93 protein-coding genes and 5 pseudogenes (2 of these 98 running past the window's edge) are annotated in these 114,931 nt (G+C 70.3%); 38 read left to right on the top strand and 60 right to left on the bottom strand.

Going from position 1 to position 114,931, the window contains the following annotated elements; all coding sequences use genetic code 11:
• From LUX31_RS08305 to LUX31_RS08295, 3 genes are all read left to right on the top strand, one after another.
• Positions 1-1,185, top strand: partial view of a copper amine oxidase gene (locus tag LUX31_RS08305; RefSeq protein WP_235474132.1) — the 3' portion only. 114 nt of this gene lie to the left of the window's left edge; only the last 1,185 of its 1,299 coding nucleotides appear in the window; its start codon lies off the left edge, out of view; its stop codon occupies positions 1,183-1,185.
• 114 nt (positions 1,186-1,299) lie between these two features.
• Positions 1,300-2,538 (top strand): SAV2148 family HEPN domain-containing protein, encoded by a 1,239-nt coding sequence (locus tag LUX31_RS08300; protein ID WP_235479838.1) that lies wholly within the window; start codon positions 1,300-1,302, stop codon positions 2,536-2,538.
• A 112-nt stretch (positions 2,539-2,650) separates the two neighbouring features.
• Positions 2,651-3,370 carry a 3'-5' exonuclease gene (locus LUX31_RS08295; RefSeq protein ID WP_235474131.1) on the top strand — a complete coding sequence of 240 codons (720 nt, stop codon included), beginning with the start codon at positions 2,651-2,653 and terminating at the stop codon, positions 3,368-3,370.
• 172 nt (positions 3,371-3,542) lie between these two features.
• Here the strand turns inward: LUX31_RS08295 and LUX31_RS08290 are convergent, their stop codons facing one another.
• On the bottom strand, positions 3,543-4,547 hold the full coding sequence (locus LUX31_RS08290; RefSeq protein ID WP_235474130.1) for a DMT family transporter: 1,005 nt from the start codon (positions 4,545-4,547) through the stop codon (positions 3,543-3,545).
• Positions 4,548-4,641: 94 nt separating this feature from the next.
• Here LUX31_RS08290 and LUX31_RS08285 point away from each other — a divergent pair, with 94 nt between their 5' ends.
• Positions 4,642-5,544: a LysR family transcriptional regulator gene (locus LUX31_RS08285; RefSeq protein WP_235474129.1), complete on the top strand. Its 903-nt coding sequence runs from the start codon at positions 4,642-4,644 to the stop codon at positions 5,542-5,544.
• 89 nt (positions 5,545-5,633) lie between these two features.
• On the opposite strand, the gene LUX31_RS08280 is transcribed toward LUX31_RS08285, so the two are convergent.
• On the bottom strand, positions 5,634-6,500 hold the full coding sequence (locus LUX31_RS08280) for a phosphotransferase enzyme family protein (RefSeq protein ID WP_235474128.1): 867 nt from the start codon (positions 6,498-6,500) through the stop codon (positions 5,634-5,636).
• 196 nt (positions 6,501-6,696) lie between these two features.
• Here LUX31_RS08280 and LUX31_RS08275 point away from each other — a divergent pair, with 196 nt between their 5' ends.
• The 4 genes and pseudogenes from LUX31_RS08275 (at position 6,697) to mgt (ending at position 11,052) form a co-directional block, all read left to right on the top strand.
• Positions 6,697-7,638 carry a carbohydrate ABC transporter permease gene (locus LUX31_RS08275; RefSeq protein ID WP_443045937.1) on the top strand — a complete coding sequence of 314 codons (942 nt, stop codon included), beginning with the start codon at positions 6,697-6,699 and terminating at the stop codon, positions 7,636-7,638.
• A complete protein-coding gene (locus LUX31_RS08270; protein WP_235474127.1) occupies positions 7,635-8,468 on the top strand; it encodes a carbohydrate ABC transporter permease in 834 nt (277 codons plus the stop codon). Before LUX31_RS08275 ends, LUX31_RS08270 begins: the two co-directional genes overlap by 4 nt.
• Positions 8,468-9,748, top strand: coding sequence for an ABC transporter substrate-binding protein (locus LUX31_RS08265; protein ID WP_235474126.1), 1,281 nt, complete (start codon positions 8,468-8,470; stop codon positions 9,746-9,748). The genes LUX31_RS08270 and LUX31_RS08265 overlap by 1 nt, the downstream gene beginning before the upstream one ends.
• Positions 9,738-11,052: pseudogene (gene mgt / locus LUX31_RS08260) on the top strand (macrolide-inactivating glycosyltransferase). Before LUX31_RS08265 ends, mgt begins: the two are co-directional and overlap by 11 nt.
• A 66-nt stretch (positions 11,053-11,118) precedes the next feature.
• Here mgt and LUX31_RS08255 read toward each other — a convergent pair.
• Positions 11,119-13,377 carry an MMPL family transporter gene (locus LUX31_RS08255; RefSeq protein WP_235474125.1) on the bottom strand — a complete coding sequence of 753 codons (2,259 nt, stop codon included), beginning with the start codon at positions 13,375-13,377 and terminating at the stop codon, positions 11,119-11,121.
• Between the two features lie 250 nt (positions 13,378-13,627).
• Here LUX31_RS08255 and LUX31_RS08250 point away from each other — a divergent pair, with 250 nt between their 5' ends.
• On the top strand, positions 13,628-14,197 hold the full coding sequence (locus LUX31_RS08250) for a DUF1697 domain-containing protein (RefSeq protein WP_235474124.1): 570 nt from the start codon (positions 13,628-13,630) through the stop codon (positions 14,195-14,197).
• 30 nt (positions 14,198-14,227) lie between these two features.
• Entirely contained in the window at positions 14,228-15,265 is a 1,038-nt protein-coding gene (locus LUX31_RS08245; protein ID WP_235474123.1) for a ketopantoate reductase family protein, read from the top strand.
• Between the two features lie 121 nt (positions 15,266-15,386).
• On the opposite strand, the gene LUX31_RS08240 is transcribed toward LUX31_RS08245, so the two are convergent.
• The 21 genes from LUX31_RS08240 to LUX31_RS08140 all read right to left on the bottom strand — a co-directional run bounded on the left by LUX31_RS08240 (position 15,387) and on the right by LUX31_RS08140 (position 40,255).
• The gene (locus LUX31_RS08240) at positions 15,387-16,139 is read right to left on the bottom strand and encodes a sirohydrochlorin chelatase (RefSeq protein ID WP_235474122.1); all 753 of its coding nucleotides are present in this window, start codon (positions 16,137-16,139) and stop codon (positions 15,387-15,389) included.
• Between the two features lie 4 nt (positions 16,140-16,143).
• Positions 16,144-17,064 carry an ABC transporter permease gene (locus LUX31_RS08235; RefSeq protein ID WP_235474121.1) on the bottom strand — a complete coding sequence of 307 codons (921 nt, stop codon included), beginning with the start codon at positions 17,062-17,064 and terminating at the stop codon, positions 16,144-16,146.
• Positions 17,051-17,836, bottom strand: a complete 786-nt coding sequence (locus tag LUX31_RS08230; protein WP_235474120.1) for an ABC transporter ATP-binding protein — start codon at positions 17,834-17,836, stop codon at positions 17,051-17,053. The genes LUX31_RS08235 and LUX31_RS08230 overlap by 14 nt, the downstream gene beginning before the upstream one ends.
• Positions 17,837-17,873: 37 nt before the next feature.
• A complete protein-coding gene (locus tag LUX31_RS08225; RefSeq protein ID WP_235474119.1) occupies positions 17,874-18,980 on the bottom strand; it encodes an aliphatic sulfonate ABC transporter substrate-binding protein in 1,107 nt (368 codons plus the stop codon).
• Positions 18,981-19,211: 231 nt separating this feature from the next.
• Positions 19,212-20,549 (bottom strand): sulfate adenylyltransferase subunit 1, encoded by a 1,338-nt coding sequence (locus LUX31_RS08215; RefSeq protein ID WP_235474117.1) that lies wholly within the window; start codon positions 20,547-20,549, stop codon positions 19,212-19,214.
• Positions 20,550-20,551: 2 nt separating this feature from the next.
• Positions 20,552-21,490: a sulfate adenylyltransferase subunit CysD gene (cysD, locus tag LUX31_RS08210; protein WP_235474116.1), complete on the bottom strand. Its 939-nt coding sequence runs from the start codon at positions 21,488-21,490 to the stop codon at positions 20,552-20,554.
• Positions 21,487-22,080 (bottom strand): adenylyl-sulfate kinase, encoded by a 594-nt coding sequence (cysC, locus tag LUX31_RS08205; protein WP_235474115.1) that lies wholly within the window; start codon positions 22,078-22,080, stop codon positions 21,487-21,489. The genes cysD and cysC overlap by 4 nt, the downstream gene beginning before the upstream one ends.
• Positions 22,080-22,790, bottom strand: a complete 711-nt coding sequence (locus LUX31_RS08200) for a phosphoadenylyl-sulfate reductase (RefSeq protein ID WP_235474114.1) — start codon at positions 22,788-22,790, stop codon at positions 22,080-22,082. Before LUX31_RS08200 ends, cysC begins: the two co-directional genes overlap by 1 nt.
• Positions 22,787-22,966 (bottom strand): hypothetical protein, encoded by a 180-nt coding sequence (locus LUX31_RS08195; RefSeq protein WP_235474113.1) that lies wholly within the window; start codon positions 22,964-22,966, stop codon positions 22,787-22,789. The genes LUX31_RS08200 and LUX31_RS08195 overlap by 4 nt, the downstream gene beginning before the upstream one ends.
• Positions 22,963-24,657: a nitrite/sulfite reductase gene (locus tag LUX31_RS08190; protein ID WP_235474112.1), complete on the bottom strand. Its 1,695-nt coding sequence runs from the start codon at positions 24,655-24,657 to the stop codon at positions 22,963-22,965. The genes LUX31_RS08195 and LUX31_RS08190 overlap by 4 nt, the downstream gene beginning before the upstream one ends.
• A gap of 124 nt (positions 24,658-24,781) precedes the next feature.
• On the bottom strand, positions 24,782-24,865 hold the full coding sequence (locus LUX31_RS37645) for a putative leader peptide (protein ID WP_309486338.1): 84 nt from the start codon (positions 24,863-24,865) through the stop codon (positions 24,782-24,784).
• A 149-nt stretch (positions 24,866-25,014) separates the two neighbouring features.
• Positions 25,015-25,587: a GNAT family N-acetyltransferase gene (locus LUX31_RS08185; protein WP_235474111.1), complete on the bottom strand. Its 573-nt coding sequence runs from the start codon at positions 25,585-25,587 to the stop codon at positions 25,015-25,017.
• A gap of 244 nt (positions 25,588-25,831) precedes the next feature.
• Positions 25,832-27,238, bottom strand: a complete 1,407-nt coding sequence (locus LUX31_RS08180; RefSeq protein WP_235474110.1) for a hypothetical protein — start codon at positions 27,236-27,238, stop codon at positions 25,832-25,834.
• A gap of 208 nt (positions 27,239-27,446) precedes the next feature.
• Complete coding sequence (locus LUX31_RS08175; protein ID WP_235479836.1) at positions 27,447-28,721, bottom strand: helix-turn-helix domain-containing protein; 1,275 nt, start codon at positions 28,719-28,721, stop codon at positions 27,447-27,449.
• Between the two features lie 415 nt (positions 28,722-29,136).
• Positions 29,137-30,771: an acyl-CoA dehydrogenase family protein gene (locus LUX31_RS08170; RefSeq protein WP_235474109.1), complete on the bottom strand. Its 1,635-nt coding sequence runs from the start codon at positions 30,769-30,771 to the stop codon at positions 29,137-29,139.
• Positions 30,772-30,808: 37 nt separating this feature from the next.
• Positions 30,809-31,804: a 2,3-diaminopropionate biosynthesis protein SbnA gene (sbnA, locus tag LUX31_RS08165; protein WP_235474108.1), complete on the bottom strand. Its 996-nt coding sequence runs from the start codon at positions 31,802-31,804 to the stop codon at positions 30,809-30,811.
• Between the two features lie 97 nt (positions 31,805-31,901).
• Positions 31,902-32,939, bottom strand: coding sequence for a 2,3-diaminopropionate biosynthesis protein SbnB (sbnB, locus tag LUX31_RS08160; protein WP_235474107.1), 1,038 nt, complete (start codon positions 32,937-32,939; stop codon positions 31,902-31,904).
• On the bottom strand, positions 32,936-33,967 hold the full coding sequence (locus LUX31_RS08155) for a TauD/TfdA family dioxygenase (protein ID WP_235474106.1): 1,032 nt from the start codon (positions 33,965-33,967) through the stop codon (positions 32,936-32,938). The genes sbnB and LUX31_RS08155 overlap by 4 nt, the downstream gene beginning before the upstream one ends.
• A 29-nt stretch (positions 33,968-33,996) precedes the next feature.
• Positions 33,997-36,330 (bottom strand): non-ribosomal peptide synthetase, encoded by a 2,334-nt coding sequence (locus tag LUX31_RS08150; protein WP_235474105.1) that lies wholly within the window; start codon positions 36,328-36,330, stop codon positions 33,997-33,999.
• Entirely contained in the window at positions 36,327-38,966 is a 2,640-nt protein-coding gene (locus LUX31_RS08145; protein WP_443046044.1) for a Pls/PosA family non-ribosomal peptide synthetase, read from the bottom strand. Before LUX31_RS08145 ends, LUX31_RS08150 begins: the two co-directional genes overlap by 4 nt.
• Positions 38,967-38,989: 23 nt before the next feature.
• On the bottom strand, positions 38,990-40,255 hold the full coding sequence (locus LUX31_RS08140) for a heparan-alpha-glucosaminide N-acetyltransferase domain-containing protein (RefSeq protein ID WP_235474103.1): 1,266 nt from the start codon (positions 40,253-40,255) through the stop codon (positions 38,990-38,992).
• 665 nt (positions 40,256-40,920) lie between these two features.
• Between LUX31_RS08140 and LUX31_RS08135 the strand changes: the two genes are divergently transcribed.
• Together LUX31_RS08135 and LUX31_RS08130 are read left to right on the top strand one after the other, a co-directional pair.
• Positions 40,921-42,078 carry a YihY/virulence factor BrkB family protein gene (locus LUX31_RS08135; RefSeq protein WP_235474102.1) on the top strand — a complete coding sequence of 386 codons (1,158 nt, stop codon included), beginning with the start codon at positions 40,921-40,923 and terminating at the stop codon, positions 42,076-42,078.
• A gap of 237 nt (positions 42,079-42,315) precedes the next feature.
• Positions 42,316-43,005, top strand: a complete 690-nt coding sequence (locus LUX31_RS08130; RefSeq protein WP_235474101.1) for a helix-turn-helix domain-containing protein — start codon at positions 42,316-42,318, stop codon at positions 43,003-43,005.
• Positions 43,006-43,062: 57 nt separating this feature from the next.
• Here LUX31_RS08130 and LUX31_RS08125 read toward each other — a convergent pair whose 3' ends face one another.
• Positions 43,063-43,509, bottom strand: coding sequence for a VOC family protein (locus LUX31_RS08125; protein ID WP_235474100.1), 447 nt, complete (start codon positions 43,507-43,509; stop codon positions 43,063-43,065).
• A 108-nt stretch (positions 43,510-43,617) separates the two neighbouring features.
• Positions 43,618-44,082 carry a 2'-5' RNA ligase family protein gene (locus tag LUX31_RS08120; protein ID WP_235474099.1) on the bottom strand — a complete coding sequence of 155 codons (465 nt, stop codon included), beginning with the start codon at positions 44,080-44,082 and terminating at the stop codon, positions 43,618-43,620.
• 71 nt (positions 44,083-44,153) lie between these two features.
• Between LUX31_RS08120 and LUX31_RS08115 the strand changes: the two genes are divergently transcribed.
• The 3 genes from LUX31_RS08115 to LUX31_RS08105 all read left to right on the top strand — a co-directional run bounded on the left by LUX31_RS08115 (position 44,154) and on the right by LUX31_RS08105 (position 47,705).
• Positions 44,154-44,801 (top strand): DUF4389 domain-containing protein, encoded by a 648-nt coding sequence (locus LUX31_RS08115; protein WP_235479835.1) that lies wholly within the window; start codon positions 44,154-44,156, stop codon positions 44,799-44,801.
• A gap of 79 nt (positions 44,802-44,880) precedes the next feature.
• A complete protein-coding gene (gene ligA / locus LUX31_RS08110; RefSeq protein ID WP_235474098.1) occupies positions 44,881-46,998 on the top strand; it encodes an NAD-dependent DNA ligase LigA in 2,118 nt (705 codons plus the stop codon).
• 11 nt (positions 46,999-47,009) lie between these two features.
• Entirely contained in the window at positions 47,010-47,705 is a 696-nt protein-coding gene (locus LUX31_RS08105) for a ThuA domain-containing protein (protein ID WP_235474097.1), read from the top strand.
• A gap of 68 nt (positions 47,706-47,773) precedes the next feature.
• Here the strand turns inward: LUX31_RS08105 and LUX31_RS08100 are convergent, their stop codons facing one another.
• Complete coding sequence (locus tag LUX31_RS08100; RefSeq protein ID WP_235474096.1) at positions 47,774-48,151, bottom strand: MerR family DNA-binding transcriptional regulator; 378 nt, start codon at positions 48,149-48,151, stop codon at positions 47,774-47,776.
• A 77-nt stretch (positions 48,152-48,228) separates the two neighbouring features.
• Between LUX31_RS08100 and LUX31_RS08095 the strand changes: the two genes are divergently transcribed.
• Complete coding sequence (locus LUX31_RS08095) at positions 48,229-48,957, top strand: SDR family oxidoreductase (RefSeq protein ID WP_235474095.1); 729 nt, start codon at positions 48,229-48,231, stop codon at positions 48,955-48,957.
• Positions 48,958-49,323: 366 nt separating this feature from the next.
• Here the strand turns inward: LUX31_RS08095 and LUX31_RS08090 are convergent, their stop codons facing one another.
• Entirely contained in the window at positions 49,324-50,376 is a 1,053-nt protein-coding gene (locus LUX31_RS08090; RefSeq protein WP_235474094.1) for a LacI family DNA-binding transcriptional regulator, read from the bottom strand.
• 230 nt (positions 50,377-50,606) lie between these two features.
• Here LUX31_RS08090 and LUX31_RS08085 point away from each other — a divergent pair, with 230 nt between their 5' ends.
• The 4 genes and pseudogenes from LUX31_RS08085 (at position 50,607) to LUX31_RS08070 (ending at position 54,899) form a co-directional block, all read left to right on the top strand.
• Positions 50,607-52,211 carry a glycoside hydrolase family 43 protein gene (locus LUX31_RS08085; RefSeq protein WP_235474093.1) on the top strand — a complete coding sequence of 535 codons (1,605 nt, stop codon included), beginning with the start codon at positions 50,607-50,609 and terminating at the stop codon, positions 52,209-52,211.
• Between the two features lie 184 nt (positions 52,212-52,395).
• Positions 52,396-52,605, top strand: a pseudogene (locus LUX31_RS08080) (alginate lyase family protein); the annotation flags it as partial.
• A 106-nt stretch (positions 52,606-52,711) separates the two neighbouring features.
• On the top strand, positions 52,712-54,313 hold the full coding sequence (locus LUX31_RS08075; RefSeq protein ID WP_235474092.1) for a carboxylesterase/lipase family protein: 1,602 nt from the start codon (positions 52,712-52,714) through the stop codon (positions 54,311-54,313).
• Positions 54,314-54,734: 421 nt separating this feature from the next.
• A complete protein-coding gene (locus LUX31_RS08070) occupies positions 54,735-54,899 on the top strand; it encodes a hypothetical protein (RefSeq protein WP_235474091.1) in 165 nt (54 codons plus the stop codon).
• An 8-nt stretch (positions 54,900-54,907) separates the two neighbouring features.
• Here LUX31_RS08070 and LUX31_RS08065 read toward each other — a convergent pair whose 3' ends face one another.
• The 4 genes from LUX31_RS08065 to mmuM form a co-directional block, all read right to left on the bottom strand.
• The gene (locus tag LUX31_RS08065; RefSeq protein ID WP_235474090.1) at positions 54,908-55,972 is read right to left on the bottom strand and encodes a LacI family DNA-binding transcriptional regulator; all 1,065 of its coding nucleotides are present in this window, start codon (positions 55,970-55,972) and stop codon (positions 54,908-54,910) included.
• A 178-nt stretch (positions 55,973-56,150) separates the two neighbouring features.
• A complete protein-coding gene (locus LUX31_RS08060) occupies positions 56,151-57,752 on the bottom strand; it encodes an amidase (protein WP_235474089.1) in 1,602 nt (533 codons plus the stop codon).
• Entirely contained in the window at positions 57,749-58,039 is a 291-nt protein-coding gene (locus LUX31_RS08055; protein WP_235474088.1) for a hypothetical protein, read from the bottom strand. Before LUX31_RS08055 ends, LUX31_RS08060 begins: the two co-directional genes overlap by 4 nt.
• Before the next feature lie 109 nt (positions 58,040-58,148).
• Positions 58,149-59,072, bottom strand: coding sequence for a homocysteine S-methyltransferase (gene mmuM, locus LUX31_RS08050; RefSeq protein WP_235474087.1), 924 nt, complete (start codon positions 59,070-59,072; stop codon positions 58,149-58,151).
• A 292-nt stretch (positions 59,073-59,364) separates the two neighbouring features.
• On the opposite strand from mmuM, the pseudogene LUX31_RS08045 reads away from it, so the two are divergent.
• Positions 59,365-59,613, top strand: a pseudogene (locus LUX31_RS08045) (amino acid permease); the annotation flags it as partial.
• Between the two features lie 28 nt (positions 59,614-59,641).
• On the opposite strand, the gene LUX31_RS08040 reads toward LUX31_RS08045, so the two are convergent.
• The 4 genes from LUX31_RS08040 to LUX31_RS08025 form a co-directional block, all read right to left on the bottom strand.
• Positions 59,642-60,082: a hypothetical protein gene (locus LUX31_RS08040; RefSeq protein ID WP_235474086.1), complete on the bottom strand. Its 441-nt coding sequence runs from the start codon at positions 60,080-60,082 to the stop codon at positions 59,642-59,644.
• Between the two features lie 48 nt (positions 60,083-60,130).
• Complete coding sequence (locus tag LUX31_RS08035; RefSeq protein ID WP_235474085.1) at positions 60,131-60,874, bottom strand: phosphotransferase; 744 nt, start codon at positions 60,872-60,874, stop codon at positions 60,131-60,133.
• A gap of 145 nt (positions 60,875-61,019) precedes the next feature.
• Positions 61,020-61,340, bottom strand: a complete 321-nt coding sequence (locus tag LUX31_RS08030) for a DUF6191 domain-containing protein (RefSeq protein ID WP_235474084.1) — start codon at positions 61,338-61,340, stop codon at positions 61,020-61,022.
• A gap of 53 nt (positions 61,341-61,393) precedes the next feature.
• On the bottom strand, positions 61,394-63,565 hold the full coding sequence (locus LUX31_RS08025; protein WP_235474083.1) for an autotransporter: 2,172 nt from the start codon (positions 63,563-63,565) through the stop codon (positions 61,394-61,396).
• Between the two features lie 214 nt (positions 63,566-63,779).
• On the opposite strand from LUX31_RS08025, the gene LUX31_RS08020 reads away from it, so the two are divergent.
• Entirely contained in the window at positions 63,780-64,886 is a 1,107-nt protein-coding gene (locus LUX31_RS08020; protein WP_235474082.1) for a glycoside hydrolase family 43 protein, read from the top strand.
• Positions 64,883-66,295, top strand: a complete 1,413-nt coding sequence (locus tag LUX31_RS08015) for an RICIN domain-containing protein (RefSeq protein WP_235474081.1) — start codon at positions 64,883-64,885, stop codon at positions 66,293-66,295. The genes LUX31_RS08020 and LUX31_RS08015 overlap by 4 nt, the downstream gene beginning before the upstream one ends.
• Positions 66,296-66,426: 131 nt before the next feature.
• Here the strand turns inward: LUX31_RS08015 and LUX31_RS08010 are convergent, their stop codons facing one another.
• Positions 66,427-68,106 (bottom strand): rhamnogalacturonan lyase B N-terminal domain-containing protein, encoded by a 1,680-nt coding sequence (locus LUX31_RS08010; RefSeq protein WP_235474080.1) that lies wholly within the window; start codon positions 68,104-68,106, stop codon positions 66,427-66,429.
• 204 nt (positions 68,107-68,310) lie between these two features.
• Here LUX31_RS08010 and LUX31_RS08005 point away from each other — a divergent pair, with 204 nt between their 5' ends.
• Entirely contained in the window at positions 68,311-69,360 is a 1,050-nt protein-coding gene (locus LUX31_RS08005) for a rhamnogalacturonan acetylesterase (protein ID WP_235474079.1), read from the top strand.
• 230 nt (positions 69,361-69,590) lie between these two features.
• Here LUX31_RS08005 and LUX31_RS08000 read toward each other — a convergent pair whose 3' ends face one another.
• Positions 69,591-70,985, bottom strand: a complete 1,395-nt coding sequence (locus LUX31_RS08000) for a hypothetical protein (protein WP_235474078.1) — start codon at positions 70,983-70,985, stop codon at positions 69,591-69,593.
• A 138-nt stretch (positions 70,986-71,123) separates the two neighbouring features.
• On the opposite strand from LUX31_RS08000, the gene LUX31_RS07995 reads away from it, so the two are divergent.
• Entirely contained in the window at positions 71,124-71,978 is an 855-nt protein-coding gene (locus tag LUX31_RS07995) for an isocitrate lyase/PEP mutase family protein (protein WP_235474077.1), read from the top strand.
• On the opposite strand, the gene LUX31_RS07990 is transcribed toward LUX31_RS07995, so the two are convergent.
• Positions 71,950-72,747 (bottom strand): alpha/beta fold hydrolase, encoded by a 798-nt coding sequence (locus tag LUX31_RS07990; protein WP_235474076.1) that lies wholly within the window; start codon positions 72,745-72,747, stop codon positions 71,950-71,952. The genes LUX31_RS07995 and LUX31_RS07990 overlap by 29 nt on opposite strands.
• 162 nt (positions 72,748-72,909) lie before the next feature.
• Between LUX31_RS07990 and LUX31_RS07985 the strand changes: the two genes are divergently transcribed.
• Positions 72,910-74,484, top strand: a complete 1,575-nt coding sequence (locus tag LUX31_RS07985; protein ID WP_235474075.1) for an ArnT family glycosyltransferase — start codon at positions 72,910-72,912, stop codon at positions 74,482-74,484.
• Between the two features lie 30 nt (positions 74,485-74,514).
• Here the strand turns inward: LUX31_RS07985 and LUX31_RS07980 are convergent, their stop codons facing one another.
• Entirely contained in the window at positions 74,515-75,834 is a 1,320-nt protein-coding gene (locus tag LUX31_RS07980) for a jacalin-like lectin (RefSeq protein WP_235474074.1), read from the bottom strand.
• A gap of 219 nt (positions 75,835-76,053) precedes the next feature.
• On the opposite strand from LUX31_RS07980, the gene LUX31_RS07975 reads away from it, so the two are divergent.
• Together LUX31_RS07975 and LUX31_RS07970 are read left to right on the top strand one after the other, a co-directional pair.
• Positions 76,054-77,760 carry a PHP domain-containing protein gene (locus LUX31_RS07975; protein ID WP_235474073.1) on the top strand — a complete coding sequence of 569 codons (1,707 nt, stop codon included), beginning with the start codon at positions 76,054-76,056 and terminating at the stop codon, positions 77,758-77,760.
• The gene (locus LUX31_RS07970) at positions 77,742-78,269 is read left to right on the top strand and encodes a hypothetical protein (protein ID WP_235474072.1); all 528 of its coding nucleotides are present in this window, start codon (positions 77,742-77,744) and stop codon (positions 78,267-78,269) included. The genes LUX31_RS07975 and LUX31_RS07970 overlap by 19 nt, the downstream gene beginning before the upstream one ends.
• A 227-nt stretch (positions 78,270-78,496) precedes the next feature.
• Here LUX31_RS07970 and LUX31_RS07965 read toward each other — a convergent pair whose 3' ends face one another.
• The 11 genes from LUX31_RS07965 to LUX31_RS07915 all read right to left on the bottom strand — a co-directional run bounded on the left by LUX31_RS07965 (position 78,497) and on the right by LUX31_RS07915 (position 92,386).
• Complete coding sequence (locus LUX31_RS07965) at positions 78,497-79,102, bottom strand: hypothetical protein (RefSeq protein WP_235474071.1); 606 nt, start codon at positions 79,100-79,102, stop codon at positions 78,497-78,499.
• Between the two features lie 100 nt (positions 79,103-79,202).
• Positions 79,203-80,186: a helix-turn-helix domain-containing protein gene (locus tag LUX31_RS07960; protein ID WP_235474070.1), complete on the bottom strand. Its 984-nt coding sequence runs from the start codon at positions 80,184-80,186 to the stop codon at positions 79,203-79,205.
• Positions 80,187-80,699: 513 nt separating this feature from the next.
• Positions 80,700-81,500, bottom strand: coding sequence for an ABC transporter permease (locus LUX31_RS07955; protein ID WP_235474069.1), 801 nt, complete (start codon positions 81,498-81,500; stop codon positions 80,700-80,702).
• A gap of 4 nt (positions 81,501-81,504) precedes the next feature.
• Positions 81,505-82,308 (bottom strand): ABC-2 family transporter protein, encoded by an 804-nt coding sequence (locus LUX31_RS07950; protein ID WP_235474068.1) that lies wholly within the window; start codon positions 82,306-82,308, stop codon positions 81,505-81,507.
• 1 nt (position 82,309) lies between these two features.
• Positions 82,310-83,323, bottom strand: a complete 1,014-nt coding sequence (locus LUX31_RS07945) for an ABC transporter ATP-binding protein (RefSeq protein ID WP_235474067.1) — start codon at positions 83,321-83,323, stop codon at positions 82,310-82,312.
• 86 nt (positions 83,324-83,409) lie between these two features.
• Positions 83,410-86,295: a glycoside hydrolase family 2 TIM barrel-domain containing protein gene (locus LUX31_RS07940; RefSeq protein ID WP_235474066.1), complete on the bottom strand. Its 2,886-nt coding sequence runs from the start codon at positions 86,293-86,295 to the stop codon at positions 83,410-83,412.
• A 38-nt stretch (positions 86,296-86,333) separates the two neighbouring features.
• Positions 86,334-87,239: a carbohydrate ABC transporter permease gene (locus LUX31_RS07935; protein ID WP_443045936.1), complete on the bottom strand. Its 906-nt coding sequence runs from the start codon at positions 87,237-87,239 to the stop codon at positions 86,334-86,336.
• The gene (locus tag LUX31_RS07930; RefSeq protein ID WP_235474065.1) at positions 87,236-88,195 is read right to left on the bottom strand and encodes a carbohydrate ABC transporter permease; all 960 of its coding nucleotides are present in this window, start codon (positions 88,193-88,195) and stop codon (positions 87,236-87,238) included. The genes LUX31_RS07935 and LUX31_RS07930 overlap by 4 nt, the downstream gene beginning before the upstream one ends.
• A 35-nt stretch (positions 88,196-88,230) precedes the next feature.
• On the bottom strand, positions 88,231-89,493 hold the full coding sequence (locus LUX31_RS07925; RefSeq protein ID WP_235474064.1) for an ABC transporter substrate-binding protein: 1,263 nt from the start codon (positions 89,491-89,493) through the stop codon (positions 88,231-88,233).
• Positions 89,494-89,736: 243 nt separating this feature from the next.
• Positions 89,737-90,972, bottom strand: coding sequence for an ROK family transcriptional regulator (locus LUX31_RS07920; protein ID WP_235474063.1), 1,236 nt, complete (start codon positions 90,970-90,972; stop codon positions 89,737-89,739).
• Between the two features lie 169 nt (positions 90,973-91,141).
• A complete protein-coding gene (locus tag LUX31_RS07915; protein WP_235474062.1) occupies positions 91,142-92,386 on the bottom strand; it encodes an FAD-binding protein in 1,245 nt (414 codons plus the stop codon).
• A gap of 149 nt (positions 92,387-92,535) precedes the next feature.
• Here LUX31_RS07915 and LUX31_RS07910 point away from each other — a divergent pair, with 149 nt between their 5' ends.
• Both LUX31_RS07910 and LUX31_RS07905 read left to right on the top strand, forming a co-directional pair.
• Complete coding sequence (locus LUX31_RS07910) at positions 92,536-93,858, top strand: radical SAM protein (protein ID WP_235474061.1); 1,323 nt, start codon at positions 92,536-92,538, stop codon at positions 93,856-93,858.
• A gap of 245 nt (positions 93,859-94,103) precedes the next feature.
• On the top strand, positions 94,104-95,597 hold the full coding sequence (locus tag LUX31_RS07905; protein ID WP_235474060.1) for a cellulose-binding domain-containing protein: 1,494 nt from the start codon (positions 94,104-94,106) through the stop codon (positions 95,595-95,597).
• 76 nt (positions 95,598-95,673) lie between these two features.
• Here LUX31_RS07905 and gndA read toward each other — a convergent pair whose 3' ends face one another.
• Positions 95,674-97,116: an NADP-dependent phosphogluconate dehydrogenase gene (gndA, locus tag LUX31_RS07900; RefSeq protein WP_235474059.1), complete on the bottom strand. Its 1,443-nt coding sequence runs from the start codon at positions 97,114-97,116 to the stop codon at positions 95,674-95,676.
• A gap of 280 nt (positions 97,117-97,396) precedes the next feature.
• On the bottom strand, positions 97,397-98,566 hold the full coding sequence (locus LUX31_RS07895; protein ID WP_268828127.1) for an NAD(P)/FAD-dependent oxidoreductase: 1,170 nt from the start codon (positions 98,564-98,566) through the stop codon (positions 97,397-97,399).
• A 388-nt stretch (positions 98,567-98,954) separates the two neighbouring features.
• Here LUX31_RS07895 and rsgA point away from each other — a divergent pair, with 388 nt between their 5' ends.
• The 4 genes and pseudogenes from rsgA to LUX31_RS07875 all read left to right on the top strand — a co-directional run bounded on the left by rsgA (position 98,955) and on the right by LUX31_RS07875 (position 101,283).
• On the top strand, positions 98,955-100,043 hold the full coding sequence (gene rsgA / locus LUX31_RS07890) for a ribosome small subunit-dependent GTPase A (RefSeq protein WP_235474058.1): 1,089 nt from the start codon (positions 98,955-98,957) through the stop codon (positions 100,041-100,043).
• A gap of 185 nt (positions 100,044-100,228) precedes the next feature.
• Positions 100,229-100,420 (top strand): annotated as a pseudogene (locus LUX31_RS37640) (Ada metal-binding domain-containing protein); the annotation flags it as partial.
• 78 nt (positions 100,421-100,498) lie between these two features.
• A pseudogene (locus tag LUX31_RS07880) lies at positions 100,499-100,756 on the top strand (DNA-3-methyladenine glycosylase 2 family protein); the annotation flags it as partial.
• A gap of 2 nt (positions 100,757-100,758) precedes the next feature.
• The gene (locus LUX31_RS07875; protein WP_235474057.1) at positions 100,759-101,283 is read left to right on the top strand and encodes a methylated-DNA--[protein]-cysteine S-methyltransferase; all 525 of its coding nucleotides are present in this window, start codon (positions 100,759-100,761) and stop codon (positions 101,281-101,283) included.
• Here the strand turns inward: LUX31_RS07875 and LUX31_RS07870 are convergent, their stop codons facing one another.
• On the bottom strand, positions 101,284-101,655 hold the full coding sequence (locus LUX31_RS07870) for a PPOX class F420-dependent oxidoreductase (protein ID WP_235474056.1): 372 nt from the start codon (positions 101,653-101,655) through the stop codon (positions 101,284-101,286). It abuts the gene before it with no gap.
• A 129-nt stretch (positions 101,656-101,784) separates the two neighbouring features.
• On the opposite strand from LUX31_RS07870, the gene LUX31_RS07865 reads away from it, so the two are divergent.
• On the top strand, positions 101,785-103,068 hold the full coding sequence (locus LUX31_RS07865) for an SGNH/GDSL hydrolase family protein (RefSeq protein ID WP_235474055.1): 1,284 nt from the start codon (positions 101,785-101,787) through the stop codon (positions 103,066-103,068).
• Here LUX31_RS07865 and LUX31_RS07860 read toward each other — a convergent pair.
• From LUX31_RS07860 to LUX31_RS07850, 3 genes are all read right to left on the bottom strand, one after another.
• Positions 103,055-105,364 carry a glycosyl hydrolase family 95 catalytic domain-containing protein gene (locus tag LUX31_RS07860; RefSeq protein ID WP_235474054.1) on the bottom strand — a complete coding sequence of 770 codons (2,310 nt, stop codon included), beginning with the start codon at positions 105,362-105,364 and terminating at the stop codon, positions 103,055-103,057. The two genes, LUX31_RS07865 and LUX31_RS07860, sit on opposite strands and share 14 nt — an antisense overlap.
• Before the next feature lie 108 nt (positions 105,365-105,472).
• Positions 105,473-105,955 carry a DUF456 domain-containing protein gene (locus LUX31_RS07855; protein WP_235474053.1) on the bottom strand — a complete coding sequence of 161 codons (483 nt, stop codon included), beginning with the start codon at positions 105,953-105,955 and terminating at the stop codon, positions 105,473-105,475.
• Between the two features lie 67 nt (positions 105,956-106,022).
• Complete coding sequence (locus LUX31_RS07850; protein WP_235474052.1) at positions 106,023-107,018, bottom strand: helix-turn-helix transcriptional regulator; 996 nt, start codon at positions 107,016-107,018, stop codon at positions 106,023-106,025.
• A gap of 433 nt (positions 107,019-107,451) precedes the next feature.
• Between LUX31_RS07850 and LUX31_RS07845 the strand changes: the two genes are divergently transcribed.
• Positions 107,452-109,998 (top strand): protein phosphatase 2C domain-containing protein, encoded by a 2,547-nt coding sequence (locus LUX31_RS07845; protein ID WP_443045935.1) that lies wholly within the window; start codon positions 107,452-107,454, stop codon positions 109,996-109,998.
• A gap of 315 nt (positions 109,999-110,313) precedes the next feature.
• Entirely contained in the window at positions 110,314-110,838 is a 525-nt protein-coding gene (locus tag LUX31_RS07840) for an ATP-binding protein (RefSeq protein ID WP_235474051.1), read from the top strand.
• Positions 110,839-110,885: 47 nt separating this feature from the next.
• Here the strand turns inward: LUX31_RS07840 and LUX31_RS07835 are convergent, their stop codons facing one another.
• Positions 110,886-111,932, bottom strand: coding sequence for a DUF2637 domain-containing protein (locus LUX31_RS07835; protein WP_235474050.1), 1,047 nt, complete (start codon positions 111,930-111,932; stop codon positions 110,886-110,888).
• Positions 111,933-112,307: 375 nt separating this feature from the next.
• A complete protein-coding gene (locus LUX31_RS07830) occupies positions 112,308-113,150 on the bottom strand; it encodes a (2Fe-2S)-binding protein (protein WP_235474049.1) in 843 nt (280 codons plus the stop codon).
• Positions 113,151-113,400: 250 nt separating this feature from the next.
• On the opposite strand from LUX31_RS07830, the gene LUX31_RS07825 reads away from it, so the two are divergent.
• The gene (locus LUX31_RS07825; protein WP_235474048.1) at positions 113,401-114,261 is read left to right on the top strand and encodes a GntR family transcriptional regulator; all 861 of its coding nucleotides are present in this window, start codon (positions 113,401-113,403) and stop codon (positions 114,259-114,261) included.
• Positions 114,262-114,360: 99 nt separating this feature from the next.
• Here LUX31_RS07825 and LUX31_RS07820 read toward each other — a convergent pair whose 3' ends face one another.
• Positions 114,361-114,931: the 3' portion of a hypothetical protein gene (locus LUX31_RS07820; protein WP_235474047.1), read on the bottom strand. The gene runs 203 nt beyond the window's last position; only the last 571 of its 774 coding nucleotides appear in the window; its start codon lies off the right edge, out of view — the gene reads right to left on this strand; its stop codon occupies positions 114,361-114,363.

Here is a 114,931-nt window from a genome sequence, read left to right as displayed (position 1 = left end):
GAGTGCAGTGTGCCGTACCGGATCGAGCAGAAGCTCGCCACCGGCACCACCTGGCGGATGTGCTGGCGCTACGAGAGCGAGGCCGGGCTCGTCCTGGAGAACGTCTCGTACCAGCCGCCGGGCGAGCCCCGACCGATCAAGGTCCTCAACTCGGCCAAGCTCGGCCAGATACACGTCCCCTATGACGACGGAAAGGCCGAGTACCAGGACCTGACCGCGGCGGGTTTCGGCCAGGGACTGCTGAACCTGGCGCCCGGTGAGTGCCCCGGCGGCACCATCAAGACCGTCAAGGTGCCCGAGGCCTGGGACCCGGCCAACGCGAACGTCAAGGGCCTGTGCACCACGACCCGTTCACGCGGCCACGCCTACCGGATGCAGGGCGACACCGCGAACAAGGTCTGGCAGACCCAGGGCAAGGATCTGCTCGTCTACACCGTCAACCAGGTCGGCTGGTACGAGTACATGACCGAGTGGCGCTTCCAGGACGACGGCACCGTCAACATGAACGTCGGCGCCACCGGCAGCCTCGCGCCCGACGACTACGACGCGGGCGACGGCCGCGGCTGGCCCATCGGCAACGGCCCGAAGGCGTACGCCACCAGCCACAGCCACAACGTCTTCTGGCGGCTCGACTTCGGCCTCGACGGCTCCTCCAAGGGCAAGATCGAGCAGTACGACTCGGTCGTCAGCCCGCCCGCGAACGGCCAGGAAGGGCCCACCAACAAAACGACCCGCACCCAGGTCAAGAAGGAACTCGCGGGCGACGCCAAGAACATGCGCTGGTGGCGTGTCGTCAGCGCCACCGGCAGGAACAAGGACCGGCACGCGCGGTCGTACGAGATCGTCCCCGGCGCCACCACCAAGTACCCGGGCCGCAGTTACACCCGGCACGACGTCTACTTCACCGAGTACAACAAGTGCGAGCAGTTCGCCAGCGACAACCTGGGCGACTGTGGTGCCGGTGCCAAGAAGTCCGTCGACGGATGGGTCAACGGACAGACCCTCACCCACCCGTTGGTCTGGGTGAACGTGGGCTTCCATCACATAGCCCGGGACGAGGACCAGCAGCCCATGCCCGTCCACTGGCAGGGCTTCTCCATCGCCCCGCGCGATGTCACGGCTATGAATCCGCTCACTCCCGCCGCCCTCGCCGACCAGAACGGGCATGTCGAAAGCGGTAGTTGAGAAACGACCTGTCCATCGGGCTGCACCGTTGACCGCTCCCGGAGTACCCTTCCTTGATCGTTGGCCCAGACCGGCCACGGGGAGAAGCTCGGGGGAGCGGAAGGCGGTGCGCGGGTGGGCTCGGGAGGGCTGGAGTTGCCCCCTGGTGACGAGGGTCACGAGGGGAACTCCACAGAGGTCCCGCCCGGCGCGGTGTCCCTGGCACGGCCGATGGAGACGGGTTCCATTGGACCGGAACTGGACTGGGACGCCGACGCCTGGCGCGAGGTGCGTACGCGCGCCCAGCGGGCCGGCCGGGCCTACATCTGGCTGAACCTGGTCGAACAGCGACTGCGCGCGGTCGTGGCCGCTGTCCTGCGCCCCATCTACGAACCCGTCCACGGCGACGAGTGGGTGGTCGCGGCTGCTGGACCGGCCGGCCAGGAATGGGTGCAGCGCGCGGTCGCCGTACGGGAAGTCAGTCGCCGCAAGGGCTACTTGCTGGACCCGGCCGACGACAACGTCCTGAGCTTTCTCACCTTGCCGCAGCTGCGCGAGCTGATGGTGCAGCACTGGCCGTGCTTCGAGCCGTACATCGACGAGCGCCGCGACGTCGAACTCGCCCTGGACGAGCTGGAGGTCACCCGCAACGTCGTCTCCCGCAACCGGGCCCTGTCCGAGGCCGTCCTCAACCAGGCCGAGCGGGCCTCCGGGAAGCTCCTGGAGACCCTCGGCGCGGGCGGCGACGTGCCCTCCGCGCGTCGGCTGCCGGTGGACGCGGTCGAGGACCTGGTGGGCGACCGGTACGGGGACGTGGTCGCCGTGCACACCGACCGGGTACGGCTGATGCGCCAGTTCCCCGCCGAGGACATCTTCGGCGGTGCGCGCCGCCTCGACGCCATCGGCATCGGCCTCAACCTGCTCGTGCAGAACTTCTCCGGGCGGCGGCTGGTACGGCTGGCGGAGTCGGGCTGCCGGACGAGACTGCTGTTCCTGAACCCCGCGTCCAGTGCGGTGAAGCGGCGCGAGCGGGAACTCGGCATCAAGCGGGGCGAGTTGAGTCGCGCCGTGGAGATGAACATCCTGCACATGCGCCGGGTGCGGTCGAAGCTGCGCGACCCCGGCGCCTTCGAGATCCAAGTCTTCGACGAGACGCCCCGCTTCACGGCCTATCTCGTCGACGGGGACGGCTCGGACGGGGTCGCGATCGTGCAGACGTATCTGCGCCGGACGCGGGGGATGGAGGCGCCGGTGCTGGTGCTGCGCGGTGGCAGCAGGGTGGTCAAGTCGGACGAGTCGGAGGAGATCGGCATCTTCCCGACGTACCGCGAGGAGTTCGAGGTGGCCTGGGCGGATTCGCGGCCGGTGTCCTGATCTGGTCGGCCCGTGCGGCTCCGATAAGCGGAATGCGGTCCTCTGATTGTCAGTGGCTCATGGGATCGTGGAGACCACTGGGGGAAAGCACCACCAAGAAGGGGGGCCAGGCATGGGCTGGCACCATGAGCTGCTGATCGGCTTCGACCTGGAGACGACCGGGACGGACCCGACCGAGGCACGCATCGTCACCGCCGCGGTGATCGAGGTGAGGAGCGGTGAGCCGCTCGGCCGCCGTGAATGGCTGGCGGATCCGGGCGTGGAGATCCCGGCGGACGCGGTGGCCGTGCACGGCATCACCAACGAGCGCGCGACCAGCGAGGGGCGGCCCGCCGACCAGGTGGCGGACGCGATCGCGGATGTGCTGACCGGGTACTGGAGAACGGGCGTGCCGGTGGTCGCCTACAACGCGAACTTCGACCTCACCCTGCTCTCCGCGGAGCTGCGGCGGCATGGTCTGCCGTCTCTGCGGGAGCGGTTGGGCGGGCTGGATCCGGCTCCGGTGATCGACCCGTACACGATCGACCGGTCCGTGGACCGGTATCGGCGCGGCAAGCGGAACCTCGAAGCGGTGTGCACGGAGTACGGGGTCGCGCTGGAGGCCGCGCATGACGCGTCGGCGGACGCGTTGGCCGCGGCGCGATTGGCGGGTGCGATAGCCGAGCGGTATCCCAAGGTTGCGGGGTTGGGGGCGGTGGAGCTGCATCGGCGTCAGATCGAGTGGTATGCGGAGTGGGCGGCGGATTTTCAGGGGTTTCTGCGGCGTAAGGGGGAGGCGGACGCTGTGGTGGATGGGAGTTGGCCTGTGCGGGAGGTTGGGGCCGGGGTGTGAGGTGTGCCGCAGGGCATCTTTCTTCGCCCCCGCCGCCCTTACCCGTCCCATCCTCGGGGGCGCTGCCCCCGAACCCCCGTATCGCGCTGAACGCGCTCGTCCTCAATCGCCGGACGGGCTGGATATGGTGCCGGCCGGTGCTTGATCTTTCAGCCCGTCCGGCGTTTGAGGACTAGGCCCGTTCAGGGCCGTAGGGGGGGGCTGGGGGCGCAGCCCCCAGGGATGGGACGGGTAGGGGCGGCGGGGGCGAGATTCTCTGGGGTGCCACGCGGGCGCGGTGGGCGCGTTCCACCGACTGGCCCCAGTACGTGCCCGTCACCATCAGCGTCGCCCCCAACGCCGTCAGCACCGTCAAGTGCTCGCCACCCAGCGCGATCCCGATCGCCGCCGCCCAGATCGGCTCCGTCCCCAGAAGCAGGCTGGCCCGGCTTGCTGACGTCCGCTGCACAGCCCAGGTCTGCGCCAGGAACGCGAACACACTGCAGAACAGGGCTAGATAGAGCAGTTGCGTCCACGTCCCGGCGTCGGCGCGGGTGAGTGTCGGCAGGGAGGGAGCGGCTGCCGGGAGGAACACGACCGTGCCGATCACGGTCTGGAGTGTCGTCAGGTGGAGAGGGCGGATCGGCCGGCCTGTCGTGAGGCGTCCGACCAGCGCCACATGGACCGCCCGTACCAGCGCTGCGCCCAGCATCAGCAGGTCCCCGAGCCGCGGTGCGTGAAAGCCGTTGCCGGACATGAGCAGACCGACGGCCAGGACACACACGCCTGCGGCGGCGTAGAAGGCGGGGGGCAGCCCGCCGGGGTGTCCGGCGCGGTCGAGGAGAGGGGTGAGCACAATGGTCAGGCTGATGATCAGACCCGCGTTGGCGGCGGTCGTGTGGGCGACTCCGTACGTCTCCACGACGAGGACGGCGGCCTGGGTGAGCCCCAGCGGCAGCCCGGCCCGCACCTCCTCCCGGGTCCACAGACGAACCCCCCGGCCCTGCTCCCGCTGCCCTTCCTTCCCCCGCCCCGCGGCGACCAGGCCGAGACAGGCGAGTGCGGAGAAGGCGTACCGGGCGAACAGGACGACGAGGACGGGCAGGGCGGAGGTGGCCGTCTGGGCGGACAGATAGCTGGAGCCCCAGACGAGCGCTACAAGGAGGAGTACCGCATCGGTACGGCGGGAGTCGGACACGCGACTACGGTGCACTGCCAGTGACCCTGAAGCCCAGGGCCACCTTCTTCAACGATCTTTTAGTTTCCCTACACAGTCCGCCTACACTGGTCCCGTGGACGAACGACAGCTGCGGATCCTGCGCGAACTCGGTGAGCTGGGCAGCGTCACCGCGGTCGCCGACGCGCTCCTCGTCACGCCCTCGGCGATCTCGCAGCAGCTGAGGCTGCTCCAGCGAGCCATCCCCGTCCCGCTCACCGAGCGACAGGGACGCCGGCTGGTGCTGACCGACGCCGGGCAGGCGCTGGCGGGCGCGGCGACCGAGGTGGAGTCGGCGCTGGCGCGGGCCCGGCACACCGTCGAGGAGTTCCTGGACCGGCCGGACGGGGAGGTGTCCGTGGCGGCGTTCCACAGCGCGGGCGCCGCGTTCTTCCCGCTGCTGCTGCGCGCCCTCGCCGGACCGGACGGTCCTGTGCTGGCGCTGGCCGACAAGGACGTCACGCAGGACGACTTCCCACCGCTGACCAGGGAGTACGACATCGTCCTCGCCCACCGCCTCGACCACGCCCCACCCTGGCCGCGCACGGTGGCGGCGACCCCGCTGCTGCGCGAACCCCTCGACGTGGCCATGCCCGCCGACCACCCACTCGCCGCCAAACGACGACTGACCCCGACCGACGTGGCCGACCAGCCCTGGATCGCCGTACACGACGGCTTCCCGATCATGGCAACGATCGAGGCCATCGCCACAGCAGCAGGCCGCCGCCCCCATCTCGCCCACCGCATCAACGAGTTCGCGGTAGCCGCAGAGGCAGTAGCGGCAGGCGGAGGCCTCGCCCTGATGCCCCGCTGGACCTCCCGCCCCCACCCCGACCTGGTCCTGAAGCCCCTCAGCGGAGTCGAGTCCAGACGCAGAATCGACGCCCTGCACCGCCCGGAGCGTACGGCCAGAAGGGCCGTAAGAACTGTCCTGAAGGAACTGAGCAAGGCAGCACAGACAATCAGGGCCGAGGAGTAACGCGCCCCAAAGGGGCGCGGGGAACTGCGCGACCAGCCACAAACAACCCGCAGCCGCCAGACAACAGCAAGTCCATGTTCAACAGGCGCTCAAAACGAATACCACCGCACAGTCGAATCCCCTTCCCTCAACGACCCCACCCGCCGCACAAACTCCCCCAACGCCCGAGGATTAACAGGCGCATGCTGCGCCACCCACGCACAACTCGCCGTCTCCCGAGCCCCCCGCAACACCCCACACCCCTCCCACTCCCGCACATCCCACCCGTACGCCTCCGTGAACGCCTCGTACGACGAGGTCGGCAGCCCGTATCGGTCATGGGAGAGGGCCATGACCACCAGATCGTGCTCGCGCAGATCGGCGGAGAACGTCTCCAGGTCGACCAGAACCGGCCCGTCGGGCCCGATGTGCACATTGCGCGGCAGCGCGTCACCGTGGATCGGGCCGCGCGGAAGCCGCGGGACGAGCGCGGCGGCGGCCGTCGCGAAACCGTCCCGCCGCTCACGCAGATACGCCGCGTCGGCCGGATCGATCGCGTCGCCCGCGAGCCGCAGCCAGCGTTCGACGCCGCCCAGGAGGTCACGGGGCGGGAGGGCGAAGGTGGCGGGGAGCGGCAGGGCGTGCACGATCCGTAGGAGTTCGGCCAAATCCGCCGGTTCGGCGGGGCGTACGGGATCGGGCAGCCGGTGCCACACCGTCACCGGGTGACCCTCGACGAGGAGCGGCTTCGGGTCGGCCGCGCGGACCGCCGGGACGTCCGCCTCGGCGAGCCAGAACGCGATGTCCAGCTCCCGCCGGGCTCTGTCGAGGAGTTCGGCGTCGCGGCCCACCTTGACGACCAGGTCACCGGCGGCGAACACCGCGTTCTCGCCCAGCGCGAGAAGCCGTACGTCCGGTGCCGTGGCAGGCAGTACGCCTGCCGTGGCCAGTACGTCCCGGGCCTCTGCCTCGTCCATGGTCCGCCTCCAGCGCGATGTCCCGTCCATGCCTGTGTACGTCCGCGAACGGCGTCAGGTTCACGCCATCCGCCGGTCAGTGTCGCATTCGCACTGGTGGGGGCGTATGCGCGGTGCCTTGACTGTGTACATCGGCTTCACGACCATGACGGAGCCCACTCCGGGGCCACCTCGGGCGACCAAAGGAGCCGATCACGTGACACTGGTGACCGGGGTGAGGCGGCCGGCCAAGCACACGACCCGCGCCGGACCGGGCGGTGGCGGGCGGATCACCGGCCACGGCGCCTGGTTCCTCGTCCTGCCCGCGCTGATCCCGATCCTCGTCCTGAGCGTGGGACCGCTGCTGTACGGGATCCTGCTGGCGTTCACCGACGCCCAGTCCGGCCGGACGGCGTCCACGCGGTGGATCGGCACGCTCAACTTCCGGGACCTGGTGCACGACACACTCTTCTGGGAGTCGTTCCGGATCGGGCTGGTCTGGGCGGTCGGGGTGACCGTGCCGCAGTTCCTGCTCGCCCTCGGCCTCGCCCTCCTCCTCAACCAGGAGTTACGGCTGCGCTGGCTGGCCCGTGCCCTCGCGATCATCCCGTGGGCGATGCCCGAGGTCGTCGTCGGCATCATGTGGCGACTTGTCTACAACCCGGACGCCGGTGTCCTCAACGAGACGCTGCGTGACCTGGGCCTGGGTGACGGACGTGACTGGCTCAGCGGCCTCGGGACCGCGCTGCCGGCCGTGATCGTCGTAGGCGTCTGGGCGGGGATGCCGCAGACGACTGTCGCCCTGCTCGCGGGCCTCCAGAACACCCCGCACGAACTCCACGAGGCCGCCGCGCTCGACGGCGCCGGTGCCTGGCGCCGCTTCCGGACGGTCACCTGGCCCGCGCTGCGGCCGATCGCGCTCGCCATCACCGCCCTCAACCTCATCTGGAACTTCAACTCCTTCGCCCTGGTCTACGTCCTGACCAACGGCGGCCCCGGCGGACGTACCCGCCTCCCGATGCTCTTCGCCTACGAAGAGGCCTTCCGCTACGGCCAGTTCGGCTACGCGGCGGCGATGGGCTGTGTGATGGTCGCCCTGATCTCCGTCCTGCTCGCCGTGTTCCTCGTCGGCCGTCTGCGGGGAGGTGAGGAGAGGTGAGGACGAGCACCAGCGCCCGCATCGGCCAGTACGCGGCCCTCCTCGCGTATCTAGCCTTCCTCGCCCTCCCGTTCCTCTGGCTCCTGTCCACCGCCTTCAAGTCCCCCCGAGAACTGGGCAGTCTGCACCCCCGCTGGATCCCGGAGCACCCCACCCTCGACAACTTCCGCCAGGCCTTCGACGAACAGCCCCTGCTGCACGCCGCGTTGAACTCCCTCCTCGCGGCGGCCTCGGCCGCGCTGATCGCCGTACTGATCGCGACGCCGATGGCGTACGTCATCGCCAGGCACCGCACGCTGCTCGGGCGGGCGGCGACCGGGTGGGTGGTGGTCAGCCAGGCGTTCCCGTTCGTGCTGGTGATCATCCCGCTGTTCCTGGTGCTCAAGAACCTGCGGCTGATCGACTCCGTCTTCGGGCTGGTGATGGTGTACGTGGTGTGGTCGCTGCCGTTCGCGCTGTGGATGCTCGTCGGGTATGTACGGGCCGTGCCCGCCGAGTTGGAGGAGGCGGCGGCCGTCGACGGCGCCGGACGGCTGCGCACGCTCGTCTCCGTCACGGCACCGCTGCTCGCGCCGGGGATCGTGGCCACGGCACTGTTCGCCTTCATCACAGCCTGGAACGAGTTCTTCTTCGCGCTCGTCCTCCTCAAGACCCCGGAGAAACAGACCCTGCCGGTCGTCCTCACGCACTTCATCGGCGCGGAGGGCGTGGCGGACCTGGGCCCGCTGGCCGCCGCCGCGTTCCTGGCGACGCTGCCCTCGCTGGTCGTCTTCGCGATCATCCAGCGCCGGATCACGGGCGGGATGACGGCCGGGGCGGTGAAGGCCTGATGCGCGCGCGATGGCTCCTCGTCGTCCTCGGCCTGCTGCTCGCCGGGTGCACCAGCAGCGGTGACACGGCCACGGACGGCACGATCACCCTCCGCTTCCAGTCCCTCGCCTGGCAGGACGAGTCCGTCGCCGCCAACAAGGCGCTGGTGAAGGAGTGGAACGCGACCCATCCGGACGTCAAGGTCGAGTACGTACAAGGGAGTTGGGACAGCGTCCACGACCAGCTGCTCACCTCCTTCGAGGGCGGCGAGGCCCCCGACATCATCCACGACGCCTCGGACGACCTCGCGGACTTCGCGTACGGCGGCTACCTCGCCGATCTGCGCGAACTGCTGCCCGAGCGGCTCAAGTCCGACATCCCGCAACGCAGTTGGGACACGACGACCTTCGGGGACGGCGTCTACGGTGTGCCGTTCCTCCAGGAACCGCGCGTGCTGATCGCCAACGCCAAGTGGCTGAGGGAGGCGGGCGTACGGATCCCGACCCCCGAACAGCCGTGGAGCTGGGTTGAGTTCAGGCGGATCACCCGACAACTCGGCGACGGCGACGGCAAGTACGGCGTCGCCTGGCCGCTCAAGGAGCCCGTCTCCGCCACCCTCAACCTGTCGCTGTCGGCGGGCGGGCAGCTCTTCCGCCGGGGCGCCGACGGCAAGGTGACGATCCGGTTCGAGGCGGCGGACCAGACCGTTCCGCGCACCATCCACGACCAGGCCAACACCGACCGCAGCGCCTCGCCGACCACCCTCGGCAGCGGCGGCTCCGACACCCTGCCCGGGTTCTTCGGCGGCCGGTACGCGATGGTCCCGCTCGGCTTCTCCTACCGCCAGCAGATCGCGCAGCAGGCCCCGAAGGGCTTCGAGTGGCAGGTGCTGCCCGCACCGGCGGGCGCCGACGGACTCACCCAGGGCGTCAGCCCGCAGACCCTGTCCATCGCTGAGGACAGCCAACATCCGCGCGAGGCGGCCGAGTTCATCGACTTCATGCTGCGCCCCGAGAACATGGTCCGCCTCGCCCTGGGCGACTGGATGCTCCCCACGGGCACCGAGGCCCTGAAGTCCCCGTCCCTGCGGACACCGAAGGACGGCTGGGCCACCGGCACCGCCCTCGCCACCCACCTCCGCTCGGCCCCCGCCCAGTCCGTACGGGGCTACCCGGAGTGGAAGGACAAGGTCGCGACGCCCGCGTTCCAGGAGTACTACAGCGGGGCGATCGACCTCGCCGACCTGCGGAAACGGCTGGAGGAGGACGGGAATCTGGTGCTGGCTCGCTATCAGCGGTGAGTGGCCATCGGCCGGGACTTCTAATCAGTTGTACGAGACGTCTCGTCTCGCTTACGGTCGGGAACATGACCACCTCCCGCATGACCACCTCCCGCATGACCGGCACCCACACGACCCCCGCCCACATCGCCATGTTCTCCATCGCCGCCCACGGCCATGTGAACCCCAGCCTCGAAGTGATCCGCGAGCTGGTGGCCCGAGGGCACCGCGTCACGTACGCGATTCCGCCCGCGTTCGCCGACAAGGTGGCCGAGACGGGAGCGCGGCCCGTGCTCTACACCTCGACGCTGCCGGGCCCCGACGACGACCCGGAGGCGTGGGGCACCACCCTCCTCGACAACGTCGAGCCCTTCCTCGCCGACGCCATCCAGGCGTTGCCGCAGCTCATCAAGGGGTACGAGGGGGATGCGCCCGATCTCGTGCTGCACGACATCGCCTCCTACCCGGCCCGCGTCCTCGCCCACCGCTGGGGCGTGCCCGCCATCTCCCTCTCGCCGAATCTCGTCGCCTGGGACGGGTACGAGGAGGAGGTCGCCGAGCCGATGTGGGCGGAGCCCCGGCAGACCGAGCGCGGCCAGGCCTACTACGCACGCTTCGAGGGCTGGCTGAAGGAGAACGGGATCACCCAGCACCCCGACCCCTTCGCCGGCCGACCCGCTCGTTCCCTCGTCCTGATCCCCAAGGTCTTGCAGCCGAACGCCGACCGCGTCGACGAGCGCGTCCACACCTTCGTCGGCGCCTGTCAGGGCGACCGGTCCGCGCAGGGGGACTGGCAGCGGCCCGCCGACGCCGAGAAAGTCGTCCTCGTATCGCTGGGGTCCGCCTTCACCAAGCAGCCGGAGTTCTACCGGGAGTGCGTGCGGGCCTTCGCCGACCTGCCGGGGTGGCACCTCGTCCTCCAGGTCGGCAGGCATGTTGACGGGCGCGAGCTGGGCCCCGTACCGGCCAATGTCGAAGTGCGGTCCTGGGTACCGCAGTTGGCGGTTCTGCGGCAGGCCGACCTGTTCGTCACGCATGCCGGGGCCGGTGGCAGTCAGGAGGGGCTGGCCACCGCCACGCCGATGATCGCCGTGCCGCAGGCAGTCGACCAGTTCGGCAACGCGGACATGTTGCAGGGGCTCGGGGTCGCCCGGCATCTGCCCATGGAGGAGGCGACCGCCCAGGCGCTGCGCGCGGCAGCCCTCGCCCTCGTGGACGATCCCGAAGTCGCCCGGCGTCTCACGGAGGTTCAGGCCGGGATGGCGGAGGAGGGCGGCACCCGGCGGGCCGCCGACCTGATCGAGGCCGAGCTGTCCGGCGTATGACGTGAAGAGGGCCCGTTGGCTCCCCGGTGACCAACGGGCCCTCTCTGGAAGGGAACTGGCGATAGATCAGACGCTGATCCGCTCGCCGCCCTCCACCCTCGGCGTGACCGCCTCGGGAGACTCGTCGTGCGTCAGGTCGGGCAGCCGGTTCAGCCACTTCGGGAAGTACCAGTTGCGCTCGCCGAGCAGCGCCATCACTGCGGGCAGCAGCACACCCCGGATGATCGTCGCGTCGATGAGCACCGCGGCCGCGAGGCCCACGCCCATCTGCTTCATGGACTGCATCGACAGCGTCCCGAAGATGGCGAACACCGCGACCATGATGACGGCGGCACTGGTGACGACCCCGGCCGTGGTGACCACGCCGTGCTGGATCGCGTCCTTCGTCGTACTGCCCCGCAGTCGTGCCTCGCGGATACGGGAGACGACGAACACGTGGTAGTCCATCGACAGGCCGAACAGGATCACGAAGAGGAACAGCGGCAGCCAGGTGATGATGGCGCCCACGCCCTCCGCGCCCACCAGCGACGCGCCCCAGCCGTGCTGGAAGACGGCGACCAGGATGCCGTAAGCCGCCCCGACCGAGAGGAGGTTGAGCACGATCGACGTGATCGCGATCGTCAGGGAGCGGAACGACAGGAGCATCAGCAGGAAGGCGAACACGACCACGAAGGCGAAGACCGGGGCGACCGCGCCGGCCAGCTGGTCGTTGAAGTCCTTCGAGCCGGCGACTTGTCCGGTGATCGGCGCCTGGACGCCGTCGACCTTGTCGAGTGTGGCCGGGCGTACCTCGTCGCGCAGCTTGTCCAGGCTCTCGCCGGCCTTGTCCAGGTCGGAGCCGCCGACCAGCGGGACGTACACGAAGGCGATGTTCTCGGCGTCGTGCAGCTTGATGTCCACCGGGCCGCGCGAGGCACCCGAACTGATCGCGCGCTCACGGAAGTCGGCGAGGGCGGACTGCACGTCGGCCGCGTTGATGTCCTTCGCCTTGACGATCACCTCGGCGGGGTCGGAGCCGCCGGGGAACGCGTCGTTGACGCGGTTGTAGGTGCCGACGATCGGCAGCGAGTCGCCGAACTCCTGGTCCAGGGTGAGGTTCTGGGTCTTCATGCCGAGCGCGGGAGCGGCGATGGCGAGCAGCGCACCGGCCGCCACGACCAGCGCGATGGCAGGCTTACCGAGGACGACCTTCAGCACGGCCGTCCAGAACCGGCTCTCCCCGCCACCCTTGCCGTTGCCGTTCTTGCGCCGCTTGTCCGGGTGCAGGAACGGGATCCGGCCCTTCTCGACCCGCGTGCCGAGCAGCGACAGCAGCGCCGGAAGAACCGTCACCGAACCGACCATGGCGACCGCCACGACCATCAGCGAGGCAAGGCCCATCGCCTCGAACGTGGCGAGCCCGGTGAACAGCATGCCCGCCATCGCCACGCACACCGTGACACCGGAGACGATGATCGCGCGGCCACTGGTCGCCGCGGCGATCTGCAGCGCGACCTCCGGGGTACGGCCCGCGGCCCGCTCCTCGCGCTCCCGGCGCAGATAGAACAGGCAGTAGTCGACACCGACGGCGAGACCGACGAGCAGCATCACGGAGCTGGCCGTGTCGTCCATCGGCTGGAGATGGCTGACGAGACCCATCAGACCCATCGTCGCGACGATCGCCGTGATCGCCAGCGCCACCGGCAGCAGCGCCGCGACCACCGCGCCGAACGCGATCAGCAGAATGCCGAGGGCCACCGGCACGGCGGAGTACTCGGCCTTCTTGAAGTCGTCACCGAAGGCGTCGTCGAACGTCTTGTTCATACTGGCGCCGCCGATCTCCTCGATCCGCAGCTCCGAGTGGTCCTTCTGGACGTCCGCGACGGCGTTCAGCACCGGCTCGACCCGGTCGCCCGCCGTCTCGGCGTCGCCCCGCATGTCGAACTGGACGAGCGCGCTGCGGCCGTCCTTCGAGAGGGTGTCCGTGTCGTACGGAGACTGCACGTCCGTGACCCGGCCGGTGCCGTCGACCGCCTTCATGACGTCGGAGACGGCGGCCCGGAACGCGGGATCCGTGGCCTTGAGGCTCCCGTCCTTCGCCTGGATGAGGACGGTCTCACTGGACGGCTCGTCGATCCCGGCATCCTCGACGATCTTGGCAGCCGTGTGGGTCTCGCCCCCCAGCTGGTCGCTCTCCTTGACCTCGACACTGCCGGCCGCCGAGCCGAGCCCCATCGCCAGGACGACGAACAGCACCCAGATCCCGACGGCCGCCCAGCGATGCTTGGCGCTCCAGCCGCCGGCCCGGGCGGCTATGCCCCGCACCCGCGTTTCTCCGTTCCCCATGACGGGCTTGCCCCCTCGTAAGCGGCGACAGCCGCCTGCCATCACCTTTAGGTTCGAAGGTATGGGCCGGATAAGAGCGTCTCGTCGTGCTCCCCGGTGAGGTGCGGCCGGCGAAAGTCCTCCCGTCGGATGCCGGTGTCTCCCCACTGGGTAGGACACCGGCCCCCTACATCTAAAAGACGATCTCGGGGTGGTTCGTCAGGGGCGCGGTCACCGGGCGACTGTCAGTGGGCCGCCCTATGGTGAGCGAATGACGACAGGTGAGCAGGCGACGAAGACCTACGCGGCACTGCTGCGCGGCATCAACGTGGGCGGCAACAAGAAGGTCCCCATGGCCGAGCTGCGCACCCTCCTGGAGGGCCTCGGATACGACGGCGTGGGCACCTACCTCCAGAGCGGCAACGCCGTGTTCGCCGCCGGTCACGGCGACGAGGAGTCCCTCGCCGGGGAGATCGCGGGAGCCATCGAGAAGCACTTCGGATTCACCGTCGACGTGATCGTGCGCGACCACGCCCACCTCCGCGCGATCAGGGACAACTGCCCTTTCCCGGCAGCGGACTTGGAGGCCAAGCAACTCCACGTCACCTACTTCTCCACCCCCGTCGACGAGACCAGCTTCGCGGAGATCGACCAACCCGCCCACCTCCCCGAGGAGTTCCGCCTCGGCGACCGCGTGCTGTACCTGTACGCCCCCGACGGCCTCGGCCGCTCCAAGCTCGCCGAGCAGCTCGCCAAACCCCGGTTCCTGAAGGGCCTGATCGCGACGACGCGGAACTGGAACACGGTGGTCAAGCTGGTGGAACTGACCGAGGGCGACTGACCCGGTTTCTCTGGTGGCAAGCTGATCGGTATGCGCTACATCATTATCGGGACAGGGGCGGTCGGCGGCGCCATCGGCGGGCGGCTGGCCGGGGCGGGCCACGAGGTGGTCCTGGTCGCCCGGGGCGCGCAGTACGAGGCGCTGCGCGCGCACGGGCTGAGCCTTGTGACCCCGGACGGGCAGCACACGTACCGCCTGCCGACCGTCGACGGACCCGCCGGACTCGGGGAGTTGCGCGCCGACGACGTACTCGTCCTCGCCGTGAAGACGCAGGACAGCGAGGGCGCCCTGGCGGCCTGGGGGCCGGTGCCCGTCGCCGGTGGCGGTACGGCGGCCGAGCGGCTGCCGCTGCTCTGCGCGCAGAACGGCGTGGAGGGCCCGCGCCTCGCGCTGCGCCGCTTCCGGCACGTCTACGGGGTCTGCGTCTGGCTGCCCGCGACCTACGTGGAACCCGGGGTCGTGTCCGCCGCCGGCGCCCCGCTCACCGGCATCCTCCACCTGGGCCGGTACCCGCACGGCACGGACGACACCCTCCGCCGGATCGCCGCCGACCTGGAGAAGACGACGTTCGAGGCACCGGTCGTCCCGGACGTCACACGGTGGCTGTACGCCAAGCTGCTCACCAACCTCGGCAACGCCGTCCGGGCGCTCAGCGGCGCCTCGGACAGCGAGGAGAGCGAGCGGCTGCGTCAACGGGTGTACGCCGAGGGCGAGTCGGTGCTCGCGGCGGCCGGGATCCCGTACACGAGCGCCGAGGAGGAGAAGGCAAGGCGCGGCGACAGGATCACCCTGCGACCGCTCCCGGGCGTCGAGGCCGGCGGCGGCTCCACCTGGCAGTCCCTGGCCCGGGGTACCGGCACGATCGAGACGGACTATCTCAACGGCGAGATCGTGTTCCTGGGCCGGCTGCACGGCGTACCGACCCCACTGAACGAGCTGCTGCAACGGCTGGCCGACACGTTCGCCAGGGAACGGCGGCCGGCGGGTTCGCTGCCGTCGGCGGAACTCGTACGGCTGGCGGACGAGGCCGTCGCGTCGGTGCGAGAGCCCGCAGCCGGTCGTCCCTAGCGCGAGAGCGGGCGTTGGAGGCTGGGGGAGGGGCCATCCCGATCCAGCTCCAACCTCGTTGTCGTATCCCACTGACTGCCCCCAGGCGACCCATCTGCAGGCGGACGCAGGCAGCCGCCGCCTACGCGCTCACCGCGGCGCGCCTCGACAACGGCATCCGCACCGCCGCCTCCGCGTACCGGCGCAGCAGCAGCCGGGCCACCTCGGGCGCCGGCCCCAGCACGTCCGCGAGTACGTCGGCCCGTTCCGCGCCCCGCGCGATGCGGTCCGGGAGGAAGCCGGGGGCGAAGACGTAAGGCGCGACGGCGACGCGTTCGCAGCCCAGGTCCCGCAACTCCCGTACCGCGTCCTCCGTGCGGGGGAGAGCGGCGGAGGCGAACGCGGGTCGCACGGCGCACCAACCGGTGTGCCGCCACTCCCGCGCGATTTCTGCGATCACCGCGATCGCCTCCGGGTCGGTGGACCCCGCCGAGGCCAGCACGACCCCGGTCGAGGACTTGTCGGCGGGCGTCAACCCCGCCTCGTACAGCCGCCGTTCGAGGGCGGACATCAGCAGTGGCGACGGGCCGAGCACCTGCGCCTGACGGATTCGCAACCCGCGCGGCGCGTCCCGCAGGACCGCCGGGATGTCCGCCTTCGCGTGGAAGGCGCGGGTCAGGAGGAGCGGGAGGGCCACGACATCTCGTACGCCCTCCGCCGCCAGGGACTCCAACACCCCTTGTACGGACGGAATGTTGAAGTCCAGGAAGCCGGTCTCCACGCGCAGCCCCGGCCGCAGCGACCGTACCCGCCGTACGAGGGCGTGCACGGTCGCCGCGTGCCGCGGGTCGCGGCTGCCGTGGGCGATGACGAGGAGAACGGGCTCGTGGCGCATGGGCTCAGCTCTTCACCAGGAGGCCGCGGCTGCGGAGCACCCGCCGTTCCAGCGGGCTGAAGAACAGCAGGTCGACGGCGATACCGACGAACAGGATCAGGAAGATCGCCTCGAAGATCATCGGCATGGAGCTGGCGTTGCGGCCGTTCTCCAGCAGCGCGCCGAGGCCGATGCCCAGGTCGGGCGAGGAGGCGATGATCTCCGCGGCCATCAGCGAGCGCCAGGAGAACGCCCAGCCCTGCTTCAGACCGGCCAGATAGCCCGGCAGCGAGGCCGGCAGGACGATGTGCCAGGCGCCCTTCCAGCCGGTCGCGCCCATCGTGCGGCCCGCCCGCAGGAACAGCGGCGGCACCTGGTCGATGCCGGAGACCAGGCCGTTGGCGATGGACGGGACCGCGCCGAGCAGGATCACCGCGTACATCATCGAGTTGTTCAGGCCCAGCCACAGCACGGCGGGCGGCACCCACGCCACCGACGGCAGCGACTGGAGGCCCGACAGGACCGGTCCGATCGCCGCGCGGATGAACTTCACCCGGGCCACCACCAGGCCCAGCGGGGTGCCGATCGCCAGGGCCAGCAGGAAGCCGAGCAGACCGCGCTCGGCGCTGGTCCAGATGTAGCCGAGAAGCTTGCCCTCCAGCCAGGCGTCCTTGAACTCGGCCGCCACATCGCCCGGCGAGGGCAGCTTGGTCGGGTCCGTGACGACGTTGAAAGTGATCAATGCCTGCCAGATCAGCAGCACCACGGCCGTCGCGACGAGCGGCGGGAGGAGCTTGGTGCGGGCGGTCACCGAGAACGGCGTACGCCCGGTGGCCGTGGTCTCCAGGGCGTCCAGACCGGCCTCAAGGCCGGCGATCTGATGGTTGCCGTCGGCCTTCGCCTGACGCGTGTCCGTCAGGCCCGACTTCGTGTCACTGCTGGCCATGACGGCGGATCTCCCCACGCAGTTGTTCGGTGATCTCAATGGACAGTTCCGCCACGGGGGCGTCCTCGATACGGCGTGGCTGCGGGATCTCCACCGTCCACTCGCGCGCGATCCGGCCCGGCCGCGACGACAGCAGGACGACCCGCTGTGCGAGCCGCACCGCCTCGCGCACGTTGTGCGTGACGAACAGGACGGAGACGCCCGTCTCGGCCCAGATCCGGGTCAGCTCGTCGTGCAGCACGTCACGCGTGATCGCGTCGAGCGCCGCGAACGGCTCGTCCATCAGCAGCAGTCGGCTCTCCTGGGCCAGCGCCCGGGCCAGCGCGACCCGCTGGCGCATACCGCCGGACAGCTCGTGCACCCGCTTGTCGTACGAGCCCTGCAGCCGGACGAGCGCGAGCAGCTCCTCGGCCCTGCCACGCCGGTCGTTCTTCGGAACTCCGCCCAGTTTCAGGGCGAGTTCGATGTTCTTGCCCGCGGTCAGCCACGGGAACAGGGCGTGCTCCTGGAACATCAGGGCAGGGCGCCCGTCGGTCCTGATGCTGCCCGCGCTCGGGTTGTCGAGACCCGCGACGAGGTTCAGCAGCGTGGACTTGCCACAGCCCGAGGCCCCCAGGAGGGTGACGAACTCACCCGGTGCGACATCGAGCGTGATGTCGTCGAGGACGAGCTGCTGCCCGGCGGGCCCGGCGAAGGACTTCGAGACATGCTCGATGCGGGCGGCGTACTCGACCGACTCGGCCGGTCCGGCCTTGGCGATAGCGGTGGCCATTGGTCGTCACCTCCTGGGGACTTGAGGGGATCGGTGCTTACTTGACGCCGAGACCGGCGTCGTCGACCGTGCTCTCACCCGCGGCCTCGAGGACCGTGTTCAGGGGCGTGAGGTCGTAGATGCCCGTCAGCAGCGGGTCCTCCAGCAGACCGGCCTTCACCGCGTGCTCCGCCTCCGTGTTGAGGGTGGAGGCCAGCGGGTCGTTGGTGAACTGGATGGACTTCCACGCCGGGTCCAGGACCGCGGCCGGCAGCTCCTTGCCCGAGTCGATGCCCAGCTGCTTGTTCGCCGCGGTCTTCGCCGCGTCGGAGTTGGCGTTGATCCACTTGTTGGTCTCGACGGAGGCCTTCAGGACCGCCTCGACGGCCTTCGGGTGCTCCTTGAGGAACTTCTGCGACACGATGATGTTCGTGATCACGAACTTCTTGTCCGGCCACAGGTCCGCCTCGTCGAGCAGCACCTTCGCACCCTCGGCGACCAGCTTGGACGCGGTCGGCTCCGGCACCCAGGCACCGTCGATGGAGCCGGACTTGTAGGCGTCCGGGGTGACCTTGTTGTCGGTGCGGACGACCGACACATCGCCCTTGCCGCTCTCCGCGTCGACCTTCCAGCCCTGGTCGGCGATCCAGTTGAGGAACGCCACGTCCTGGGTGTTGCCCAGCTGCGGGGTGGCGATCTTCTTGCCCTTGACGTCCTTCAGGGTCTTGATCTTGTCCGGGTTGACCACGAGCTTCACACCGCCGGACGCCGACCCGCCGATGATCCGCAGGTTGGTGCCCTTGGACTTGGTGAAGCCGTTGATCGCCGGAGAGGGGCCGATCCAGCCGATGTCGATGGAGCCCGAGTTGAGGGCCTCGATCTCGGACGGGCCGGCGTTGAAGATCTGGTACTTGGCCTCGGTGGCGCCCAGCGCCTTCTGGAAGTACCCCTTGTTGACACCGACGAGTGCGGTCGCGTGCGTCAGGTTGCCGAAGTAGCCGATCTTGACGGAGTCGAGTCCGTCGATCTTCTCGGCCCCGGCGGCGACCTTCGCGTTGGCGTTCTCGTCCTTCGACTCGGAGCCATAGCCGCAGGCGGCGAGGGTGAGAAGGGGAAGCGCGGCGATGACCGCGAAGGTGCGGCGAAGAGCGGTGTTGACAGGCACGGGAGGTGTTCCTCTCGGAGGCCCGGCGGTCACGGTCTCTCAGGTCGTGGCCGGGAGGTCGGCAGGTCTTCGTCGATGTCGGGACGTCCGGTGGGGGGACAGGGCGCGCAAGCGGTGCGCGTACGTCAGCACGCACATCGCGCGACTCCGCCCTGCCCGCTGCCGAGGGCGCCGCTGCCGACGCGGCCGCCCTCCTTCGCGAACGTGGAGTAGTAGTCCATGACGTTCATGTCAGAAGTCCCACCCGTCGTCCTCGGCCGCGTCCTTGACGGGCTCCGGGGACGCGAACGACTCGCCGACCATGCCGGCGGTCAGCGTGGTGCCGTCGTTCGGGTCGATCAGGATGAACGATCCTGTGCGCCGCGAGTCGGCGTACGAGTCGACGGGCAGCGGCTCCGCGGTGCGGATCTTCACGCGGCCGATGTCGTTGGCGACGAGCTGTCCCGGGTGCGGGTGCAGGGACAGGTCGTCGAGCGTGAGCCGGGACGGGATGTCCTTGACGATCGCCTTGACCGTACGGGTGCCGTGCTTGAGCAGCACCCGGTGGCCGACCGTCAGCGGTGCGTCGGCGACGTGGCACACGGTCGCCTCGATGTCCTGCGTGGTCGGCGGCGCGTCCTTGCTGGGCACGATCAGGTCGCCGCGCGAGATGTCGATGTCGTCCTCCAGGAGGACGGTCACCGACTGCGTGGTGCAGGCGACCTCGACCGCCTCGCCGAGCAGGTCGATCCCGGCGATCCTCGACGCGTGGCCGGACGGCAGGACCGTCACGGACTCGCCGACGCGGAAGGAACCGGCGGCGATCTGGCCCGCGTACCCCCGGTAGTCGGGGTGCTCGGCGGTCTGCGGCCGGATCACGTACTGCACGGGGAGACGGGCGTGGCAGTGGCTCAGGTCGTGGGCGACCGGGACCGACTCCAGGTGCTCCAGGAAGGTCGGCCCGCCGTACCAGTCCATGTTGGCGGACGGGTCCACCACGTTGTCGCCGGCCAGCGCCGAGATCGGGATCGCGGTGATCTCGGGGACGCCCAGCTCCAGCGCGTACGCCGTGAACTCCTCGGCGATCGCCGCGAAGACCGACTCCTGGTAGTCGACCAGGTCCATCTTGTTGACCGCGAGGACCACGTGCGGGACCCGCAGCAGCGCCGCGAGGGCCGCGTGCCGCCTGGTCTGCTCGACGACGCCGTTGCGGGCGTCTATCAGGATCACCGTCAGCTCGGCCGTGGAGGCACCCGTCACCATGTTGCGGGTGTACTGCACGTGGCCGGGCGTGTCGGCGAGGATGAACCGGCGCTTCGGCGTGGCGAAGTAGCGGTAGGCCACGTCGATGGTGATGCCCTGCTCGCGCTCGGCGCGCAGGCCGTCGGTGAGCAGTGCGAGGTCAGGGGCTTCCTGCCCCCGTGAAGCCGACGCGCGCTCCACCGCCTCCAGCTGGTCGGTGAGGATCGACTTGGAGTCGTGCAGCAGCCGGCCCACGAGGGTGGACTTGCCGTCGTCCACGGACCCGGCGGTGGCGAACCGCAGGAGCGTGGTCTCGGAGAGTTCCGGGAGTTCGGTGGTCGTGCTCATGGCTAGAAGTACCCCTCGCGCTTGCGGTCTTCCATCGCGGCCTCGGACATCTTGTCGTCGGCGCGGGTGGCACCCCGCTCGGTGAGCCGGGAGGCGGCGATCTCGGTGATGACGTCGGCCAGCGTCACGGCGTCGGAGTCGACGGCACCCGTGCAGGACATGTCGCCGACCGTGCGGTAGCGGACCTGCCGCTTCTCGACGGTCTCGCCGTCCTTCGGGCCGCCCCACTCGCCCGCCGTCAGCCACATCCCGGCCCGCTTGAACACCTCACGCTCGTGCGCGAAGTAGATGTCCGGCAGCTCGATGCCCTCGCGGGCGATGTACTGCCAGACGTCCAACTCGGTCCAGTTGGAGAGGGGGAACACGCGTACGTGCTCGCCTGGTGCGTGCCGTCCGTTGTACAGGTTCCACAGCTCGGGGCGCTGGCGGCGCGGGTCCCACTGCGAGAACTCGTCCCGCAGCGAGAAGACGCGCTCCTTGGCCCGGGCCTTCTCCTCGTCGCGCCGACCGCCGCCGAAGACCGCGTCGAACTTCTCGGCCTGGATCTTCTCGGTCAGCGGGAGCGTCTGCAGCGGGTTGCGGGTCCCGTCCGGACGCTCCTTCAGCACACCCCGGTCGATGTACTCCTGCACGGACGCGACATGCAGCCGCAGCCCGTGCCGCTCGACCGTACGGTCCCGGTACTCGAGGACCTCGGGGAAGTTGTGCCCGGTGTCCACGTGCAGCAGCGTGAAGGGGATCGCCGCGGGGGCGAACGCCTTCAGCGCCAGATGCAGCATGACGATCGAGTCCTTGCCACCGGAGAAGAGAATCACCGGCCGCTCGAACTCACCCGCCACCTCACGGAAGATGTGCACGGCCTCGGACTCGAGGGCGTCCAGGTGGGAGAGGGCGTACGGGGCGCCCGTACCCTCCGCCGGCTTGGCAACGGTCGTCGTCATGCCAGTCCCCTCTCGGTGAGCAGCGCGTGGAGCGCGGCCGCGGACTCCTGGACGGTCTGGTCCTGCGACTCGATCCGCAGGTCGGGCGTCTCGGGCGCCTCGTACGGGTCGTCGACCCCCGTGAGCCCGGTCAGCTCGCCCGCGGCCTGCTTGGCGTACAGACCCTTCACATCGCGTACGGAGCACACCTCGACCGGGGTCGCCACATGCACCTCGAGGTACGCGGCGCCGCTCTCCTGGTGCCGCTTGCGCACCGCCTCGCGGCTGTCCGCGTACGGCGCGATCACCGGGACCAGCGCCTTGACGCCGTTACGGGCTAGCAGCTCGGCGAGGAAGCCGATGCGCTGCACGTTCGTGTGCCGGTCCTCGCGGCTGAAGCCGAGGCCCGCCGAGATGAACTCACGGATCTCGTCGCCGTCGAGCACCTCGACGAGGTGGCCGTCCTCGCGCAGCCGGCCGGCCAGCTCGTACGCGATGGTGGTCTTGCCGGCGCTCGGCAGACCCGTGAGCCATACGGTGGCTCCGGTCGTCACTGGTATCTCCTGGTCCTCGGGGGTCGCGGTCTCGGTCTGGGGCTGGCTCTGGGGCATCAGCCGTGCAGCCCGCACTCGGTCTTGCCGCGGCCCGCCCAGCGGCCGGCGCGCGCGTCCTCGCCCTCCAGCACCCGGCGGGTGCAGGGCGCGCAGCCGACGGACGCGTAGCCGTCCATCAGCAGCGGGTTGGTGAGTACGCCGTGTTCGGCGACGTACGCGTCCACGTCGTCCTGCGTCCAGCGGGCGATCGGGGAGACCTTGACCTTCTGCCGCTTCTCGTCCCAGCCGACGACCGGGGTGTCCGCCCGGGTCGGGGACTCGTCGCGGCGGAGGCCGGTAGCCCAGGCCGCGTACCCCTTGAGACCCCGCTCCAGGGGCTCGACCTTGCGCAGCTTGCAGCACAGGTCGGGGTCGCGGTCGTGCAGCTTCGGGCCGTACTCGGCGTCCTGCTCGGCGACCGTCTGGACCGGGGTGAGGGTGAGGACACGGACGTCCATCACGGCCTCGACCGCGTCACGGGTGCCGATGGTCTCGGGGAAGTGGTAGCCGGTGTCGAGGAACACGACGTCCACACCGGGCATCGCACGGGAGGCGAGATGGGCGACCACCGCGTCCTCCATGGAGGAGGTCACACAGAAACGCTTGCCGAAGGTGGCGGTGGCCCACTGGAGGATCTCCAGCGCGGAGGCGTCCTCCAGGTCACGGCCCGCCTGCTCGGCGAGTGCCTTCAAGTCGTCGGTCGTACGGTCTTCCTGAACGGTCGTCATATCTCGTCCCCTCCACCGTCATTGCGCTGAAGTCCACGAGCCAGCAGCCCGAGGAACTTCAACTGGAAGGCTCGATTGCACGCTCCGCATTCCCAGGCGCCGTGACCCTGCTCGTTCGGACGCAGGTCCTCGTCGCCGCAGTAGGGGCAGTAGAAGGGGGCGGCGCGCTCGCTCATGACAGGGACTCCTCGGAGGCACGGGTCGCCCACGCGGCGAAACGCTCGCCGTCCTCGCGCTCCGCCTGGAAGTTCTTCAGCACGCGCTCGACATAGTCCGGCAGCTCCTCCGAAGTCACCTTCAGACCACGGACCTTGCGGCCGAAACCGGCCTCCAGACCGAGGGCGCCGCCCAGGTGGACCTGGAAGCCCTCGACCTGCTCGCCAGCGTCGTTCAGGACCAACTGGCCCTTGAGACCGATGTCCGCGACCTGGATACGGGCGCAGGCGTTCGGGCAGCCGTTGATGTTGATGGTGACCGGCTCGTCGAACTCCGGGATACGGCGCTCCAGTTCGTCGATCAGGGAGGCGCCGCGCGCCTTCGTCTCGACGATCGCGAGCTTGCAGTACTCGATACCGGTGCAGGCCATCGTGCCGCGCCGGAAGGGAGAGGGGTTGACGCGCAGGTCGAGTGCCTCCAGGCCCTCGACGAGCGAGTCGATCTGGTTCTCCTCCACATCGAGCACGATCATCTTCTGCTCGACGGTCGTACGGACGCGGCCCGAGCCGTGGGCCTCGGCCAGTTCGGCGATCTTCGTGAGGATCGTGCCGTCCACGCGGCCCACGCGCGGGGCGAAACCGACGTAGAAGCGGCCGTCCTTCTGGCGGTGGACGCCGACGTGGTCGCGCCAGCGCTCGACGGGCTGGGCCGGGGCCGGGCCGTCGATCAGCTTGCGCTTGAGGTAGTCGTCCTCCAGGACCTGGCGGAACTTCTCCACGCCCCAGTCGGCGACCAGGAACTTCAGCCGGGCACGGGTGCGCAGCCGACGGTAGCCGTGGTCGCGGAAGATCGAGATGACGCCCTCGTAGACGTCCGGGACCTCGTCCAGCGGGACCCAGGCGCCCAGGCGCTGGCCGATCTTCGGGTTGGTGGAGAGACCGCCGCCGACCCAGACGTCGAAACCGGGGCCGTGCTCGGGGTGCTCCACACCGACGAACGCGATGTCGTTGATCTCGTGCGCCACGTCGAGCAGCGGCGAGCCGGAGATCGCCGACTTGAACTTGCGGGGCAGGTTCGAGAAGTCCTTGTTGCCGATGATCCGGCGCTGGATCACCTCGATGGCGGGCGAGCCGTCGATGATCTCGTCCTCGGCGATCCCGGCGACCGGCGAACCGAGGATGACGCGGGGCGTGTCACCGCAGGCCTCGGTGGTGGACAGACCGACCGCTTCGAGCCGCTCCCAGATCTCCGGGACGTCCTCGATACGGATCCAGTGGTACTGCACGTTCTGCCGGTCCGTGAGGTCGGCCGTGCCGCGCGCGAACTCCTGGGAGATCTCGCCGATCACCCGCAGCTGCTCGGTGGTGAGCCGGCCGCCGTCGATGCGGACGCGCAGCATGAAGTACTCGTCGTCCAGCTCCTCCGGCTCCAGGATCGCGGTCTTGCCGCCGTCGATCCCGGGCTTGCGCTGGGTGTAGAGCCCCCACCAGCGCATACGCCCGCGCAGGTCGTTGGGGTCGATGGAGTCGAAGCCGCGCTTGGAGTAGATCGTCTCAATGCGTGTCCGCACATTGAGACCGTCGTCGTCCTTCTTGAACTGCTCGTTGCCGTTGAGCGGGGTGAAGTGTCCGGCGGCCCACTGACCCTCACCACGGTGACGGCTCACCTTGCGGCGGGGCGCGGCGGCAGGGTTCTGCGGGGTGGCGGCCATGATTCATCGTCCTTCGGGACAGGCGGAAAGCTGCTCTTACCTGCGCGCACGGGCGCATGGTCAGACTGGCGCGGCTCTGCGCAGGCTGAGGCAAAGGGGGAGGGGCGGCGGTGCTGGAGGCTCGTCAGCTCGCCGGACAGATGGCGCTGGACATGCGGCCGAGGTCGACGTGCCGCCGACTCACCAAGGCAATCCCAGTTCCAGACATGACGGAAGCGTGTCATGGCAATCTGGACACAGTCCAGCATTGTCCGCCATTCGGACAACCTTGTCTCGTACGGCGAGACAAGGTGTTGTCGGTCACACGGCAGGGGTGCGGCCGGTCGAACAGGTGGGTTCCGGTGGTGTCCGGCCAGGTCAGGCGGAGTACGCGCCCGGCCAGGGTCCGGGTGCGCTGACCTCCTTCTCCTCCTCGACCTTGGTGTCGAAGAGGGTGAAGCCGCGGCGCAGATAGTTGTCCATGGCGTGTTCACCGTCCTTGCTGCATGTATGCAGCCAGACCCGCTTTGTCGGGGCCAGGCCCGGCCAGCGGTCGCCGAGGTCCCAGGCGCGGGCGGTGCCGTACGAGAGGAGGTGGCCGCCGATGCGGCGGCCTCGGAAGGCGGGGAGCAGGCCGAAGTAGGCGATCTCCACGATGCCGTCGTCCTGGGGTTCGAACTCCACGTAGCCCGCCGGGGTGCCGTGGTCGTAGGCGACCCAGGTCTCTACGCCGGGGCGTGCGAGGTACTCCTGCCAGCGGGCGTATGTCCAGGTCAGGCGGTCGGTCCAGCGGATGTCTCCGCCGACCGAGGCGTAGAGGTAGCGGCTGAACTCCGGGGAGGGGAGTTCGGCGCGGGTGATTCTGACGTCCCCGTCGGGGGCCTCGGCGGGGAGGAGGTCGGTCGGGGAGGTCTGTTCCAGGGACCAGGTGGTCACGGCGATGTTGCTCATGGCGGTCAGGGAATCATCTGGGTGGGTTGCCTGTCGATTGTCGGCTGCGGGCCGGTGGGGGCTGGTCGCGCAGTTCCCCGCGCCCCTGGAAGCGGGGCGCTGTCGCGCCCCTGCTTCATCGGCGCCGTTCGCGCCCGCGCGGCGGAGCCGCAGGTCGGATGCAGCCCCGTGCCCAAATTCACCAGCGCCGTTCGAAGCAGCCCCTGCGCCCGACTTCGCCAACCCCGTCCCACCCGCGTGGGCGCTATTTCAGAGAGCCCGTGATCGACGACAGCGGTACCGCGTACAGGACCCGTTCCGGGACCGGGGTTCCGCGCCAGCCCGCCCGTTCGTCCGCTGCGCGTTCCGTCAGGGACCAGACCTCGCCCATGCCCTCCCAGTAGGAGAGGGACTCGGCGTGTTCGGCCCAGCAGCGGCGGGACTCTTCGTCGGTGCCGCAGCGGGCGGCCTTTGCGCCCTCGGCGTCCAGGCGCCACAGGGTGCCGTGGCGGTTCTTCGAGCCGGGGGCGTGGCCGATGTACCAGTCCGCCTTCTCGTCGCCCGCCGAGCGGTACGACAGGACACCCTGTATGCCGGTGGCCTTCGTCGAGTAGGCCTCTACCGCGTCCGCGCGGCCCAGGGCGTTGGTGGCGAGGAGGCCGGAGCGGTCGCCCGCGCCGCTGAACGAGTAGCGCCACAGGCGGCTGCGCTGATCGGCGCCGGACGGGAACCACTCGCTCGCGACCAGGCTGTCGGGCGTGGAGCTGCGGTCCAGGGAGAGGGAGCCGAAACAGGGGGTGCGGTCGTCCGAAGCGGGGTCGCACGTGCCACCGGTCAGGCTGTACGAGGCGACCGCGGGCATGACGTAGCCGTAGCCGTGCGCCGACCAGCCGCCCGGCACCTTGCCGACCGCCGGGCTGTCGACCGAGGTGCGCTGGATGCGGTTCATGTCGTACACGTAGAGGGACTTGTGGTCGGAGTCCGTGGGCGAGGCCGTGACCAGGAGCTTGTCCTGGTACCAGACCATGCCGGAGATCGACGAGGACAGCTTGCGGTAGTCCGAGCCGTCCTTCGTCGGGACGACCAGCAGCACCCAGCGGTAGGTCATGTTGCTCAGGTCGTTCGCGTCCACGACGGCGACCCGTGCCAGGCCCTGGGAGACCGTGGGCTCGTCCGGTTTGGCGTCGTTGTGCGTCCAGCCGGAGAGGATCACGCGGTTGGCGCCCCAGCGGCCGTCCTCGTCCGCGTCGCCGGAGGTGGTGACGGACTGCGGCAGCCAGCGCTGACTGGCCGAGTCGGCGTCGTCCCAGCAGTACGCGCGGGTGGCCGTCGGGGCGACGGGCAGCGCCTCGGTCTCGGTGGGGGCGCACTCGGCCGTGTTGCGCATCGTGCGGTTGGTGCGTTCCAGGACGGTGCTCACACCCACCGTGCCGCCCATGGAGGTGGCCAGCCGGTCGAGCGAACTCTTCGACGCCAGGTGCTCCTTGAGCTGGAAGTTCGCCAGCTCGGCGGCGGACGTCACGGGCTTCAGGGGCCCCGGGTTGTCGCTGCTCACGGCCTGGGAGGCGCTGACGATGGTGGCCGCGGCGGTGAGGGCGAGGGCGGTGCCGGCGAGGGCGCCGCGCAGCGCTTTGCCCCTCCTCTGCCTGCGGTGTCTGCCGCGATGTTTCATTACATCCTCCCGTGGCAGGCCAACTGCTCGTCACGGTCCGTGTGTTGAACCAGGACAGCAGTGTGGGGGGCCGTGGGATGGATGGTACGTCAGGGGGCGCCGGGCCTGGTCGAATACCCCGGAATCCATGCGCATGTGTTGTGCACGGGGCCCGTTCGGGCGCTTTTTCGTACGCAGATGTCACGCCCGGTCACTGTGCGTGGCCCTTTCACCCCTCGGTTGCCGCTCCCCGGCCCCGGGCCACCGTCGGCGCCGTCGAGTGGGGCAGTAGATCGAGGGGGTCGTCCGGGAGGAGGACGGTCACCTCCGTCTCCTCGCTGAAGCGGTACGGGCGATGGTCGAGAAACGCCCCCAGATACCGCCGTATCCGGGACATCTCCGCGCGTACGGTCACCGTGCGGGCCGGGTCGCCGAACACGTCCTCCGCGAGGCCCGCCGCACTGCGGCCGGTGCGGTGCAGGGCCAGGAGGTAGAGCAACTCGGCGTGCCGGGGGCTCAGTTCATGGGTCCAGGAGCCCGCCGGGCCCGACACCGTCACCGAACGGTGGCGCGACCGGCCCAGGTCCAGGACGATCCGGGTGGCGCCGAGCGGCTCGGGTTCGGCGGCGGCGCGGATCAGCCAGCCGCCGGCCAGCGGTTCCACCGCGCACAGGCCCACCGCCGGCAGCCAACACCGGCCCGGGGACAGCGACTTGGGCAGCGCCACGCGGCTCGTGTACGGCATGCCGGTGGCCGCGGCCGTCCAGCCGTCCCGGTCCACCGCCAGGGCCCGCCCGGCGAGCCGTGCCAGCACCGGCGCCGCCACCGCCCGCAGCCGCTCCAGCGAGTGCTGGTGCCGCTCCCGCAGCCCCGCCTCGGCGAGCTTGGCGACCGAGTCGACCCAGGCGAGCGTCGCCGGATGCATGCTCTCCAGCGGCCCGCTGATGTCCACCACCCCGATCAGCCGGCCGTCGCGCGGGTCGGTGATCGGCGCGCCCGTGCACGTCCAGGAGGCGTGCGACCGTACGAAGTGCTCGGAGGCGAAGACCTGTACGGGGCGCCGGGCGACCACCGGGGTGCCCACGCCGTTGGTGCCGACGACGTCCTCGGCCCAGTCGGCGCCGGGCTCGAACCCGAACGAGTCGGCCTTGCGCAGCACGGGCGTACTGCCCTCGCGCCACAGCACCCGGCCCTCCTCGTCCGCGACGACCATGATGTGCCGGCTGACGTCCGCCACCGACAACAGCCCCTGCCGCAGCACCGGGAGGACATGCCGCAGCCGGGTGGTCTCCCGCCGCCGCTCCAACTCCTCGCGGGTCAACAGGCCGGCCCGGAAGTCGTGGTCGGGGTCGACGCCGCTGCGCAGCATGCGGTCCCAGGACTGGTCGATCACCGGGCGCGGTGCGAGGCGCGGGCGCTGTCCGGTGAGGCGGGCCGCGCGTACGTCGCTGAGCAGTCGCGCCGCCTGCGCCGCGTCACGGGCGACGAGCTGTGTGACGTCCATCGGCGGGTTCGCCACTGGATCCTCCCGTGAAGGGGTGCGGCAACCGGTTGCCGGAGCCGTTCGGCGACGCTGCCCGGGTCCCGTATTGACTGGTTGTCTCATGGTGCCGTCCCGTGCCCCGGAGCGACACACTCCGCCCACAGATGCCAACAAGTTGCAACCCCCTGCAACCCTGGTGAACTGCCCTGCGGTGGCTGAAACTTGGGCGACGCCGCCCGCGCGGCGTTCGCGCTCCCGATCCATGCGGGCCAGCGAGCGGGGGTGGTGCCGTGTCGGCGCAGCACCATCCCCGCGGGAGCTTGGCGGGTGGGCGGGATTTTGGCTGCGGGCCCGGTGGGGGCTTGTCGCGCAGTTCCCCGCGCCCCTGTCGGGTCGCGCTGGTGCGCTTCCCCGACATCGGGACAGCCCTTGGGGGTCAGGGCAGTGGTCTTGCCCGGTCCACCACCTCTGCCAGGTTCAGGGTGTGGGGGAGGGTGCCGAAGGCGTTGCCCCAGTCGCCGGCCAGGCGGGAGGCGCAGAAGGCGTCGGCTGTCTCCGGGGGTGCGAAGCGGACCAGTAGGGAGCCCTGGAGGACCAGGGCGATCCGTTCGACCAGGCGCCGTGCTCGGCCCTCGATGCCGTCCAGGTCGGCGAGTTCGGCCAGCAGGTTCTTGATGGCGCCGTCGAGGCGGTGGTCCGCGCCGCGTGCCTTGCCGACCTCCATGAGGAACGCGTTGAGGGCGGCGGGCTCGCGCTGCATGGCCCGCAGAACGTCCAGCGCCTGGACGTTCCCGGCGCCCTCCCAGATCGAGTTGAGCGGCGACTCGCGCAGCAGCCGGGGCATGCCCGACTCCTCGACATAGCCGTTGCCGCCCAGACACTCGGACGCCTCCACCACCAGCGGGGTGCAGCGCTTGGTCACCCAGTACTTGGCGGCGGGCAACGCGAGCCGCAGGAAGGCCCGTTCCTGCTCGCCCCCGTCGTCGTAGGCGGCGGCCAGCCGGAGCGCGAGGGCCGTCGCCGCCTCCGACTCCAGGGCCAGATCGGCCAGTACGTTGCGCATCAGCGGCTTGTCGATCAGCTTCCCGCCGAAGGCCTCGCGGTACGTGCAGTGGTGCACGGCCTGGGCGACCGCCTGCCGCATCAGCGCCGCCGCGCCGAGCACACAGTCGAGCCGGGTCGCCGAGACCATCTCGATGATGGTGCGCACCCCGCGCCCCTCGTCCCCGACCCGGCGTACCCACGTCCCGTCGAACTCGACCTCGGCGGACGCGTTGGACCGGTTGCCCAGCTTGTCCTTGAGCCGCTGGATCCGGAACTCGTTGCGCGTGCCGTCCGGCAGGACGCGGGGGAGGAGGAAGCAGGTCACTCCGCCGGGGGCCTGCGCCAGCACCAGGAAACCGTCCGACATGGGCGCCGAACAGAACCACTTGTGGCCGGTCAGCTCGTACGTCCCGTCCTCGGCGAGCGGCCTCGCGACCGTCGTGTTGGCCCGTACGTCGCTGCCGCCCTGCTTCTCCGTCATGCCCATCCCGAAGAGCACCCCGGCCTTCCGGTCGGCCGGCCCGAGTCCCTCCTCGTAGACGGTGGATGTCAGCCGGGGCTCCCACTCGGCGGCGAGCGCCGGGTCGGTGCGCAGCGCGGGCACCGCCGCGTGGGTCATCGACAGCGGGCAGCCGTGGCCCGCCTCGGCCTGCGACCAGACCAGGAACCCGGCGGCCCGCCGGACATGCCCGCCGGGCCGGGTCCAGGCCGCCGTCAGCCCGGCGGCGACGCCCTTGCCGAGCAGCCGGTGCCAGGCCGGATGGAACTCCACCTCGTCGATCCGGTTGCCGTACCGGTCGTGCGTGCGCAGCTTCGGGGGGTTCTCGTTGGCGAGCGCCCCCCATTCCTGCACCTGCGCGGATCCGGCGGACTTCCCGAGCGTGGAGAGTTCGTCCCGGGCCTCGTCCAGAAGCCCGGGGTCCAGATGCCGCTCGACGGCCGCCACCAGGGCCTTGTCGGCGGTGAACACGTCATATCCGGCCAGGGGTGGCGCCTGGTTGGTCACGGTGTGGGTGCTGGCTGCCATAAAACGAACCTACCCGCAGCTCAGCACCCTGTGCCGGTCAGGCCGGTCGGGAGAGTGCCGCCAGTTCGTCGGAGGCCAGGGAGGTCACGTCCTGGTCCGCCTGGAGGGACTCCAGCCAGCCGGGGTGGTACACGGTGTCGAGGTAGCGCTCGCCGAGGTCCGGGGCGATCGCCACCGCCGTGAGGTCACGTCCGTCGTGCCGGGCCAGCCACTGCCTGGCCCCGCTGATGACCGTGCCGGTGGATCCGCCGAACAGGAAGCCCCGGGCCGCCAGCTGCCGGCAGACCCGTACCGCGTCCGGTTCCTCGACGCGGATCACCTCGTCGATGTACGACTCGTCGAGCAGCTGCGGCCGTACGCTCGTGCCCAGGCCCGGGATCATCCGGGGTCCGGGCGGCCCCCCGAAGGTGACCGAGCCGACGGCGTCCACGGCGACGATCCGCACCCGCCGGTTCCACTGCCAGAACCAGCGCGCGCAGCCCATCAGCGTGCCGGTGGTGCCGGCGCCGACGAACAGGACGTCCAGGTCCGGGAACCGACGGGCGATCGCCGGTGCCGTCGTACGGTAGTGCGCCCGCCAGTTCCCGTCGTTCGCGTACTGATTGAGCCATACGTACCGCTCGTCGGAGGCGCACAGCGCCCGGACGTAGCCGATCCTGGCGCCCAGGAAACCGCCGTGCAGATCGGGCCGGTCGATGACGTGCACCCGGCTGCCCAGCGCCTCCATCAGACGGATCGCCTGTGCGTTGCAGCGTGAGTCGGTCACGCACAGGAACCCGTAGCCCCGACTGGCCGCGAGCACACTGAGCGCGACGCCCAGGTTGCCCGAGGAGGACTCCACGAGAACGGATCCCGGCCGCAGCCTGCCGTCCCGTTCGGCGGCCGCGACCATCTCGCAGGCGGCCTTCATCTTGATCGAACCGGCGAAGTTGAAGCCCTCGCACTTCAGGAAGAGGGGCAGCCCGACGGCGGCCCGCAGGTCGACGTACAGCTCGTCCTCGTTGAAGTCCGATGGTTGGGAAATGACTGGCATGTTGTCCCCCTGAGTGTGACGCGCCTGTCCTTGGCACGCCTGATCTGTGGCACGGCACCCGGCGCCCCGGGCGCTGCGACTTGTCCCCCTGAACAGGTCAGCCGTGCCGGCGCAGTTCGTGGAAGAAGCCGTCGACGACACGGAGTTCGCCGCGGCGGGTCACCTCGTCGTGGACGAACCTGCCGACGGCGAGGTCGAGCACTCCGAGGCCGAAGGGCGAGAAGACCACCGGCCGGTCCACCGGGACCTTCGTGCGGCCGGTGAGTACGTCGTCCAGCGTGCCGTCGATGAACTCCCGGCTGCCGGTGAGCTGTTCGGCCAGGTGCGGAGAGGTCTCCGCCTTCAGGCAGTGCTCGACGTCGTCGACGTAGTTCGCCGAGGCGAGCAGGATCTCGGGCGCGAGGTCGCGCAACGAGACGTGCAGGACGAGAGGATGGTGGTCGAACCACGACACGTCGTGGATGTGCGGCTTCGCGGCGACGGTGGCGAACACCAGCAAGTCGCTTGAGCGGACGAGCTGTTCGGCGCTCTCGTGGATAGTGATCTTGCCGCCGTTGTCCGAGCGCTCCAGATAGCCCCGGAAGCCGGCCGCGCTGTCGGCGGACAGGTCGAACACACCCGTCTCGTCGAACTCCCAGCCGGTGGCGGCCAGATAGGTGTGGATGTAGCGGGCGATGAGCCCCGTGCCGACGAATCCGACCCGGGTCGGCCGGGCGCGCCCCTGACTCAGCTTGCCGGCGGCCAGCGCTGCCGAGGCCGCCGTACGCGAGGCGCTGATGATCGAGCTCTCCAGGCAGGCGAACGGATAGCCCGTGTCGTGGTCGTTGAGGATCAGCACGGCCGAGGCCCGCGGGATCCCGCCCGCCACGTTCTCCGGGAAGCTGGACACCCACTTCAGCCCGTCCACGCGCACGTCCCCGCCGATCGACGCGGGCAGCGCGATGATCCGCGACGACGGACGGTCCGGGAACCGCAGGAAGTACGAGGGCGGGTTCACCGAGTCCCCGGCCCCGTGCAGCCGGTACACCGCCTCGACGAGGTCGACGACGTCCGACTCCCGTCCCTGAAGGGCCTGTTGGACCTGCTCACCGGAGATGACCGAGAACGGCGGGACCGTGACAGGGGTCGTGGTCATGATGCATTCCCTTCGAGAGAGTCGGCAGAGTCGGTGCGGCGGACCGGGTCGGCCAGGGCCGCGAGCACCTCGCGCGGCCCCTCGAACGGCTCCCGGCTGTGTGCCGTACGGATGTTGTCGACGAGCAGCAGATCGCCGTCGTGCCACGGCTCGCGCACGGTGTGCGCCGTGTACACCTCGTTGAGGATCTGGACGACGTCCTCGCCGATCGGATCGCCGTTGCCATAGCGGGTGTTGAAGGGGAGGCCGTCGGCGCCGTACACGTCGACCAGGTACTCGTGGACCTCCGGGTCCATCGTCCACTCGTTGAGGAACGCGATCTGGTTGAACCAGCAGCGGCGGCCGGTGACCGGGTGGTTCAGTACGGCGCCGCGCCGCTGGCGGGTGCGCAGGGAGCCGTCCAGCTCCCAGGCGAACTCGATGGCGTGGGCACGGCAGTAGCGCTCGACAGAGGCCCGGTCGGAGGTGCCGAAGGCCTCGGCGAGCGTCGCGCCTATCTCGTCGTTGAAGGTCCGGGTGAGCAACCAGCCCTCCTTCTCGAAGCGTTGGACGAGTTCGGCGGGCAGCGCGTCGAGCACGGCCGCCGCGTCGGCCACCCCGGTCGCGCCGCCCTCGGCGGGCGCTTCGAGGCAGGCGAACATCAGCAGGCCGGGGAACTCCTGGGCGTAGCTCAGCTCGTGGTGCATGCACATCGGCTGGTTGGGCGGCCACTTGGAGGACGAGTACACGCCGTCGGCGTACCGCCGCCGGGGCGCGAAGGCCTCCTGGTCGCTCATCAGGCCGTCGGCCAGCCGCCGCAGCACGGCGCCGGTCGTGGTGGGCTCGTGCAGGCCGAGGCCGCGCACCAGCAGCGAGCCGTGCTCGGCGACGGCCGCCCGCAGCGCGTCCCGGTGGGCGCCCGCCCACTCGGCCGGGTCGGTGACGGGCGGAGTGTGCAGGGTCGGCGGCCGGCCGGGGAGCAGTTCGATGCCCGGAAGTGCCGCCGGGGGTGCGGGAGTCGACGTCGAAGGTGTGGATGAGAGTGCCATGGTTGTCGTTCCTTTCGGTGCGGCCGTCGTCAGGCGGTGGCGGCCGGCGATTCGAGCAGCTCGGCCAGGTCCGCGAGGACCGGGTGGCGGATGACGTCCTTGAGGGTGATCGCCCGGTCCAGGGCGATCGCGAGCCGGACGGCCGACAGCGAGGTGCCGCCCCGGTCGAAGAAGTGGTCCAGGCGCCCGATCCGGTCGGCCGGAACCCCGAGCACGTCGGCCCAGGCGGCGGCGAGACGCCGCTCACCGGCCGTCTCCGGCCCCCGCACGCCCTCCTCGGCGGTGTCGAGTTCCTCGGCGAGCGCGGTGAGCGTCCTGCGGTCGGTCTTGCCGTTGGGGGTGAGCGGCAGCCGCTCCCGCCAGTGCACGGCCGCCGGAACCATGTACGCGGGCAGCGACTCGGCCAACCGCGCCTGTACGTCCACGAGTTCGGCGCCGGTGCAGAACGCCACCAGCCGTGCACCCCGTACGACCACCACGGCGCCGTCCCGGACGCCGGGCGCCCGCAGCAGCGCGTTCTCGATCTCGCCGATCTCGATCCGGAAGCCCCGCAGCTTCACCTGGGTGTCCCGGCGGCCGAGGAACTCCAGCCTGCCGTCGGGCAGCCAGCGCCCGTGGTCACCGCTGCGGTAGAGCCGCTCACCGGGCCGGTACGGGTCCAGCGTGAAGGCGGCGGCCGTGCGCTCGGGGTCGTTGACGTACCCGCGCCCGACACACACCCCGGAGAACACGATCTCCCCGGGTGCCCCGAGCGGCACGGGCGAGAGGTGCTCGTCGACCACGTACACGCGGACGTTGCGCACGGGCCGCCCGAGCGGAACGCGGGGCCCGTCGGGCACCCGGTCCATCACCTCGTGGTTGGTGTCGTCCGAAGTCTCCGTCAGGCCATAGGCGTTGGCGACCCTGATGCCGGGCTGTGCGGCGAACCAGCGCTGCACCAGCTCCCGCTTCACCGCCTCCCCGGTCACCGACACACAGTGCAGATCGGGGAGTTCACGGGGCCGCTGCTCCAACTCGGCGAGCACCGCTTCGAGATACGACGGCACGATCTGGAGCACATTGACCCCACCGTCCACGATCGTGTCCACGAACCGGGCCACGTCCAGGATCACGTCCTGTCCGACCAGCAGCGTCCGGCCGCCGACGAGCAGCGCGGACACCAGCTGCCACAGCGAGATGTCGAAACACTGCGGAGCGGTCTGCGCGACCGTCTGCCCCTCGCCGACCTCCAGGTCCTCCAGCTTGGCGAGGACATGGTTGACGAAGCCCGCGTGCTCGCACATCGCGCCCTTGGGCTCACCCGTCGACCCGGACGTGAAGTAGATATAGGCCAGTTGATCGGCGGTGACGCGCACCCCGAGGTCGTCGTCCGCGTGCCCCTCCACCCCGATCTCGTCGACGTACAGCCTCGGTACGTCCGTCCCCGTCGCGTCGAGCGTGGTGGTGCTGCCGTGCTCGGTGACGACGAACGCGCACTCGGCGCGGGTGAGGGTGGCGGTGATGCGCCCGGCCGGGAAGTGCGGCTCGACCGGCAGATAGACACCGCCCGCCTTGAGCACCCCGAGCACGGCGGCCATCCAGTCGAGGTTGCGCTCGGTGACCACGGCGACGACACCCTCACGGGCCAGCCCACGGGCCAGCAGGGCCCGACCGACCTGGTTCGCCCGGGAGTTGAGCTGCCGGTAGGTCCACTCCGTGCCGCCCTGCACGGCCGCGACCGCGTCCGGGTGCTTGCGGACCCGCTCCTCGAACAGCTCGTGCACCCGGCGGTCCGGGAGTTCACGCTCCGGGCCCGCCAACCCGTCGAGCTGGAAGGCGAGTTCGGCACCGGACAGCAGGCTCTGACCCTCGTGGTCGGCGTCCGGGTCGGCGGCCATCAGGGAGAGCGCGGTGAGGTGGTAGCCGGCGATCCGGGCAGCCGCCTCGGTGTCGAGGACATCGGTGCGGTGACGCAGCCGCAGGGTGCGCTCGCCGACACTCACGTACAACACAGCGCCGTCGTCGGCGAGTTCGACCCCGTGCGGGTCGAGGACGGTCTCGTACGGCGGCTCGTCCGCCCCGCCCACCTCGTCGGCGAGGTCCGTCATCGCCAGCAGCTGCCGCCAGGAGCCGGGGCCGACCAGCATCCGGCGGGCCACGGGCGGTTGCCCCTTCACCGCCACGTACCCGGTGGTGACCTCCCGCTCGCCGGAGAGCGCGGCGAGCACCTTGGCGTGCGCGGCGAGCAGCGCAGACTCGAACGAGGCCGACCTCAACAGGCTGGCGTCGAGCGGGACCTCGTACTCGGCGTACACCGAGTGGGGCCCGTTCTGCGGGTTCTCGCCCGGGACCGGGCCGGATATCCAGCGTGGAATCGTGGTCATCGTTCTGCCCCCGTCGAAATCTCTGCGGTCCGGCCGGGCTGTGCGAGCCGGTCGGTCTGTGTCGTCAGTGCGGTGTGTGTGGTCCGCGCGGTCAGTGCGGGCCGGTTGGACCGTGCGGTGAGGACGATCTGGTCGCTGCGCAGCGGCACCGCCGGGTTTCCGCCCCAGCGGGCCAGGCACGGGACGTCCTCGCCCTTCATCAGGAAGGAGTCCGGGGCGAGTTGGGATCCGTCGCCCATCGACACCCCGTAGTGCACGAGTGCGGCCGTGCCGACCGTGACGCCCGCGCCGAGGACGATGTGGTCGGACTTGAAGGTGCCGTCCTCCTGCGAGTGGGACTGGAGGACGCTGCGCGGGCCGAGTGTGCAGTCGTCGCCGATCGTGGTGAGGGTGCGCTCGGTGATGGCGGCGCCGTCGTCGAAGACCCGGCGCCCGATCCGCACGCCCAGCAGCCGCCAGGCCAGGTTCTTGAACGGCGTGCCGTTGAGCGCGACGAGGAAGGCGGAGGGCACCTTCCACAGCCGCTCCTGCCACCAGAAGTGCGGGTCGTAGATGGAGCACAACCGGGGTACCAGCGGCCGGAACCGGGTGATGAGCCGCTCGACGAGCACGTAGTACCCGGCGGTCAGCACGAGCCCGAGGACCAGGGAGGCGCCGACCAGCGCACCGGCGGCGACGCCGTGCGTGCCGTGCACGGCGAGGGCCGCGAAGCCGAGCACCGTGAAGAGCAGGGAGTGCAGCCAGCGGACGAACAGGAACAGGCCCATCGTGCGCAGGTTGTAGCGGTTCTTCGCGGCGAGCCGGCGGACGAACTCCTCGCCCTCGCGCAGATGGTCGAAGCTGCTGTCCCGCTCCACCGTCCGCGGGATCTCGAAGGACGGCGAGCCCAACAGGCCGACGTTCTCCCGGACTTCACCGTCGAGCGGGACCATCACCTTGGTCGCGAGCAGGACGTTCCCACCGGTCCTGCCCCCGGACGGATACGCGATGTGGTTGCCGAGGAAGCTGTGCGGCCCGATCTCCGCCCGCGAGACGCGGAACGACGTACCCGAGTAGTCGGCGTTGAGGACCGACAGCCCGTCGGCGACCATCGTGCCGCGGCCGACGGAGACCAGGTAGGGGGTCTCCTGCCGTACCTCCGTACCGAAGTTGGAGCCGGTCTGCTCGACGTGCGAGAGGTCGTAGCCGATGGCCCGCAGATAGTGGACGACGTACGAGCTGTCGCCCGTCAGCCACAGGAAGAACTTCAGGTTGGTCATGCGGGTGATGGCCCGCTGCGCCCCGTAGTGCAGGCCGTACAGCGGATACACCCGGTCCGGCCGGATCACCAGGTTCAGCAGCCGGGGGACCACGGACACGCTCACGGCTCCGACGACCATCACGGCGACGAAGAGCGCGAGGGACACGCCCAGGGCCTCGGCGTAGAAGCGGACCGAGGACATGTCGGCCACGTCCGGGTCGAACAGCGCGTCCAGCCGGGGAACCAGGTCCAGCAGCAGATAGCCGCCCCCGACCGCCAACGGCACGTAGAACAGCAGGAGTTGCAGGAGACTCGCGAGGCCGTAGGCGGCCCGGCGGGCGGTGGAGCAGGGGGCCGCGGGGACCCGTACGTAGTCCACGTCCGTGGGCTGGGCGGGCGAGCCGTGCCAGCGCAGGCCCGCCGGGACCGCCTGGCCCTCGAACAGGGTGGACGAGTGGCCGAGTTGGGCGCCGTCACCGATCGAGGTGCCGATGTCGAGGACGGTCTTCTCGCCGACGTACACATCCCTGCCCAGGGTGACCGGGCCGGTCTGGATACGGCCGGCGACGGCCCGGTAGCAGAGGAAGTGGGCGTCCTTGCGGATCACCGTGCCCGCGCCGACCGTGAGCAGGTCGGTGCAGACCGGGAGGCTGGGCGAGAGAATCGTGACGCCCTTGCCGATCCGCGCGCCGAGCGCCCGCAGATAGAGCACGTAGAGCGGGTTACCGGCGAACAGGACCATCGGGTTGGCGTGCAGCAGCGCCTTCACGGTCCAGAAGCGCAGATAGGCGAGGCCCCACACCGGGAACTCGGTCGTCTTCCAGCGGCCGATCAGCACCCACTTGGCGACCACCGGCAGGGTGCACATCCCGACGAAGACGGCACCGCCGAACACGACCGACCGCACATAGACGTCGACGGCCCCCGCACCGGCGTTGATCCACTCGTAGCCCTCGACGGTGACGAGCCCCGTGAGGAAGCAGTACGCGGCGAAGACCAGCAACTGCGCTGCCCCGCACAGGACATACCGCAGGCCACTGCCGGGCGCCGGGGCCTCGGCGGGCGGTGCGGCGGGCGCCTCGGCCGGGGCGCCGCCGAGCGCCGCCGCCAGACTCCGGATCGTCGGATGGCCGTACACGTCCTTCATCGACACCGACGGCAGATCGTCGCGCTTCCTGACGCGGGCACAGAAGTGCGCCATGACCAGGGAGTTGGCGCCGAGATCGTCGAAGAAGTGGCTGTCGAGCGGTACTTGGTCCGTCTTCACGACCCCGGCGAGCACCTCGGCGAGGATCCGCTCGATGTCACCCCCGGCGCCGGACAACTGCGTTTGCTGCGTCTGCTTGATCGGATCGGTCGGCGGTATGGACGCCAACTCGACCGGTTTTCCCCCCATTGTTCCCCCCACGATGAAGCTCCTTAGCGGTGCTGGTCCTGGCTTTCGGTTCGGTCGGCTGATTCGGTCGGCGCGGATCGGTGGACGACCGGTCGAGCGGCGGCCGGGGTCCCCTGTTCCCGGCCTGTTTCCCGGCCCCGTCCCCGCACCCATGTCCGGGCCTCCCGTGCCGGCTTCGCGACCAGGGCCTCCAGGGGTCCCCGGCCCCTGGTGAGCCGCCAGACGACCGCGAAGAGCAGCGAGCCCGCGACCAGTACGGCGTACTGGAGGTCGGGGGAGCCGTTCAGGGCTCCGGTGGCGAGGAACAGGACATGGGCGGTGTAGAGGGTCAGCGGCATGCTTCCGGCGGCCGCCAGCGGGAGCAGCGCGCGCCGCACCACGGTGATCCGGGTCAGCAGCAGGACCGCCGCGAGCAGTGCGGTGGCCGAGCCGAGGGTGTGCAGTACGTCGAACGGCGAGGTGGCGTGCGGGGCCCGGGAGAGCATCGACCACCAGGTCTCGCCGTCCGGGGTGTCCCACAGGGCCTCGTCGCGGGCGTGCGGCCCGGTCGTGTCGTAGAACTCATTCTCCTGGAGCCGCTCAAGGCCGCCCCAGCGGAAGAGCCACAGCGAGCAGACCAGCCAGGAGGAGGCGGCGAGCGCCAGTCCGGCGGTCAGCAGCCGGGTCGCGGTGCGCCGGTCGAAGAGGTCGAGGCGCCCGATGGCGAGCCCGGCGCAGAGGTACGCCGTCCACGCCAGGACCGGATAGTCGCCGTGGACCAGGAGGTCGCCGAGGAGACCGGCCGGGTCGGTGACGACGTCCTGGAGCGTCGGGTCACCGTCGAAGGCGGGTTCGGGCAGCGCTCCCTGCAACAGGTGGACGAGGAAGGGCGCGACCACGCCCAGCCCGAGGGCGATACAGGCCAACGTCCGTGCCCGCAGGGCCAGCAGAGGCAGCGCGAGCAGGAACAACAGGGCGTAGAAGGCGAGGATGACGTCGACTTCGAGGCCGGCCGCGTTGGCGGCGTAGCCCAAGGTCAGCCCGATCAGACCGACGGACAGTGCCCGTGCGGCGACCGAGGCGAGCGAGCCGCGGTCGACCCGGGGCGTACGGCCGCCGGTCGTGAAGGCCAGGCCGACGCCGGCGACCAGCGCGAAGGTCGCCGAGGACCGGCCGCCCGCCAGCTGCCAGGCCACCGTCGGTGAATCGTCCGGCTCGAACGCTCCGAATACATGCACGGAGAACATACCGAGTAACGCGAGGCCACGGGCCACGTCCACACCGGCGATGCGCGGTGTCGATAAAGGCATGAGGTAGCTCCGTAAATGGGAAAATTGGCACGATGGATTTCACGTCCGCCGTACGCCCGCGGTGCAGCTGTGAGCGGGAGTGACAGTTGACGCGATATGGGAAATGGCGTGCTGGACGAATTGACGTGTCAGTGGAAAATGTCGATGAGCGCGGCGTGCGGCACGGCGTCGATCCGCACGTTTTCCGTGCGGATCACAGGCAACGCGGCTCGATCGGGCTTGGTCGGAGCCCGGATGCCCCCGTGTCGTGATGCTTCGCACTCCCTTGGGTGGGTGTGCCCCGGAGAATGCAATCCGAATTGTTTCGACCCGGTTATGAACGGGTCAAGCGTCACCGGCGTAATGTCGCTTTCCTGTTACAGAGTCACGACTTTTCGTACGGAATGCGACTGCGTGTGCGGACCCCTCACCTGGGAGCTTTCCGTAGGGCAGGTGTAATTGCCGGGCGGTATTCCGTTTGGGCGCGCCGAAATATGGCCGCCAAGTGCATGACAGAAATAGTATTCGATTTTCCTGCTGAATCGTTCCTTTCCGTTTCCACTGGGTTTCCCTTCGTTTTCTGCCGCGTCACGGGAAGGAAGGGGAGGGAGCGGCGCACGGGTGCCGGGCCCTGACCGGGGCACCGGAGGGTGAGAGAGGTACCGCCCGCCCGATACCGTTAGGGCGTGCAGGCAGCAAGTGAACTTCCCGAGAGCCCCAGCGGCCGACTCCATCGCGCGCGCGTCCTCTACCGGAACGTCTCGAAGCGCAGGACCGCATGGCTGTTGCTCAAGGACACCGTCAACTCGTGCATCGAGTACCGGATCCTGGGTCTGGCCGCGGAGGCGGCCTTCTTCACGCTGCTGTCCGTGCCGCCGCTGCTGCTGAGCCTGATCGGCCTGCTCGGCTACGTCGACGACTGGACCGGCACCGACACCATCACCAGTCTGGAGACCAACATCCTGGAGGCGTCCCGGACGGTCCTGTCCGACAAGGGCGTCACGGAGATCGCCCGGCCGATCCTGGACGACGTGATGAAGGGCGGCCGGCCCGACGTCATCTCCATAGGGTTCCTGTTCGCCCTCTGGTCCGGCTCCCGCGCGGTGAACGTCTTCATCGACACCATCACCGTCATGTACGGCCTGGACGGTGTCCGAGGGATCGTGAAAACCAGGCTCGTCGCCTTCGTCCTGTTCGTCGTAGCCCTGTTGATCGGCTCGGTCGCGCTGCCGCTGATGGTGGCGGGCCCGGACGCCGTACTGAACGTCCTGCCATGGTCGGAGACGCTCGTACAGGTCCTGTACTGGCCCGTCGTCATCCTCCTCTCCATCGCCTTCCTGACGACGCTGTTCCATGTGTCGGTCCCGGTGCGCTCACCGTGGATCGAGGACGTGCCGGGCGCGCTGGTGGCCCTCGGGATGTGGGTGCTCGGCAGTTTCCTGCTGCGCATCTACCTGACCAAGACGATCGAGGGCGCGACGATCTACGGATCGCTCGCCGCCGCTGTCGCCGTCCTCCTGTGGGTCGGTGTCTCGGCCTTCGCCGTGCTCGTCGGGGCCGCCGTCAACGCGGCGATCGACCGTGTCTGGCCGGCCGCCTCCACGGCCGCCGCGCGTGCCGCGAACGAGAGGCTCCGCGAGGAGGAGGCCGCGGAGTACGTCGCCCGGATGACCGCCGCCCGCACCTACGAGCACGACGACGACCCCGACGACCCGGCGGACATGCCCTCCGAGTTCCCGGAACGCTGGTCCCGCTTCCTGCCCCCGGAGGACGTGACGTCCCGCCTGCGGGCGCATGTGAAGAGCACACCCAAGACGGGGGAGGGGCCGCCCTCCGCGAAGTGACGGGGGGTGGGGTGAGGCCGGGCTTTTCTTCGCCCCCGCCGCCCCTACCCGTCCCATCCTTCTGGGGGCTGCCGCCCCCAGACCCCCGCTCCGGCCCTGAAGGGGCCTTGTCCTCAAACGCCGGACGGGCTGGGTATGTCAGCCCGTCCGGCGTTTGAGGACGAAGGGGGGTCTGGGGGCGGGGGCGAATCCGACTCGGCGCGCAGACGTGCCTCGTGGCGGCGTAGCCTTTCGTACGTGTACGAGGAACGGCCCTCCCGGCTGCCGGGCGCGGTGGTGTGGACGAACACCCCGGCCGGGCCCGGCGCGCGGCCCGTCCTGCCCGACGGCTGCATGGACCTGCTCTGGCGCGAGGGCCGCCTGCTGGTCGCGGGCCCCGACACCCGCCCGTACGTCCCCGAGGGCGCCCCCGTCCGCTGGGCGGGCGTCCGCTTCCGACCCGGCACGGCGCCGACCCTGCTCGGCGTGCCCGCGCACGAACTCCGAGACCGGCGCGTCGAGTTGGCCGACCTGTGGGGAGCGGCGGAGGTGCGGCGGCTCAGGGCACGTGTCGACGCGGCGCCGGATCCGGCGACGGCGCTTGAGCAGCTGGCACTGGAACGGGCGGCGGACACACCTCCGCCGGATCCCCTGCTGGGCGGCCTGGTGGCGGCCCTGCAATCGGGCCGCCCGGTGGGCCGTACCGCAGACGAACTGGGCCTGAGCGCCCGCCAGTTGCACCGCCGCTCCCTGTCCGCCTTCGGCTACGGCCCCAAGACCCTGGCCCGCATCCTCCGCATGCAGCGCGCACTGGCCCTGGCGAGGGAGGGAGTCCCCTTCGCGGCGGCGGCGACACGAGCGGGGTACGCGGACCAGGCTCACTTGTCCCGGGAGGTAAGGGAGTTGGCGGGAGCATCGCTGCGGCAACTGTTGAACGAAGGGGGCTGAGCCCCCCTTAGGGGCGCGGGGAACTGCGCGACCAGCCCCCACCGACCTGCGGGCAAATCACTGCACGTCCCGCGGAGCGAACAAGTCGACCCCATTGCCATCAGGATCAAGCACGCACGCATACCGCTGCCCCCAAACCGCATCCCACGGCTTCAACTCACTCCCATACCCCGCCCCCACCAACTCCTCGTACAGCGCGTCGACTTCGGCAGCCGACCCGCACAGGAAGGCCAGCCCGATCCGCCCACCGCCACTCGGCCGCTGCCAGTCGGGATGGAAGGACCGGACGGTCTCCTCCGTGTCGAGCAACAGCCGTAGTCCGCCCGGCAGTTGGGCCTCGACATGCGGCTGATTCTCGGCTCCCTCGGGGATGTCGAGCCCGAGCCGGCGGTAGAAGGCGACGGAGGCGGCGAGGTCGGCGGTGACGATGCCGATGGCGTCGAAGCGGGGAGTCGGTCGTGAGGACGGTCGTGAGGATGGTTGTGAGGACGGTTGTGTAGTCATACGGCCACGTTAGGAGGGTCGGCGGCAGCAGGTCTTGAACGAATCGGACGTGTCGGGACCCCGGTTGCGGGCACGGCCGAGGGTGCCGATAGTGGAAGAGAGAACTGTTCACCGGCGGAGCGGGAACGACATCCGGTGCTGCCATCGGGTGCCGTCGTGCACCACGAGGTCGACCGACGACACCTCGGCGGTGAAGGGAAGACGGCCGTTCAGGTCGGCCTCCACCTCCTCCAGGACGGCGACGTTCTCCTGCCGTTGGGCGACGGTGAGATGCGGGACGACGTCGTCGAACTTCCCGCCGTACGGCGGGGTTTCCGGCCACCGGTCCGTGATCGCCCCGGTGAGCCGACGGAACGGCGCGTCCGGTTCCGGAGCGAGATACAGCAGCCCCGGAAGCCGCGCGCAGCGCTCGAACCGGACCTCGAAGGAAGCGTGCCGTCCGAGCACCTCGCCGAGAGCGGCGAGGGTGGCGCCGTCGATTCCGCTCGCGGGGAGAAAGGGGACTCCGCCGAGGGAATCCGCACGACGAGTGCTGAGTGCTGTCTGCCCTGCTCTTGTCGATGTACCTGTCACCGCACCTGTCCAGCAGAGGAGAGGAGACGGGCACGGCGCTGTTCCGTACCCGCCCGGGAGAGGCGAACGTCATGGCCCACACGAGCAACGCGCTGTTCGAGCAACCGAGGAGTCCGGTCACCGTGGAAGCGGTGTACGACCCCGTCCTCTCCCGCTGGTTGTGGCTGGTCAAGTGGGTGCTGGCGATCCCGCACTACGTCGTCCTCCTCTTCCTCTGGCTCGCCTTCCTCCTCGTCACCGTGATCGCCTTCTTCGCGATCCTGTTCACCGGCGCCTATCCACGCGCCCTGTTCACCTTCAACGTCGGTGTCCTGCGCTGGAGTTGGCGGGTGGCGTACTACACGTACGGCTCCCTCGGCACCGACCGCTATCCGCCGTTCACGCTCGCGGACGTGCCCGACTATCCGGCCCACCTGGAGGTGGCCCGGCCCGAACAGCTCTCGCGCGGGCTCGTGCTCGTCAAGTGGTGGCTGCTGGTGCTGCCGCAGCTGCTGGTGGTCGCCGTCTTCGAGGGCGGCGCACGCTGCGTGGGAGGCCTCGCGGGCCTGCTGGCCTTCTACGCGGGCGTCTCCCTGCTCTTCACGGGCCGCTATCCGCGCGGCATGTACGACCTCAACGTCGGCCTGCACCGCTGGACGGCCCGCGTCGTGGCGTACGCGGCACTGATGACGGACACCTATCCGCCGTTCCGCCTCGACCAGGGCCCGAGCGAGCCGTGACCCACATCGGGCACGGCGAGAACACCGGGCGCACCGCGTCCGGAGGGCGTTGTCAGTGGTGGCGTGCAGGATGGCGGGCATGACCACACCAGTTGCAGTGATCGTGGATGCCGTCGCCTACGCGCAGGCGGTCGAGGACGCGGTGAAGGCGTCGGCCGCCTATTACGAGGGCGGCACCTCGGTGCTGGACGACGACGCCTACGACAGGCTCGTACGCGGCATCGCGGCCTGGGAGGCCGACCATCCCGAGCAGGTGCTGCCCGAGTCGCCGACCGGGAAGGTCGCCGGGGGCGCCGTGGAAGGCGATGTCCCGCACACCGTCGAGATGCTGAGCCTGGACAACGTGTTCTCGCCGGAGGAGTTCACCGCCTGGACCGCGTCGCTGGCCCGCCGTATCGGCCACGAGGTGGAGCGGTTCAGCGTGGAGCCGAAGCTCGACGGACTCGCGATCGCCGCCCGCTACACCCACGGCCGCCTCACCCGGCTGATCACCCGCGGCGACGGGAGAGCCGGCGAGGACGTCTCGCACGCCATCGGCACCGTCGAGGGCCTGCCCGCCGAGCTGGCCGAACCGGTGACGGTGGAGGTGCGCGGCGAAGTCCTGATGACCAGCGCCCAGTTCGAGTACGCCAACGAGGTGCGCACGACCCACGGTGGGGCACCGTTCGCCAATCCGCGTGGAGCCTCGGCGGGCACCCTGCGCGCCAAGGAGCGCGCGTACACGGTGCCGATGACGTTCTTCGGCTACGGCCTGCTGCCCCTCGCCGACACCGGGACACAGCTCGCGGACCGGCTGGGCGGGCTCGCGCACAGTGACCTCATGACCCTGGCGGGTGAGCTGGGCGTGAACACCACCGCGACCACCGCCGTACCCGGTGTCACCTGTGACACGGTCGAGCAGGTGATGGCCCGGGTCACGGAGATCGGCGCACTGCGGGCGGAGCTGCCGTTCGGGATCGACGGGATCGTCATCAAGGCCGACCTGGCCGCCGACCAGCAGGCCGCAGGGTCGGGGTCGCGTGCGCCGCGCTGGGCGATCGCCTACAAGCTGCCCGCCGTGGAGAAGATCACCCGGCTCCTCGATGTGGAGTGGAACGTGGGCTGCACCGGGATCATCGCCCCGCGCGCGGTCCTGGAGCCGGTGGAGATCGACGGCGCCACCATCACGTACGCGACCCTCCACAACCCCAACGACATCACCCGCCGTGACCTGCGTCTGGGCGACCACGTCATGGTCCATCGCGCCGGCGATGTCATCCCGCGCGTGGAAGCCCCCGTCGCCCACCTTCGTACGGGCGACGAGCAGCCGATCGTCTTCCCCGAGGTGTGTCCGCGCTGCGGGGCGGCCATCGACACCAGCGAACAGCGCTGGCGCTGCGAGAACGGCCGTAACTGCCACCTGGTCGCCGCCCTCTCCTACGCGGCCGGCCGCGACCAGCTCGACATCGAGGGCCTCGGCCACACCCGCGTCGTCCAACTCGTCGACGCCGGCCTGGTGAAGGATCTCGCCGACCTGTTCGCCCTCACCCGGGAGCAGTTGCTGGCCCTGGAGCGGATGGGCGAGACGAGCACCGACAACCTCCTCGCCGCGATCGGCGCGGCGAAGGGCCAGCCCCTGTCGCGCGTGCTGTGCGCCCTCGGGGTACGTGGCACCGGCCGCTCCATGTCCCGCCGTATCGCCCGGTACTTCGCCACGATGGACAACATCCGCGCCGCGGACGCCGAAGCGATGCGCCAGGTCGAGGGCATCGGCACCGAGAAGGCCCCGTCCATCGTCGCCGAACTGACCGAACTGGCCCCGCTCATCGACAGACTCGTCGCGGCCGGGGTGAACATGACGGAACCCGGCGCCACCCCGCCCACCCCCACGACCGATGCCGCCGACGACGGCCTCCCGGAGGCCGCGGACACGACGAACGGCCCCCTGGCAGGGATGACGGTGGTCGTCACCGGCGCCATGACCGGAGCCCTGGAGAAGCTCAGCCGCAACCAGATGAACGAGCTCATCGAACGCGCCGGAGGCCGCTCCTCCTCCAGCGTCTCCAAGAAGACCACCTTGGTCGTCGCCGGAGAAGGCGCCGGCTCGAAGCGCGCCAAGGCCGAGACACTCGGCGTCCGCCTGGCCACCCCGGACGAGTTCGCGGCCCTCGTCGCCGACCACCTCGACCCCCTGGGACCGGACGCCCCCGCCGCATAAGCTCGTCGTCCATGGCACCCAACCTCCTCGTCTACACCCGCACGACCGCCTTCCGGCACGACTCCATCCCGGCCGCCGTGGCCGCCGTACGCACACTCGGCGACTTCGAGGTGGACCACACCGAGGAGCCCGAGGCCTTCGAGCGGCCCCTGGACGGGTACGCGGCCGTCGTGTTCCTCTCCACCAGCGGCGAGGTGCTGACACCCACCGGGCGCGAGCGGCTCGCCGCATACGTCGAGGCGGGCGGCGGGTTCGTCGGCATACACGCGGCGGCCTGCACGGAGTACGACTGGCCGTACTACGGCGAGTTGCTCGGCGCCTGGTTCGCCCAACACCCGGCGTACCAGCCCGGCAAGGCGATGGTCGAGGACCACGACCACCCCGCGACCGCCCACCTGCCGGAAGTCTGGCAGTTCACCGACGAGTGGTACGACTTCCGCACCAACCCCCGAACCACGGCCCACATACTCATCTCCGCCGACGAGTCCTCCTACGAGGGCGGAGGAATGGGCGACGACCACCCGTTGGCGTGGTGCAGAGAGCATGGCGCGGGCAACGGCCGAGTCTTTTACACCGCTCTCGGCCACGCCGAGGAGGCATACGACGACCCGGACTTCCGCGCCCACCTGCTGGGCGGCATCACCTGGGCAACGGGCCTGAGTCAGAGGCACCCCTTCAGGGGCGCGGGCACTCCCGGACTCGTCTGAGGAACAGGCGGCGGAACTGCCAGGACAGCGAGGCCAGATCGCTGATGAGACGGCTGTTCCGACCGTGCCTACGGGTGCGTGTCCGTGATCGCGATGACCTCGTCGAGGTGGTCCAGGGCGGCCCGCAGGTCGTCGATCTTGGCCTGGATGCGCTCGCGCTCGGCTCGCAGCATGGCTCGTTGCCCGGCGTCGGTGTGCCCGGAGTCCCAGCACGGCAGGAGTTCGCTGATCCTTCGGCTGGTGAGGCCGGCGGCGAACATCTGCTGGAAGAAGCGGACCAGGGGGATGGCGTCCTGCCGGTACAGACGCTGGCCGGACGGGCTGCGCTCCGCGATGAGCAGCCCTTGCTGCTCGTAGTAGCGCACGGCGCGCACGGAGACGTCGGCGCCTCGTGCCACCTCGCCGATGCGGATCAACCGCTCTGCTGCGGCCACTGTGACAGTCATGGTGATTCCTCTCACCCCTGGCCCTGACGACCAAGCACTTGCCCCTGACGTTGGCGTCAGGTTTTAGCGTACCGGCCATGGATATCAACAACTCCGTCGCCCTTGTCACCGGAGCCAACCGCGGCCTGGGCCGCGCCTTCGCCCAGCGCCTGCTCGAACGGGGCGCCCGCAAGGTCTACGCGACGGCCCGCCGACCGGAGACCGTGGACCTGCCCGGGGTCGAGGTGCTGCCCCTCGACATCGCCGATCCCGCATCCGTGAGGGCCGCCGCCGAGGCCGCCCCGGACGTCTCGCTGCTCATCAACAACGCGGGAATCAGTACGGGGACCGACCTGGTGACCGGTTCGCTGGACGCGGTGCGGCACGAGCTGGAGACCAACATGTTCGGCCACCTGGGAATGATCCGGGAGTTCGCGCCGGCGCTCGCCAGGAACGGCGGGGGCGCGGTCGTCAACGTCCTCTCCGCCATGTCGTGGTTCGGCGGCAAGGGCGCCAATGCCTACCACCTGACCAAGGCCGCCGCCTGGGCCATGACCAACGGCGTCCGCCTGGAGCTCGCCGAGCAGGGCACGCTCGTCACAGCGGTACACCTCGGCCTGGCCGACACCGACATGGCGGCGGGCTGGCCCGTGGACAAGATCGCTCCGTCGGACCTGGCCGACGCGGCGCTCGACGGTGTCGAGGCGGGCTCCGCCGAGGTCCTCGCCGACCAGTGGAGCCGGGACGTCAAGTCCCGTCTGCCGCTGACGCCGGAAGAGTTCAACGCCGCGATGGACCGCGCCCTGGCGGCGCTGATGGCGGCCTGAGGGGCCCCTCGGGCCGCGACGGCCCATGCCGCGTTGTTGGCGGTCGTCAGCCGTGCAGCCACTGTCGGGGTCGAGCACGGCGAAGGCGTCTTCGTGGCGGATGCGGCCGTGGAGGAGGCCTGGCTGTTCACCTGGTACTGGGGCCCCAGAAGTGGACCTGGGCTCCGCCAGTCTGGTTGTTGCGAACAGCGAGCGCGTTTCCGGGAGCTGATCGAGGCCGAGGCCACGGCCCGGATCGGCGAGGGCCCCCTTGGGCTCAGGCGGCGATGGCCACCCGGAGCCGGATCGGAGCCAGAACGGTGCGCCCGGAAAGGCGCGGGGAACCGCGTGACGAGCCCCCACCGGCCCGCAGCCGAAAACGAAACCTCAGGAACCGGGAGAGCCCGGCGCAGCCGTACTACCCCGGACAACCAACCGCGTGGACAACTCCGTACGAGTCCCTTCCGGCCGGTCCCCGGCCATCATCCGCACCAACAACCGCAACGCGGCCCCCGCCATCTCCGACAACGGCTGCCGAACAGTGGTCAGCGCAGGAGTAACCCACCGCGACTCGGGAAGGTCGTCGAACCCCACCACACTCACATCCTCCGGCACCCTCAACTTCCGCTCAGCCAACGCCCGGTACACACCGAGCGCCATCTTGTCCGAGCACACGAACACCGCCGTCGGCGGCTCCGGCAGGTCCAGCAGCTCCAACATCCGCCCGTACGCGACCGTCTCGTCGAAGCTGCCGTACCGGATGTACTCGGGACGCTGGCGCACCCCCGCCGACACAAGCGCCGAGCGATACCCGGCCACCCGCGCACTGCTGCACATCTTGCGCCGGTACCCGGCGATGACCGCGATGCGTTCATGGCCCAGGCCCAGCAGATGTTCCGCCGCCGTCACTCCGCCGTGCCAGTTGGCCGCGCCCACCGACACCACCCCCGGCGGCGATTCCAGTACCGGGTCGATCATCACGAACGGGATGTGGTGCTGGTCGAGCCAGGCGTACTGGGACGGGGTCAGTTCGGCGAGGTTGAACAGGACGCCGGAGGAGCCCCGGGCCGTCAGCTTGTCCAGCCAGCCGCGTTCCGGGCGCCCGCCCCGGGTCCGGGTCAGGCCCGCCGACACGACCACCTCCAGACCCGCGTCGTGCGCCGCCTCCTCCACACCGTGCAGGACCGCGCCCGACCAGGAGTTGTCGAGCGAGTGGACGATCAGGTCGACCAGGCCGGGCGCCTTCGACGCGTCGGAGCGGGGTCTGCGGACATAGCCGAGCCGGTCCAGTGCCTCGGTGACCCGCCGCCGGGTCTCCGGCGCCACGTCCTCCCGGCCGTTCACGACCTTCGAGGCGGTCGGTACGGAGACCCCGGCCTCCCGGGCCACGACCGCCAGCGTGGGCCCCGTGGGCGCGCTGCCACCTCCGGTGCGGACCATGGAAACCGCCTCTCCAGCCCCGCCCGAGGACCATCGAAAGTTTCGAATAGGGCTGCTCACGCGACGGAAACATTGACCGCGTAGCAACCGGTTCCTACATTAGGGCCGCCGCAACACCGCGTGAAGACATAGGGATTCAAAGGATCACGCCGACCGAAATTTTCGAAATACCGAACGCGAAAACGACGAGGCATCACGACAGGCAGGACCCAGGACAGGAGATGTGCGGGATGACGACCGCAGGCCCCATCCACAACCCCGTGCTCCCCGGATTCCACCCGGACCCCAGCATCCTGAGGGTCGGTGCCGACTACTACCTCGCCACCTCCACCTTCGAGTGGTTCCCGGGCGTCCCCGTGCACCACTCGACGGACCTCGTCCACTGGACGCCGGCCGGTCACATCCTGGACCGTGCCGACCTCCTCGACCTGCGCGGAGTCCCCGACTCGGGCGGAGTGTGGGCGCCCTCGCTGTCGTACCACGAGGGCCGGTTCTGGATGGTCTACAGCATCGTCCGGACCGTCGGTTCCCCCTACAAGGACGTCGACAACTACCTGGTGACCGCCGAGTCGATCGACGGTCCGTGGTCGGAACCGGTGTTCCTGAACTCCTCCGGGTTCGACCCGTCGTTCTTCCACGACGAGGACGGCCGCAGCTGGCTGCTCAACATGCAGTGGGACCCGCGCGAGGGGCATCCGTCGTTCGCCGGAATCCTGCTCCAGGAGTACGACGCCCGGAAGCAGGCCCTGATCGGACTGCCGCGCACGATCCTCACCCACGACGAGCTGATCGAGGGTCCCAACGTGTACCGGCGGGACGGCTGGTACTACCTGATGCTCGCCGAGGGCGGCACCGGCTGGAACCACGGCATCCTGATGGCCCGTTCACGCGAACTGACCGGACCCTACGAACTCGACCCCCAGGGCTCGCTCCTGACGACCCGTGACATTCCCGACTGGCCTCTGCAGAAGGCGGGGCACGGGGAGTTGGTGTGCACGGAGGCGGGGGAGTGGTACCTAGCCCACCTCGCCTCGCGCCCCGTTGCCACCCCTGACGGACCCCGCTGCGTACTCGGCCGGGAGACCTGCCTGCAACGCGTGACCTGGACGGACGACGGCTGGCTACGACTGGCGGACGGAGGCCGCCGACCGAGCCTGGAGGTGTTGGCACCCAGGGGAGTCCAACCCTCAACCACCTTTCCCGTCAAGGCCGTTGGCCGCGACGACTTCGACACCCCCACCCTCCCCACCCACTGGAGCACCCTGCGCGCCCCCGCCGCCCCCGACTGGCTCACCCTCACCGAGCGCCCCGGCCATCTGCGGCTGCGCGGCAGACAGAGCCCGCACTCCCGCTACGACCAGAGCCTGGTCGCGCGCCGGCTGACCTCGGTGCGCTGCGAGGTGACGACGGTGGTCGACTTCCGCCCCGCCCACTTCACCCAACTGGCGGGCCTGATCTGCTGGTACGACACCGCCCAGCACTACTATCTGCGCCTCACCCACACCGAGGGCAGGGGCAGGGTGCTGGGCGTCGTCTTCACCGACGACGGAACGTACGGGGAACTCCCGGACTCCCAACTCGACGTCGACGACTGGCCGTTGGTGCACATGCGCGCCCGCTTCGACGGCGCCGAACTCCGCTTCTCCGCGTCCCCGGACGGCGTGGACTGGCGGCCGGTCGGGCCCGTCCTCGACGCGTCCAGGCTCTCCGACGACTACGGCCAACGCCTGCGTTTCACCGGCGCGTTCGTCGGCGTCTGCGCCCAGGATCTGGGCGGCACCCGCACCCAGGCGGACTTCGACTGGTTCGACGTACGGGAACTCGCTGACATGTGAGAAACCGGATGTTGAAATGACCCGCGTCAACCAGCTCACCCGGTCTTTTCGACCCGAACGACACGCAGCAGGAGGTGGGACGTTCATGCACGCACGGGCCGCCGCCGGTTTCTCGTCCATCACGATGATGGTCAAACTCGACGACATCTCCACGGAGTTGATCCAGCAGGCGCAACGCGAGCTGGGGATCGACATCACTGTCGTTCAGGGCGACCGGTTCATGAAGGCCGCCCAGTACGTCGCCAAGTACAACCTGGGCAACGACGTCCCGTTCACCACCTACACCTGGGGGGTGGCCGAGAGCGTCCGGCCCGAGGGCGGGGGAGGGGACCACGGCACGACTAGCGGCGGCTTCGACCAGCTCGGTTTCGGGACGGTGATGTACGCCAAATAGCCGCCCGCTCACCCACCGAATGGCTTCTTCCGCGGGAATACCGCCAGGTCATGTGTTGCTCTGATCTGAACGGTTCACGCGCGGCGGCGAGGGAGCTGGTGGGCAGATGACGGCAGAACCGACGGAGTCCGTGGAGCAGCCCGTCGTACGGACGCCCTACGGGGACGTCCGCGGCAGATACGAGGGCGACGGGATCGCGGTCTTCCGTGGCATCCCGTACGCCGCCTCGCCCTTCGGCCCCCGCCGGTTCAGGCCGCCCGTGCCGCCCACCCCCTGGGACGGGGTGCGCGACGCGGGCGGCTTCGGTCCCACCGCGCCGAAACCGCCGTACTCCGAGGCCTTCGCCCGGCTGCTGTCGGACCCGGTGGTCCCCGGTGACGACTGCCTCAACCTCAACGTCTGGACACCGGAGCTGGGCCGGGACGCGCGGCTTCCGGTCATGGTGTGGATCCATGGCGGAGCCTTGACCCGAGGCTCCTCGGCCGTGCCCGTCTACGACGGCCATGCCTTCGCCCGCGACGGCGTGGTCCTCGTCTCGGTCAACTACCGTCTGGGCGTGGAGGGTTACGGCCTCTTCCCGGACGCGCCGGCCAACCCAGGACTGCGCGACCAGCTCGCCGCCCTGGAGTGGGTACGGGCGTCCGTCGCGGCCTTCGGCGGCGACCCCGACCGGGTCACCGTCTTCGGCCAGTCGGCCGGCGCGATCAGCATCGGCGCGCTGCTCGCCGCTCCCCGCGCCCAGGGGCTCTTCCGGCGGGCGGTGCTCCAGAGCGGGCCGCCCGAGGTGAGCGACCGTGACAAGGTACGGCGGATGGTGCGCCGGATGGCGACCCGGCTGAAGATCCCGGCGACCGCCGAGGCCTTCGCCGCCGTCGACCGGGAGCTGCTGCTGCGCGTCCAGGGCGAGGTCGGCCGGCTGAGCAGCCCGGTCCTCGGCGGGCCCGCCTTCGGCATCGTCGTCGACGGCGACCTCGTACCCCGCGACCCCCTGGAGGCCCTCGTCGAGGGAGCCGCCGCCGACGTCGACCTGATGCTGGGCTGGACCCGGGACGAGTACCGGCTCTGGCTGGTGCCGGGCGGGCTGGTGGAGCGCGTCGACCGGCTCGGTACGGTCGCCCTGGCCGGCGCGATGGCCCGCTGCCGCTGCGGCCCCGAGGTCCCGCGCGGCTACCGCGCCCTGCACCCCGGCGCCGGCACCGCCGACCTGGTCGGCCAGCTGGTCACCGACCACCTGCTCCGCGTACCGCTGCACCGCCTCGCGGACGCCCGGCACGGCGGCGGGGCCTATGTGTACGAGTTCGCCTGGCCGTCGACCAAGCCCGGCCTGGGCGCCTGCCACGCCCTCGAACTCGGATTCGTGTTCGACACCCGGGAGGCACCCGAGTCGGCCAAGCTCGCGGGCGAGGGCGCCCCGCAGGATCTCGCCGAGGCGATGCACACGGCGTGGGTGCGCTTCGCCGTCGACGGCGACCCGGGCTGGCAGCGCTGGGACCCCTCGCACCCGGTGCGCGTCTTCGGCGACGGCGCCCCGCACACCGTACGAGGCCCACGGGACCGCGAACTGGCTCTGTGGGCGGCCGACCGCGCCCCCGGGGCACCGGGACCGACACCGGCGTCGGCCCTCCCGCTCGGTTCGCGTATGCGTGCCGTGGAATCCCGGTCAGTCGTACGGCGGCTCCGCCTCCCCGGCAGCGTCCCGAGGCGCTGACCACCGGCCGCCCCCAGGTGGCAGGTGTGCGCGCCGCCCGGCCGCCACCGCGCACGCGTCCGGGCGGGCGGCCTCATGACGACCCAGGTCAGCACGTCCACGGTGGAGACCGAGGCCCCGCAGTCGGCCGCCCGCTCCTCCCTGGCCCGTACGGAGAGCCGCTGGGGCCTCTACCACGAGCGCACCGACACCCCGCGCGAGGTACGGGTCTCCGCTGCCCAGGGCCTGGGCACCGCCGGCACCCCGGACGACCTCAAGCCCTTGCTCGCCGACACCGATGCCCGGGTCCGGGCCGCCCCGCTCACCGCCCTCGCGACCACGGGCTGCTGCCCGCCGCCGCTGGACACGGCGGTGACTGCCGCTCTTCCTGGCCGACCCCGCCCGGCAGGTCCGTTCGGGTGCGGCGGCATCGGAGTTGGCGGTGCCCGTGCTGGCAGAGGTGCTGTCGGACGCGTTCGCCGACGTCCGCAAGGCGGCGGTCCGGGCGCTGCGCCGCCACGACGGTCGGCCGGGGGTGGCGGAGGCGCTCGCTTCGGTGTCGGGGGGACGCGGACGCGGATGTGCGGGCGTACGCCCGGCTTCGTAGTCAGGACGTCAACTGCTGAGTGTCGCCACCGAGTTCCGTACGACGACATGCGTGCCCAGGAGCAGGTGCTCGTCCGGGTCGTCGGGGGTACGGCCGAGGGCGGTGCGGACGGCGAGGCGGCCCAACTCCTCGTAGGGGACGTGGACCGTGGTGAGCGCCGGGTGCAGGTCGCGGGCGAACGGGATGTCGTCGTACCCGGCCAGTGAGACGTCGCCCGGCACGGAGAGTCCGGCCTCGTGGAGGGCGGTCAGCGCACCGGCGGCGACCATGTCGGTGGCGGCCATCACCGCCGTGAACTCGAGCCCCTGGGACAGGGCTTGGCGCATCAGACGGTGGCCCGAGTCGCGGGTGAAGTCGCCGTGCAGCCGCAGCGCCGGGTCGGGTTCCAGGCCGCGGGCACGGTGGGCGGCGGTGTAGCCGCGTTCGCGGCCCTGGGCGGTGGTGTGGTCGGGGCGGCCGCCGAGGAAGAGGAGACGCTGATGGCCCTGGGCGAGGACGTGGGCGCACAGGGCATAGGCGCCGCCCTCGTTGTCGTACTCGATGACCGTGACCGGCGTACCGGGATTCAGCGGCGGCCGGCCGCACAGCACCAGGCGGGAGCCGACGGAGGCCAGGGAGTCGGCGATACGGGCCGTGCGGGTGCGGTACTCGGGGGTGTCGGCGGTGCCGCCGACCAGGATCACGGCGGCGGCACGCTGGGCACGCATCATCTCCACGAACTCCAGTTCGTGCGCGGTGTCGCCGTCCGTGCTGCACACCAGGCTGAGATGGCCGAGCCGGGTCGCCTCGCGCTCCACGCCGTGCGCCATGAGCGCGAACGAGGGCCCGGTGATGTCGTCGAGCACGAAGGCGAGCGTGGGCGTACCGACTCCGGCGACCGCCTTGGCGCGCGCGTCGGCGACATAGTCCAGCTCACGTACGGCCCGCATGACGCTGGTACGGGTCGCCGCGCTCACCGGGTAGTCGCCGCCCAGCACCCGGGACACGGTGGACGCGGACACCCCGGCCCGGGCCGCGACATCCCGGATGGTGCTGCGTGTCGCGCTGACTCCGGTGCTGCTCTTCCTCGTCATGGTGCGTGCCCCCCTGTCCGTGGGACCTGCGGCAACACATTGGCAACCGGTTCCCGGTCCGGAGGCTAGCAGTGGATGTGGGCGGGCGGGAGCGGGAGGGCGAGGGCGAGGGGCCCGGAACCGAAACTTTCCCCGTGACCGGCCCCTCCAGCTCTGTTCCACTCCGATCTACTTCGATCTACGCCGAACTCGCCGCCGCCTCCTCCGCCGAGAGACGCGGACGGGCGGTTGTGGCGCCGAAGCTTCGGGCGGTCGCCGGAGTCGGGTCGGTCGGCCTGCGGGTGTGCCAGTCGGTGACCGCCTGATAGGCCGCCGCGACCTCCAACAGCCGGTCCTCCTCGTACGGTTGGCCGCCGAGTATCGTGCCGACGGGTACGCCGGCGCTGTCGAAGCCGATGGGGAAGCCGATCTCGGGCAGGCCGAGGATGTCGAAGGGGACGGGGCCGGTCTGCAGGACGACGTCGGCGGTGGTCAGCACACCGTCGAGCACCTCTCTCAGCAGGTGGTTCTTGGCGCGCTGGGCGGTGATCCACTCGTCGCCCGAGAGCATCAGCCCCTGCAGCCAACTCAGCAGCGACACCCCGAACTTGGTGGGATCGGTGCGCAGCCAGTGCCGGAAGGGCTCGGTACGTTCGGCGAGTCGGGCCGCGTTGAACGTACCGGTGAGCAGGGCCCAGTCGTCCGGGTAGGCGACGTCGACGAGCGTGACGCCCGGGATCGCGTCCAGGCGCGTGAGGAACGCGGTCCTCAACTCCCGCTGGGCGGACAGGAAATCGGCGGGGACGCCGATACGGGTGGCCCGGCGCAGACGTACCTTGCCGCCTCTCGCCACGACCGGGGTCGCGGCGCGGATCAGGTCGGGTACGGCGGGCAGGCCGAGGGTGCGCGGGTCCTGCGGGTCCGGTCCGGCCAGGACCTGGAGCATGATCGCCGCGTCCATCGCGTCGCGCGCGAGCGGGCCCGCGTGGTCGCGGGTGAACGAGAGCGGGATGACGCCGTGGATGGACACCCGGCCCATCGTGGGCTTCAGGCCGGTCAGGTTCTGCTGGTTGGACGGCAGCACGATCGAGCCGCCGGTCTGCGTCCCGATCGACGAGGAGGCGAGCCGGCCGGCCACCGCGCAGGCGGGGCCGGTCGAGGAACCGCCGGGGTCGACGGACGGGTCCTCCGGCGTCCACGCGTTGACCGTCGTCACAGTGCCGTTCGGCTTCGTGGCGCGGGTGGTGGCCAGCGGCCCCATCTGGCCCTTGCCGAGCACGAACGCGCCGGCCGCCTTCAGCCGGGCCACGGCCGTGGCGTCCGTGTCCGGCACGAAGTCCTCGAAGATGAGGGAGTTGCAGCGGGTGGGCACGCCCGCCGTGAAGTAGTTGTCCTTGATGCAGAGGGGGATGCCGTGCAGGAGGCGTCTGCCCGCCGGCGTACGGTCCGCGCGCCGGGCCGCCGCACGCGCGTTCTCGGCGGTGACCTCCGCATACGCCTGGTACGTGCCGTCGTACCGCTCGATCCGCTCCAGGTACGCCTCGGTCAGCACGGTCGACTTCAGCTTCCCGCGCCGCATGAGTACGGCGGCCTCGGCGAGCGTCGCCTCCGACGGGTCGTTGCGTGCGGCCTGCCGTACGTCGATGTCGAGGGTGGGGTTGGGGATATGGTCCGCAACTGAAGCCGCGTGCACGGGAGTTGCTGCCTGCATGGTGAGTCCGCCAGCCAGCGCCGCCGAACTCGCCAGGAATATCCGCCGGTTGATGGATCTGTTGACGGATCTCTTGAGGGGGCTGCTCATGTCCGGTCGCCCGCCTTTCCGGTCCACGCCTCGGTGATGGACGGGTACAGGAGTGGCGGCGAGGCCTGCTGCGCGTACGCCGGGTCGGTGGCGGGCGGTGTCCAGCCGGATATCGCGCCGGGGGTCGAGGCGACGAACGCCCGCAGGGAGGCGAGCACTTGGGAGCGCGTCGGGACTCCGGTGGCGGGGTCGGCCTGCTCCGGCAGGAGCGACAGATCGAACCCGGCCAACGCCAGCCGGGTCCGTACATAGGCGTCCAACTGGTCCTGCGTGGGCGGCTCGGTCACCACGGCCTCCGTGATCGGCGTACGGGTTCGCCCCGGACTCCATCACCGGCCCGTGAAGCCCTCATTGAGCCCATGCTTCACGGGAGTTACGCCAGGTTCGGCGTGGGAGCTACGCCGGGTTCAGCGTCCGGGCGATCGACGTGATCGCCCCCGGCCCCACCCGGCAGCACCCGCCGATCAGCCGCGCCCCCGCGTCCCGCCAGCCTGTCACCTGCTCGGCGGAGAAGGTCGAACTGCCGGTCCAGGCACGGGCATCGGCGTCCCAGACCTCGCCGCTGTTCGGATAGACCACGACCGGCTTCCCCGTCACCCGGGCCGCCAACTCCACAGCACCCTCGACGTCCTCGGGCACACAGCAGTTCACACCGACGGCGACGACCTCGTCCGCGTCGGCGGCCAACGCGAACGCCTCCGCGAGCGGCTGACCGGCCCGCGTCAGGTCCCCGGCCACGCTGTACGACAGCCACACCGGCACCCCGAGCCCGCGCACCGCGCGCAGCAGCGCCTCGGCCTCGTCGGCGTCCGGAACCGTCTCCAGGGCCAGTACATCGGGCGAGGCCGCGGCCAGCACCTCCACACGCGGCCGGTGGAAACGCTCCAGCTCGTCGACGCTCAGCCCGTACCGCCCCCGGTACTCGGACCCGTCCGCGAGCATCGCCCCGTACGGCCCGACCGACGCCGCCACCCACAACGGCCGCTCCGCGTCCGCCCGGCGCGCGGCCTCGCGGGCCAGCTCGACGCTCAGCGCGAGCAGCTCGGCGGCGCGCTCCCGGCCGATGCCGCGCTTGGCGAAGCCGGCGAAGGTGGCCTGGTAGCTGGAGGTGATCGCGACGTCGGCGCCCGCCCGGAAGTAGGCGAGGTGCGCGTCGACGATCGCCTCGGGCTGCTCGACGAGCAGCCGCGCCGACCACAGCTCGTCACTCAGATCGTGCCCGGCGGACCCCAGCTGGTTGGACATACCGCCGTCGAGGACGAGGGGGGAGCCCGAGGTGAGGGCGGCGGAGAAGGGGGTTTCGCTGGTCTCGCTGGTCATACCTCGACGCTAGTCCACAGTGGGCACGGCGACCGTATGTGTCCAGTACATGAACAGATCGACCACATTGTGGGATGGCGAGTTACGATCACGCCCTCCCCACCTCCCCACCTCTCCCCGCTGACCGGAAGTGTCATGACTGCGCCCAGCACCACCGGGGCCGACGAGCCGGAGCTGAACCCGACCGAGACGGCCGAGAGCGCCGAGACAGCCTCGGCGACGCAGAAGCCGCCGCCCGGCCGCCGCACCTTCGGCCTGGCCGCCGCCACCGCGCTGGTGATGGGCAACATCATCGGCGGCGGCCCAGCTGTACTGGCTGGCCAAGGGCACGCGGGACCGCGTCCGCCCGGCGGGCCTGGTCCGCGACCTGCTCGTCGCCGCCCTGTCCTTCGCGTTCTCGTTCTGGCTGATCGCGGGGGCGGGGTACGCGGCGGTGTATCAGGGGGTGTTGTTCCTGTTCGCGGGGATTCCGGTGTACGTGTGGATGCGGGGCCGACAGCAGTCGGAGGAACTGGAGGAGAACGAGAAGGCGGCCGCCTGATCCGGCTGCCTGGCCTGGGGGTGTGTCGCTACGAGGCGAGGTCCCGGACGTTGGCAAGGGCTCCTCGGATTACGCCGGCGAGCCTGCGATCCCCCTCGGCGGAGGGGAGTTCGCCCTGCCAGGCATCGATCTCCTGCCATCCGTGAGCGGCGAGGGACGGGTCGGGCAGTCCGACCTTGAGCCTCGGGGGTGCGGTGGGAAGGCGTACCAGCAGGGTGGAGGTCCCCAGGGCGGCGGCGACCGCGATGCCCTCGTAAGCCAACACCGGGACGCCGTATGCGGCATGAAGGGGCACACGCGGAGCCAACTGGGCCAACCTGTCCAGGAGATCGGGGTGCGTGTGCAGCTGCCATTCGCCCAGCGCGTAGTCGTTCGGTCCGTGGGGCGGAGAGCCCTGTGCCTGGAGGAAGTCCAGCAGCGCGGCGTTCTGGGGGTGCTCTGCGGATATCGACGGCAGGTCTTGGCGCATGGGCATGACAGTACGTCGGCAACCAGACGACTCGCGCGGGTGAAGTGCTCAGCTCGTGGCGACTGAGCGTTCCAAAGCAGCCCGATGATCGGAAACCCACTGATAGGCCGCCTGAACGTGGCTCACCGCCCCTGCGTCACGGAGCCCGATCATGGCGACATCACCCGCATCGGCCTGGGTCTCGATGCCCCGCCAGCACCGGTCCTGCCACCACAAGATCGTCGACACGAGACGTTGCCGGTCCGACAGCTCGTAGCTGTCGACGATCAGCCTCATGCGCCGGGTTGTCTCCTCGACGTCGGTGACCGAAGGGCCCAGATCGAGGTACTGCCAACAGACATGAGCGATGTCGTGGATCCGTGCGCCCGGCGCCGCAAGGTCCCAGTCGATGAATGCCGTCGGGCGAAGCTCGCCACTGGACAGCTGATAGACGGTGTTCTTGGGTGACAGGTCGTTGTGACACACGACCTCCTGGTCTCCGGCCAGCGGGGTGCCGGCCGTCAGGTCGTGGAACTCACGTACGAGCCGGGCGACCGTCACCAGACTCTCGTCGGATGACACAGCGGCAGGTTGTCGCCGCTCCCACGCCACATGGCCATCGAGGTAACTGAGGACCTCGCGGCCCTCGTCGTCCACACCGAGATACCGCGGAGCACCACTCCAGCCACTGGCTTCAAGCAACCTCAGCAGATCACCCACGAACCTCGTGCGAGCCGAGGCCGGACGGCGCACCGTGTCTCCGACACGAACGACCGCATTGACGAAACCTCCAGGCAACAGCGATTCAGGCATGCGTCCACCCTGCCTGATCGTTGCCTGCTTGATCCATCCGTGTCGCCGACCACCAGCGCGGGCACCAGCGCCGCAGTCCTTGCGAGGACGGTGCCTACGTGGCGTTCCTCTTCGCCAGCTCGTCGACGTAGTTGTACGCCGCGTCCTACCGGTCGGCCTGCCGCATCCGGACGACCGCGACCCCACCCTCCAGATCCACCGTCGTCCGGTTCGGCGGCGCCCCGTCCTCCTCGTCGTCCCGCATCAGCAATGACGACTGTCGCTCCTTGAGTTCGTTCTGCTTGCCGGGCGAGAAGGTCGCGTGCAGCTGCTCGAACCCGGTCGCCGATATCTGGCCCTGCCGGGCGCTGTTCCGCCAGGGCAGCACTCCCGCTCGCCCGGCCCGCAGCAGTAGCTGATCCACGAAGGCCATGACGGTCAGCAGGATGACCAGTCCGGGCAGGGTCATGAGGACGGCGAATTCCATGCCCCCAGTATCCGCAGCAGCGGCCGAAACCGGCAGGTTCCGGCCGCCCGGAGTCAGTCCTGCGCCGCGTGCCGCCCGCCCCGTCGCCTTCCGCCCCCGCTCCCGTGCCCCCGGACCTTCCGAGCCGCCGGAATCATCAGCCCCGCCAGCAGCCCGACCGCCATCGCGTACGGCCACCAGCCGAGCCCCGAACTGGACGCCGCCGGAGCGGAGTTGGTGTTCGAGTCGGCAGACGTCACCGAATCCGATTCCGATTCCGCCGCAGACCCCGTGCGTACCCCCGAACTCGCCGTCGGCGACGCACTCTTGGCGGCCGCCGTCAGGACCACGTCGTTGCCGTCGCCACCCCGGTAACTGATCCGGTACGTCGTGGCGCCGAGCTTCAACGCGGCGCCCTCCTTCAGCCCACTGAACGTGCCCACCGTCTTCGCGCGCCCCGCGTTGTCGAGCACCTTGATCGTGGGCGCGGAGCCGGAAGCCGCGCCCGCCGCCGACAAGTCCAGCGCCCCCGCCAGCCGCACCGCCCCGCCGACCTTCAACGGCTGTCCCCGCAGCACCAGTTCGCCCTTCGCGCTCTGCGTGTATCCACCCGTCACCGTCAACTCGCCCGCGACCACGCCCTCGTTGGTCACCGAGCCCTTCACCGTCCCCGAACCGGTGAGTGTCTTGCGCACGCGCAGTCCCGCTGTGCCCACGTCGAGCCGTGCGCCCGCCGCCGTCAGCCGAATCGCCTTGCTGTTGGCCAGAGTTGCCCCGCCCCTGAGCGCCAGCGTCCCCTTCGTGACCGTCGTGCTGCCGCTGTACGTCACTCCAGTCCCCGTCAATGTCGTCGTCGCCGCGCCTGACTGAGTGAGCGAGCCGCTACCGCTCACCCGCGACAGCGTCACCGTCTTGCTCGTATTCCGTACCACCAACGAGCCGTTGTTCACGACCTTGTAGAGCGAACCCTTCGTGTACAGGCCGCCGTCGCCGCCCGCCTTCCCGCTGCCCAGGCGCAGTACCGCGCCCTTCTCGACCGTCGTCGAGCCGTCGTAGTACTGGACGGCCGCGAACGTGACGTCGTTGCCGCGCGTCCCCTTGATGACGATGTCCCCGGCGCCGGGCGCGGAGAGCGTGTCGTGGTAGCGCCCGCCGCCGATCGGGGCGCCCAGCGTCACCGGGCCGTTGTAGTCGAACGTCAGCAGTGAACGGGAGCTGGCGGCAAGGAGGTTGATGTAGACCGTCTCCGCCGTACCCGGCATGAAGATCTTGTTCGTCGTGCCGTCGCCCCACTGGACGTTCGCGCCCTTGATGTTGGTGCCGCGCTTGTTGACGTTCTTGCGGGCGGGCGTCCAGTTGAGGGCGGGGTCCGTGAGTGACGGGTTCGTGTCGCCGCCCTGGTTCGACCAGCTGTATTGCCCCGTCAGGATCACCTTCGAGCCCGGGCGGGACTGGACGTTGATGTCGCTGCCGTACTCGCGCTGGTAGAAGTCCATCCCCATCGTGACCGTCTGGCCGAGCGGGGTGTCGACCGTCCAGGTGCCCTGGTTCAGGACCTTGCGTACGCGAGGGAGCGACGTCGCGAACTCCGGTCGGCCCGTGTTCACCCCCGTGCCGTTGTCGATCACCCCGGAGAAGGGGTGGGTGCCCGAGAGGTCCCAGGTGCCCCAGAGGAAACGGGGTTGCGTCAGCAGTCCGTCGCCACTGATCGTGCCCAGGTTGTACGTGCTCTTCAGGGACAGCCGCAGAGTGCCGTCGACCCTGATGTTGTCCTGGTTCAGGCGGAACGCCGGGGTGTTGTACGGGAAGTGGCCGATCAGGCCGGTCGTGCCGCCGTTGCCGTACTGGAGCGTGGCTCCCCGTTCAACCGTCACCGCCGGTGGGTCGGGGTTCGTCACCGTGACGTACGGGTGGTTGCCGCCGGGGATGCTCACCTTCTGGCCCTGCCGGGACCTGGGCAGCGTGAAGTCGCTGTCCTTCGTCAGGATCAGGGTGCCCGTGCCGCGCACGGTGAGGGTGCCCTCGCCGCGGAAGACACCGTCGTACGTCGTCGTCCCGGCGGGCACCCTCACCACCGTGTCGCCGGTGAGGGTGACGTCCCGGCCGGCGAGTACGTCGGCGGTGGCGTCCCGGAGGCCGGCCGCCGAGGCGGGCGGGGCGCCGAGCAGGAGGGCGGTCAGCGCGAGGGCCGCGGCAGCCGTCGTCGTCCTGAGGGCGGGGCTGGTGGTGAGGGAGTGGCTGTGCACGTGAAGGGAGACGGAACGGACTGCCGGGTAATAACAGAAAGTTGCTCAGTGGTTTTCGTCTCTCCCGACCCGTTGACCTTCACGTAACACGCGCTTACCTTTTGGGCGTTTGGGAGTGACAGATCTTGTTCGTAAGTACGAACGTTTCTCGTGTCACCCCCCACATACGAACACGTGCCAACATGATGCGCCCCACCCCCGAGAGGCATTCCGCATGAGCCGCGCTGACGACCCGCCCGAAGACCCCGCCCTCTCCGCACGGAGAGCGCTCCTGAAGGGCGCCCTCGCCGCAGGCGCCCTCACTGCCGTCCCCGGCGTCGCGCACGCCGCCGTTCCTCGGGCGACCGCCGCCCCCTACGTCAACCCCCTCGTCCGCAACCGCGCCGACCCCCACATCCACCGGCACACCGACGGCCGGTACTACTTCACGGCCACCGCCCCCGAGTACGACCGCATCATCCTGCGCCGCTCCCGCACCATCCGGGGGATCGCGACCGCCGACGAGTCCGTCATCTGGCGCAAGCACGCGACCGGGGTCATGGGCGCGCACATCTGGGCGCCGGAGATCCACCACATCGACGGCAAGTGGTACGTCTACTTCGCCTCCGCGCCCGCCGAGGCCATCTGGGACATCCGGATCTGGGTGCTGGAGAACGCCAGCCCCGATCCCTTCAAGGGGACTTGGGTCGAGCGCGGGCAGCTGAAGACCGCCTGGGAGACCTTCTCCCTCGACGCCACCACCTTCACCCACAGTGGCTCCCGCTACCTCGCCTGGGCGCAGCACGAGCCCGACATGGACAACAACACCGCCGTCTGGCTGTCGAAGATGGCCGACCCGCTCACCCTGACGGGACCTCAGATCCGGCTCACCACACCCGAGTTCGACTGGGAGCGCATCGGCTTCCGGGTCAACGAAGGGCCGTCGTTCATCAAGCGCAACGGCCGGATCTTCATGTCGTACTCGGCGAGCGCCACCGACTTCAACTACTGCATGGGCCTGCTGACCATCGACGCCCGCGACGACCTCATGGACCCGGCCAACTGGACCAAGTCCCCGACGCCCGTCTTCACCAGCAACGGCACCACCAGGCAGTACGGCCCCGGCCACAACTGCTTCACCGTCGCCGAGGACGGCCGTACCGACGTCCTCGTCTACCACGCACGGCAGTACAAGGAGATCGTCGGCGATCCGCTCAACGATCCCAACCGCCACACCCGGGTGCAGAAGCTCGGCTGGAACACCGACGGCACCCCGGACTTCGGCATCCCCGTCGCCGACACGCAGGTTGATTCGCTGAATCTGAAGGAGAGTGGCTCATGAGACGTGTGTACGCGGTTCTTCTCGCCCTATGTCTGGCCCTGGCCGGCGCCCTCGCAACCGCCGGACCCGCCCAGGCAGCCGCCGTGACCATCACCAACGGCACCCAGTTCACCGACACTTCGGGCAGCCCCCTGCACGCGCACGGCGGCGGAGTCATCAAGGTCGGCTCCTACTACTACTGGTTCGGCGAGCACCGCAACGCCGACAACACCTTCCAGTACGTGGACGCCTACCGCTCCACCGATCTGAAGAACTGGGAGTTCCGCAACCACGTCCTGACCCAGTCCAGCGCCTCCGAACTCGCCACCGCCAACATCGAGCGGCCGAAGGTCATGTACAACGCGGCCACCGGCAAGTACGTGATGTGGATGCACAAGGAGAACGGCGCCGACTACAGCGAGGCCCGTGCCGCCGTCGCCGTCTCCGACACCATCGACGGCAACTACACCTGGCAGGGCAGCTTCCGCCCGCTCGACACCCACATGTCCCGTGACATCACGGTGTTCGTGGACACCGACGGCACCGGCTACATGATCTCGGCGGCCCGCGAGAACTACGACCTCCAGATCTACCGGCTCACCGCCGACTACACCGGCATCGCCGCCCTGGTCGCCGACCCCTGGCACGGGGGCCACCGCGAGGCCCCGGCCCTCTTCAAGCGCGACGGCGTCTACTTCATGCTGACTTCGGGCGCCACCGGCTGGAGCCCCAACCAGCAGCAGTACGCCACCGCGACCAGCATCACCGGCCCGTGGACGGCCATGGCGAACGTCGGCGACTCGACGACGTACGGCTCGCAGACCACGTACGTCCTTCCCGTGCAGGGGAGTTCAGGCACCTCCTACCTCTACATGGGCGACCGCTGGGGCAACGCCTTCGGCGGCACGGTCAACGACTCCCGTTATGTCTGGCTGCCGTTGAGTTTCCCGACGACGACCACGATGTCCATGTCCTGGTCCCCCGAGGTCACCATCGACACCGCCACCGGCACGATCACCGGCACGAGTGCCACGTACAACACGCTGATCGCCCGGCACTCCTCGAAGTGCGCGGACGTGACCAGCCAGTCGCTGTGGGCGGGCGCCCAGATCAAGCAGTACACCTGCAACAGCGGCAACAACCAGAAGTACTGGTTCAAGTCGGTCGCGACCGGCTACTACCAACTCATGGTCCGCAACAGCTCGTTGTGCGTCCAGGAGAACACCAGCACGGTCACACAGGAGAACTGCAGCTCCTCGGCCACCAACCAGCAGTGGTCGCTCACCACCACCGGCTCCTACGTCAACGTCGTCTCCCGCGCGACCGGCAAATGCCTCGACGTGAGCGGCGTGTCCACCGCCGACTCGGCCGCCATCATCACCTACACCTGCAACGGCGGAACGAACCAGCAGTGGACACGCGGGACATGACAGTTACTCAGTAACGCGGGGCCCGGTGGAGCCGGGTGCGCGACCGCGCCCCGCAAGGGGCGCGGGGAACTGCGCGACCAGCCCCCACCGGCCCGCGGTCAAAGAACCGCCCATCCAGTGCAGCGCCCAGCTCAGCTCAGCAGATCGAGCGCATCGATGGCCGTACCCGCACTGAGATAACCCGTCGTCCCCGACCCGCTCACCACGTTGATCTTCAGGACGTTGTACTGACTGGTGTCCGTGAGCCACGCGCTCGCCGGCACGCTGTACGTGAACGTGTTGTTGTTCCCCCGGTACGACCCGTTGGTCAGCGACCGGGTGCTCGGCTGGGTGGGCGGGGAGGGGATCGCCGACGTCCAGGTGTCGTTGACGACGACCTGCGGGCGACCGTTCGCGTAGGCCGTCGTCACCCCGATGCGCAGGGTGTGCGCGGCGGCGGCCTGGGCGGTGGTCAGCTTGAAGTACACCAGCAGACCGCTGTTGACGTCCTTCCAGATGTAGCAGGGGAAGGCCGAGGTCTCGCTGCCACTGCCGATCACCACGTTGCCGGTCCAGGCGGCGGCCCGGACGTCCGACGGATGCGCGTACGTCATCAGGTCGGCGTTCTTGAAGCCGCTCGGCGTGCCGTTCCAGTCGTTGATCCGCCAGATCGCGCTCGCGTTGCTCGGGTCGTTCGACGACGGGATCGCGATCGAGTTGAGCGTGGTCGTACCGCCGGCCGAGACCGACACCGACGTGGTGTACACCGCCAGCTCGCCCTTGAAGACGGTCAGCGTGTACGTACCCGGAAGGGCGCCCGTGATCGAGAAGTAGCCGTCGGAGGCACGGGCCGAAGCCCAGTACTGCGCCGCCGAGTTGGCGATCCCGACCGTGTACGCGTACGCCGTGTTGCGCCCGGTGATCCCGACGCCCGCGACCCGGCCCCGGCCGCCCGCCGCGACGTAACCGGAGATGCCGAGCGAGTCCGCCCACGAAGTGGTGAGGGTGCCCGGGAACAGCGACGAGGAGGGCGCGGCGCCGTCCGTGAAGGCGATGACGTACGGGCCCTGGAGGCCGAAGCGCTGGTCCTCGGTCTGGTTCTGGCCGTAGTAGAGGATCTCGTACAGACCGCCGCCGTCCGCGCTCTGGTGGCGCAGGAGGGAGCGGTAGAACGGGCCGCCGGACGCCTTCTCGTGGTTGCTGCGCACCACGTACAGGCCGACGCTGCCGGTCGTCCAGCCGACGTAGTCGTAGTCCATGACCCGCAGCTTCGAGTAGTGCTTCGAGCGGGTCTGGCCGTCGGACTTCGCGAAGACGTCCGAGGCCTCGATGGTGGTCGGCGCGTAAGTGTAGGAATCGGGCTCGTCGTTGAGGAACAGGCCCGCCTTCACGCGCAGGATGAACCGGGTCGCCGAGACCGAGGTGTCGGCCTTGTTGGTCCACACGTAGACGTTGTTCTCGCCGCTGCGGGCCGCGTAGTAGTGCTTCAGCGTGCCGTACGTGACGCTGACCAGGATCGTCGAACCGGACTGCGTGATGGTCACGGTGGAGGTGCCGAGGCCGGACTCGATGTGCGAGTTCATACCGCCGTAGCCCTGGTACTCCGTGCCCCGGTAGACCAGCGAGGACAGGTCGCCGTTGGACTTGCGGACCTTGAAGACGAGGTTGGCGCCGGTGTCGATGACGTAGTTCGTGCCGTCGTCGGTGTAGCCGAAGGTCGCCGCCTGCGCCGTGCCGGGAAGGGCCAGTCCGGCGGCGGTGGCCGTGGCGCCGAGGACGAGCGCACGGCGGCCGAGGTGGGGCCCGGCGTGTCTGTCGTTGGCTGAGGACATGTGGGGGTGCCTCCTTCGGAGGGTGTGGGGGTGTGCGGGTGTCCGGAAGACTGGCAGTTGAATCGATTTCGCGAAAGGGCTTTCGCCGTAAGGAAGTTGGCAGTTGTGTGAAATCGTGCAGGGATCTAGAAAGCGCTTGTCGGACGATGTACGGTCCTGCCGCTGGGCCTTGTCGAGCGACGGAGGACTGCTGTGGGAACCGCGATGAGACGTTTCAACCGTGCCGTGCTTGCAGCTGTGACCCTGAGCACCGCTGCCGGTTTGTCGGCTGTTCCGGCCGCCGCCCACACACTCCCTCCGCACGCCCTGGGCATCGCCAACTGCACAGCCACCGCATGCCACTTCGACGTCGCGCCCGGCACCTACGACGTACGGGTGCTGCTCGGCGGTGAGGCCGCCGCCAGTACGGCCGTCAGCGGCGAGACCCGGCGCGCGCTGCTCCCGGAGACGGCCACGGCGGCCGGCGAGCGGGTCGCCCGCAGCTTCACCGTGAACGTCCGTACGCCCGAAGGCGAACCGACCGGTCCCGAGGGCACCCCCGGTCTCGACCTGGTCCTCGGCGGCTCGGCGCCGGCCCTGGCCGACATCCGCGTGACCCCGGCAAGCCGCCACACCCGGCAGATCTTCCTCGTCGGCGACTCGACCGTCTGCGACCAGCCCGGCGACCCGTACACCGGCTGGGGCCAGCGGCTCCCGCAGTACCTCCGCAAGGGTCTGTCCGTCGCCAACTACGCTGATTCCGGGGAGAGTACGGTCACCTACCTCGCCAACTCGGCGCTCTTCCCGACCGTTCAGCCGCTGATCCGCCCCGGCGACCTGGTCCTCGTCCAACTCGCCCACAACGACAAGCAGACGGACGAACCGACGTACCGCGCGAACCTGGAGACACTCGTCGCGGGTATCCGTGAGCGAGGGGGGAACCCGGTGCTGGTGACCCCGATCGTGCGCCGCTGGTTCAACGCCGACGGCACCCTGAACAACGGAACCGCCCTGCTGGTCAACGGACTTGGCGTCGACCACCCGGCGGTGATCCGGGCGGTGGCGGCGGCGCGGGGGGTGCCGCTGATCGATCTCACGGCTCGGACGAAGGCGCTGGTGGAGTCTCTCGGGGTCGAGGACTCCAAGGGGTTGTACCTGTACGACGAGAAGCGGGACAACACGCACACGTCTGTCCATGGGGCCACGGTTTACGCGGAGTTGGTGCGCGATGAGTTGGTGGCTCAGCGGCTTGCTCCGCGGGGCGGAGGGCGGTGAACGCTCCGCTGGAAGCGCGGTAATGAAACCGCGGGCCGGTGGGGGCTGGTCGCGCAGTTCCCCGCGCCCCTTACGGGGCGCGATACCGCGTCCTGCATTCGCCAGGGCCGCTTTGCCGGCCTGCAGAACTGACGGCCTGGCCCGCCAAGAGCCCCTGGGGCGTCCCGACCGGAACCGGGGCGCTCCAGGTTCTGCCTCGCGCTGCCCCATGCGTTGCTCGCGCGGCCGGTTCAGAGGGCCAGGCGGGCGATCCGCAGCGTCGCGGTGGTCGGGGACACGCCGTTCAGCGGGGTCGCGTACGTCGGGGTCACCGGTGCGTACGCCCAGGTCAGCGAGCCGTTCTTCAGGACCGCTATGTCGCCCGTGATACGCGCCTGCACGACCTTGTCCGGCGTCTTGTACACGCCGTTCCAGTCGATCAGCCGCAGATGCGTGCCCGTGAACGTGCCGGTGCAGGTGCCGCTCGCGCACTTGGCGTTCTTCAGGGACTCCCAGGAGACCAGCAGCCGGTCCTTGCCGTACGGGGCGACCCGGACGTTGACGTGTTCCGTCCCCGGCGAGTTCGTCAGGTAAATCGCCTTGCCCGCAGGGGAGTTGCGGTTCTTGAGGAACGACACCGCCGCCTGGTGCGTGCTCCACCTCGGCTTCACCGTCCAGCCCCGGCCGCTCGCGTCGTCCGGGTTCTTCGCGGCGGAGGCCGAGCCGCGCGAACCGTACGCGGTGGCGTAGCGGCCCGTGGACGACTTCACCAGGTCACCGGTGCGGCCCGCGTACGTGCCGCCGCAGTAGCCCGCCCAGCACTGCTCGCGCTGCACGGCGGGCGCGTTGTCGGGGGCGCCGATGCCCGTCGACACGAACAGGCCCGAGCGCCAGTCGTCGAAGCAGAGGGAGGTGAAGGCGCCGGTGGTCTCGGCGTGCAGGGCGATGCCCTCGTTGTGGGAGCAGCCCCAGCCCCAACCACCGCTGAGCTTCACGCCCTTGGAGCCGATGTACGACAGCTTGTCGCCGAAGTGGCCGTCGGCGAAGCCGCCCGCGCCGTGCACCACGAAGTAGGCGCCGTACTTGGTGCCGTTCCAGGTGAGCTGGCCGTCCAGGGTCGGCGACGTGTCGTTGGACGCGGTGCCGGTGAGCTTGGTGCGCCAGGCCTCCTTGCCCTGGGAGAAGCGGACCAGCGCCGCCGCCGTCTCCTTCCACTTGTTGGTGTCGGCGACCCGGGTGAGCAGCGCGAAGCCGTCGTTGTGCGCGACCAGCCCGCCGACCTCCTTGGCACCCTTGATGATCGCGTCGCCGCCCGCGCGCTTGCCCGCGGTGGTCAGCGGGGTCACGTGCACACCGTCCGAGGCCGGCCAGGCGACCCGCATCGTGCCGTTGGGCGCGACCGCTGTCGCCGTCCGCGTCCACTCACGCGTGTTGTTGTAACCGGCCGACACGTAGGGGAACTTGGCCGGCAGCGTCACCGAGGTGGTCGTGATGGTGAGACTGGGCGTCGCCGTGGTCGCCGCCCCGGCGGTCGCGTACCAGGCGCCGGCGAGCAGCCCGGCCGCCGCGAGCCCGCCGATGAGGGGCTTGCGGGCCGCGTGGGTGCGGCGGTGGGCGGAGGTGCGGGGGAGTGGTGCTGAAGTCATGCCTGTCTGTTGCCGGGGGGAGGGGAAAGGTTGCCGCCGGATGGGACGGGATTTTCGTAGACGGATCGGACATGTTTCTCGCTGCGGCGCGGGTACGGTTCGGCGGGCGCCGAACGGTCGCGCCCCTACCGTGACGGCATGACCCCCTCAGGCCCGGCCTCCGCCTTCGCCGCCCTCCACCACCGCGACGAGCCCCTCCTGCTCCCCAACTCCTGGGACCACGCCTCGGCCGTCGCCCTCGCCGCCCAGGGCTTCGCGGCGATCGGCACCACGAGTCTCGGCGTCGCCGCTGCCGTCGGACTGCCCGACGGTACGGCGGCGACCCGCGACCAGACCCTCCAACTCGCCCTGAATATCGGCACGGAGGACTTCCTGCTGTCCGTCGACGCCGAGGGTGGCTTCAGCGAAGACCCGGGCCGGGTGGGGGAGTTCGCGCGGGAGCTGTCCGTCGTCGGCGCCGTCGGCATCAACCTGGAGGACGGAAACGGGGAGGGCGGCCTCGGACCGGCCGCCCTGCACGCCGCCAAGATCGCCGCCGTCAAGGCCGCCGCCCCGGGCCTCTTCGTCAACGCCCGCACGGACACGCACTGGCTCGGCGACCGTCGGTCCCCCGACCTGGTCCGGGACACCATGACCCGCCTCGACGCCTACCAACAGGCGGGCGCCGACGGGGTGTTCGTGCCCGGACTGACCGACCCGGATCAGATCGCCGCGCTGGTCGAGCGCCTCGACGTCCCGCTCAACATCCTCTACTCGCCCACGGGGCCCACAGTCGCTCAGCTCGGCGACCTCGGTGTACGCCGTGTCAGCCTCGGTTCGCTTCTCTACCGGCGGGCGCTCGGCGCGGCCGTGGAGGCGCTCACCGACATCCGGGCCGGGCGGGTGCCGAAGGGCGAGGCACCCTCGTACGACGAAGTGGTGGCCCTCGGTCACGAGCGCCACGGACGCGCGCGACCGAACCGGATCAGCCGACCGGGACCAGTGTCTCCGTGAGTCGTGCGGCGAACTCCGCCGAGTGCGTCCGCACCCCGAGATGTCCGCCGGGGAACTGGCGGAGGGCGTTCCCGGTGCGGCGGGCGAGGATCGTGGCGGTGCGGTACAGGAGCTGGTCGACGGAGTCGACTCCCGCGGCGAGGGTGAGACGGGGAGGGGCGGCGGAGAGGGCGGCGAGGTCGGCGTCGTAGGAGGCGAACGGCACCAGGACGCGGGTGATCATGAGGGCCATCGGGTTGGCCAACTCGTCGGTGGGGGAGAGGGGTTGGGCTTCCGGAGCCGGTTCCGGGGGAGTCGGCGGGCGTTCCTCCAGGCCCGCGTTCATCCTGGCTGCCGCGGCCTCCAGGCCGTGCTTGCGGTACGTGTCGTACACGTCGGTGAACATGGCCCGCTGCCGTTCCGCGTCGGGCAGGACCCCCACGACCGGCGGCTCGTGCGCGACCACGTGCCGCAGCCGGTCCGGGTGCCGGGCCGCCAGGTCGAGCGCGGGGACGGCGCCGGAGCTGGTGCCGAACACGTACGCGGACTCGCCCTCGGGCAGCACCGCGTCCAGCACCCGGGCCGCGCCCTCGCTCCACCACTCGACGCGCTGTTCCTCCACGGGCTTGCCGAGTTGGCCGTGGGCGAGGCCGAGCGGGTCGTACGTCACGACGGTGAAGCGTTCTGCGAGGCGGGCCGTGAAGTCGTCGAGGCCCATGGGATGTCCGGCGCCGCCAGGGAGGATGAGGAGGACGGGGCCGGAGCCGCGCACGTCGTAGTGATCACTCATCCTCCCGAAGCTACCGGCTGGGAAGGCCCGGGGCGCAATGATTTACGGGACGTGGGCCCGTACGCCGCCAACGAGCCCTTCGCACCCTTGCAGGTGCTTTCATTCCGCCGACTGCCTGCCCCCGCGTGGTGAGCCCTCCCCCCGGCCCACAGCGTGGAGGCCATGCAGGAATCACGCTCGGTCTCCCTCGCGCGGCATCAAGGCGGCGTGCTGCGTCCCGAGACGCGGGAGACGGCCCCGGGACCGGGCAGGGACCCCCGGACGGCGGCACCCGCACGCCCGTTGCCCTGGCTGCTGGCCGTGGCCGGCGCCTTCACCCTCGTCCAGTTGACTCTCGCGGTCCCCGGCGTGGGGCTCGGCTGGGACGAGACCGTGTACGTCAGTCAGGTCGGCCCGCAGGCCCCGGCGGCGTTCTTCAGCGCTCCCCGCGCGCGGGGCATCACCTTCCTGGTCGCACCGGTCGCCGCGTGGACCACCTCCACCGAGGCACTTCGCGTCTACCTCGCCCTGCTCTCCGGCTGCGGGCTCTTCGTGGCGCTGTGGGTGTGGCGCAGGCTGCTGCCGGTTCCCGTGCTCGCGGTCGCGGGCGCGCTGTTCGCGAGCCTGTGGGTCACGGTCTTCTACGGTCCGCAGGCCATGCCCAACCTCTGGGTCGCCCTCGGGGCGCTCGCCGCCGTCGGCTGCTTTCTGCGCGCCGCCCGCGACCCCGGGGACCGGCGCGCGCTGATCGGCCTGGGCGCGGGCACGGCACTGGCCGCGCTGATGCGCCCGACGGACGCGGTATGGCTGGCCCTGCCGCTCACCGTGGCCGCCCTGTCGGTGCGGAACACCCGCAGGACGCTGCTGCTCGCCGTCCTCGTCGGCTCCGCCGTGCTCGGCTGCGCCGAGTGGGTCGTCGAGGCGTACGCGGCATACGGCGGACTCGGCGCCCGGCTCGCGCGGGCCAGCGAGATCCAGGGCCACCTGGGCTGGTACTTCGCCGTCGACGACCACGCGCGTGCCCTGGGCGGCCGTACCCTGTGCCGCCCCTGCGACGGCTCCTTGAGCCACCCCGTCGGCGCCCTGTGGTTCCTCGCGCTGCCCCTGGTCGTCGCGGGCGGCGTCCGTGCGGCGGCCCGCACCGGGCAGCGCACCCCGGTCCTTCTGGCCTCGGCGGTCGGAGCGGCGCTCGCCGCGCCCTACCTGTTCACCGTCGGCTACGCGGCACCCCGGTTCCTGCTCCCGGCGTACGCCCTGCTGGCCCTGCCCGCCGCGTACGCCCTGGTCCGGGTCTGCGCCCTCCCACGCCGACGCCCGGCAGTCGTCGCGCTCGTCGTCGCGGCCCTCGCCGTACATCTGGCGGTCCAGTACCGCATCCTCGACGGCGTGACCGACCGCGCCCGCGCCACGTTCGCCGCCAACGGCCGCGTCGCCGCCGCACTGCGCGCCCAGGGCGTACGGCCGCCGTGCGTCCTCACCGGCGACGACGCGGTCCGGATCGCCTTCCTCCTGGGCTGCGCCTCCCGCCAGGCCACCGGCCATGACGTCTCCATCACGCCCGAGGCACTGGCCGGGGCGGGCGTACGGCAGCCGGTCGGGTTCCTGTTCTCGGGCGGGCAGAGGGTCCCCTCGTACGCCCGTTCCTGGCGCCCCCTGGACCTGCCCGACCCGCCCGCCCGGCCGGGCTACCGCGCCTATGTGTCCCCCGCCGCGAGGACGGAACCCCCGGCTCCCGTTGCCGCCGTACGGGCACACTGACCGACCGGCGACAACGGGAGAGGGCGGCACTCAGCCGATCGGCGCGTACACCACGCCCAGCTTGTCGATCTCGTCGCCCGAGCGGCCCGTGAAGCCGACGATCTGCCAGCCCGACGGTGCCGTGAACGTCGTCGTGTCCGACGTGGCCGTGCCGGAGGTCAGGGTGCGGGACTTGTCGGTGGTGAACGCCGCCGAGAAGATCCTTGTCTGCCCGTCCTTCTGACCCTGTGTCAGCTTCACCGAGGTGAGGTGCTCGCCGGACGCCAGGGTGAGGGAGGTGGCCGTGCCGCCCGTACCGCCGTGGGTGAGGGTCGTGCCGCTGTCGTGCGTCAGGGACACCGCGTCCAGCCGGGAGCCGCCGCGCAGGGTGAGCGTGCGGGGCGAGCGGGTCGCCGGGAGGTCGTCGGCGTCGTTGAACGCCGTACCGTGCGGGCCGCCGAAGAAGTCGCTCGCGCGGAGGTTCGAGGGCAGCGTCCAGGAGAAGTCGACCGTGTGGGGGAAGTGGTCGGAGAGGTTGGCGCCCGCGGAGTCCAGGAACGACGCCCACTCGTTGTTGTAGCGGGTCGCGGAGAGGTTCACGAGCTTGCTGCCGCGGTAGAAGATCTTGTCGACGACCTCGCAGTCGTTCGTCGGCGCGGTCGTCGGGCAGACCAGCGCGTCACTGCCCTGCGTCGGCTGTACGCCGCCCTTCACCAGCTGGACCCAGGCGTCCGTCAGGCCGTTGTCCGCCACGAGCGTGCGGATGTTGTCGCCCGCACGCGTGTACCGGGTGTTCGTGTCACCGGCGACGATCACCGCGTTGCCCGCGGAGTTGGCCTGGATGAAGGCGGACAGCTGCGAGATGTTGGACCGGCGGGCGGCCAGGGCCGCGTCGTCCGAGTCCGCGTTGGGGTGGGCGTTGTACACGTCCACGTAGACGCCCTCGTCGAGCCGCACCCGGGCCAGCGAGAAGCCCTTCGGGGTAAGGCAGTTGGTGCCGGTGCAGTCGTTCCACTGCACCCGCTCGAAGTCCTGGAAGGCGTAGTCCGAGAGGGTGTTGAGACCGTCGCCGAAGGGCACACCGCCACTCGTCGCCGTGCGGTACGCGTGGTTGTCGTTCGCGTACAGCGCCGCGTGGTAGTTGAAGTCCTCCTGCACGTTGACGATGTCGTACGCGCCCAGACGCGGCGATATCAGCGGGGTGTTCACCTCGGGGTTGCCCGAGCTGAGCAGCTCGGGGAGGCCCGCGACGTTGTACGTGAGGACGTTGAAGGTGCCGGAGGTGGCGGCTGCCGCCGGGGTCGAGCCGGTGGTGGCGAGCCCGGTCAGCGCGAGCGCGCCGGCCACGAGGGTGCCGATGAGTCTTCTCATGGTGGGGGTGTCTCCATGGGGACGATAGGTGAACGCTGCTCAGGTTCGACGGCCAACAGTGTGATGGACAAGGGCTGTTGGGGGAACAGTGAGTGCCGAGGCGATCCGCCGTGTCCGGGTCGTCCCGCGCTCACCCGGCGGTTGGGCAAGGTTCATGCTTCGCGCGGATTCTCCTCAGGCGGCGCACCACGGGCGCCGCGTGACTGAGGAGGCGCAGCCATGGGGCACGGGCACTCGCACGGACACGGCGGTCATCACCACCATCACGCACACGGTCCCGAGGACGGTACGGCGCTGCCCGCCGCCCTCGACACGTCCGTGCCCGACGAGGCCCTGAACCCCGAACAGCGGTCGCGCCGCACGCTGTTGCGCGGTGCCGGCCTGCTCGGCGCGGGCCTCGCAGCCGCGAGCGTAGTCGCCCCGACGGCCGCCGCTCCCGCATACGCGACCACCAACTCCCGCCGAAGAGGCGGCTTCCTGTGGCTGACAGGGGACCACCACATTCACACGCAGTACAGCAGCGACGGCAAGTACCGCGTCGTCGACCAGGTCCGCCAGGGCGCCAAGCACGGCATGGACTGGCTGGTCATCACCGACCACGGCTCGGCCACGCACGCCAAGATCGGTGTGGACAAGGTCAACCCGGACATCAGGGCGGCCCGCGCTGCGTACGAGGACACCCTCGTCTTCCAGGGCCTGGAGTGGAACATCCCGGGCGCCGAGCACGCCACGGTGTTCGTGCACCCCGGCAACAACGAGGTCTCCGTCCTCAAGCAGTTCGAGACCGACTACGACGGCAGCGTGAAGAACGCCTCCGACTCCACGCCCGCCAACGAGGCGCTCGCCGTCGCGGGCCTCGCCTTCCTCTCCGACCAGGTGAAGCGGCGCAAGGTCAAGGACGCGCTGATGCTCGCCAACCACCCGGCGCGGCGCGGTGTCGACTCCCCGCACGAGATCCGCGCCTGGCGCGACGCGAGCCCCGCGAGCCACCAGATCGCGGTCGGCTTCGAGGGCGCGCCCGGCCACCAGGCCGCAGGTCTGCCCGCCCCGCTCGGCCCGGCCCGCGCCCGGGGCATCTACGACAACAACCCGAGCGCCAACTCCTTCCCCGGCTACCCCCTGGAGAGCTACCGCACCTGGGGCGGCTTCGACTGGATGACCGCCACCGTCGGCGGCCTCTGGGACAGCCTGATCGCCGAGGGCAAGCCCTGGTGGATCACCGCCAACTCCGACTCCCACCAGGTCTACGCGGACACCGCGGTCCGCGGCCCCGGCGGCAGCTTCGAGGCCAACGGCCGCTACGAGGACCCGATCTACGGCGGAAAGATCGACATCACCCAGGGCGACTACTGGCCCGGCCAGTACAGCCGCACCCACGTCGGCTCCGACGGCTTCTCCTACGCCGCCGTCATGGACGGCATCCGCGCCGGCCGCATCTGGGTCGACCACGGCCAGCTGATCAGCGGCCTCGACGTACGCGTCTCGGGCGCCGGCCGCTGGAGCACGCTAGGCGGCGCGCTGCACGTGAAGCGAGGCACGAAGGTCACGCTGACGGTGGACGTGGCACTGGCCGACAGCGCCAACTGGGCCGGTTTCCTGCCCAAGTTGGCCAAGGTGGACGTCATCCAGGGCGATGTCACCGGCCCGGTCGCGGACCGCGACACCTTCACTGCTCCCTCGGCCAAGGTCGTCAAGACGTACGAGGTGAACCAGACCACGGGCACACTCCGCCTCACGTACGACCTCGGACGCGTCGACCGCCCGCTGTACGTCCGCCTGCGCGGCAGCGACGGCAACCGGTCCGCCGTGGGCGCCCTGGGCGCGACGGTCGACCCGGCGGGCCCGGCCATCGACGTCGTCGGCGACGCGGACCCGTGGAAGGACCTCTGGTTCTACACGAACCCGGTGTGGGTGCTGCCTTCGTGACGCGGTACGCCTGTTGGGCCGACACTCCGGTGTCGGCCCTCCGCGCGGCCGACCACCTTCTCCTCGCGTTGGCGGCCGAACTAACCCTCCCCGAGGGCACGTTCAGCTGCACCCACCTCGTACGAGGCGAACGCCCCCGGGTGGCCCTCTCGTTCACCCTGCCGTCCGAGCCGCTCCTGCGCACCGCCGAGGAGCGGCTCAGGGCCCAGGGGTACGAGGTGAGGCCCGGGGTGCCGGACGCGGTGGGTCGGGCGGTCATCTACTCGGGCGCGGATTCGCTCAACGGCACGGTGACGGTGGGGGAGTTGCTGGCGCGGAGCGCGATCGACCGGGTGACGGTGCTGGGGGCCGCGGGCCAACCGCCCGCCGGGCAAACGCTGGTGATGCATGGTCATGTGCGGCCGCAGTGGGAGGGCGGCGAACTCGTCCTCGCCACCATGCCCGCCGTCGGGGGCACCCTGGTGCCGTTCGAGGTGCCGGACCCGACACCGTGTTGTGCGGATCACTGAGCCGAGGGTGTGGGCTGGAACTGGAGTGAGGGCTCCAGCCCACATCCGCCTCCTCGTGTGCCCCGGGCAAGGGAGGAGCCAACTGGGTCAGTTGGCCTCTACTCCCCGAGGAGTTCGGGGAAGTTGGATGACCGTGGTGAGCACTGTCATCGCCATCGCGCTGAGCAGGATCACCATCAGATAGGGCCGGCCTTCGCGCGGGTTCCGCGCGAAGGCCGGACGCCTGGTCAGCAGGCAATGATGCTCGACACCGGTGTCCAGTTCACGCCGGAGGGCTGGTAGCTGTAGGCGCCGGGCATCCGCCATTGGGTGCCGTCTGCGAAGGTCAGCAGGGGGCGAGTTCCCGGGGTCTGGTTGTTCTCCCACGAGCCCGTGGTGTAGAAGGGGATGTCCCACGGCAGACCGCACGTGTACATGCCGACGTTGTCGCCGCCCCGGTTCGCATACTGGTACGCGCAGAACCAGTAGTAGTGCGCGGTGGGCTTGCAGTAGGGGGAGTTGGGCCCTTCTCCGGGCACGGCTGCCGCTCCCAGCTTCCGCGGCTGCTTCTCCCCCGGCACAGCAACGTTCAGAACCGCACCGCCGAGGTCGATCTGGTTCGGCGCCACTTGGGTGCCTTTTCCATCCAGCTTGGTGAGGTAGGCGTCGACCTTGTTCTGCAGGCCCGCCGCCTTCTCGGTGCTGAGCCCCGCCGCCCGCGCCTCCGCCACATACAGATCGCGGTCGCTGACCGCGGCGCTCGCCGTGCCCGTCCCGGCGACCGCGGCGAGCACGGTCATCGCCATCGCGCTGAGCAGGATCAGTAACCGGTGTTTCAGTGAGTTCATGGTCATCGGATCTCGTTTCCTCCGTTGTTGGTGTCTCTTGTTCGTCCCCTGAAGAGAGGGTGCTGGCCGCAGCCGGGCCTGTCGTTACGGGTGAGCGCACAGGTCTTTAGTCCGCGCGCACTGTCGTGCACCGCTGGCGGTACTGGCGTGGTGACAGGCCCTGGGCGCTGCGGAAGGTCTGGCTGAAGTGCGCGGGGCTGGTGAAACCCCACCGGGCCGCGATCGCGTGGATCGGGCGGGAGGCCAACCGGGGGTCGGCCAGGTCGCGTCGGCACTGTTCCAGGCGGCGTTCGCGGATCCAGCCGGCGACGGTGTGGCCCTCCTCCTGGAACAGCTTGTGCAGATAGCGCAGGGAGATGTGATGGGCCGAGGCGATTGCGTCCGGGGTCAGGTTCGCATCGCCCAGGTTGTCCCGGATGAAGGCGTGGATCCGGGCCATCAGCGCGCGCTGCCTGGTGTGGGGCGGCACCGAGCTCGACGTGTCCAGCGCGTCGGCGAGTGCCGTCGTCAGCACGTCGAGGGTGAGGGTGGACAGGCGTTCGGTGTCCGACGGGCTGAGCTCGTCCATGCGTTGGGCGAGGTGCACCAGGAACTGTGACGACAGCGCGCCGATGCCCCGGGTGCCCGGGATCCGTACCGCGCTCAGCCGGCGTAGCTCTCCGGGAGGCAACGGCAGCAGCGAGCGCGGGAAGCGCAGGAGGAGCAGTTGCTGGCTCCCCGGAAAATCCGGAGCGAAACTGGCCTGGTAGGGGCGTGAGGTGTCGAACAGCATCAGGTCCCCGACCCCGAACTCCACCCGCCGGTCGTCCTGCGTGATCTCACCACCGCCGCGCATGATGCACCCCAGTTTGAACATTTCGGGATCGGCGCGGCGGATCAGTTTGGGTGTGCGGTGGACCGTGTGCCGCATCGTGGTCATCAAGGTCACCTGCACAGGCCCGAACCCACTGATACCGACCTCCGCCTGGAACGTGCTCTCCACCTGCGGTTCGCAGCGTGTGTCGTAGGGCGCCCAGAGTTTCGAACTCACCTCGCGCCAGAACGCGAACCGATCTTCCGCCGAGACCTCGGCAGTGCTGACCACATCCATGCCCCCACCCGCCATGTCGTCACTAGTAGGCCGCAGATGATCGGTTTTCGACCGGAATGCGGCTGCTGAGTTGTCCCTGACAGGTCTAGCGGCTCGCGGATTGTTCGCGTTCGGCCCACCGACACCGAACAAACAACGCCCGAAGAATGCGGCGGCGCCTCGCCCGGCACCGCGATCGACACCCCGCTCGGCATCGGCATGGAAATTCCCCAACGCCCCCCAGAACACGGGGATTGCGCCCAGCAGCAGACCCCGATTCCGGGGTCCCCCAGTACTCCCATTCCGACGGACGGATCTCCGCCCAACGCCACAGCACCTCGACGCGGTCGGGGTTCCACATGTTGAACCTTCCGCAGCTCGGCGGCGCTGACGTCGGCGAGGGCTTGACTCGGTACTCGGCGACTTCCCTGGGGGCGTCCGCCATACGGACGTTGAGCTGTCGATGGCGTCCTGGATGTCCCAGCCTGGACGGTCGCCGCCCAGCACTCGTCCGCCAACTCCTTCTGAACCGGGTCACCCGTTGACCCCCGTGTAGTGCCCCAAACTCCACCGCCAAAGCCACCGCGCCCCCAGATACGCCACCAACCCCAGCAACGGCGAAGCCGCCGCCAGCCAGTACGGCACGCCCGTGTCGTCGCCGTGCCCGGTCAGTACCGCCGCCGGGAAGTACGCGACGAACGCGAGCGGCAGGCCGAAGGTGAGGAGGCCGCTCACCGCCCTGGGTAGCACGTTCAGTGGATAGCTGCCGAACGTGCCGAGCAGCTCCTCCAGCCAGCGGCCCCAGTAGTCCGCGGCCGGGAAGCGCAGCGACGCGCAGGCGACCGCCGTGAACAGGGCCGCCTCCAGGAGCATTCCGCCGAGGACGCAGACGACGAGGTACGAGATGCGGCCCGCCGTCCAGTCCAGGTTGCTCCGGGACAGGGCGCCGATCATGAGGCCCACGGCCACCGTCAGGTCGCCGATGGCGTTGGTGGGGAAGACGGACAGCTGGACCTGGCGGTACACCGGCATCGGGCGGACCAGGTAGGTGTCGATCATCCCCTCCTGGATGATCCTGCCGATGCCGTGCATCCTCCCGAGGAACAACACGAAGATGCCGTGCGCCAGCATCCGGGTCGCCGGGATCAGCAGTACCTCCGAGCTGTCCCAGCCGCCCATCCCGGTGAACCGGGTCAGCAGCACCGTCGCGAACACGATGACCGACACCTGCCAGACGGCGCCGATCGCGATCATCAGCAGGAACTCGGAGCGGTACTCCAGCTGGGCACGGAAGTTGAGGCGCGTGATGCGCCATGCGATACGGAAGGCGTTCACGGCCTCAGCCTCCCTGGGAGATCACGCGGCGGGCGGCCCGGCTCCACAGGAACCGGGTGAACAGGGCCAGCAGGACGATCCAGATGACCTGGACAGACAGCTGGAAGGCCGCGTCCGAGAGCGGGACGCGGCCCACGTACAGCGACAGCGGCACGCTCAGTGTGGCCTGGAAGGGCAGGAAGGAGCTGAGCGTGATGAACCAGCCCGGGAAGAACCACAGGGGTGCGTACACCCCGGACAGCAGGTTCTGCGCGAAGATCAGGATGAGCATCGCGGCGCCGTTGCGCAGCGTCCAGAAGCACAGCTGGTCGATCACCAGCATGACGTAATACAGGACCAGCTGGCCCAGCAGCAGGCTCAACGCGAACACCCCTGCCACGGGCGCCGATTCGGGCGGCTCGACCACCCCGACGGCGAGGCACAGGACGTACCCGGTCAACGCCCAGGCGAAGCCGTACAGTTGCTCGCCGAGTGCGCGCAGCGCGTAGTAGCGCTGGGGCGGCAGCGGGCGCAGGTACCAGTACACGATCGTGCCGAAGTGCATGTGCTGGAGCACGGAGTCGCGGCCCGCGTACTGGTCCAACTCCCGCAGGCGGGAGGCGAGTACGGCCATCACGGCGTACGTCACCGCCTGCTCGCGGTCGAGGCCGGCCGTCGTACCGGTCTGCTGGTACAGGCCGTTCCACAGGGACGCGACCAGGACCACCTGGACGGTCAGCCGGACCAGCGCGGCGGTCATCCGGGGCGGGGCGTGCAGCTCACCGAGGGGTGTGACCCTGGTGGCCCGCCAGGCGTGCAGGACGGCCATGTCAGCTGCCCTCGCGTGGAGTCGGGGCGTCGGCGTGGACGTACGCGGCCCGCATCACGTCCTCCAGGTCGGCCTCGTCGAGGGCGATGTCCGTCACCTCGTACCGCTCGATGACCCGCTTGAGCGCCTGGTGGACCGTCGGAGCGGACGGGCCGTCGGGGCCGAAGACCACCTGCGGGCCTTCGCGGCGCAGAAGGGCGATGCCGGGGAGCGCCTCGACCTCCGCGTGCGGGTCGGCCAGGGTCGCCCGGACCTGCCAGGTCGAGCCGAACCTCTTCTTGATCTCGTCCAGCGTGCCGTCCAGCACCAGCCGGCCGTGGTTGACGAGGACGACCCGCTCGGCGAGCCGCTCGACCTCCGTCATGTCGTGGGTGGTCAGCAACACCGTCCGGCCGCGTTCTTCCACCTGGTGGCGCAGGAACTCCCGTACCTGTTCCTTCACCACCACGTCCATGCCGATGGTGGGTTCGTCGAGGAACACCACCGGCGGGTCGTGCAGCAGCGCCGCCGCCAGGTCGCAGCGCACCCGTTGGCCCAGAGAGAGGTGCCGTACTCGGGTGTCCCAGAACGTGGAGAGTTGCAGCAGGTCGTCGAACTCCCGCAGCCGTACGTCGTGTTCGGGCTTGGGTATCTCGTAGATGTCCCGGAGGATCGAGAACGACTCGCGCACCGGCAGGTCCCACCAGAGCTGGGTGCGCTGGCCGAACACCGCCCCGATGTTGCGGGCGTTGCGCTCGCGCTCCAGGTAGGGCACCACGCCGGCGACGCGTGCCTCGCCGGAGGTGGGGGTGAGGATGCCGGTGAGCATCTTGATGGTGGTGGATTTCCCGGCGCCGTTCGGGCCTAGCAGGGCCAGGAGTTCACCCGGCGCGACGTCGAAGGTGATGTCGGAGACGGCGTCCTTCGCGACCCGTTCCGGCTGGACGAGGGAGCGCAGGGCCCCGGTGAAACCGGGACGCCGCACGGTGGTGTGGAAGGTCCGGGACAGGCCGCGGACCTCGATGGAACCACTCACTCAGGGAACCTCCGGGAGCTTGCGACGCACGAACACGGCCGTCCGGCTGGGAGCCGGACGGCCGTGTGATGTGACCGGTAACATACTCAGTCGTCGATGGCCGAGAAGACAACGGAGAATTCAGCGGGCTGAACCCTCAGCAGATACTGCGGAAGAGCGCCCGGCCCGCAGGACTGCGAGCCGATGCCCTGCTGGCCGTGGTCGAGGTTGACCCACACCGTGTCGCCGGGGGCGAGGTCGGTGAGGTGCTCGGCCGCGTCGAGCTGTTCGCTCGTCCAGCGGCGGGCCGTGAACCAGAACTCCGGGTCGCCGTCGACGCGCAGTCCGCCGATCTCCGCCCAACGGACGTCGGTCCGGGCGCCGTTCTCCTGCGGGCGGACGTAGGGCGTCTGGAGGTCGTCGACCGTGGACTCCCAACGGGCCAGCAGGGAAGCTGCGTTGGTGTCCGGATAGCCTTCGCCGGGACCGCCGCCGAACCAGGTCACCCGGTCCGCGGCCGACAGTCCCAGCCGGATGCCGAGCCTCGGCAGTGGCAGAGTCCAGTCGCCCTCGGGATCGACGGTCACGGTCAGCTTCAGCTTGTCGCCGTCGGACGTCCAGCGGTACACCGTGTCGAGGCCCACCTCGGCCGCGGCGGGCGCCACCCGGGTCCGTACCGTCAGCGAGTCCGCGCCCAACTCCACCGAATCCAGGCGGTGTTGCATCCGGTGCAGGCCCAGCTTGCGCCACAGCACGCCGTAGCGGATGTCGGGCTGCCAGGTCGCGCCGAAGTCGTTGTCGGTGGGCGCCCGCCACACGTCGAGGCGCAGAGCCTGGACCTCGCGGCCACCGATCGACTTCAGCGCGCCCGTGCGGGCGTCGAAGGTGCCCGGGCCGAGGGTGACGACCCCGTCGGCCGAGGCGGGCGCGGCCGAGGCGGTGACCGTCGGCAACGGCCGTGCGGATGCCGGGAATTGACCCCAGGCGACCTGGTGCCCCTGCTCGCCCCAGGTCGACTCGTCCGCCAGCAGCGCCCGTACGGTCCACAGCGACTCGGCACCGCCCCGCGCGTCGGCGGGCAGCTCGGGCAGCTTCACGTCGGTCGACTCGCCGGGCGCGAGGGCGGGCACCGCCAGGGTGCCGGTCTCAACTGCCGTGCCGTCGACGTCGTACGACCATGTGAAGGTGAGCGCGGAGAGATCGGCGAAGTCGTAGGCGTTGGTGACCCGGACCGTCCCGTCCGTGCCGTCGCCCTCGATCCGGACCGGCTCGATGACCTTCGCGAACTCGACGAGGCCCGGGGACGGCGTGCGGTCCGGGAAGATCAGGCCGTCGCAGACGAAGTTGCCGTCATGCAGCTCCTCGCCGAAGTCGCCGCCGTACGCGTAGCCGAACCGCTCGTCCTTGATGCCGTGGTCGATCCACTCCCAGATGAAGCCGCCCTGGATGCGCTCGTGGGCCTCGAAGATGCGCTGGTAGTCGGCGATGCCGCCGGGGCCGTTGCCCATGGCGTGCCCGTACTCGCAGAGGATGAAGGGGAGTTGGCGGCGCTTGTGCGTACCGCCGTCCTGGCCCTGGCCGATGCGCTCGGTCTCGGCGTGGTCGGCGTACATGCGGGAGTACATGTCCGTGTCGCGGCAGTCCCAGTCGCCCTCGTAGTGCACGAGCCGGGAGCTGTCGCGCCCGTGGATCCACTCGGCCATGGCGGTCAGCCCGCGTCCGGTGCCGGCCTCGTTGCCCAGCGACCAGATGACGACCGACGGGTGGTTCTTGTCGCGCTCGACCATCCGGGACGCGCGGTCCAGGAGGGCCGGGGTCCAGCGGTCGTCGTCGACGGGGTTGTCGCGCCACTTCTGCTCGGTGAAACCGTGGGTCTCCAGGTCGCACTCGTCGATGACCCACAGGCCGTACTCGTCGCACAGGTCCAGGAAGGCCGGGTGCGGCGGGTAGTGCGAGGTGCGGACGGCGTTGAGGTTGTGCCGCTTCATCAGCAGGACGTCGGCCCGCATGGTCTCCAGGTCGAGCGCGCGGCCCTTCTCGGGGTGCCATTCGTGGCGGTTGACGCCCTTGAAGAGGACCGCCTTGCCGTTGACCTTGATCAGCCCGTCCGCCAGCTCGACGGTCCGGAAGCCGATGCGCAACGGCACCCGCTCACCGGCCGTGACCAGCACACCGTCGTAGAGGCGGGGTGTCTCGGCGGTCCACGGCTCGACGGCGACCGTCACCGGCTCGCCGGTCCTGACATCGATGTCCAGCTCGGGGACGGTGACGCGCCCGTCGACGTCGGACTCGACGCGGAGCGTGCCCGTACCGGCCGTGTGGTCGTACGAGGCGTGCACGAAGAAGTCGCCGGCGCTGCCCGCCGGGCGGTGCAGCAGCGTGACGTCACGGAAGATGCCCGGCAGCCACCACTGGTCCTGGTCCTCCAGGTACGAACCCGCCGACCACTGGTGGACCCGGACGGCGAGAACGTTGCCGCTCGGCTTCAGCAGCTGCCCGACCGCGAACTCGTGGGGCAGCCGCGAGCCCTTGAACTCGCCGAGCTCCGTGCCGTTCAGCCACACCCGGGCGCACGACTCGACCCCGTCGAAGCGCAGCACCGCCCCGCCGTCCGACAGGTCGGGCCAGTCGGACGGCAGGTCGAAGACGTGCAGGTGGTCGCCGGTCGGGTTCTCGGTCGGCACACGGGGCGGGTCCACCGGGAACGGATAGAGATGGTTGGTGTAGATCGGGGACCCGAAAGCCCCGTCGCCCTGGAGGACCCAGTGCCCGGGGACCGTCACCTCGGCCCAGTCCCCGGCGTCGTACCCCGGCGCGGCGAACGAGTCGTCCGCGCCGTCGGCGGTCGGCGACAGCCGGAAACTCCAGCTGCCGTTCAGGGACAGCGAACCGGCGTCCGAGGACGCGTACCAGGCGCGGGGCGGAAGCGCCCCGGTGCCGGGTGAGACGCTCTCGACGTAGTCGGTGGACGTGGCCGTGGTGCGGAAGGACATCGGTCTCCTAGTTCAGCGCGATAGGCGCGATCGGCGGCTCAGCCCTTGATGCCGGTCTGTGCGACCCCCTGCACCAGCCAGCGCTGGAGGAAGAGGAACACGAACACCAGGGGCAGGATCGATACGGCCGTGGCCATGAAGATCAGATGGAAGTTGACTGTTTGGTTGGTCATGTACGAGGACAGCGCGATCTGTACCGTCCAGGCCTCCTGATCCTGACCGATGACCAGGGGCCAGAGGAAGGCGTTCCAGCCGCTGATGAACGTGATCGTCGCGATAGCGGCGAAGAAGTTCAGCGAGTTGGGTACGACGATGCGCCAGTACGCGCTCCAGTAACCGAGCCCGTCCACGCGCGCCGCCTCCTCCAACTCCTTCGGGAACCCCAAGAAGTACTGCCGGAACAGGAAGCAGGTGAAACCACTGAAGAGCCCCGGAACGATGAGCCCCTGGAAGGAGGACACCCAGCCGAGCGACGAAACCAGCACAAAGCTGGGCACGAAGGTGACGGCGGCCGGGACCATCAGGGTCACCAGAACGGCGTAGAAGATCTTGTTGGCGTGCTTGTACGGGATACGGGCGAGGCCGTAGCCCGCGAGCGAGCAGACCAGCAGGGTGCCGATCGTGTGCCCGACGCCGACCAGCCAGGAGTTCCACAGGGAGTGCGCGAAGGGGACCGTCTCGTCGCTGAACAGCTCGCTGATGTTGCCCCACTGGATGTCGGTGGGGAACCACTGCCAGTTCTCGCCGGTGATCTCGGCGTCCGTGGACAACGCGTTGCGGACGATCAGATAGAAGGGGACCAGGAACAGCAGGGCGCAGATGCCGGTGGCGAGGTAGAGGCCGGCGGAGCCGATCACCCCGCGCCGGTCGCGCCTGCGTTCGCGGCGCCTGGGAGGCGGTGGGGGCCCGGCGTCGGCCTTGCCGGTCTCTATGGTGGTGGTCACTTGGACTGCTCCCCCCTTCCGAAGCCCATGAGCTTGCCCTGGAGCAGGGTCACCGTGCAGATCAGCAGGGTCAGGATGACCGCACCCGCGCTGCCGGCGCCGTAGTCCTGGCTGTCACCCAGGGCCATGTAGTACAGCTCGACGAGCGGCGGGCGGCCCCATGTCGTCTTCGCGAGCAGGTTGAAGAACTCGTCGAAGGCCTGGTAGGCGGCCACGAGCAGCAGCAGGATCACGGCGGTCGAGGTCGCCCGCAGCTGGGGCAGCGTGATGTGCCGGAAGGTCTGCCAGCCGGGCTTGGCACCGTCGATGGCGGCGGCCTCGTACAGCTCCGGCGGGATGTTCTGCAGCGCCGCCAGGAACAGGATCATGTAGAAACCGGCCTGGAGCCACAGTCGTACGGTGACGATGACCAGCCAGTACCAGGGCGGGCTGGGATTGGCCAGCCAGGCGATGTTCTCGACGCCGAACCAGCCGAGGACCGTGTTCATGAGGCCGAACCGGACGCCGCTGAAGAGGGACATCTTCCAGATCAGCGAGGCGGCGACGAAGCTGCACGCGGCCGGCAGGAAGAAGACGGAGCGGAAGAACGCCTTCATGAAGCGCAGCCGGTTCACCATCAGAGCCAGCGCCAGGGAGAACGCCCAGGTGACGGGGACGATGATCACGGCGAAGACGGTGAAGGTCCCCAGGGACTTGACGAACGAGTCGTTCGTCAGCATCCACTTGTAGTTGTCGAAGCCGACGAACTTGTCCGGGGTGACGGTGAAGCGTGCCTCGAAGAAGCTGAGCCACAGGCTCCAGCCGATGGGGATGTAGACGAAGATCACCAGGCCGAGGAGGAACGGGCCGGTGAAGATCCAGAAGTTGAGGGTGGCGCCCGCCACGCCCCGCCGAGGCTTGGTCCTGGGGACCTTGGCCGGGGCGGGGCGCGCGAGTTCGCGCGTGGTGGTCGACATGTCGATGCCTGTCCGTTCGCTGCCCGTCCGCCCGCCTATCCGAACAGCGTCTTGAGCTCGCGGTTGACCTTCACGTCCGCCGTGTCGAGCGCCTTCTCGGGATCGACGCCCTTGCGGACGGCGTCGGCGATCACACCCTCAAGGGCGGTGATCATGGCCTGGGTCCACGAGATGTTGTCGAAGCGCCCGTAGTCGGTGAAGAGCTTGACGCCCTCGGCGGGCAGGCCCGTCTTCAGCTTGGTGGCGGACTCGGCGAGCGAGGTGCGCGGCGGTACGTGGAAGCCGTAGCTGAGGGCCCAGTCCTCCTGGTACTCCTTCTGGTCGATCCACAGCCACTTCACGTACTCCTTGGCCAGGTCGACGTTCTTGCCCTTGGCGTTGACGAACATCGACCAACCGCCGTTGTAGACGGCCGGCTTGGCGCCGGAGGCCGCCGAGGGGAAGGGGAAGATGCCGAGGTCGTCGCCGAGGGCCTTCTGCATCACGGGCATCGCCCACATACCGCACCACTGGATCGCGGTGAGGCCCTGGACCAGCGCCGAGGGGTCCCAGTAGTCGGCGGGGGCGTCGAGGAGCAGATGGCCGCTGGTGAACATCTTGCGGTACACCTTCAGTGCCGCGGCCACGTCGTCCGTGTGGTACGCGATCTCGTTCTTGTCGTTGAGCTGGTCGGCGCCGGCCGCCCAGACGAGGGCGTAGTTCGTCGACACCAGGTTGTTGCCGAGGAAGAGGCCCTTGACCTTGTCGGTGGTGAGCTTCTCGGCGGCCTCGGCGAGTTCCTCAAGGGTCTGCGGGATGCCTATGCCCGCCTTCTCCAGCAGCGACTTGCGGTAGTAGAAGAACTGCGGGTCGTCGATCATCCGGACGCCGTAGACCTTGCCGTCGACGGTGTGCGACTTGATGTCCGCCGGATTGAAGTCGGACTTCACCGGGTTGATGATGTCGTCCAGCGGCGCCACCTGACCGCTCTTGATCAGCTGGAGCTGCGGGTGGAACTCGAAGACGTCCGGCGCCTGGTCGGTGAGCAGCGACGAGAACAGCTTGCTCTCGAAGTTGGTGCCGGTGATCCACTGCGTGGTCACGTTCGCGCCCTCGTACGCCTTGGCGTACTTCTTGATGGCCTGCTCGGTCCCCGCCTCGCCGTACGCGTGGAAGTACTGCGTGAGGTTCTTGCCCGAACTGCCGCCGCCCGAACGGCCGTTGTTGCCGCCGCAGGCGGTCAGCGCGCCCGCGGCGGACAGGCCTGCTGCGGCCCGGAGGATGGATCGGCGGTCCCAGTTGCTGCTCATGGCCGACATGTGACGTCCTTGTCTCTAGTGCGGCTGCGGGCCACGGGCTCAACGCCGAGTGGCTGAAACAGGAGGTGCGGAGCGGGACGTTAACCTTCGGTTAAGGCTTCGGCAAGGGGTTGGACGAAGCACGTTCGAAACGTTGCCCGGCGTTCGGGATGTCGGACGCGACGGGGTCCGCGCCGGACACGACGAAGTCGCGGACCGCGTCAACCACGGTTCGCGCAGGGCTGGTTGGCCGCCGGCCCGGACCTACTTCAGGGGCATCGGACCGGTGCGCCGGGCGGACGACGACCGCTGGGTGGCCGAGGACAGCGCCCCTTCGAGGGCGAACGTCGCCGCGCCCAGACACGCCGGATCGGTGGGGATGGCGGACAGGACGATCTCGGTGGCGGCCATCGGCCGAGGCAGCGCGTGCCGCCCGACGGCCTCGCGCACTTCACGCAGCAGCGGTTCGCCCAGCCTGCGGGCCACCCAGCTGCTGAGCACGACCACTTCCGGGTTGAGGACGTTGACCAGGTTCGCGATACCCGCGCCGATGTAACGGGCCGTCTCCTGTACGACCTTGAGCGCCACGGGGTCCCGCTCGTCCACGCCGCGGGCCAGCGCGTCGATCGTGGCGGTCTGGTCGTCGGGGTGCAGCAGCGGGCTGCTCGGGCCGATCTCCCGCAGGTTCAGCATGATGCCGGGCGCGCCCACATAGGCCTCCACGCAGCCGTGGTTGCCGCAGCGGCACAGCCGTCCGTCCAGGACGAGCGTGGTGTGACCCCACTCGCCGGCGCTGTTGCTCACCCCCCGGTACAGCCCGCCCTGGAGCGCGAGCCCGGCGCCGACCCCCGTCCCGAGGTTGACCACCACCGTGTCCCCACGCCCGCGCGCCGCCCCGAACCACATCTCCGCCACCGCGCCGGCGCGCAGCGGATTGTCCAGGTAGAGGGGGTACGCGATGACCTCGGACAGCAGATCGAGCAGCGGCACGTCGTGCCAGTCCCAGTTGGGCGCGTACTCCGAGATACCGGTGTCCCGGTCCACCTGCCCCGGCACGCTCACCCCGACGCCCAGCACCCGCGCGCCCTCGATACCGGCCTGCGCGACCACGGAACCGACGGCGGCGGCCACATGGCTGACCACCTGCTCGGGCAGGCTCTCGCCGGGGCGCATGTCCTCGTCGGCGCGGGCCAGCACGTTCAGCGCGAGATCGAACAGCTCGACATGGACGTACGTCTCCGCGATGTCGACGCCGATCAGCGCGCCCCCCGACGCGTTGACGGCCACGAGACCGCGGGGCCGGCCGCCCGCCGAGTCCTCGAACCCGACCTCCGTGATCATCCGCAGATCGAGCAGCTCACCGACGAGCGTGGCGACCGTGGCCAGGCTCAGCCCCGTGGCCGCCGCCAGCTCCTGCCGGGAGGTGGGGGAGTGGGCGATGAGCTGGCGCAGCACCTCATAGCGGTTAGCGGTGCGGATGTCACGTGATGTGCGCTTCACCACCGGGCTTGCCCCCTCGCCGTGCAGACCTCAGTGCAGACAGACCGGGCGTGACGGCACCGGCGCCGCGCCAGGCTATGGGCAGCGGGGGAGGTTCGACAAGGGGTTAGGAAAGGGGCTGAAGAAAGTCTTCCCGCACTTGGCGGCACACCCGGCGGATCAGCGCGGATCAGTCGCCGAGCATCTCCCGTACGAACGTGTTGGTGAACTTTGCCGAGGGGTCCAGGGACGCGGCCAGGGCCGTGAAGTCCGGCAGGCGTGGATACCGGCCGCGCAGCACCTCCGCCGGTACGGCGAACACCTTGCCCCAGTGGGGACGCGGGCCGAACGGGTTCAGGGCCGTCTCGACCCGGCGTACGACGGGCAGTACCGCCTCTGCGTCCGCGACCCAGGTGAAGTGGAACGCCACGCTGTCCCGTCCGTGCGCCGGGCTCAGCCACTGGTCGTCGGCGGCGATCGTGCGGACCTCGCAGACCTGGAGGACCGGCGCGATCACGTCCCGGATCGCGTCGAGGGAGCGCAGCGCGTCCACGGCGTACGGGCGTGGCAGGAGGTACTCCGACTGGAGTTCCTCGCCGCTGCTCGGGGTGAACTCCGCCCGGAAGTGGGGGAGTCGCTCGTTCCAGGGGCCCGGCACCCCGAACTGCTCGGTGCAGTTCACGGCCGGCATCCCCGGCACCGGGTGCATCGCCTCGGTGGCGGGCGCGGCCCACGGGAAGTCCGGCAGAGCCTGGTCGCTGCGCCGCTTCAGCCACACCTGGCGGAAGCCCGGCCCGCGCCAGTCCGTGAACAGGCTCACGCTGTACGCGGCACCCGCCACGGCCTCGAAGTCCAGCCCCTCCAGGGGCAGTTCGGTGAACACGTACTGCTCGACCTCGAAGTCCGCCTCCAGGTCCAGGGTGAGGGCGGTGACGACGCCCAGGGCGCCGAGCGCGGTGACGGCGCCGTCGAAGCCGTCCTCGCCCCGCGCGATCGTCAGCGTCGAACCGTCCGCCGTGACCAGCTCGACCTCGCGCACCGGGGCGGCCAGCGAACCGTTGCCGACACCCGAACCGTGCGTACCGGTCGCCACCGAGCCCGCCACCGAGATGTGCGGGAGGGACGCCATGTTGGGCAGCGCGAGCCCGCGCCCGTGGACGACCCGGGCCAGTTCCGCGTACCGGACCCCGCCCCCGACCCGGACCGTACGGGCCGTGGTGTCGACGTCGATCTCCGGCGGGAGCGCGGCCAGGGAGAGCAGGACGCCGCCGTCGCCGGGCTCGGCGATCTCGTTGAACGAGTGCCCGCTGCCCAGCACCCGCACCCGCGCGCTCTCCGCGACGAGCGCCCGCAGAGCGGCCGGGGTGTGCGGTCGGTGCAGCTCCTTGGGCGTGTAGGTGATGTTGCCCGCCCAGTTGGTCAGCGTCTCGGCCATCGGGTCCGTCCCTCCGCTCAGATGTGTCGACCTTCTCACGCAGTGGTGTGTGACATGCCCGAGGGGCCCCGAGGCCACGGACACGCAGGCGGGGGCATACCGTGAGGAGTCGAACGCCGGAGTACCGCCGGAGCTGGAGGAGACACGGGATGGGCAGCCGCACCGCGCTGGTCGAGGATCTGATGGAGCGCTTTCCGCACGTACCGCGCGAGGCCGTCTTCAAAGAGGACCTGCTCAGGGGTGGTGTGGCCTTCGACCCGTCCGCGCTCAGCGACAACGAGGGCGGCGACGTCAAGCCGAAGTCGTACTTCATCTTCTCCTTCGACCACGGCACCCTCCCCGAACTGGGCGAGGCCGCGCTGCGCCGCCCGCCGGAGGAGATCATCCTCACCGGCGGCCCGTACGACCTGCGCCGGACCGTCGTGTCCGTACGCGTGAACCCGACGTCGCCCTATCGGGTGGCCGCCGACGAGCACGGCGTGCTCGGCCTCTACCTCGACGGGAAGCGGATCTCGGACGTCGGTGTGCCGCCGATGCCCGAGTACTACAAGCACAAGCTCTCCAACGGGAAGTCCGTCATGGAGGTCGCCCCCACCATCCAGTGGGGCTACCTCATCTATCTGACCGTCTTCCGGGTCTGCCAGTACTTCGGCGCCAAGGAGGAGTGCCAGTACTGCGACATCAACCACAACTGGCGCCAGCACAAGGCGGCCGGGCGGCCCTACACCGGCGTCAAGGACGTCGAGGAGGTCCTCGAAGCCCTGGAGATCATCGACCGCTACGACACGGCGAAGGCCTCCACCGCCTACACCCTCACCGGCGGCGCCATCACCTCCAAGCTCCAGGGCCGCGACGAGGCCGACTTCTACGGCCACTACGCCAAGGCCATCGAGGAGCGCTTCCCGGGCCGCTGGATCGGCAAGGTCGTCGCCCAGGCGCTGCCGAAGGACGACGTACAGCGCTTCAAGGACTACGGCGTGCAGATCTACCACCCCAACTACGAGGTGTGGGACGAGTACCTTTTCAAACTGCACTGCCCCGGCAAGGAGCGCTACGTCGGCCGCGCCGAATGGCACAAGCGCATCCTCGACTCGGCGGAGATCTTCGGCGCGCGCAATGTCATCCCCAATTTCGTGGCGGGCGTGGAGATGGCCGAGCCCTTCGGCTTCAAGACGGTCGACGAGGCGATCGAGTCGACCACCGAGGGCCTGCGTTTCTTCATGTCGCACGGCATCACGCCCCGCTTCACCACCTGGTGCCCCGAGCCCACGACCCCGCTCGGCAAGGCCAACCCCCAGGGCGCGCCGCTGGAGTACCACATCCGTTTGCTGCAGGCCTATCGCCAGACGATGGACGACTTCGGCCTCGACTCGCCCCCCGGCTACGGCGAACCCGGCCCCGGCCGCGCCGTGTTCTCCGTCAGCTCCTTCATGGACAGCTTGCCCGCTCGGGATTCGGCGTCGAAAGTCTGAACGGAACACCGCCTCGATCCGTATGGGGGACTGGGAACCATGCGTGGTTCCCAGTAACCCTGAACCCCCGTACGGCGAGTCCGCGTTGACATGTGACGACATGTGAATACGTCGCTTGTCAGTTGTGCGGGAGACGTGAAAAGCTCGGGCTCCGTTTTGCAAAACGGTCCCCAACTCCCCTGCTCTTGGGGTCAGTTGACCTTGACGTTGGCGTGTGCAAGCCGTTGATGCTGGAGTCCCCCCATATGCCAGATCTGCCGACCCCTCAGGACGCCGCCGAAGCAGCGCTGTTCTCGGAGTGCTGGGACGCGGTCCTCTCGTACGCCGACCTCTGCACGTCCGGCGCCTCCGCCGGCACCGAACTCGCCGCCGAGGCGTTCACGCACGGTATCCACGCGGCCCGCGCCGCCGACTTCGGAGCCCGCAACAACGGACGCCGCATACCCCGCCTGCCCTGGATACCCCTGCTCCTGGCGGCAGTTCGCAGTACCGCCGCGTCCTGGGAGGAGACCGGACACGGCAACCATCTCGACCCCGACCTGCGCCTGTGGCTCAACTCCGACAAGGCCGCCCGGTACGTGGGCCCGCCGCTGCGCCGCCCGCTCGCGCTGCGCGCCATGCGCGACATGCAGGAACGGGACGCGGCCCTGCTCTGGCTGGCCGACGTGGAGTCGCTGCCGCTGCCCGTCGTCGCCCGCCGGCTCGGCCTCGACCCCGACAGCGCCACCGAGGAACTCACCCAGGTACGCGCCCTGTTCAGGGACCGCTGCCAGCGCAACCTCATCGACAGCCCGATGGACACCGACTGCCGCGCCTTCGCCCGGCTGCTCGACGCGGTCTCCCGTTCGCAGGGCGCCGAGATCCCCGACGACCTCTCCCGGCACCTCGCGATCTGCGTGGATTGCGCCGAGGCCGCCGCCTGTCTGCGGTTGTACGGCGGGGCCAGCGGACTGCCCTCCGCACTCGCCGGCGGTGTCATCGGCTGGGGCGGGCTCGCCTACCTGGAACGGCGCCGCCGCGCCGCCGAGGCCGGTCTGCTCGGCGGGCGCGGGGAAGCGGGTATCGACACCGGCCTCACCGTCGGGGAGTCCCGTCCGCGCATCGGCCGTACGGCGATCCTGGTCGCGGCCGTCATCGTCTCCGCCCTGACGCTCACCGTCTCGCTGATGCCGTTCGGCGGCTCCGGCAACGATGTCTCCGCGAAGGGCGGCACGACCAACGGCCAGCCCGTGGCGGACCCGGGCGGCCTGCCGTCCGGCGTGACCGTCCCGGCGGGCGCGACCCCGTCGACGTCGCCCGACCGGTCGACCCCGGACACGTCCACGACACCCTCGGACAAGCCCGACCCGGAGCCCCAGGGCACCTCCACGGCCACAGCGAGCGGCGCGGCGCCGAAGCCGAGCCCCAGCAAGAGCAACAGCGACGAGATCTCCTGCGAGGCCGAGTACGACCTCGTCAACGAGTGGCCCGACGGCTTCCAGGCCACCATCAGCGTCACCACCGCGAAGGCCATCGACGGCTGGAGCATCGCCTGGTCCTTCCGCAACGGCCAGCAGGTCGGCCAGATGTGGGACGCGAGCTTCGCCCAGGACGGCGCCCGCGTCACGGCCACGGCCGCCGACTACAACAGGACGGTCGCGGCCGACGGCACGGTCTCCTTCGGCTTCCTCGCCAGCTGGCAGGGCACGAACGCGCCCCCGTTCGACTTCACGCTGAACGGCAGCCCCTGCACGACCTGAGGAGGCCGGCCACCACCCGATCCGGCCACGCCGAGCGATGTCGCTACGGGCGTGGCCGGAGTTCTTTGCGGCTCGGTCAGATCACTTCGCTCTCACTCCGGTCCGCCCGCTCCCAGAGGGTGTGGAAGCGGCCCTCGCGGTCGGTACGCCGGTAGGTGTGGGCGCCGAAGTAGTCGCGCTGGCCCTGGGTGAGGGCGGCCGGGAGGCGCTCGGTGCGCAGGGTGTCGTAGTACGACAGGGCGGCGGAGAAGGCCGGGACCGGGACGCCGTGCCGGGCGGCCGTGGCGACGACCTCGCGCCACGGGACCTGGGAGTCGGCGATCTCGGCCGCGAACCCCTCCTCGGTGAGCAGCGTGACCCGGCGGGGATCGGCGGCGTACGCGTCCCGCACCCGGTCGAGGAAGGCGGCCCGGACGATGCAGCCGCCGCGCCAGATCCTCGCGATCGCCCCGAGGTCGATGTCCCAGCCGTACTCGGCCGACGCATCCATGATCATCTTCCAGCCCTGGTCGTAGGCGATGAGCTTCGACGCGTACAGGGCGTGCTCGACGATGCAGGCGAAGCGCTCCGCCTCGTACGAGGTGAGGTCCCAGCTGGTGCCGCCGGGCAGCTCGCGGTACGCGGCGCGCAGGGCGCTCTGGCCGGAGGCGGCGCGGGCGAAGGTCGCCTGGGCGATGGCGGTGACCGGCGAACCGAGGTCCAGGGCGGTCCGTACGGTCCAGCGGCCGGTGCCCTTCTGCCCGGCGGAGTCGGCCACCACGTCCACGAAGGGTCTGCCGGTGGCGGCGTCGGTGTGGGCGAGGATCTCGGCGGTGATCTCCATCAGGTAGGAGTCGAGGCGCCCCTTGTTCCACTGCCGGAACACCTCGGCGATCCGCGCGGGTTCGTATCCGCCGACCTGCCGAAGCAGGTGGTAGGCCTCGCCGATCAGCTGCATGTCGGCGTACTCGATCCCGTTGTGCACCATCTTCACGAAGTGCCCGGCGCCGTCCGTCCCGACATGGGTGACACAGGGCTCGCCGTCCACCTTGGCACTGATCGTCTCGAACATCGGCCCGAGCGCGGCGTACGAGGCCACGGAGCCGCCGGGCATGATGCTCGGCCCGTTCAGCGCACCCTCCTCACCCCCGGAGACGCCCACTCCCACGAAGTGGATACCGAGCCCGCGCAGGGCCTGTTCCCGGCGGCGGGTGTCGGAGAAGTGGGCGTTGCCACCGTCGATGATCATGTCGCCGGGTTCCAGGAGGGCGGCGAACTCGTCGATCACCGCATCGGTCGCAGCCCCGGCCTGCACCATGATCATGAGCCGCCGGGGACGCTCCAGGGCCGCCACGAACTGCTCGGCCGTCTCGGCGGCCACGAAGTCGCCCTCGTGCCCGAACTCCTCAACCAGCGCCTTCGTCCTGGCGGGGGTCCGGTTGTGGATGGCAACGGTGTAACCGTGCCGGGCGAAGTTCCGGGCCAGATTCCGGCCCATCACCGCCAGGCCGGTGACGCCGATCTGCGCGGTCGCCTTCATGGTGTGCTCCTTCGCTCGGTGCGGTCGCTCGGCGCGGTCCAACCGCCGCACTGATCAGTTACGGCTGGTGGGGCCCCAGTTGTTCAGCCGGATATCGGGTGACGTGCCGAGCGGGTGTGCGCTTGGAGCGAAAGCGCGGTGACGGGAAGAACGAGGGGCCCGGCCGACGACCGGCCGGACCCCTCGCCGGAGTTCGGTCAGATCGAGAAGTCGACCCCCTGGGCGAGCGGGAGTTCGCCCGAGTGGTTGACGGTGTTCTCGGTGCCCGAGGTGCCGATGTCTAGACGATGTTCAGTTCGCGTCGCGCGTCCGCGCCCGCGAAGCGGTCCGCGCTCAGCGCGCCGACGTCCACGAGGGGGGTCGCGCCCGTGTAGAGGTCGCGCAGCACCTCGCCGACCGCGGGTCCCATGAGGAACCCGTGCCCGGAGAAGCCCGTCGCGTACAGGAAACCGGGGACCTCGACCGAGCGGCCGATCAGCGCGTTGTGGTCGGGCGTCATCTCGTACAGCCCCGCCCAGCCGCTCGCGATGCCGACGTCACCGAGGGCCGGGACACGCCGCTCCAGCACCTCGGCGAGGTCGGCGAGCCACTCCGGATCGCGGGTCTGGTCGAACCCCCAGGAGTCGGTGCGCTCGGACATGCCCATGAGCAGGCCCTCGCCCTCGTTGTGGAAGTAGAAGGAGGTGGAGAAGTCGATGGTGAACGGGGTGTCGGGGGCCAGCCCCCGCACCGGTTCGGTGATCACGATCTGCCGGCGCAGCGGCTCCACCGGCAGCGTCACCCCCGCCCAGACACCGACCTCCTTGGCCCAGGCGCCGACGGTGCAGATGACGGTGGCGGTGCGGATGGTGCCGTGCTCGGTGTGTACGGCGGTGATCTCCCCGCCCTCGACGTCGATTCCGGTGGCCGAGCACCCGGTCACGAGACGGGCGCCGGCGCGGCGGGCGGCGGTGGCGTAACCGAGCACCACCGACTCCGGGGTGCAGTGGCCGTCACGCGGCGAGTACAGCGCGCCCACCAGGCCCTCGGTGCCGATGAGCGGGGAGAGCCGCTTGGCCTCGGCGACGTCGACGACGCGGCTCGGCACACCGAGGGCGTTCTGCAGCTCGGCGTTCTGGGCGAAGGTGTCCAGGTCCTTCTCGTCGTCGAGGAGGAAGAGGTAGCCGACCTGGTGGAGGTCGATCTCCTGCCCGAACTCGGTGCCGAAGCGCTCGAACGTCTCCAGGCTGTGCAGCCCGAGCTTGATGTTGATCTCGTCGGAGAACAGCGCCCTGACCCCGCCGGCCGCCTTGCAGGTCGAACCCTCGCCGAGAGCGCCGCGCTCCACGAGTACGACCCGTTCGACGCCGGCCGCCGCGAGATGGTAGGCGGCGCTGAGCCCCATGATGCCGCCGCCGATGATGACGACGTCGGCCGCGTCGGGCGGCACATGGCGTGCTGTCGTGGTCACGAGTTCCTCCGGTTCGTGCGGTGGCTTGCCGCGGTGGGTGTCCTGGCGGCTGCCGGATCGCCCACCGGCGTCGGAGTGACGATGACGATGATGATGGCGATGACGGTGGGGGCTCAACGGCGTTGAGGCAGAAGCAGAAAAAGAGTTGGCTTCCTTCCAGGACCCGGGGCTAGGGTTTCTGTTGTTCCGTCGGCGGCCGATCGGCCGCCGACGTCGGCTGAGCAGGACGCTGAACAGGACCAGGAGGTGTGAACCGATGGCTGTCTTTGAGCTGGGCGCTGCCCGCATTCAGAAGTTCATCAAGTCCACCTCCGTGGCCGCCGGCTGACCTCCACTTTCCTTCGCGCCCGAGTGCGCGCGCCGGGGCCACCCTTGTGAAGGGTCTCCCTTGACTTCCCTTTCCTCACACGCGCTCGCCCCGTACGGCTGGGACGACGCGTGGGCAGCCGAATTCGCCCCGTACGCCGCCGAAGGGCTGCTCGTCGGCCGCGTGATCCGCGTCGACCGCGGCCAGTGCGACGTCGCCACCGCCGACGGTGTGCTGCGCGCCGACACCACGTTCGTCACGCCCAACGATCCGATGCGGGTCATCTGCACGGGCGACTGGGCCGTGGTCGAACCGGCCGGCGACCCGCGTTACGTCCGTACGTATCTGCCGCGCCGGAGCGCGTTCGTACGGTCCACCTCCTCCAAGCGGTCCGAGGGCCAGATCCTCGCGGCCAACGTCGACCACGCCATCGTGGCCGTGTCGCTGGCCGTCGAACTCGACCTCGGCCGTGTCGAACGGTTCCTGGCGCTGGCCTGGGAATCGGGCGCACAGCCGGTCGTGGTGCTCACCAAGGCCGATCTGGTACCGGATGCGACGACCCTGTCGTATCTCGTCCAGGACGTGGAGGCCACCGCCCCCGGGGTGCCGGTGCTCACCGTCAGCTCCACCAACGGGGACGGCGTCGACGTCCTCGCGGCGGTCGTCTCCGACGGTACGGCCGTGCTGCTCGGGCAGTCCGGTGCGGGCAAGTCGACGCTCGCGAACGCGCTGCTCGGCGTGGACGTCATGGAGGTCCAGGCCACCCGTGACGCCGACGGCAAGGGCCGGCACACGACAACCACCCGCAACCTGCTCGCCCTGCCCGGCGGGGGCGTCCTCATCGACACACCGGGGCTGCGGGGCGTCGGCCTCTGGGACGCCGGTACCGGCGTCGGGCAGGTCTTCGCCGAGATCGAGGAACTGGCCGCCGACTGCCGCTTCCAGGACTGCGCCCACACGGCGGAGCCGGGGTGCGCAGTCCTGGACGCGGTCGACTCCGGCGCGCTGGCTCAGCGGCGCCTGGAGAGCTATCGCAAGCTGCTGCGGGAGAACCAGTACATCGTCGCGAAGACGGATGCGCGGTTGCGTGCGGAGATCCGCAAGGACTGGAAGAAGAAGGGGGCGGAGGGGAGGGCGGCGATGGAGGCCAAGCGGGGGCGCCAGCGGTAGCGGCCGCTGGGCGCGCGGGGGCTTTCTTCGCCCCCGCCGCCCCTACCCGTTCCCATCCCTGGGGGCTGAGCCCCCAGACCCCCCTACGGCCCTGAACGGGCCTTGTCCTCAAACGCCGGACGGGCTGAGTACTCAGCCCGTCCGGCGTTTGAGGACAAGGGGGTTCGGGGGCGGAGCCCCCGAGGATGGGACGGGTAGGGGCGGCGGGGGCGAGAAGCATCGTGTCCGATACCCGCCAGCCGCACCCTCCCCACCTGCCGCAAACTGGACAGCGTGACCGACAAGACACCAGGTACGCGGCCGTGCGCAGCAGGGACGCCCGGTTCGACGGCGAGTTCTTCTTCGCCGTCGAGACCACCGGCATCTACTGCCGCCCCAGCTGCCCCGCAGTCACCCCCAAACGGCACAACGTCCGCTTCTACCCGACCGCCGCCGCCCGGGACGGCGACAGTCCCCTCAGCACCCTCACCGCCGCCCTCGCCGACGGCACCCTCCGGCTCGACCCGGGCGCCGACCGCGACGAGACCCACCGCGCCCTGCTCGCCCTGCCGGGACTCGACCCCCGTACCGTCGCCGTCGTCCGGGCCCGTGCCCTCGGCGACCCCGACGTCGCGCCGCCCGGCGTGGACGTGCCCGACACCTGGCGCCCCTGGCGCTCGTACGCCCTCCATCACCTCATCGCCGCAGGCGAGTGGGAGTCCTCATCGTCATGAACATGAATACGCACACCGCTGTCTCCGCCACCGTCTACTGGACCACCCTCGACAGCCCCCTCGGCCAACTCCTCCTCACCGCCGACGAGTCGGGTGCCCTCACCTCCCTCTCCGTGCCCGGACAGAAGGGCGGCCGGAGCGTCGGAAGTGTCGAGGACGGGTGGCGGGCCGACCCCGTGCCCTTCCGGGCAGCGGAAGCCCAACTCGCCGCCTACTTCGCCGGTGAACTCACCCATTTCCAGCTGGAGTTGAGGAGCGGCGGGACCGAATTCCGGCAGCGGGTCTGGGACGCCCTCGACTCGGTGCCGTACGGGGAGACCACCACGTACGGGCGGATCGCCGCGCGGATCGGGGCCTCCCGGGCCGCCGTACGGGCCGTCGGCGGTGCGATCGGCGCCAATCCGCTGCTCGTCGTCCGGCCCTGTCACCGGGTGATCGGCGCGGACGGGTCCCTCACGGGGTACGCCGGCGGTCTTGACTGCAAGCGCCGTCTGCTCGGCCTGGAGGGCGTTCCGTTCACCCCGTAGTCAGTTCTCCTCCAGGCCCCAGCTGTGGATCCGCCTCGGGTGGATGCGGATCACCTCCTCGCTGAAGTGCGGGCCCAACTCGTGCGGGCCCGTGAGGAGTTCGGCCTCGCCGCGGATGTCGACGCCGCGTACTTTCCAGGGGCGGACGCTCACCACGTCGTCGACGACCAGCGCCACCTTCGGGTTCTTCTCCAGGTTGCGCCACTTCTTGGTGCGGCCCATCGCGAGGCCGCCGATCAGGATCGTCCCGTCGTCCTGCGGGAAGAAGCCGACGGGGTTCGCCTGAGGCTGCCCGTGGGGGTCGACGGTGGCCAGCCGTCCCAGCCGCTGGGTCCGGAGGTAGGCGCGCTCGGCCGCGCTGAATTCGGTCATGGCGGCAGCCAAACACGGCGGGCCGGGCAGGCGCAGCGGAAACACGGGTGTACGTGCGAACGTAAGTGCGTGCCGCCATGGGTGTGACATCGCGGTGGCGCCGGTGATCGTTCGGGGAACCATGCGCCCATGACCCGCGCGATCATGGTTCGGCACATCCTCGCGGCCCTGGTGACCGCCCTGGCGCTCGTCCCGCCCGCCGCGACAGCCGACGAGGGGCCCACCGAATTCCTCCTGCCCCCGGCCTCGGTCCTGTCTCCGGTATCTGCCGCTGCGGAAACCCCCGTTCCCCGGCTCTGGACCGGCACCTGGGCTGCCGCGGCCTCCGGGACCGCCGCGGGCAGGCCCGGCGCCTCCTTCCGCAACGTCCTGCATCTCAGCGTCGGCGGCAGCGCGCTGCGCGTCCGGCTGACCAACCGGCTCGGCACCGAGCCCCTCCACCTCGGCGCCGTCACCGTCGCGCTCCAGGAACCCGGCGAGCCCAAGAGCCCGGACGCCGAACCCGGTTCGATGCGTACGGCCACCTTCGCGGGCGCCCCCACCGTGACGATCCCGGCGGGCCAGGACCGCGTCACCGACGCCGTCGACCTCGTCGTGCCGTACGGCGCCAATCTGTTGGTCACCGTCCACACGCCCGACGACTCCGGACCGGCGACCTACCACCGGACGGCCAAGCAGACCAACTTCCTTGCCCCGAGCGGTGATTGGGCCGACGTGGAGGACGGTGACGCCTACACCAGGACGACCACCTCCTGGTACTACGTCACCGGCGTGGACGTCCTCGACGCACCCGCCGCCGGCAGTGTGGTCGCGCTCGGCGACTCCCTCACCGACGGCGGCGGCACCACCTCCGACACCAACCGCCGCTGGCCCGACCGCCTCGCCGACCGGTTCGCCGCACTGCCCCCGAACCGCCGCCTCGGCGTCCTGAACGCGGGTATCTCCGGCAACCGTCTCCTCCTCGACGGCGTCGGCCCGCGCGCCCTGAGCCGCTTCGGCGCCGACGTCCTCTCCCGGACCGGGGTCCGCGCGGTGATCGTGTTCGAGGGCATCAACGACATCAACGGGACCCCGGCCGAGACCGATCCGCGCGCCATCGAGAAGGCCTACCGGACCCTCGTGGCCCGCGCCCACGCCCACGGCATCCGTGTCATCGGCGCCACCATCACCCCGTACGCGGGCCACGCCCAGTGGAAGGAGGACCGCGAGTCCGTACGCCGGACCGTGAACACCTTCATCCGCGACAGCGGCCTCTTCGACGCGGTCATCGACTTCGACGCCGCCGTCCGCGACCCGGAGTACCCGCAGCGGATGCGCGCCGCCTACGACCCCGGCGACCACCTCCACTTCAACGACGCCGGTATGCGCGTCATGGCCGACGCGATCGATCTGGCGGACCTCATGCGTCTGTGAGCGGTGGCAGGCCCCAGCGCGGGGCCTGGGCATTCGGGCGGACCGGGGCGATCGTCAGGTCCGGGCGGTCGCCCCGGGCCGTGACGGTCGCCGACTCGCTCTTCCGCAGGGCGAGTTGGATCGTCCCCTCGCCGAGGTCCCGGTAGCGCAGGGTGCGGCCCCGTTCGTCCCGTACGTCGATCCGGCCCGCGATGCCGTGCCGTACGACACAGGGTGCGCCCGCCTCGCTGACCAGACGAACCCAGCGCGTGACACCGTCCTCGCGGACCGCGCTCAGCAGAAACGCCCCCTGGGTACGGAAGTTGTGCACCGTGAGGTCCGCCCACGCGGCCGGCAGCGCCGGGAACACGCGGATGGTCCCGCCCCAGGACTGGCAGACCATGTCGTGCAGGGACTGCGCGGCCGAGAGCGGCGTCTCGATGACCGGGCCCGACTCCTTGTACATGGTGTTGGGCTGGATGAAACGGGACATCAGCTCACCCAGGTAGGCGAGCGCGTCCTCGCCCTTGCCCAGCAGCGCCGACATCGAGGCCGCGCCCGTGAACGTGTAGCCCTGCAGAGCACCCTCGAAGCCCACCCAGTGGGCCAACGACCGCTCGATCAGGGCCCGTTCGTCCGGTGTGCGGCCGGTCAGCTCGTACAGCGGGTAGACCGCGAGCAGGTGGGAGTAGTGGCGGTGGGACTTCGCGAAAGGGATGTCCGCGCCGATCATGAAGCCGTTCGCGTCGGTCGGATATGCCACCCGCCTGGCCAGCACCTTGCGCCAGCGCGGTGCCAACTCGTCCTTGATGCCCAGTAGTTCGGCGGATTCGAGGAGGGTGCGGCAGCCCCAGGTGAGCAGCATCAGGTCGTAGTTGCAGTCGCGGGAGTTGCCGCCGTACTCCGGGGAGAAGGTGGGCGGCAGGTGCAACTTGCCGTCCGGGCCCGGCTCCAGGAAGTGGAGGTAGTAGTTGATCGCCTTGCGGAGGAGCGGGTAGAGGACGTCCCTGAGGATTCGCTCGTCCATGGTGTGGCGGTAACTGAGCCAGACGTTGTGGAGGGCCCAAGTCAGGTTCCCGACCTCGGGGGTTGGTGGGTCCTGGCCGGGGATGCCCACGCCGTAACCCATCAGGGGGCTGATGGCGCCGTTGACGAGCTGGGGGTCGGTGGTGCGCGGGATGCCGAGCGAGTCGGCGCGGTACGGCTGCGCGGTCTCCTTGGCCAGGTTGTCCCGGAACTCGCTCAACGCCCTTGTCACGGCGTCGAGTTCGAGGTGATTGGAGCCGTGGATCAGCCAGTACTCCAGCTGCACGTTCAGGTTCCACCAGGTGTTCGGCCAGGGCGTGGGCTCCAGCCAGGGGCCGCAGGTCGCCATCACGGGCGCGTCCCGGCGGGCGGCCGACGCCGTCTTGTAGAGCTGGATCCAGTAGAAGCGCTGGATCCTGGCGTCGGGGACGGACAGGAAACTCTTGCGGTAGTACGCGTTCCACCAGGCCCGGTGGCTCGACGCGAGGGCGGAGTAGGGGAGTTGGGAGGCGCCGCGCACCTCCCTGAGCGCCCGCGCGAGTGCCGTACGCCTCGGGTACGAGTGCGCCACATGGACGTACAGCGTCCGGCTCGTGCCCCGGCCACGCTCCCGCCAGGCCGTCACATGCTCGCCGCCCGCCAGCAGCGGCTGTACGGCGGCGAAGACGCCGTGGTGCTCGTCGTACTCGGCGACCTGGGCGGGGTCGTTGCCCCGGTAGCCGTCCGGCAGCGGTTTGGAGGCGGCGCGCGGGCTGATCGCGTCGGCCGGGTGGAACACCCACCGGAAGCCGCGCTCGCCCTTGCTCGGGGTGACCTCGACGGCGAGGACCGAGCGGTCGTTGTGCACCAGGGCGCGTAGGGCGAGGGTGCCCCGGTCGGTGGTGAGCGTGCCGGTGAGTTCGGCGTCGCGCAGCCCGAGCCGCCAGTCGAGACCGGTGATCGTGCCCACCGGCTCCAACGTGAAGTACCCGATGGGCAGCCGCGCGAGCCCGAAGAGGGAGCCGAACTCGGGCCTGTGGTCCTGCACTTCGGAGTGCTGGACATTGAAACGGACGGCCCTGGTGGGGGAGTCGGGGTCGGCGTAGATGCCGGAGCCGAGAAAGCCGTTGCCGAGATACGGGCCCTCATACCAGGTGGTCGGCATCCGCTGCCAGACGAGGTCGGCGTCGTCGAGGACGGTGCGCCAGGGGTCGACGGAGGCCTGAGCTTGCGTGGGCAGTCCTCCGGTGAGGAGCCCGCCGCCCAAAGCAGATCCGGTGGCGAGGACGGTACGTCTGGACGGGCTGGGCACATTGCCTCCCGGCGGCTCGGATCATTGGTTCATTCATCGGAGCTATCCCGGAAAGCAACGTAGAGAAGGTGTGAGATGCCGTCAATAAGGCGAGAGAGATCCGATGTGTCAGCCCCAGAATGTGGCGCCCAGCCACGCGCCCGCGATCAGCAGGCAGGTGAAGAGTTCGATGAGCACGCTGGTGCCGCCCGACCGCATCACCCTCCGCACGGCCGCCATCGCCTCGCCGTGCCGGCCCAGCCGCAGCCGCTCATGGAGATAGACACCGCCCACGAAACCGGGGATCGCGCCCAACACGGGCAGCAGGAAGAAGCCGAGCAGGGCGCCCGTCCCGGCGTACACCGCCATTCGGGGGGTTGCGCCGCTCGCACGCAGTTGGCGCGGGGGCAGCTGCCAGCGCACCACCTGGGACAGGAACAGGACGACGGTCGTGCCCACGAGCACCCACCAGGAGATCGCCTCCGGATCCTTCAGCGCCCACCACAGGACCGCGGCCCATACGAGCCACGACCCCGGCACCCCGGGCACCAGAACTCCGCACAGACCGAACAGCATCACCAGGCCGATCAGCAGGAGATCCCACGCTCCCATCTATCCAGCGTGACGGAGGGCCGGGAAAATTGCAGGTCAGGGGAGAGGAGGGACTTCGTATGAAGGCTCAGGGGCGTCGGTCGCGGACGACCCAGCCCCGCTCGTACGCGTGCCAGCCCAGCTGCAGCCGGGTCGTCACGCCTGTCAGCTCCATCAGCCGCTTCACCCGGCGCTGTACGGTCCGCAGCCCCAGGTCCAGCTGTTTGGCGACGCTCGCGTCGGTCAGCCCGGCCAGCAGCAGGGACAGGATCTCCAGGTCGGCGGTGTCGGGCTGGTCCGGCGTACCCTCCGTGAACCCGTCGTCCGCCACGCCGAGACGCAGGGGGAGCGCGTCCCGCCACACCGACTCGAACAGGCCCGACAGCAGTTCGAGCAGCCCGCTGGCGTGGACGACCAGCGCGGCGGGCTCCGCCGTACGGGAGGTGAGGGGGACGAGGGCGAGTGAGCGGTCGGCGATCACCAGCTTCGTCGGCACCTGGTCGACGACCCGTACCCGCTCGCCCCGGTTCAGCGCGGCGGTCAGCTCGGCGACACCGGCGGGCAGGTCCAGCACCGCCCGTTCGACGACCACGCGGTAGTCGACGCCACGGTCGGCGGCCTGCTCCTCCGCGTGGTTCTCCGGGCCGGTGACGGCCACCGGATTCCCGGTGACCAGTGCGCACACCTCGTCGCTCGCACCCAGCTGGAGCTGGAGGAACCGGCGCGAGACCGCCGCCGCGCCCGTCACCACCTCGACCAGGTCGTGCACGGCGGGTTCGGCGGCCTGGGCCCGGTACTCCTCGGCGAGGAGCGCGGCGGCCAGTTCCGCCTTCTCCAGCTCGTGCCGCTGCTGGGTGAGCAGAGCGCCCAGCGCGACCCCGGGCGGCGCGGCGACCCAGCGTCCGGGCCGCGCCGACGACTGGGCGGCGAGTCCGTGCCGCTCCAGTCGGCGCAGGGCGCGCTCGGTGACGTACTCGCCGAGCGAGAGCCGTCGAGCGAGATCGGGCACATCGGCGGCGCCCACGGCCACCAGGGCCCGGTACGCCGACTCGTGCGCCTCGTCCAGACCTATCGCCGCAAGCACCGGGCGCCGCCCTCCCCAACGTTGTCCGTGGCGGGAACCGGCCACGACGCAAACCCGCCTCGGTACATCATCGCCGTACCACCCTTCCCTCTGCCAAGGTGTCGCCACCGCCAACCACAGCGGAACCCAAGGAAGACCGGTCACACTCGGGTCGGAGCGGACCGGCGTGCACGGCAGTTCGACGTACGACGCGCGCTGTACGGCTCTCGCAGGCCTGGAACTCGTGGGGTCTGCGGGGGTTCGTGGGTCAGGTCACCCCGGCGTCGCCGGGCGGTTCTCCCGTGGGGGGTGGGGCCGCCCGGCGACTTGTTTCGTACGGCTGTTCGTCGTGTCATCCGACACGCCGTCGAACACGCCGTTCGCGACGGAACGCCGGGTCGGATTTTCCTGATGCCCCGTTTTCATCGGGCCCGTGCGGTGGACAATTGGGGGCATGAGCCAGCAGGGGGAGAGGTCCACCGGTCACGAGGACGACTGGTGGGGGCAGCTGTACGACGACTCCACCGAGGACACCGGGCCCACGGCCGCGGGCGACTCCCTGGACGACCGGTTCGCCTCGGCGGCGGGCACGGTCGACGATGTCCCGGAGGGGTCCTCGGCCTATGGGCCGGGGTACGGGTCCGGGTACGAGGACGACACGGTGTTCGGACGCGAGACCGTGTCGGGGGATGCCTTCGGCGCCTCTGGTGCTTCCGGTGCTTCCGGTGCCTTCGAGGAGTGGGACGACTTGGCGGCGGAGGCCTTGCCACCACTGCCGTCGCGGCCCGTACCCCCTCCGGCTCCGGTTTCGCTTCCGCCGCAACGCGGCGGAGTCCCCTACGGGATGTGGGACGCCCCGCGCGGCAACGGCCCAGGGCGCCCCCGCGCCCCCTGGGAGCCGCCGCCCGCCATGCCCCCGGGCCCCGCGACCTTCCCGCCCGGCCCCAAGCCCCCGGGCTTCCGGGACCGCACACAGCCGCCCGCACCCGGCGACCCTGCCGGACCGGCCCGGCAGGCAGGCGCCGACAACACGGACGCCAAGGACGTCACGGATGCCGTGTGGGGCGCCCCGCCGCGACCGCAGTCGCCCAAGCCCGGCGCCGAGGGGTCGGCCCGCGAGAGCGCCCTGGAGACAGTCGCTGACACCACGGACGCTGTGTTGGACGCCCCGCCGTCTCCGCAGCCGCCCACGCCCGGCGGCGAGAGGCCGGCCCGCGAGAGCGCCCTGGAGACAGGAGCGGACGCCGCGGATGCCGTGTGGGGCGCCCCGCCGTCTCCGCAGGCGCCCGCGTCCGGCGTCGAGGGGTCGGAGCGCGAGAGCGCCCGGCAGGCAGGCGCCGGAATCAGGGACGTCACGGATGGTGCGGATGCCGTGTGGGATGCCCCGCGGCGTCCGCAGGCGTCCGCGTCCGGTGCCGAGGGGCCCGTCGGCGAGAGCGCCCGGGAGACAGGCGGCGACATCAGAGGCGCCACGGATGGCGTGTGGGACGCACCGCCGTCTCCGCTGCCGCCCGCGTCCGGCGTCGAGGGGTCGGAGCGCGAGAGCGCCCGGCAGGCAGGCGCCGGAATCAGGGACGTCACGGATGGTGCGGATGCCGTGTGGGACGCCCCGCCGCGTCCGCAGGCGCCCGTGTCCGGTGCCGAGGGGCCCGTCGGCCGGAGCGCCCGGGAGACAGGCGGCGACATCAGGGGTGCCACGGACGGTGTGTGGGGCGCCCCTCCACGGTCGCCTGCCGCGACCGGCCCCGTATCCGCGTCCGCCCCGGAGGACCCTCCGGACAGGCGGCCCGCCTCGGGGCCGGTGCCCCACTCCGGCTGGGGCGCGTCGAAGGGCGAACCTCGGCGCGATCCCGTCCAGGACAGCCCCCCGGCCGACTCCTCCCTCCTCCGGGGCCCAGTCCTCCGTACCCCCACCCGTCGGGACATCCCGGCCATCCCTCCCGAGGCGCCGAAGTCGCAGGAGCAGCGGGAGGGTCCCGGAGCGACTGACCCCGCCGCCCCTTCCTCCGCGATCGCCACCGACGGGCCGCCCACCTCCGTCGACCACGTCGGCTCCGGGCCCCCCACCTACGCCCCCGAGCCCACCGCTCTCCCGCCCGCCGACCCCGACGACCTGGGGGACCTCGTCGCGGACACCGTGCTCGACGGGGCGCAGTACGGTGCCGCCACGCTCCGGGCCGTCTCCCTGCGCGGGGACTCCGCGCGCTTTCGGGGGGAGCCCCGCCGCGACTCCCTCCTCACCGCCCGTTTCGGAGTGGGCGACAACGCGCTCGTCCTCATCGCCATGGCGACCGGCGCCCGTGCCACGCCCGGCGCGCACCGGGCCGCCGCCGAGGCGTGCCAGTGGATCGGGCGTGCGGTGGGGCGCAGCCATGTACGGCTCGCCGAGGACATCCGGGCCGCCCGGCGCGGTGACCTCAAGTCGGGACTGCACCGGCTCACCGACCGCAGCCTCGGCAAGCTCCGGGCGAGCGCCGCCGAGCAGGGCATCGAGCCCGAGGAGTACACCGCGGGCCTGCGCTGCCTGCTGCTCCCCGCCGACCCCGACTGCCGTACGCGCGTCTTCTTCGGCGTCGGCGCCGGCGGACTGTTCCGGCTCCGGGACGGCGAGTGGCAGGACATCGAACCCCGGGTCGCCGAGATTCCGGCCGGCGAGCCCGTCGTCGGATTCGGTTCGCTGCCCCACGAGACCCCGGACGGGGACCGGCTCACCATGGACCTCGGGATCACGACCCCGCCGAGCCCGTACGAGCCCGCCCCCGAACCGCCCCGCGAGCCCTTCCGGTTCCGGGCCTCCGTCGCCCGCCCGGGGGACACGCTCCTGCTGTGCACCGGCGGCCTCGCCGAGCCGCTGCGGGGCGAGCCCGAGCTGTGCGAGTACCTCACGGGACGCTGGTCCGGCCCCACCCCGCCCGGCCTCGCCGCGTTCCTTGCCGACGCCCAGGTACGGGTCAAGGGGTACGCGGACGACCGTACGGCCGCCGCGGTCTGGGAGGCGTGACAGGGGCTGCTGACGGAAGTGGCCTACGGCCGGATCGGTAGCCCCTGCTGGACAGTTGGGGCGGTTCGTCGCCGCCACGCGCCCGTCCCCGCACTGGCCGGGCGCGTGAACTGGCGCAGCGTCCGCTCCAAATGCCTCTCCAGCAGCGCCCGGTGGGTGCGGTCGACGTCCTGATCCGGCCAGGAACGGTCCAAGGATCCCCGTACATCCGGTCGTTGACGATTCGACATGACTGCCGTGTTCAGGTCGGGGGCATGGATCCCGTGAACGCGTTCGATCAGGAGGGGACAGTACACCGGCGTCCGGGCGGGGGTCATGGAGAGGCAGGCACGAGGGGGCGGTCCCGTAACCATCGGGGGCTTCTCGACGAAAGCGGCGGAGGAAACCACCGACAACGGCGGCGACAACGACACAGACCACGGCATCCGCGACGGCGATGGCGTGAACCGGGGGGAGGCGTCGCAATTGAGGCGCAGGCTGGGCTGTTCGGATCTGCGGGAGGTACCGGAGGCCCGCAGGGCCATGCGCGAGTTGCTGCGGCACTGGGGAAGGCCCGGCAGCTCGGAGATAGCGGAACTGCTGACCAGCGAACTGGTCACCAACGCACTGGTCCACACCGACCGCGACGCGGTGCTGACGGCCACCGTCTCGCCGCACGGATTACGCGTGGAGGTACGGGACTTCGTGGGACGCAGGCCGAGGCTGCGCGTACCGTCCGCCGACGACGGTACGCACGGCCGAGGACTGGTTCTGGTGGAGTCCCTCGCCGACGCGTGGGGAGTCAGGGCGCACGGCGTGGGCAAGGCGGTGTGGTTCGAACTGAACGGGGGCGCGGCCTGAATCGGCCGCGCCCCCGTGTCGGTCGCGCTCAGAACGTGCGGTAGTGCTCAGCCGTACTGCTTCTCGAGGTCCCGCAGCTTGCGCTCCAGGGAGTCGAGACGGGGCAGGGCCATCGTGTCGTCCTCCGCCGTGAGGTCGACCGTGATCGAGTCACTGCTGCCACGGACGGGCTGGAGGGAGGGACGGGCGCGCAAGGGCAGCTGCTCCGCGGAGGATATGGCAGGCTCCGAGGTGACCTGGGCGGGCGCCCGCTCCACCTCGACCTGCTGGTGGCCACCGCCGCCGCCACCGCCGCCGAACGGGCCGCGGTGGCCCCGGCTGATCGCCTTGAGGTGCGCGCGCTCGGCGCGCTCCTGCTCCCGGCGGCGCAGCCGCGCCTGCTCCTTCTGGCGCCGGTCCTCGCGCACCTCGTCGACCGCCTCGTCCAGGCTGCGCACGCCCTCGAGGAGCATCAGCGACCAGGCCTTGTACGTCTCACGGGGCGCCCGCGCCCAGCGGACCATACGGATCTGGGGCAGCGGACGCGGCACCAGACCCTGCTCGCGCAGGGCGGCCCGGCGGGTCTGCTTCAGCGCGCGGTCGAAGAGGACCGCGGCGGACAGGGACATGCCGGCGAAGAACTGCGGGGCACCAGCGTTGTCGAGACCCCGGGGCGCGTGCACCCAGTTGAACCAGGCGGCGGCAGCCGCGAACATCCACACGAGTATCCGGGAGCCGAGCGCCGCGTCACCGTGGCTGGCCTCGCGCACCGCGAGCACGGAGCAGAACATCGCCGCTCCGTCCAGACCGAACGGCACGAGGTACTGCCAGCCGTCGGTGAGGTTCAGGTTCTGCTCGCCGAAGCCGACGAGGCCGTGGAAGGAGAGCGCCGCGGCGACCGCCGCACAGCAGAAGAGGAGTACGTAGGAAGCCGTGGCGAATATGGCTTCCTTGCGCCTGCGGCGCTCTTCGGTGCGCTCCCACGAGTCGTCCTGGCCGGCCTTCGCCCCGGAGGAGCGCTTGCCGCGCGCGAGCACCGCCACCGCCGCCAGCACGCCCAGGAGCAGTACGGCGCCCGGAAGCAGCCAGTTAAGCGATATGTCGGTCAATCTCATCTGGGGTCCCTTGCATTGGGATAGGGCGTAACGCCCGCCATAGTGGCCCAATCCCCTCAGCCCTCAGGGGGTTTCGGGGCAAGAGGCCGCCTAAGGAGGTGCAAGGGGATACTCAGGGCGACATTCTGCTCGAACTGCCGCTTGAGGGGCGGGAGTTGAGTTCGAATAAGACTACCCGTACGGGTGGTTCCACGGAAAGTTCCTGCGCCAAGTGAGGAACTTGTGAAGTGGCTGTAACCGTAGGGAGACCTAATCGAACGTGATCTTACGGCGGGGATCTTACGACACGTCACGCCGGCCCGTGTGGCAGGGGGGTACTCCTGACGGTCCCCCGGGAATTCCCCGGGGATTCCCTGAGGATTCCCTGAGGGTTCCTCAACTCGCGGCGGCGGCCACGAGCTTGGCGACACGTTCGCTCTCGCAGCTGCGCGGGCAGTTGTCGCACATCTCGTCCGGGCGGATCGTGTAGAAGAAGCAGCAGCTAGCCCGGTCGCGGGTGGGCAGGGTCGCGCCGTCCGGCGTCGTCACCTCACGGAAGCCGGCCGAGCCGACGAACGGCCGGGTCGAGCCCGGCAGTAGCAGCTCCAGGTCCCGCTGCGCGCGGTCAGCCTCGCCGACGACCCCTCCTATGTAGTGCAGGCCCTCCACGACGTCGTCGGTCACCACGGCCCACAGGGCCCGGCCGCGCCGCCGCATCCGCGGCCCGAAACCGCCGAGCAGGGGCTCCAGGTGCTCGGTGAGCGCCGCCCGGACCTCCGCGCGCAGCGCCTCCTCGTCGCCGACGACCCGGGCGCCGGGCAGAGTGGCCGCGGGGTCGCCGGGCAGGCAGGAGAAGGTGCCCGGACGGACACGGAATTGCCCGTCCACGCGGTGATAGGAGACGTCCTCAACGGGCAGACGTGGTACCCGGCGGTGCAGGAACCACGGCACGGTGATCAGCAGACAGGCGGTCCACGCGTACCGGTGCAGCCCGAAACCGGCGACGACGTCCGGGCGGCCCGGCTCCTCGTAGTCCCGCACCACCTGCTCGTGGTCCCAGGCGAGAAAGGAGTCGAGGTCGGCGTCGGCCGCCGCGAGCCCGGCGGCCCGGACCCAGCCGTCGCCGCGCGGATGCTCCTGCTCGGGGCCCAGTTCGATGACGGTCGCGTGCGAGTGGGCCTCGGCGAGCCGGTCGTACGAGTCCGCGACGGCGGACCGGGCCTGTACGGGAGCGGACATGTCGGGACCACCGCATCTCGATAGATCGTTCGAAGACCGAAGATGAAGATCAAAGGTAAGCCTTACCTTACCCATCATGCCCGTGATGTGATCCGGATTTAACACCGGATCCGGCCCGGAATCGAACCTGGACGCGAATCGGGATTTGAACTGACGGAATGTGCGCCTATGGTGCTTGACGGGCGAGTAACAACCCGCCGTAATGACCCCATGTGCCGTCAAGGTGCCATCTAGCCCGGAGGAGGCCCCCGTGCAGCACGCCGGCCCACAGGGCGCGCACGGCTCGCCCGAGACAGGGGTACCGGCTTCACGCCCGGGTGCCGTACGTGTCCCACCGCAGCCCAGGGCCGCGGACGTGGACCGGGGGTGGCGCCAGGGGGCGAGCGGCCCGACGGCCCGCGAGGTCGCGGGAGCGGGCGCCCGGGGAGGCGACGCCCGGGGTGAGCACACGCACAGCGAGCGGCCGATCCCGCTCCCTCGTACCGAGCAGGCACGCCCCGTCGTCCAGCGTTCCTCCGTGCGCGGCCAGATCCTCGACGCGCTGCGCACCGCGCTCGTCGGGGGCGAGCTGGCACCCGGGGAGGTGTACTCGGCCCCCGCGCTCGGCGACCGCTTCGGCGTTTCCGCGACGCCCGTCCGCGAGGCGATGCAGCAACTCGCCCTGGAGGGCGCCGTCGAGGTCGTCCCGAACCGCGGCTTCCGCGTCGTGGAACGCGGCGCCCGCGAGCTGGCCGAGCTGGGCGAGATCCGCGCCCTGATCGAACTCCCGGTGATGCTCCGCCTGGCCCGCACGGTGCCGACGGAACGCTGGACGGAACTCCGCCCCCTGGCCGAGGCAACGGCCCGAGCGGCCTCCACCGGCTGCCGAGCCACCTACGCCGAATCCGACCGAGCCTTCCACCGAGCGGTCCTGTCCCTGGCCGGCAACACCCAACTCGTCCAAATAGCAGAGGACCTCCACCGCCGAGCCCAGTGGCCCTTGGTGGGCGCAAAGCCGGCGGCCCTCATGGCGGACGCGGCGGACCACATGGCTCTGCTGGAGGCACTGGCGGCAAGAGACGTGACAGTGGTCCAGGCGCTAGTACGTGAACACGTAACAGGCGCCCACTGACGCGCCCTTAAGGGGCGCGGGGAACTGCGCGACCAGCCACGGCGGACCGGCAGCCGCCAAACAACCGAACAACTCCACCCAGTTGGCGCACCCAAGCAACTAGGCCGACGCCGCAGGCGGAGCCAACTGCCGCGCCAACCATGTAGGCACGCCCCCGAGCAACCGAAACAACCGCCCAGCCTCCGCCCGCAACCGAGAAGCCTCCGGCTCGGACTCCGCATCGGCGAGCGAAGCCAACGCCGGTGCGGTCCCCACGAGATACCCCAACTCCTCCCGAATCCGCAGCGATTCACCGAACCCGTGCCGCGCCTCCGCCAACTCCCCGTCCCGCAGGGCGAGTCCGGCCAGATGGCGCCAGGTGAACGACAGCAACAGCGGATCCGCGTGCGCGGTCGCCCCCGCATGGGCACGCCGATACGCGGCCCGCGCCGCCTGCGGGGACCCTGCCAGGTTCTCCGCCAGCAACCCCCGCCGAAAGTCCAGCACCGCCCGCCCGGAAGCCCCCGGCGGGATCAGCGCCGCGGCCCGCCCCAGCGCGGCCCGAGCCTCGTCCGCGCGGTCCCGCACGCCGAGCAGCGTCGAGGCGTACGCCAACTGCCCCCGCTCGCACGCCGCCGCGCCCCGCTCGTCGTCGCTCTGCGCCAGCGCCTCCGCCGTACGGAGCGCGTCC

The organism is Streptomyces sp. GQFP, from assembly GCF_021545335.1.
Lineage (GTDB): Bacteria > Actinomycetota > Actinomycetes > Streptomycetales > Streptomycetaceae > Streptomyces.
Note: the sequence above shows the minus strand (reverse complement) of the source record. Positions and strands in the feature narration are given on the sequence as shown.

Excerpts from the sequence above, each read along its gene's own strand:
- LUX31_RS07940 (WP_235474066.1), bottom strand. The coding sequence starts at position 86,295 with ATGTCCTTCCGCACCACGGCCACGTCCACCGACTACGTCGAGAGCGTC.
- LUX31_RS07875 (WP_235474057.1), top strand. The coding sequence starts at position 100,759 with ATGAATACGCACACCGCTGTCTCCGCCACCGTCTACTGGACCACCCTC.
- LUX31_RS07990 (WP_235474076.1), bottom strand. The coding sequence starts at position 72,747 with ATGAGTGATCACTACGACGTGCGCGGCTCCGGCCCCGTCCTCCTCATC.
- LUX31_RS08005 (WP_235474079.1), top strand. The coding sequence starts at position 68,311 with ATGAGACGTTTCAACCGTGCCGTGCTTGCAGCTGTGACCCTGAGCACC.
- LUX31_RS07855 (WP_235474053.1), bottom strand. The coding sequence starts at position 105,955 with ATGGGAGCGTGGGATCTCCTGCTGATCGGCCTGGTGATGCTGTTCGGT.
- LUX31_RS08040 (WP_235474086.1), bottom strand. The coding sequence starts at position 60,082 with ATGCGCCAAGACCTGCCGTCGATATCCGCAGAGCACCCCCAGAACGCC.
- LUX31_RS07910 (WP_235474061.1), top strand. The coding sequence starts at position 92,536 with ATGGGCAGCCGCACCGCGCTGGTCGAGGATCTGATGGAGCGCTTTCCG.
- LUX31_RS07840 (WP_235474051.1), top strand. The coding sequence starts at position 110,314 with ATGGAGAGGCAGGCACGAGGGGGCGGTCCCGTAACCATCGGGGGCTTC.
- LUX31_RS08215 (WP_235474117.1), bottom strand. The coding sequence starts at position 20,549 with ATGAGCACGACCACCGAACTCCCGGAACTCTCCGAGACCACGCTCCTG.
- LUX31_RS08115 (WP_235479835.1), top strand. The coding sequence starts at position 44,154 with ATGGCCCACACGAGCAACGCGCTGTTCGAGCAACCGAGGAGTCCGGTC.
- cysD (WP_235474116.1), bottom strand. The coding sequence starts at position 21,490 with ATGACGACGACCGTTGCCAAGCCGGCGGAGGGTACGGGCGCCCCGTAC.
- LUX31_RS07995 (WP_235474077.1), top strand. The coding sequence starts at position 71,124 with ATGACCCCCTCAGGCCCGGCCTCCGCCTTCGCCGCCCTCCACCACCGC.
- LUX31_RS07930 (WP_235474065.1), bottom strand. The coding sequence starts at position 88,195 with ATGTCGACCACCACGCGCGAACTCGCGCGCCCCGCCCCGGCCAAGGTC.
- LUX31_RS08060 (WP_235474089.1), bottom strand. The coding sequence starts at position 57,752 with ATGAGCAGCCCCCTCAAGAGATCCGTCAACAGATCCATCAACCGGCGG.
- LUX31_RS08090 (WP_235474094.1), bottom strand. The coding sequence starts at position 50,376 with ATGGTCCGCACCGGAGGTGGCAGCGCGCCCACGGGGCCCACGCTGGCG.
- LUX31_RS08125 (WP_235474100.1), bottom strand. The coding sequence starts at position 43,509 with ATGACTACACAACCGTCCTCACAACCATCCTCACGACCGTCCTCACGA.
- LUX31_RS37645 (WP_309486338.1), bottom strand. The coding sequence starts at position 24,865 with ATGTCTGGAACTGGGATTGCCTTGGTGAGTCGGCGGCACGTCGACCTC.
- LUX31_RS08095 (WP_235474095.1), top strand. The coding sequence starts at position 48,229 with ATGGATATCAACAACTCCGTCGCCCTTGTCACCGGAGCCAACCGCGGC.
- LUX31_RS08015 (WP_235474081.1), top strand. The coding sequence starts at position 64,883 with ATGAGACGTGTGTACGCGGTTCTTCTCGCCCTATGTCTGGCCCTGGCC.
- LUX31_RS08030 (WP_235474084.1), bottom strand. The coding sequence starts at position 61,340 with ATGGAATTCGCCGTCCTCATGACCCTGCCCGGACTGGTCATCCTGCTG.
- mmuM (WP_235474087.1), bottom strand. The coding sequence starts at position 59,072 with ATGACCAGCGAGACCAGCGAAACCCCCTTCTCCGCCGCCCTCACCTCG.
- cysC (WP_235474115.1), bottom strand. The coding sequence starts at position 22,080 with ATGCCCCAGAGCCAGCCCCAGACCGAGACCGCGACCCCCGAGGACCAG.
- LUX31_RS07845 (WP_443045935.1), top strand. The coding sequence starts at position 107,452 with ATGAGCCAGCAGGGGGAGAGGTCCACCGGTCACGAGGACGACTGGTGG.
- LUX31_RS07975 (WP_235474073.1), top strand. The coding sequence starts at position 76,054 with ATGGGGCACGGGCACTCGCACGGACACGGCGGTCATCACCACCATCAC.
- LUX31_RS07985 (WP_235474075.1), top strand. The coding sequence starts at position 72,910 with ATGCAGGAATCACGCTCGGTCTCCCTCGCGCGGCATCAAGGCGGCGTG.
- LUX31_RS08295 (WP_235474131.1), top strand. The coding sequence starts at position 2,651 with ATGGGCTGGCACCATGAGCTGCTGATCGGCTTCGACCTGGAGACGACC.
- LUX31_RS08100 (WP_235474096.1), bottom strand. The coding sequence starts at position 48,151 with ATGACTGTCACAGTGGCCGCAGCAGAGCGGTTGATCCGCATCGGCGAG.
- LUX31_RS08145 (WP_443046044.1), bottom strand. The coding sequence starts at position 38,966 with ATGGGGGGAAAACCGGTCGAGTTGGCGTCCATACCGCCGACCGATCCG.
- ligA (WP_235474098.1), top strand. The coding sequence starts at position 44,881 with ATGACCACACCAGTTGCAGTGATCGTGGATGCCGTCGCCTACGCGCAG.
- LUX31_RS08150 (WP_235474105.1), bottom strand. The coding sequence starts at position 36,330 with ATGACCACGATTCCACGCTGGATATCCGGCCCGGTCCCGGGCGAGAAC.
- LUX31_RS08140 (WP_235474103.1), bottom strand. The coding sequence starts at position 40,255 with ATGCCTTTATCGACACCGCGCATCGCCGGTGTGGACGTGGCCCGTGGC.
- LUX31_RS07830 (WP_235474049.1), bottom strand. The coding sequence starts at position 113,150 with ATGTCCGCTCCCGTACAGGCCCGGTCCGCCGTCGCGGACTCGTACGAC.
- LUX31_RS08255 (WP_235474125.1), bottom strand. The coding sequence starts at position 13,377 with ATGGGGAACGGAGAAACGCGGGTGCGGGGCATAGCCGCCCGGGCCGGC.
- LUX31_RS07965 (WP_235474071.1), bottom strand. The coding sequence starts at position 79,102 with ATGACCATGAACTCACTGAAACACCGGTTACTGATCCTGCTCAGCGCG.
- LUX31_RS08230 (WP_235474120.1), bottom strand. The coding sequence starts at position 17,836 with ATGGCCACCGCTATCGCCAAGGCCGGACCGGCCGAGTCGGTCGAGTAC.
- LUX31_RS08245 (WP_235474123.1), top strand. The coding sequence starts at position 14,228 with ATGCGCTACATCATTATCGGGACAGGGGCGGTCGGCGGCGCCATCGGC.
- LUX31_RS08190 (WP_235474112.1), bottom strand. The coding sequence starts at position 24,657 with ATGGCCGCCACCCCGCAGAACCCTGCCGCCGCGCCCCGCCGCAAGGTG.
- LUX31_RS07865 (WP_235474055.1), top strand. The coding sequence starts at position 101,785 with ATGACCCGCGCGATCATGGTTCGGCACATCCTCGCGGCCCTGGTGACC.
- LUX31_RS08180 (WP_235474110.1), bottom strand. The coding sequence starts at position 27,238 with ATGAAACATCGCGGCAGACACCGCAGGCAGAGGAGGGGCAAAGCGCTG.
- LUX31_RS08155 (WP_235474106.1), bottom strand. The coding sequence starts at position 33,967 with ATGGCACTCTCATCCACACCTTCGACGTCGACTCCCGCACCCCCGGCG.
- LUX31_RS07980 (WP_235474074.1), bottom strand. The coding sequence starts at position 75,834 with ATGAGAAGACTCATCGGCACCCTCGTGGCCGGCGCGCTCGCGCTGACC.
- LUX31_RS07915 (WP_235474062.1), bottom strand. The coding sequence starts at position 92,386 with ATGGCCGAGACGCTGACCAACTGGGCGGGCAACATCACCTACACGCCC.
- LUX31_RS08020 (WP_235474082.1), top strand. The coding sequence starts at position 63,780 with ATGAGCCGCGCTGACGACCCGCCCGAAGACCCCGCCCTCTCCGCACGG.
- LUX31_RS08085 (WP_235474093.1), top strand. The coding sequence starts at position 50,607 with ATGACGACCGCAGGCCCCATCCACAACCCCGTGCTCCCCGGATTCCAC.
- LUX31_RS08185 (WP_235474111.1), bottom strand. The coding sequence starts at position 25,587 with ATGAGCAACATCGCCGTGACCACCTGGTCCCTGGAACAGACCTCCCCG.
- LUX31_RS08175 (WP_235479836.1), bottom strand. The coding sequence starts at position 28,721 with ATGGACGTCACACAGCTCGTCGCCCGTGACGCGGCGCAGGCGGCGCGA.
- LUX31_RS08035 (WP_235474085.1), bottom strand. The coding sequence starts at position 60,874 with ATGCCTGAATCGCTGTTGCCTGGAGGTTTCGTCAATGCGGTCGTTCGT.
- LUX31_RS08195 (WP_235474113.1), bottom strand. The coding sequence starts at position 22,966 with ATGAGCGAGCGCGCCGCCCCCTTCTACTGCCCCTACTGCGGCGACGAG.
- LUX31_RS08065 (WP_235474090.1), bottom strand. The coding sequence starts at position 55,972 with ATGACGAGGAAGAGCAGCACCGGAGTCAGCGCGACACGCAGCACCATC.
- LUX31_RS08000 (WP_235474078.1), bottom strand. The coding sequence starts at position 70,985 with ATGACTTCAGCACCACTCCCCCGCACCTCCGCCCACCGCCGCACCCAC.
- LUX31_RS08105 (WP_235474097.1), top strand. The coding sequence starts at position 47,010 with ATGGCACCCAACCTCCTCGTCTACACCCGCACGACCGCCTTCCGGCAC.
- LUX31_RS07835 (WP_235474050.1), bottom strand. The coding sequence starts at position 111,932 with ATGAGATTGACCGACATATCGCTTAACTGGCTGCTTCCGGGCGCCGTA.
- gndA (WP_235474059.1), bottom strand. The coding sequence starts at position 97,116 with ATGAAGGCGACCGCGCAGATCGGCGTCACCGGCCTGGCGGTGATGGGC.
- LUX31_RS07960 (WP_235474070.1), bottom strand. The coding sequence starts at position 80,186 with ATGGATGTGGTCAGCACTGCCGAGGTCTCGGCGGAAGATCGGTTCGCG.
- LUX31_RS08010 (WP_235474080.1), bottom strand. The coding sequence starts at position 68,106 with ATGTCCTCAGCCAACGACAGACACGCCGGGCCCCACCTCGGCCGCCGT.
- LUX31_RS08170 (WP_235474109.1), bottom strand. The coding sequence starts at position 30,771 with ATGGCAGCCAGCACCCACACCGTGACCAACCAGGCGCCACCCCTGGCC.
- LUX31_RS08240 (WP_235474122.1), bottom strand. The coding sequence starts at position 16,139 with ATGCGCCACGAGCCCGTTCTCCTCGTCATCGCCCACGGCAGCCGCGAC.
- LUX31_RS07925 (WP_235474064.1), bottom strand. The coding sequence starts at position 89,493 with ATGTCGGCCATGAGCAGCAACTGGGACCGCCGATCCATCCTCCGGGCC.
- LUX31_RS08250 (WP_235474124.1), top strand. The coding sequence starts at position 13,628 with ATGACGACAGGTGAGCAGGCGACGAAGACCTACGCGGCACTGCTGCGC.
- LUX31_RS08280 (WP_235474128.1), bottom strand. The coding sequence starts at position 6,500 with ATGGACGAGGCAGAGGCCCGGGACGTACTGGCCACGGCAGGCGTACTG.
- LUX31_RS07950 (WP_235474068.1), bottom strand. The coding sequence starts at position 82,308 with ATGGCCGTCCTGCACGCCTGGCGGGCCACCAGGGTCACACCCCTCGGT.
- LUX31_RS08265 (WP_235474126.1), top strand. The coding sequence starts at position 8,468 with ATGCGCGCGCGATGGCTCCTCGTCGTCCTCGGCCTGCTGCTCGCCGGG.
- LUX31_RS07905 (WP_235474060.1), top strand. The coding sequence starts at position 94,104 with ATGCCAGATCTGCCGACCCCTCAGGACGCCGCCGAAGCAGCGCTGTTC.
- LUX31_RS07870 (WP_235474056.1), bottom strand. The coding sequence starts at position 101,655 with ATGACCGAATTCAGCGCGGCCGAGCGCGCCTACCTCCGGACCCAGCGG.
- sbnA (WP_235474108.1), bottom strand. The coding sequence starts at position 31,804 with ATGCCAGTCATTTCCCAACCATCGGACTTCAACGAGGACGAGCTGTAC.
- LUX31_RS08075 (WP_235474092.1), top strand. The coding sequence starts at position 52,712 with ATGACGGCAGAACCGACGGAGTCCGTGGAGCAGCCCGTCGTACGGACG.
- sbnB (WP_235474107.1), bottom strand. The coding sequence starts at position 32,939 with ATGACCACGACCCCTGTCACGGTCCCGCCGTTCTCGGTCATCTCCGGT.
- LUX31_RS08200 (WP_235474114.1), bottom strand. The coding sequence starts at position 22,790 with ATGACGACCGTTCAGGAAGACCGTACGACCGACGACTTGAAGGCACTC.
- LUX31_RS08235 (WP_235474121.1), bottom strand. The coding sequence starts at position 17,064 with ATGGCCAGCAGTGACACGAAGTCGGGCCTGACGGACACGCGTCAGGCG.